Here is a 114992-nt window from a genome sequence, read left to right on the forward strand (position 1 = left end):
TTGAAGCTGACGAAGGCGTTGTCGTCCTTGTCGAGCACGACGCGGTTTTCAGGATCGAGCAGGTTCTCGGTGACGATGACCAGCGGCAGCACCTGGCGCAGCCGGCCCGGCTCGGCGCGCATGCCGTGCTGCCATCGGTTTTCGAAATAGACGAGAGCTGCGGCATGTTCGGCCCGGTGCGGGCCGTCATAGAGGCCGAAATTCAGGCCGGTGGTGATGGTGGAACCGTCGAAATTGTCGACGCCGTCGAGGTAGACCTCGAAATTCCAGCCATAGGATTCATGCAGGCCGAGCCCGACGAACTCGCCGCCGAGCCCCGAGCGCAACATGATCGCCGGGCTCTGAATGGCATTGGCGCCAAGCACGAAGAGATCGCCGCTGACCGTATATTCCTTGCCCTTGTTCATGAACACCACCGAGCGGGCCGAGCCGCCGGCATGATCGAACCGGCGCACCTCGGCGCCGAGGCAGACCGAGACATCCGGATGCTGGAAGACGTGCATCAGGCCGTTGTTGACGGTGAACTTGGCGTCGGCCGGGCAGAGCCAGCATCTCAGATTGGCGCAACATGAAGCGCGCTGCGACGTCGCCAGCCGCGCTCGGGCCGTGGGCATGACAAAATGCTGATCCGCTTGCGCGGCCTTCATCATCCTGTCGGGCGTCGACATGCGATGCGGCGGCTGCGGAAATGGCCGCGAGCGCGGCAGCATTTGCGCCATGTCCGGATCGCCGGAGATCGACATCACCTCCTCGGCGTCGCAGTAGAACGGCTCGAGCTCGTCATAACTGATCGGCCAGTCATTGCCGACGCCGTAGGTGCTCTTCAGCTTGAAGTCGTTGGGGTGGAAGCGCGGCGTCTGCGCGAACCAGCAATTGGTGCCGCCGCCGAGCCCGATCGTGTAGTTCCACGGCTTGTCGGCATTGTCGGTCTTGTAGGTGCTTTCATCATCGATGTCGGTGTTGGCGTTCTGGCCGAGCTGCCACTCATGCGTGTTGTGGCGACCCCATTCGAGCACCAGGACGCGGGCTTTGCGCCGCTTCAGGAACTCGTGCAGGAAGAAGGACGAACCGAAACCGGATCCGATGACGACGAGGTCGAAATGCTCGCTGGCGATTTGTTCGGGTCGAACGTCGAGCACCATCAGATCGAGACCTTTCCCGGTACGCGCACCGTCATTGTCGGCCTCGTTGTCGTTCGCCGAGGCGGGTTTGGTTTTGCAGGCCGGCGGTCGCCGTCATGCCGCCATCCGGCCGATCGAGAAATATTCGATGCCGTAGCGCGCGATCACTTTCGGATCGTAGAGATTGCGGCCGTCGAAGATGACCGGCGTGGTCAGCGCATCCTTGAGCGCATCGAAGGACGGCGCGCGGAAGCTCTTCCATTCGGTGCAGATCAACAGCGCGTCGGCGCCGCGCAAAGCGGCTTCCTTGGTGCCACACAAAAGCAGGTCGTCGCGCAGGCCGTAGATCGCCTGGCACTCCTGCATCGCTTCGGGATCATAGGCCTGGACCTTGGCGCCGGCGGCCCACAGCGCTTCCATCAGGACGCGTGCCGGGGCCTCGCGCATGTCGTCGGTGTTCGGCTTGAAGGCCAGCCCCCAGACAGCGAAGGTCTTGCCCGTCAAGGCGCCCTTGAAATAGTGGTTGACCTTATCGAACAGCACCGACTTCTGCGCATTGTTGCGTTCCTCGACGGCGCGCAGCAGCTTGGCGTCGAACTTGACGCCCTCGGCGGTCTTGATCAGCGCACGCACGTCCTTGGGGAAACAAGACCCGCCATAGCCGAGGCCGGGATAGATGAAGTGGTAGCCGATGCGCGGATCCGAGCCGATCCCCTTGCGCACCTCCTCGATGTCGGCGCCGAGCTGCTCGGCCAGATTGGCCATCTCGTTCATGAAGCTGATCTTGGTCGCCAGCATGCAATTGGCGGCGTATTTGGTGAATTCGGCGCTGCGCACATCCATCACGATCATCTTCTCGTGGTTGCGGTTGAACGGCGCGTAGAGCTCGCGCATGACCGCCTCGGTGTCTTCGCTGGAGGTGCCGACGATGATGCGGTCCGGCTTCATGCAGTCTGCCACCGCCGAGCCTTCCTTGAGGAATTCCGGATTGGAGGCGACGTCGAAGGCCAGATCCTCGCGGCCGCGCTTCTTCAGCGTCTCGGCGATCCTGGCCTTCACCTTTTCGCAAGTGCCGACCGGCACCGTCGACTTGCCGACGACGATCTTGGCTGTCTCCATCTCGCGGCCGATGGTCTCGGCGACGGCCAGCACATATTTGAGATCGGCCGAGCCGTCCTCGCCCGGCGGGGTGCCGACGGCGATCATCTGGATCTGGCCATGCTTGACCGCCATGGCGGCGTCGGTGGTGAAACGAATGCGGCCCGCGGCGTGGTTTTCCTTGACCAGGCTTTCGAGGCCTGGCTCGAAAATCGGGATGAAGCCCTGGTTGAGCCGCTCTACCTTGGCCGCGTCGATGTCGACGCAAACCACGTCATGGCCAACCTCGGCTAGCACCGCGGCCTGGACGAGACCGACATAGCCAATCCCAAACACCGTCAAGTTCATTCGATTCTCTTCCTGTGCAAGACCGGGCCGCGAACCGGCCCGGTCGATTCTAGTGTCCCCCAGGCCGGATCGGCATGGATGTTCAGTATGACCTTATCCCAAAACCGGTTCCGCTTTTGGGGATCATGCCCGTTAGACGTTCCGCATGATCTTTTCCGAAAACCGGTTCCCACTTTTCGGGATCATGCTTAGTTGCTCTTATTTATGCTGCATGCCAGCGATTCCGGAAACTGGCACGGCTCACCCAGGGCGGTGAAAGCGACGCGCTTGACCTCCATGGTCACCTTGTTGCCGGGATCGGCGAAGGCGCCCATCCAGTTGGTCAGCTTCTCACTGCCCCACAGGCTGAAGAAAATCTTCTGCGAGTTGGTCGGCAGTTCATCGGGATTGGTCACTTCGTTGACCAGCTTGCCGTTGACGTACCAGCGCAGCCGGTTCTTCTCCCAGACGAAGCCGTAATCGTTGAAACCCTTGTCGGCGCCACCCTCGACGTCGACGAGCTTTCCGTTCTTCGGCTTGCCCTGGATGTAGCTGTTGACCTGGACTTTCGATGGATCCTTGGTGAGGACCTCGAAGTCGATCTCGTCCCAGGGCTTTTTGTCCTGAGGGCCGATATAGGTGAAGAAGGCGGCGTTGAGGCCGGAGCCGGTGCCCGTCTTCATCCGCGCCTCGTAGACGCCATAGCCATAACGCTGCTTGGTCTGGATTTCGGCGCAGGCGAACTCGCGATCCTTCAGCTTGCGCTTTTCGAAGCCCAGCGACAGCGCGCCGTCGGAAAGCCGGACAAGGTCCTTTGACCAGGTGCAGTTCTGGTGCGCGCCATTGTTCCAACCGTCGGAAACGAACCAACGTGAACGGTCGAAATTGGAGAAATTGTCGACGAAGGACGGCGCGCTCTGCATGGGATCGGCAGCCGTAGAAGGCTCCTCGGCGCGTACGGCAGTCGGGGCCACCACAAATGTCGCCGCAGCCGCAAGCAGTGCGCCAACCACGCCGAGCCAAACGCTCTTTTGCTCGTTCGAACGGCCGCGCGGCAGGTCGAGACCCGCCGCTGTGGAGGTGTTGTTCGGATCTACATTCATAACAAACTCACCTTGTGTTGTCCGCCCAACCCAAGTCTTCCCTGGCCTGCCTGGAGCAGGCCGATTCCGATCCTCCGCCCTCGACTGAACTCCTCTATCGTCTCATACCGATGACGTTGCCTGTGGACGCCACCAGCCTTATCCCGCCGACCTGTTCCGGCCGGCCTGTGTATCGACCCGATCGGCGCCATCCTCGACGATCGCGTCAAGCGAATGGCGCAGTTCCTTCATCACGCCATTCTGGCGGGCGAGCTCGGCAATGCGCCGCTCGCAATTCAAAATCGCACTGGTCATCGCGCCGACGTCGGATAGCTTGCTTGTCGACGCCGAACCATTCTCCACGGCCTCGACCAGAAAGGCCGCATTCGTGGAGGTCGACCGGTAGCGATTCTCCAGGCCGGTCTTTTCCGCCTCGATCTCGGCCGCGATCTGGTCGAACAGCTTCGCCAGCCTGTCGAAACGCTGGAGGTCGGTCTGCTTGTCCCGGGCGGGATTGCGCGACCTGAAGCCGAAAATCGAAGCCATCGGATTGGCCTTTCGAAATTGCTGCATTGCAACATAGACTGCCACCCTCTGGGCGAGGAGGCAACCTTATAGTTTTGAGGACGCGGTTTTTTCGAACCCGCGGGACCGCGAAATCGCCAGAAAGATCATTCTTTTGCGGCACTTGTCGCCGCCATGAGAAATCGCGTCGGCGGCACTTGCTGCCTTGCAGCAATGCCGGTGCGGCGGAACAGCACGTCGAGCTTGTCAGCCGCCACGCCGTGGACGATGGGGATCAGATTCGACGGACTGGCGAAGGCATAGGCCGCCGCGGATGCCAGGCCGCGCTCAGCCTTCACATCGAGGAAATTGCGCAACCGGTACTTGTCGCGCACATGGCGTTCGTGGCGCCGCAATGCGGCCTTCGAACGCTCCGGCAGGTTGTCGATCGCCAGCAGCGCCAGATCGGCGTCGGCGAGGCGCTTAAGGTCCTGCGTCTTGTGGCGGCCGCTCAGCGAATCGGCACGCACGAGCGCGCCATAGCCGCAGGATTTGATGATCTTGAACCGCGCGCCACAGGCGACGGCGCGCGCATAGAGCTCGTAATCCTCGCCGAGCCTGAGATTCTCATCGTAGCTCAGCCCATGGCGCTCGAGGAAAGCGCGGCTGATCACCGGCTTGAGGAAACCGAGCTCGCCGCGCAGCACACGACGCCGGGAGATATTGCCTTCAATAAAGCGCTCGAAATCGAGAAACTCAGGATCGGCGGCAAAGGGGGGTGCTGCGACCCCTTCGAGATCGTTCGCGGCATCGTCGCGGATCAGCATGATGTTGTCGGCGGCGAAATCCCAGCCGGCGCCGGCGAACAAGCGGCGAAAGCGGCCTTCGAGGAAGAAATCGTCGGCATCGAGAACGCTGATGAAAGGCGACCGGGACGCTCGAATAGCGGCATTGCGGGCGAAGGACGGCCCGCGGTTGACGTCCAGGCGGATGACCGACAGGCGGCCGCTGCCATCATCGGCGGCCAGCGCCACGCCTTGCGTGTTGTCGGTGGAAGCGTCATCGACGACGACGACTTCGGCGACTTCTCTCTCGCGCAGCGCCGAGGTGATGGCGACGGGGATCGTGCGCGCCGCATTGCGTGCGGCGATGATGACGCAGACTCCCGGGGTCGTCACAGGTGGCGTGGTCACAGGCATGGGTTCACCTTTCGATTGCATGAGGGGCGGCCCCGCCGGTGATTTTGATGACGTCGTCGCGCACTGGCCCGATAGCCGCCGGGCGCTCGAACAGACGCCTGCTGAGGTCGGCGGAGGCTGCCCAGCCGGCTTCCGCCAGGTAGCGGACGGGCTCGCGGCCGCAGAGTTCCCACAGCACATGGCGGCGCTGCGGCCAGCGCAGCGACGACAGCCAGGGCGCGACGACCATGTGGAAGAGGTCGGCATTGTCGATACGCGTCAAAATCCGGGTGGCGCGATCCGACAGCAGCGAGCCCGCACCGCCAAGCAGCACGTCGGCGGCGCGCAGGCCGAGCAGCAGTGTGTCGGCGAGGCCCTGTTCGGCGGCGTGATCGAGCACTTTCTGCTGCTCGGCCTCGTTCAGGCGGCTGGCGCTGGCGCGGACATCGCAGACATAGCCGGCGCAAGGTTCGCGGTTGAAAAACGCCTTGGCGACACTGATCGCGGCCAACAGCAACGTGTCGGCGGCAGAGATGATCGGCATGGCGGCGCCGGTGACCTGGACCTCGCGCTTGCGGCGCAGGAAACCATCGATATCGCGCGGGCTGGGTGAACCGGGCTGCTGCAGCCGGTGATGGAGATCGACCGTGGAGGCCCTCGCCCCATCGTCGCGGACCATATGCTGCTCGCCGAGGAAGCGCACCCACCAGACCGAGCGCGACTTGCCGGCGACTTCATAACCGATCGAGCGCAAGGCCTCGCGGGCCGCCGTGAAGCCGGTCGGCGAAACCAGTATGTCGACGTCGCCGGATGGCTTCATGAAGTGGTCGCCATAAAGCAGATGCTGCTGGAACGGCCCCTTGAGGAAGACGAAGTCGACCTGCCTGTCGCGCAGCACGCGATGGATGGCCATCGAATCGCCGAGACAGGCCGCGTTCATCGAGATGGTGCGTCGGCGATAGCCGTCGAGCCAGGCAAGCAATTCCGGCGGCGCCGTGCCGGCAGGCGCACGCGCCAGGGCCTTGAGCAGGAAGACCGCGACCTTGTTCAGTCTGGCTATGTCGGCAATGTTTTCCGCCGAGATGGCTGGGGCCGGCGCGGCTGACGAAATAGCCTCGGCGGCGGGCGCGAAAAACAGCCTCAGGCAGGCCTGCACATAGGCGACTTCATCGGCGCAGCCGGCTGCACGCAGCCTGTCATAGGAGCCGTCCTGCATGGGCATGCCCGATGTCGTTCTCCACAAAACCCGCCTGGCGTGATTTATACCGCAACTGCGAAGGAAAGCACCGAGAAAATTAACCCGGGCTCTTGGTCGGCAGGCCGGCAAGCCTCATTTCCGCAACCAGTGCGTTCAAATTGCACCCAGTGCCGATCACTTTTGAAGACAACCCTTTTTGAAGACAACCCTTGTGAGGCCGGATACGCCTCGCAGTCGGGCGGAATTTCTGCAGCATTTTTTTCGCAATTGCGAAGGCATTTTCCCGCCTCGAAAATTATCATAGTTAAATCATATGCTTACTAAAGCGGCAAAGTTGCTCGGTTGAATTCGACTAGCAACGGCGTCTATGATGGGACTGCTCACAGTTTGATCATCGACGAAGGCAGACGCAACCGAGAATTGATTAACGCCAGGTAAATCAGGCTTGACTCATAAATGCTGCCATGCAGCAATTGCATTGCAGCATAGCGTATGCTGGCGGCCCTCTACAGCCGCTTCCAGTCCTCAGTTGGAGAGTAAAATGGAACAGAATGTTGACAAGCATGAGTACGAGACCCCCAGCCTGACGGTTCATGGTTCGATTGAGACCATCACGCAGGGCGGTGCCGGCACGACGGCGCTCGACGCGAGCTTTCCCGCGCACACGCCGGTCGGCGAGCTGACTTTCTCGTAAGTTCAGTCCCTGCATCCGGAGTTGACGAAGTTGGGGCTCCGGACGCTCCCATAGGTGAGCCGGGGGACGATGTCCCCCGGCTTCCTCATCCGGGCGATCGCCGGCAACCGATCCCGGTTCCGTTCTTTCCGGTTCAAGTCCAGGGGCGTGGCGGCCAGCAATGAGGTTTTAGATGCACTGGAACCTATCGGAGCATGACCACGTGGTTGCGACAGGCGACGCGGTGGCCTGCGAATTCGGCACCGGACTGGCGCTGCTCCACATCAAATCCAATGTCTATTACAGCCTGAACGGCGTCGGCGCCTTTGTCTGGGAGCAGATCCAGGAGCCCAGATCGATCCTCGATGTCCAAAGCGCCGTGCTTGCGCGCTACAATGTCGATGCCCAGCGCTGCAAGGCCGACGTCGAGGGCTTGCTCAAGGGGCTCACCGAAGCAGGGCTTGCGAGGCTCCATCATGAGGAACTGGTCTAGGCTGCGCTCGCTGAGCGTGTCGGAGGCGTTCTTCCTGGCACACTGCCTCGTCGTGGTTGCGGCGGTGCGACTCGGGTTGACGCTGTTCTCCTACAGGCACGTGCGCAACCTGGTGACGCGGCTGGATGCCAGTAATGACGCCGAAATCGCCGACCTGAGACGCGTCGCCTGGGGTGTCGCCGCCGCGGCGCGCCTGGTGCCGGGCGCCAGCTGTCTTACCCAGGCGCTGGCCGGGCAATATCTGCTGGCACGCCAGGGCAACGCTTCCAAGATCACCATCGGCATCGAGCGCGACAGCGGCTCGCAACTCAAGGCGCATGCCTGGTTGATGAGCGGCCATCACATCGTGCTCGGCGGCTCGATCAACGGCTTTACCCATCTCGTCGATCACGGGTCCTAGGCGATGAGCGGTGTCGCTGGAGTTCAGCCCAGGCAAGGCGGCAAACCCGCCACCGCCAGCGACATTCAGCAGATGCTGGCGCGCATGCGCCATCGCGCCCGCGACGGCAGTTCGTGGTGGACGGATGGCGGTGTGGCGCTAGGCCATGCCTGGCTCGACACCACCGGCGAAGATGGCCCCGGCCCGCTGACGATGGCCGGCGGCAAGCTCGCCATCACCGCCGATTGCCGGCTGGACAACCGCGATGAACTGCTGGCGCGGCTCGGCATACGCGACAGGTCGATCGCCGATGCGGCGCTCATCATGCGCGCCTATCTCAAATGGGGCGAAGCCTGCCCGACCTATCTGCAGGGCGATTTCGCCTTCGCGATCTGGGACAGTGAGCATCAGGCGCTGTTTTGCGCGCGCGACCATTTCGGCGTCAAACCCCTCTACTACCACTCGGCCGACAGGCGTTTTGCCTTTGCCTCGGAGATCGGCCCGATCCTGGCGCTGGACGACGTCGGCAGGCGTATCAGCGAACACCAGATTTCCGGCTTCCTCGCCGGCTTGCCGGACGATCCGCAGGCGACGCCCTACGCCGAGATCTTCCGCCTTCCGGCGCGGCACAGTATGACGGTGACGGACCGCCAGGTGGTGCTGCGCCGCTATTGGCAGATCGAGCCGTCGCAGCGGCCGCCGCGCTCGGATACGGCGGAAGAGTTCAGGCACCTCTTCGCGCAATCAGTGGAAAACCGCATGCGCGGCACGCCTGCTATCGGCGCCATGCTGAGCGGCGGCCTCGATTCGTCCTCGATCGCCTGCGTCGCCGGCTTGCGGATAGCGGCACAACGCAAGCCCAGGCTCCAGACTTTCTCGCTCACCTTCGACAAGGGCTCGTCGATGGACGAAAAGCCGTTCATCGATGCGGTTCTGGGTCACCAGCGCCTCGACGCCACGCTGATCGGCGTCGGCAACTACGCGCCCTTCGCCGAATTCGATCGGATCCTTGAAGAACAGGAAGGGACGTTCCTGGCGCCCGGCCTGTCGCTGACCCGGGATATCTATCGCACGGCGGGCGCCAAGGGCGTGAGAGTGCTTCTCGACGGCCACGGCGGCGACGAGGTCGTCTCGCAAGGCCATGGCCACCTGCACGAACTCGCCAATGCGCGCCGCTGGCTTGAATTGTGGCGCGAATTGCACAGCGCCGCCAACACCTATGGCGACGGCATGCTTTCGCTCTATTTCAAGTTCCTGACGATCTACGGTCCGGCCTGGCGTATCGCCAGGGTGAGGTCGATCGCCAATCGCCTCGCCGGCAGACTGTGGCGCAGACCGACCCCGGCGCGGCGCGCCGCCTGGGCGGGGCTGGTCAATCCGAATCTCGCCAGGCGCACCGATCTTGCCGAGCGGTTCCATCGCGCCGGCCATATGCCGGCAGCCGTCAGCGCCAGCGAAGCGCTGACGCATCGCTGGCTGTTGTCCAGCGGGCTTGTGCCGCACGCCTTCGAAGTCCTCGACAAAGCCGCCGCCAATTTCGGCGTCGAGCCGCGCTACCCGTTCTGGGACAAGCCGCTGGTTGAATTCTGCCTGTCGCTACCCGGCGAGGAAAAGCTCAAGGATGGCTTCGGCCGGCATGTCATGCGGCGGGCCATGCAAGGCATCCTGCCACCAGCGGTGCAGTGGCGGCGCGACAAGATCGATTTCACCGCCAATCTGGTCAAAGGCATGCTCGGCAATCACCGCCAGCTTCTGGACAAGGTGCTGGTGGCCGACAGCGACCTCATCGCGCCCTATGTCAACCTGCCGGAAGTCAACGCCGTCTATCAGCGCATGCTGCTTCAGCCCGAACAGGCGACGCTACCCGATGTCCAGCATGTCTGGCGCTCGGTCTCGCTGTCGCTGTGGCTGCGGCAAGTTCAAAGAGATGGAAGCCCTGCATGAGCACCGCGAACGCTTCGATCGCCGCGACGCCCGAGTCCCTCATCAACGCGAACTTGCAAAGCGGACGGGTCCGCCGCTTCTACAAGGCCTATGGGTTGACCATCGGCTCGGACGTGGCCTTGCCGGAACTGGAGCCGGCGACGCCTGCGAAACCAGATCTCGAGATTGCGGTCACGCCGGTGGACTTTCCCGAAGCGGCATCGCAAGCGGCGACCGCTTTCCGCTTCGAGCCGGCGCGGCAGTATCTGTCCTGGCAAGCGGTCGGCACATTCCTGATCAGCGGCGGCAATCGTATCGATGTCGATCCGGCGGCAGGAGTGGACGACCCGTTGCTTGCCTTCCCCCTGCTCGGGCCGGTGCTGGCGCTTGCGCTCCACCAGCGCGGTTTGCTTGTCCTGCATGCCAGCGCCATCGCCATCGGCGGCAAGAGCGTGATCTTCCTCGGCGACAAGGGCGCCGGCAAATCCACCACGGCCGGCGCCATGATCCGCGCCGGCCATCGCCTGCTGACCGACGACGTCGTGGCGCTGGATCTGTCAGAGCCCGGCCGGCCGATGCTCCTGCCCGGCTTTCCGCAGCTCAAGCTCGCCGCGGACGCGGCCGACGCCATCCGCCTTGAGCAGGTGGACGTGCGCCCGCAAGTGCATCCGCAAATCGACAAGGCACAGCATCGCCTGCGCCAGGGATTTTCCGCACAAGCGGTACCGGTATCGCGTATCTATGTGCTCGAGCGCGGCGAGCAGGCGGCAATCTCTCCGCTGCCGAGCCTCGCCGCCCTGCCCGCGATCATCAAATTTTCCTACATCACGCGCTTCGGCCGACAGGCGCTCACCGGCGATTCCGCCGCCAAGCATCTTGGCCAAAGCGCCAAGCTCGCCGGGCGGATCGGTGTCAGTCGGTTGGAGGTGCCTACCGGCCTGGCGCGGATAGATGAAGCGGTTGCCCTGATCGAAGGCGATCTGGCGTCCGCAACGACATGAGCCAACGTATGGGCTGGTCATCCAAGCTGCGCCTGTCGCTGTTTCGGGATATCGCCGGGTTCGGCGCTATGATCGCGCATGTCGGCGGCCGGCGCACGCTGACGGCGCTCGCCTTCCTCATCCTGGGCAGCCTGACCGAAGGCATCTCGATCCTGCTGCTCATCCCGCTGCTGCATCTGATCGGCAAGGCCGATCAGGACTACGCGGTGCGGGTGCCGGAGGCGTTGCAATGGCTGGTGCCGGGCGGAATGCTGCCGCTTGCGGCGATACTCACCCTGCTCGTGGCCCTGGTGGCGCTGCAGGCGACCTTCAACCGCTTCAAGTCGGTCTACATGGCGCGGCTGCTCTACGACTTCGTCAACCGTGTCCGGCTGAACCTGTTCGAAAGCATCGGCAAGGCGCGCTGGGGCGTCTTCACCCGTATGCGCAGCTCCGACCTCGACCATGCGCTGAATGGCGATGTCGACCGCGTGCAGGTAGGGGCCTTCTCGCTTTTGATGTTCACCCAGGCCGCACTGCTTCTGACGGGCTATCTGGTGGTATCGCTGTTCATCTCGCCGGTGATGACGTCCTTCGCCATCCTCATCGGCGTGGTACTGCTGATTGCGCTGCAACCGTTTCGGGCGCGCGCCAGCGCCTATGGCCGCACGCTGACCAGCAATCGGCAGGACCAGTATCGCACGGTCTCCGAATTCCTCGGCGGCATCAAAGTGGCAAAGAGCCTGAACGTCGAAGCCAGCTACTTTGCCGAACTCGGCGCGACGCTGAACAGGATGAAGGCCGACAACATCGCTTTTGTCCGCAATTCCACGCTCGGCACCGCGCTTTTCCAGATGGCGAGCGTGATCGGGCTCAGCCTGTTCATCTATATCGCGCTGGTCCGCTTTCACTTGTCGCTGGCCGAGATCGTGGTCCTGCTGCTCGTCTTCATGCGGGTCGCGCCGCGCTTCATGGACATGCAGATCCAGGTGCAGCAGGTGCTGATCAACCTGCCGGCCTATGCGTCCATGCAAGCTCTGCAGGCGCGTTTCGATGCCGAGCGCGAGCCGGCGGAAAATGACGCTGGCCAAAGTGCAAAGCTGTCGCTCGATACCGGGCTCAACATCCGTGACGTGTCGTTCGCCTATGGCGATGGCGAAGCAAAGCCGGTGGTCTCGGGCATCACCTTCGGTCTGCCGGCTGGCAAGGTGACGGCATTGATCGGCCCTTCCGGCTCCGGCAAGAGTACGATTGCCGACATGCTGCTGGGCTTGCTCGAACCCACGCAGGGCAGGATGCTCGCCGACGGCGTCGAGATCACGGCGCAGAACCGCAGGGCCTGGCGCGACCAGGCGGCCTACGTGCCGCAGGACGTGTTCCTGCTGCACGACACGATCGCGGCCAATCTTCGCCTCGCGGCGCCGAAAGCAAGCGACGACCAGCTATGGACGGCGCTGCGCGACGCGCATGCGGCCGATTTCGTCAAGCAGCTCGACCTGCGGCTGGAAACCGTGGTGGGCGACCGCGGCGTGCGGCTCTCGGGCGGCGAACGCCAGCGCATCGCGCTGGCGCGGGCGTTGCTGCGCAAACCTTCGCTGCTCATTCTCGACGAGGCGACGAGCGCGCTCGACTGGCAGAATCAATCGCTGATCGCGCAATCGATCGATGGCTTGCGCGGCCAGATGACGATCCTGACCATCGCGCATCGGCCATCGATGATCGCTTTTGCAGACTGGGTCGTCGCCATCGAGAACGGCCGCATCGTCGAGGTCGGCCAGTACCAGCGACTGAAGGCAAAAGCCGGCAGCCGGCTGGCCAGGATGCTGTCCGGTGAGCAGGCGGGAACCATACCGCCGGCTGAAGTCGCGCCGGCGCCGGTTGAACGGTCAGTGGAGGCTGCCGCGCCTGGCGCTTAGCTTTTCGCCGTCGGCACTTTGTCGAGGATCGCGCCGCGCTCGGCCTCGCGGGTCTTGTCCGCCGGTACCGGGGGGCTTCTGGCAATCGTGGCAAAGACCAATAGGAAGTAGCCGGCCTGAATGATGATGGCGCAGACAACGGCGCGAATGAGGATGGTGCTTAGCGATGCGCCATCGAAATACGACCAGCTGACGACGATCGCCAGCGCGAAGACCATGCCGACAATGAATTTTGGCAGAGACATGTTCGGCGGCCCCTCAACCGAAGCGAACATGCAAAAGCTGCGACTTACCCACCCTGTGTAACTCCCCGTTGCGCCAAAGAGCTATTTTTGGCTGCCCAATCCGGCCGGTTGCTTCCGGCCTTCCTTACCCATGCAGACTATGACAGAAACAATTTGCGACTCTATTAAGGCGCCTGCCCTGCGGCAAGGCCAGACAGGGGTGATATCCAAGGATTTCGCGGGATCGACTCCGGCATGGTGCGACGCACACTCCGGCGCCGCTACGTATTCGAAGAGGCGGCCCATGCTGCAGTAAAAACGGCGACATTGATTAGTATTTTATCCGAATAACTTACCATTGCGAGTGATTCCAACCGCCTGCAACCCGATTTCTTCTGCAGCAAAGAATGCACTGTCCAAAAATGGCCCGAAATGCGGACTACATTTTCATGGTTTTCGCTCACCTTGTCATAAACGTGCCACAAAGGTGAAAATTTGGGCACGTAAGGTTTATTATTTAATCAATTCATGACGTGAACATTTCAGCCAAATGGGAAATTGTGTGTTGCGATGCAGCATTTTTTTGGTATCGTGCCGTAAACCATCCGTTCAACGTATGGAGCTTTTGCATGAGGGACGTCGCCAAGTCGGCTAATGCGGGTTTTTCGCAAGCTGGCGTTGATTTTCCACCCCCCATCGGGGGTCTGCTGAAACGTGGTTTCGATATCGTCGGGTCACTGGCTGGCCTTGTCTTGCTCAGCCCGCTCTTCCTGATGGTGGCGCTGCTGGTCAAGCTTTCCGACGGCGGGTCCGTGTTCTATGGCCACAAGCGAATCGGTCGCGGCGGCCGTGTGTTTGCCTGCCTGAAATTCCGCACCATGGTGCAGGATGGCGAACAGGTGCTCAACGCGTATCTGGCAGCCAATCCGGACGCCAACGCCGAATGGCTCGCGACCCGCAAGCTGAAGAACGATCCGCGCGTCACGCGGGTCGGCCAGGTGCTGCGCAAGCTCAGCCTCGACGAACTGCCGCAGATCCTCAACATCCTGCAGGGCGACATGAGCCTTGTCGGGCCGCGCCCTGTGGTGCGCGACGAACTGGAGATCTATGGCAGCGCCGCGGTCTATTACCTGAAGTCGCGCCCCGGCCTGACCGGGTTGTGGCAGGTGAGCGGCCGCAACGACGTATCCTATGACACGCGCGTCGCTTTCGACCGCCACTATGTCGAGAACTGGTCGATGTTCGAGGACATTCGCATCATCTTCAAGACCGTGCCGGCCGTGTGGATGTCGCGCGGCAGTTACTGACTATCGAGCCTGGTCCCGGAATCGGGGCAGGCATCCGGCAGCGATCTCATCGGGCGGATGGGGCCAAGCGGATCGGAACGTTCATTTGAAAAAAGACCCTATCGGACTGTATTTGACACGCAGTCTCTTGAACAGGGCGCCCGGCCGGCTCGCGGCCGTGGCGCTTGTTGCCTGTCTTGCAATGCCGCACATCGCGGCGGCGGGCGATTACCAGCTTGGCCCGCAGGACAAGCTCAACATCCGCGTTGCCGAATGGCAGACGGTCGACGGCACATTCCGCGACTGGTCGGCGCTGAACGGCGAATATTCGGTCGGCCCCGCGGGAACGCTTTCGGTGCCATTTGTCGGTGACATGCAAGCCGCCGGCAAGACGACATCGGAGATCGCGGCGGCGATCGGGCTGGCCTTGCAGCGCAAGCTGGCGTTGCCCGACAAACCTGAGGCCTCGGTCGAGATGGCGCAGTTCCGGCCGTTCTACATTTCGGGCGAAGTGCAGAACCCCGGACAATTTCCCTATGTGCCGGAGTTGACGGTGCTGAAGGCCATCAGCATTGCCGGCGGCATGCGGCGCAGTGCCGACTACGGACCCCAGCTCGGCAAGGATCTCGTCACCGCCAAGGGCAATTACGACATCTATGACGACCAGCACGTGCGCCTGCTCGTCAAGCGCGCGCGCATCGATGCCGATCTTGCCGGCAAGGACAGTTTCGACCCGCCGAAAGAAGTCGAGGGCGATCCGAAGCTGCCGACCATCGTTGCCGACGAGATGCAGATCCTGACCTCCGACCAGAAGGCGCTCAAGCTGAAGCTCGATGCGCTCGACGACCTCAAGGGCGTGCTGCAGTCCGAGATCGAATCGCTGCAGAAGAAGATCGTCAACCAGCAGCAGCAGGTCGATCTGGCGCAGCAGCAGCTCGCCTCCATCGGCCCGCTGGCGCAAAAGGGCCTGGTCGCCAATGCGCGGCTGCTCGATTCGAAGCAGTCCGTCGCCGACCTGCAAGGCAAGATCCTCGACTATGAAACGGCCATCCTTACCGCCAAGCAGTCGATCAGCAAGGCGACGCAGGACGCCATCGACGCCCGCAACACGCTGAGCTCGAGCCTCGCCACCGACCGGCAGCAGACCGAAGCCGACCTGAACGAGGCGGCGTTGAGGGTGAACATGCAAAAGGGCCTGATCGCCCAGGCGTCGGACCCCGCAACGACCGCGTCCATCACCAGCAGCGAGGCACCGACGCTTCTCTATTCGCTGGTGCGGGTTGCCAACGGCAAGAGCAGCGAGATCGACGCCAAGGAAGACACGCCGGTGCTGCCGGGCGACGTGATCAAGGTGAAGCTGGCGCCGATGGCCAGCCAGTAAGCCTGCGTTTCGGCGCAGTTCGCGACGAGGGGAGGAGCATGTCAGGCCTGTTCGCGCCAAGGCGCGGACGGGCGATCTGTTTGTACCGCTTGAAGGCATAAGATGCAGTCCGCCGCCGCCCCGCGTCACGTCTACCTCAACCTCGACGCCATTCGCGGCGTGGCGGCGATCAGCGTGATGCTCTACCATTTCTCGCCCTTCCTTGCCGACGGCAAGGTGCTGCCGTCGAGCTATCTCGCCGTCGACCTGTTCTTCCTGCTCAGCGGCTTCGTCATCGCGCATGCCTATGACCGCAAGATCGAGAACGGCATGGGCTTCGGCACGTTCGTGGCGATCCGTCTGATTCGCCTCTATCCGCTCTATCTCGCCGGCACGCTGCTCGGCTTCTTCTACCTGCTGGTGAAGAACCGGCTGATGCCGGGCGAATATGTGCCGCTTTCCGAGATCGGCATGCAGCTGACGACGGGCATGCTCTTCATCCCGCTGATCAGCGATGCCTACCACACGATCTTTCCGCTCAATCCGGCATCGTGGTCACTGTTCTTCGAGCTGATCGTCAACATCGCCTATGTCGCGGTGTTCTTCCTGCTGTCGAAACGGGTGCTGACCGGGCTCGTCGTCGTCAGCCTCGTGCTGCTCATCATTGCCTCGGTTTTCGCCGGCACGCTCGACTTCGGCATGACCGGGCGGACCATCATCAGCGGCCTGCCGCGCGTGACCTTCTCGTTCTTTCTGGGCGTGCTTTTGTGCCGCTCGATGACCCGCTACCAGGGCAGCCTCGGCTTCCTGAGGCGCGGCCTCTGGGTCGAAGGCGCGATCCTGCTGACACTCATCGTCTTCGCGATTGCGCCGGCAGGCGGTGGGCGCGTCGTCTACGACCTCGCCTGCATCGTCGTCATCTTCCCGGTCATGGTGGTGACCGGCGCCATAGCCCCGACCATGCCCCGGCTGGCCGGCTTCTATGGCTGGCTCGGGCGCATCTCCTACCCGATCTACATCATCCACACGCCGATGCTGATGATCATCGCCGGAGCCGGCAAGGCCGTGTCGATCGACCCGTTCGCGCACCATCCCTGGTTCGGCATCGTCATGGCGGGCTCGGTCATCGTCATCGCCGACATCGCCACGCGGCTCTATGACGAGCCAGTGCGGCGCTTCCTGCAGCGGCTGATGCAGCGCAGGCGGGCGGTAGCCTAGAGTCTTTAGCAAATTGCCGAAGTTCGTTTGGGCCGGTCAGACCGGGGCTGGCATCCGTCCGTTCGCCGTCCTGTCGTCCTGAACCGGAACCATCACCCGGCGTCGCCGCGCAACCGGCAGCGGGCTGAGCTTGAACAGGCCGTAATAGACGATGAAGGACGCCATGAAGTAGGGGCCGAGAATCTCGACCTCGAAGAAGGAGCGGATCAGCATCAGTCCGACGGCGCCGGCAAGCACCACCGAATCGGCGTTCCAGTCGCCGAACACGACTTTCGCGATATGGCCGTAGAAGGAGCGCAGGATGATCAACGCCAGCATGGTGACGCCGATGAAGCCGATCTCGACCAGCGTCTCCACATAGGTGTTGTGGAAATGGAAGCCGGTGCGGGTCGAAATGTAAAATTCCGCCCACAGGCGCTCCGGTTCGGCAAAACCCTGCACCCAATAGGCGGCATAGCCATAGCCGAGCAGCGGGCGCTGCTGCGCCGCGTTCCAGCCCTGCTCCCACAGATAGGTGCGGCCGGTGAGTGTGGAATCCTTGCCGAAGACGCCGAGCACGACATCCAGCAAGCCAGAGTTAAGTGCTGCCACCACACCGGCCACCAGCACGCCGGCGCCGACGATGAAAATGACGCGGCGGTAGCGCCGCGAGAGCACTTTGCTGGCGGTGAGCAGGGCGACGATGCCGATGACCGCCGGCAGCGAAGCGACGGATGTCGCGGAGTGGGCTATCGCCAGCATGTAAACCGACAACAGCAGGATCGGCGCGGTCCACACGAAGCCCAGCCAGTTGCGTCGGTAAAACACGAGAAAGGCGAGAGCGAAGAAGATGCCGAGCGAGGAGAAAAAGCCGATCTGGTTCTTGGAGCCGAAGGCGCCGACGAAGTTGATCGTGCCGTCGATCGTGTCGAGCGCGTAATCGCCGACTTTCAGCGAATAGAGCAGGACGACGAAGATGCCAATCAGCGAGCCGACGACCAGCGTACGCATGCTGATGGTGCGCGCCGCGACATAGGCGCAGACGATGTGCGAGGAATATTGCACCGCCGCGCGCGCGCTAATGCCCGCCGCCTGCGACCAGAACACCGAAAGGCAGACATAGGCTGCAAAGAGGATCGGCAGCCAGGCGCTGGAAAGCTTCCAGGTGAAGCGCCGATAATCGACGAAAAGCAGCGGCAGCCAGACGGCGTAATAGGCAAGGATCAGGATCTGGCCGAAATTGGGCGAGTAGGCGAAGGCAAGCATGGAAACCGCGACGGCGAAGATGCCATAGGTTTCGTTGCGCTCAGGATCGATCAGAATGGATTTCGGAATCTTCATACCGGATTTTTGTCCGTGAGCCCTTTATCTGCCCTAGCCAAGCCTCTGGCCCGCGCGGCATCCATTGTGCACTGCAGCATAACCTACCGCCATACGGCCGCCGGCTCAACCGCAAAGTTGCCACGGACAGCCAAGTGCGCTTGGGTTGCCGCATCGCACAATGAAACGGCCGGAATAGGGCGAGAGCGCCGGAATGAACCTCAAGCCGCCCGACGGCGGCCTGGATCAGGCGGTCTGCAAGGATGGCGAGGAAGGCGATAGACAGGCCGGCAAGGCCCATGCCGGCATCGGCCTTGCCGAGCGCGACATAGACCGCCTGGCCGAGATCGCGGGTGCCGATAAGGGCTGCGATCTACAGCATAGACAGCGCCGCCATGATGGCCTGGTTGAGGCCGAGCATGACGACGGGCAGCGCCAGGCAGCCTGGCCAGCAGCGTCTGCATTGGCGTCGCGCCCATCTGCTCGACCGCTTCGACGACATCGGCGCGCACATGCCGCCCTTCGCCGGCCGGGCTATTACCATAAGGCTCCGCCCGTTACCTGGATGTTCTCCATCGTGATCCCCTTGGCGAGGTCCGAGCAGAGGAAGACCGCAAGTGCGGCGATCTCCTCGGGCTGCATCATGCGGCCTTGGGGATTGCCCCTTCTGAATTCGTCCATCACCGCTTCGGCAGTGCGGCCCTTGCCCTCGCGCTCGACGACCTGCGCGACGTTGCGGCGCATCAGCTCGGTCTCGACCCAGGTCGGGCTGATCATCACGCAAGTGACGCCATGCGCAGCGCCTTCGAGCGCCACGCAACGGGTCAGCCCGAGAAGCCCGGCCTTGGAGGCGCAGTAGGCCGGATTGTCCTTCCAGCCGACGGAAGCGGCGGTCGAACCGATGTTGACGATGCGGCCCCAGCCGCGCCCGATCATGCCGGGCAGCACCGCGCGCGTGGTGCGGAAGGCGCCGGTCAGATTGGTGTCGACGATCTTGTCCCACAGTTCGTCGGAATGGCCGCAGACCGGCTGCTCGGCGGTGGTGCCGGCGGCGTTGACGAGGATATCGGTCGGACCGATGGCCGCTTCGGTCTCGGCCATGAAACGGTTGGCGAGATCGCTGTCGCGCACATCGAGATGGGCGGCGCGCACCTTGGTGCCATGCGCGGCGAGCGCCGACCGCACCCGCTCGATCTCGTCGGCGCCGGGGTAGTAGGCCGCATCCACCCTGCCCGCCTGCGGCGGCGCGACATAGGAGCCGACGGCGACATTGGCGCCGGCTTTCGCAAGTGCTGAGGCGATGGCAAAGCCCATGCCGGAAAAGCCGCCGGTAACAATGGCGCTGCGGCCGGAAAGATTTGTCATGTGGCCAGTCTCCGAAACGCTATTCATAGGCTGGTGCCGGCACGAAACGCTACCTTGCCGGCGGCGCGGTTCACAAAATCAGTTTCCTAGAGTGGCTGGCCCAGCCATTCGCGGTAGAAGCCTTCAAGGTCGGGTTCGAAGTCGTGGACGATGGGATAGCCGGGTGCCGCCGCCTCGACCTCGTGCATGGTGCCGCATTGCGGGCAGATGAATTCGCGGATTTCCATCCACTGCGGATCGGGAATATCGCTGTTGGGATAGATCTCGCGCAACTGCTCCTCGGTGTTGCGCACGATGATCGCGGCCTTGAGCTTCCAGTTCTTGCGATAGTCGCCGAAGGAATGACCGCACTCGCATTTCGTCACACGCTCGTCGCCGCTCTGGCAGATGAACAGATGATCCGAGACCGGCAGCAGGATCGGGTCCTTCCAGCCGACGCGGTCCTGCAGCACCGCGACATATTTGAAGAAGCGGTCATCGTCCTTGTAGGCGCTCATGACGCGGCGCGTCTGCGGCCAGGGCAGCGTGCCCGCGACCAGATCGGCGATGACTTCCTTGCTGTACGAGGTCATGGCTTAGCTCCCGGCATGAAGATCGATTTGGCGTCGACGTTCCAGAAATCGCTGAAATCCCTGGTGAAGCGCGACGACAGTTTTATCGCGCTGGCATACATCTTCTTCACCTCGGGCGCGAAGTCGGCCTTTTCGACACGACTGCGCTCCGTGGCGATCCACTCCGAAACCGGCTTCGCCTGCGCAAGACGCCTGGCGCGCATCTCGGCGCGGTGGCGCTTGGTGGCCTCGATGTTGGCGACTGGGTAGCCGTCCTCGTCTTCGTCCAGCATGATGCCGAAAATGCCTTCGGCCGCTTCCTTGGTGAGATAGCCGTTCTCGACATCCATGGCCGTCTTGAGCGGGTCGCGCTCCAGCACGTCGCCATAGCCGCCGCCGCCATTGTAGGAATGGGTGAAGACGTCGCCGGTCTTGTGCGGGGCGGTGATATACGGCCCTTCCATGGTCACATGCTCGCCCTGCAGCCGAAGTTCGAGTTCCGAGCGATGCGGGTTGGTGCCGGTGTGATGCGCCAACGGTGCACGCTTTTCGGCAAGCTCGAAGATGTTGGAGTTGCGCACCGCACGATGCTTCTGGCAGGTCGGCGCCGGATAGCCGCCACACATGCCACCATTGTCGAACACGCGAGACGAATGCTCTGATGTCACCAGTCTGAGATGGTCGGTCTTCGAGACCAGCCAGGTCGAGACGAAGGAGCAGCCGCCGCGGTACTTGCCGGCGCCGCCGGAGTTGGGAACGATGGACCGGCCGATATAGAGCATCGGCATGTTCTGTTCCCAGATCTCGATATTGCCCATGTCGGATTCAGGGTTCCAGCCGACATAGGCGGTGTCGAGGCCATCCTTGATGGCCAAGGCACCAGAGCCGGCGGCCGCGCATTCGAAATGCGCCATGCCGAACAGCTTGCCGTACTGGCTGGTGCCGCCCATCTCGATCATCGGGCTGTTGACCTGGCCGACGAAAGCTTCCTCGACAAAGCCGCGTCCGATGAAGGAGCGCGACAACAGCCGTTGGAACACGCCATAGGCCGGCAGCAGCAAGGCCCATGAGGTGGCGGTCGCGACCATCTCATTGTCGGGGTTGGTCCAGGTGCCGTGCGGCAGCTTGAGTTCGGTCGCCATCCAGGCGCCGTCATTGACCAGACCTTCGAAGTTCATGTGCTGGGTCAAGGTGACGAACATGCCGCCATCCATCCCGGCCGGCGTGCAGTTCATCGAATGGTAGCCCCAGGGCTGCGTGCCCTCGAAGTCCATGATGATCTTGCCGTCGGTGGTGATCTCCATCTCGATCGGTATGTTGTAGAGCCAGTCGGGATCGCCGAGCGGCTGGTAGCCGGGCTTGCCGGCGGTGACATGGCCGTAGAACGTATGGCCGCGATAGATGCCGGGCACGGTGAGCTGGCGCGTGCGGGCGAGCTGGGCGCGGCGGCCCTCCTCGATGAACTCCTTTGACACCTGCATCCAATAGTCGAGGCCGATCTCGTCGATCAGCGCCTTGACGCTTTCGCGCATGTCGATGCAGGAGGCGACCTTGGCCTTCTCGTCGAGCACCCAGTAGATCGGCATGCGCAGATTGCGCTCGCAGCGGATGACATAGTCGCGGCGGATCTCGTCATTCTCGCCGACCTTTTCGGCGCAGACGAACAGGCCCTCGGTGAATCGCTCCTGCGCCAGCGCCACGTCGCCGCCGGGCGTGATGCCGCCGGCCTCGAGCTCATGGCAGACCGCGCCCGCCCAGCCGACCAGCTTGCCCGAATGGAAGATCGGCACCACGTCCATCACATCGGGCACCTGCACGGTGCCGATGAAGGCGTCGTTGTTGGCGAAGATGTCCCCGTCGCGGATGCAAGGGTTTTCCTCGTAGCCGTTGCGGATCATCCATTTGATGAAGCGGCTCATCGTGTGCACATGCACCATGATGCCGTTGGACAGCGCGATGGCGTCGCCTTCGGGCGTGTAGATGGCGACGACCATTTCGCCGACTTCGCGCACTCCGGGCGAAGCCGAGATGCGGCGAGCCATTTCGCGGGCCGAGACGCAGTAGGCGCGCAGCTTGGTGTGCAGCGTCTCGAATTTCAGCGGATCCTGGTTGCGCAGATGAAGTTCGGTGATGCCGTCATAGCAGCCGGTTTCTTCCATCAGACGTTCGGATTCGATCAGCCGTTCGCGGATGCGGAGCGCGGAGGCGGGTTTGTCCAGCATGGCGTTCGCCCTTCTCAAGCGTGGGTGTAGTGCAGCAGCGTCCATTCATCGACATGGACACGGTCTTGCGGGTGGACGACGAGCGTTGTCGCCGGATGTTCGATGATGGCCGGGCCGATGACCTCATGTCCCGGCTGCAGCAAATCCATCTCGTAGAGATTGGCCTTGTGCCAGCGCCCGCCGATATAGGCGTCGCGCACGCCCTTGTGGGCCGCTGCCGGGTCCGCCTTGCCGAGCGGGCGCTTCAAGAGCACCGGCTTCACCTTGTCGGCGGTGGCGATGAGGCCGAGCTCGGTGATCGAGAAACCGGCTTCGCCATAGCGCGAGACGCGATGGTTGACCTTGGCGTAGACCGCTTCGAACTCGTCGATGACCTTGCGCATGTCGTCGGCCGATTGAATAGCCGACAGCGGCGCCATCACCTCGACATCCTCGAGCTGGCCGGTGTAGCGCATCATCAGGAACGGCACGGTTTTGATCTTTTCGCGTGCGTGGCCGTCCTCGATCATCTCATCGACCGCGGCGTTGGTGAGATCGTCCCAGACATCGGTGACCTTCTTGCCGAAGGCGATCAGTTCGTCATCGCCGGCGCGTGCGCCGATGTCGAGCTGCGTCGACACCGAATGGCGGCGCATGAAATCGGCGGTGGTGCAGCCGAAGGCGGAGAAGGCGGCGGCGAACTGGAAGGTGATGATGTCCTTGAAGCCGATGCCCCTCGAGCAGCCGGCAAGATGCAACGGACCCGAGCCGCCATAGGAAAGCAGCGTGAATTCGGAAGGATGGATGCCCTGGCCCGAGATGACTCGGCGCAAGGCGTTGTTGGCGTCGGCCTCCAGCATGTCGATCATGCCTTCGGCGGCTTCCTCGACACCCACGCCGAGCAGGCGGGAGCATTTTTCCTCGAAGGCCGCCCTCGCCTTTTCGACCTGCAGCACGACCTTGCCGCCCAGGAAATAGTACGGGTTGAGGCGGCCGAGGATGGCGTCGCAATCGGCGATCGTGGGTTCGGTGCCACCCCTGGCGAAGCAGATCGGCCCGGGATCGGAGCCCGCACTTTCCGGTCCAAGCGAGACCTTCCTGGTCAGCGGGTCGACCTTGAGGATCATGCCGGCGCCAGCGCCGGTCGTGTCGAGATGCAGTGTCGGCACGTTGAGCTTGAAGCGGTCCATCAGCGGTTCGTTCTCGATCCGCGTCTGGCCGCGGGTGATGACGCCCATGTCGAAGGAGGTGCCGCCCATATCCGAACAGATCAGCGAGTCGTTGCCGATCAGCTTGCCGACATAGGCCGCGCCCAGGATGCCGCCGATTGGGCCGGAGATCATGGTTTCATGCAGGCGCGGGTGGTTGATCGAGGTCAGGCCGCCGAAGGAGAGCAGCGTCTGCACGCCGTATTTGAAGCCGTATTTCTTCGCGACGTCCTCGATGCCCTTGAGCTGCTTGCGGCCACGCGAGGTCGCATAGGCCTCGATCAGCACCGAGTTCAGCCGCGACTGCTCGCGGATGACCGGGCGCACTTCATGGCTGGTGTAGACCAGGATATCGGCGCCGGCGGCCGCGATCTCCTCGCGGCAGATTTCCGCGATGCGCTTCTCATGCGCCGGATTGACGTGCGAGAAGACCGTCATGATGCAGATGCCCTCGACCTTGTCGGCGATCAGCTTCTTGGCGGCGATGCGTACCTCGTGCTCGTAGAGCGGCAGGATGACGTCGCCGAACTGGTCGATGCGCTCGGTGACGCCGTGGGTGCGGCGGCGCGGCACCAGCGGATCGGGATGCTGGTGGGTCACCGCATGCAGGCGATCGGCATAGGAATAGTCGGCCCAGGCCTGGAGGCCGCGACCCATCAGGATCATGTCCTCGAGGCCCCTGGTGGTGATCAGGCCGAGGCGGCGGCCGGTGCGCGACAACAGCGTGTTGAGCATGCCGGTGCCGGAATAGAGCACGACGTTGACGCCGGAAAAGAGCGTCTCCAGTGAGATGCCCCAGGCATCGGCCGCGTCCTCGGCGGAAGCCAGGAAGCCCTCGGCCTCGTCCTTCGGCGTGGTCGCCGATTTGCCGATCTTGAAGTGGCCGTCCTGATCGACAAGGATGGTGTCGGTCATGGTGCCGCCGGCGTCGATGCCGATAACGATGGGGTTGGTGGTGATCTGGTCCACGGGTCGCCTTCCCTTTTCGAGAATGACCGCAGGCTAGATTCGATCGCTTGGATCGCGCCATATGCCTAAAGACACAATGACCGCGCGGCGCGGTTCGCCGAGAAAAGGGCATGCGCATGGGCAACATCTGGGCGCCACTGGCCAAAGCGATCGCGGCCACCGGCACCGACCGGCATGTCGACTGCCTGATCGATCTGATCGGGGCGGACATTGCGCATGATTTGGTGACGGTCACCCGCTACTCGGCGACCAAGACGCCTGAATTCGTCAAGCACCGGCGTTTCTCGGATGAGATGGTGCGGCGCTATCTCGACAACTACTATGTCTTCGACCCGTTCTACGCCTCGTGGCGACGCGAGCGCCGGCTCGGCATCCTGCCGCTCAAGGGGCTGGCCGACGAGGAAGCCAAGCGCGGCCAGTATATCGCCGGCTTCCTAGCGCAGTCCGAAATCTGCGACGAGGTCGGCATCATGCTCGCCGACGGCGGCGACTGGTGTCTCGGCATCTTCCTCGACCGTTCGACCGCTTCCTTCAAGGACAGCGAGATCGCCTTGCTGGACGAGCGGCTGCCGGTGTTCGAGGCGCTGCATGCGTTGGACATCAAAGCGCGTGGCAGCGATTTCTCGCGCACCTCGGCGCCAACCGGCCCCGGCGCCTCGCCGCAGCAGAAGCCGAGCATTCCGCAAAGCCTTTGGCCGGAGCTGTCCTTGCGCGAGCGCGAGCTGGTGCAGCTGATCCTCGCCGGGCACCCGACCGCCACCATCGCCGAGCGGCTGGGCATCACGGTCGGCACGGTGAAGAACCATCGCCGGCGCATCTACGAAAAGCTCGACATCACCACCGAGCGGGAATTGTTCCTGCAGTTCTTCCAGCACCGATCCGAGAAGTGACCCGGCCGGCAAGCAGACGGACGAGCGCGGTGGAGTAAGTGCCCAACCTCCGTGGTTTCATGCCACCGCAATGGCGAGCGGCACGCTCTGCGCATGGTGGAACACGTTGGTCGGATCATATTGCTGCTTCACCGCGACCAGACGAGTGAGGTTGTCGCCCCAATAGGACCTCGCATAGTCAGGCAGGTCGAGATCGCAGTAGTTCACGTAGGACGCGTCCGGCATGAACGGTCGCATCGCGTTATAGACTTTGGCGATCTGCGCCAGACGCCCAGGAGTGTCGGCCGCGCGGCTCCAGCTTGAAAAATACTGGATGCAATACTGTGTGCCGGCGCGGCGCGGAAACGCGGTGGCATTGGCGGCCACGTCCGCGATCCTGCCGCCGTAGGAGTCGCACAAAAGCACGATGCCGCCAGGCGCTGTCGGCGCGACCGCCGCCATCATGGTGGCAATGCCCCTGGCGGAAAGCGGCGACAGCACGTAGTCCGACTTCGCCTTCATGAGTTCCGACGGATAGGTAAGAGGCCCGGCAAAGTGCTTGACCGCATCGAGGAATGCCAGCGATGTCACCGTCAGCGCCGATGACGGCGCCTGCGATGTCGTCAACCGTTTGAGCTCGGCGCGCAGCTCGCTTTCGCTGCCCACCGACTGACCGATGCAGCGCATGGTGATCTGACCGCCGCCGGCGGGGCCGACCTTCATGATCGAGGTGATGTTGGACGGCGCCTTCGGCGCCCAGTCCTGCCATACCGCGAACAGTTTCGCGGCTCTCGCCTGCGGCAATTTCCACGAGACGCCGAACACCAGGGCGCTCTTCAGCGGGAAAACGCCGATCTGGAATTGCGTCGCGATGCCGAAGCTGCCGCCACCGCCGCCGCGGCAGGCCCAGAAGAGATCGGGCTGCGATGCCGCGTTGGCCTGCAGGATGCGCGCCTGCGCGTCGACGACGTTGGCCTGCCGCAAGCCGTCGCACGTCAAACCATGCGATCGCGCCAGGAGGCCGTGGCCGCCGCCGGTAAGATGGCCGGCAATGCCTACGGTTGGACAACTGCCGGCCTGCAGCGCCAGCCCCTGGGCGGCCAGCGCCGAATAGAGCTGGAACAGCGTCACGCCGGAGCCGACGGTGACGAGGTTCGAAGCTTTGTCGACCGTGATCTGCGTCAGTCCGCGGACATCGATCGCAACGCCTGTCGACTGCGAAAGGCCTTCATAGGAGTGGCCGCCGCTGCGCGTGGCAAAGTTCAGCCTGTTGCTGCGAACCCAATCGACCATCACGGCGACGGCATGCTCGGTCTTGCAGATTGCGCGCAATGCGGGCGCCAGTTGTTTGCGCCTGCTCGAGGCGGGCAGGAAATCGGCGTACTGCGGATCCGAGGGCCGCAGGAACTGCACTTCGCTCGCCGGAAGATTCGGCAGCGGTGGCAACGGCGCCGGGGCCGCCAACGGTGCCGGGGCCGCTTTGGCGGCCGAAGCGGCAAGCGTCTTGTCTTCGACAGGCGCCATATCGTTCGAGGGCACGAACTCGTCGACGCGAAGCGGATGTTCCATAAGATAGCCTCCCGCTGATTTCGATGATCGTCATGGCAATTCGGCCGGCAGCCCGTGCGGATCGATCTGCGCGACGATGACAGCGGGTCCGTCGAACCCCTTGGCCGCCGCTAGCGCCGCATCGAAGGCCGCGGCGGTGTTCACCGTCCGGGCGAACTGCACGCCGAGCGCGCCTGCGAATTTTTCAAAGTCCCACTGGTTGAGCACGACATAGGGCCGCGGCTGCTTGGCCGGGTTCTGGAAGTAGCTCTCGTCGACCAGAAATTGCTCGTAGCCATAGATGCCGTTGGCGAGGATGACGACGACCGGTTTGCTGCCGTACTGGACCATCGTCGACAGCGTCTGCGCGGTCATGTGGAAACCGCCGTCGCCGCAGATGACGAGCGGACGCCGCGCCGAACCGAACGAGGCACCGACAGCTGCGGCGACCGAGTGGCCGATCGAGGCCCACACGCCGCTGCACAGGAATGCATTGCGCTCTTTGACCGGCGCGTTGGCGGCGGAGTATATCCCGAGGAAGGTGTCGGGGATGACGAGCCAACTGGGATCCAGCGCGACGGAAACGCGTTCGAAGACCTGTTTATAGGTGAGCGGCCCGGAAGCCGGACCGGGAAACGTCGGCGTCGCGCCAGCCGGCACTGCCATGGGTTGCTTCTTGGCTGCTTCGGCAACAAGTGCGGAGACCAGCGCGCCGAGCTCGGCGTTCTGCTTGGCAGCCGTCTTGATCCGCACCTTGCCGTCATAGACCTGAACCATATGGCCGAAGGAATTCTGCACCAGGCCGGCATAGCCATTGGGAAACACGCATCCGAGCGTGACGAGAAGATCCGCCTGCTCGGCAGCCTGCTTCACCGCGGGAAGGGAGTGGGGAGGATTGTAGACGCCGACCCATCCTTTGCCCTGCTCGGCCAGCACGGATTTGGCAGGCAGAGCGGTGGCCCAGCGCACGCCGAGCTTGGCGATGAGATCGGCGACTTTATCGGCGAGGCCATAGCGCTGTATCTCGGTGCCGACCAGGATCAGCGGCGCGTGGGCGGCGCGGATCAGGCCGACGATCGAAGTCGCCAGCTGGGTTTCGGTGCCGGCGGCTGGGTTGGCGACCGGCAGTGGCCTGCTCGGCATCGGGCAGGCAGCGCCCCAGATTGCCATGTTGATCTCGATATAGACCGGACGCTGGGTCTTGATCGCCGCCGAGATGGCCTGGTCGACGACCTTCGGCACCTCGGCGACGGTCGACGCGCGCGCCGCCTGGGCGGTCACCAGCCTGTAGGCGCTGAGATCGGTCGCGTCCTGACCGATGGAATGAGAGAACACAATGTCGAACTTGTGCAGGCTGGCGATCGCGGCCGGCGCCGGCCCGCCATTGATGACGACCACCGGGCTGCGTTCGACATAGGCGCCGGCAATCGCATTGATCATGCTCAAGGTGCCGACGCCATAGGCGACCGATACGGCGCCCAGCCCCTTGGTGCGGGCATAGCCGTCGGCAGCGTAGCCGGCCTCCAGATCGCTTGCCGCGACCACGGACTTGACGCCATGCGCCGGCGCGGCGTCGAACAGCGGCGCGCAATAAGCGGCGGGCACGCCGAACAGACGGTCGACATGCTGTTCGGCGAGGCGCTTCAAAATGTAGTCGGCGACGGTGAAGGCCACGCTTCTGCTCCAGAAAGGTCTGCCAGAGCCCCGGTTTGGATCACAAGAATGTCCCAGACCACAGGAATGTCTAGACCGAGGGAATGGCTGGATTGACGATAGGCGCGTGATCGGGGTTGTGGATGTGGATGTCGGACAGGGGCTTCGCGGCGGCCTTGCCGAACAGCGACGCAATGTGATCGACCAGGCCCTGGCAAACGGCCTTGTCCGCAGTCTCGTTGTTGACCCCGGGCTCGAAGGTGCCGCCAATCACGACATGATCGCTGCGCGGGAACATGTAGCCATTCTGGCCGTAGAGATATTGCAGCGCCGGTTGCGGCCGCAGCATCGCCAGCTGGCCCTTGATCGGCATCATCTTGGTGTCGCTCCACAAGGTCATGGAGCCGAGCCCGGTGCAATTGACGATGATTGCTTGCGGCACGCTGGCCAGGATATCCGACCGGCTAGCGAACTGCTTCGACACGAAAGCGACGCCGCGCAGGTCGAGATCGGCCTTGAGCTTGGCGAGCAGGACCGGCGGCTCGATGAGCAGGGTCTGGTAGACAAAGCCCGACTTGGTATGGTGCTCGAACGGCAATCGCTTCAATGATTTTCGCGGCGGGATCAGTCCGGGCGCAAGCTGGATCACGATATCGAGGTTGTGCGAGGGCGTGGCGGTGTAGTTCGGCCGCTCGAACACACCGAATCCTTGCCCGATCCTGTTCTTGAACTCGCGGTAGGCGGTCTTGACGATTTGGGCGAGCTCGCGCTCCTTGCCGGCAAATTCCACCACCGACACCGCCCACTGGCCGCCGGCCTTGGCGGAGGTGGTCTGCAATGGCGGGCGATCGGCGTAGATCGTGACCTTCAGCCCGAGATCGAACAGCAGCGTCGCGGCCGTCAACCCCATGACGCCGGCGCCTAGCACGGCGACTTCGGTTGCGCCGGGGCTCGCCGCCAGATGATCCCTGACGATGTCCCGGACTTTGGTGGCACAGCCGAAGCTGAGCGTGATGCCGGCGCCGCCATGGCCGTAATTGTGGACGATGAACTTCCCCGAGATGGTCTCGGCATCGAGCCGGTAGGATCCGTTGCGGTAAGGCCGCACGCCTGCGATGCAGGCCCCCGGCTGGTTGGGGTCGAAAGAGAAATCAGGTGTCGGCAGATTGGACGTGGCCAAGGCAACCCCCCGCAGTCTTTTGCCGCATCGCGGTCTTCGGTTTTATGAAATTATCCTATCGTGGCATATCCGCCTGACTGTGTTCGACTTCACAAAGGGAACGGTGAGATACTCGGGCAGGCAAACAGCGGTACTTCGGCCCACGGCCTGTCGGGATCACCGTCCGCACGGTGAAGAACCATCGCCGGCGCATCTACGAAAAGCTCGACATCACCACCGAGCCGGAATTGTTCCTGCAGTTCTTCCAGCACCGGATGTAGAAGCAGCTGCTTCGAGACCATCATGCCGGCGTGACCCTGGCGCACATAATCGTCGCGACATCAGCAGGAATCGCAGGTGTCGATTGTTGCGCCACAGGCGCGTTGCTGATAGACAAAAATCTACAATCAAAATATATGAGATACTGCTAATTACTCACATGCACAATAAAGATGGCGCCGATCGCAATATAAAATTATTGCAGAATATTGAGCCATCCTCCCGACGTACGTTATTCGTCTGCCACGAGCCCCCCTTTCCCCCGATATCCGGAACGGACCTCAGGGTCCACGGCAATGCGGTGGCGGCCACGGCATTCGGTCCAGTCTGCGTTGCTTCCATCAAGCCGCTGACCAGCGAAACGCTACCTGTCGACCGGAATATCCGGGTTGTACCGCTGACCATCCCTGGCGAAAAGCGCGGGCCTGTCCTGGGCTGGCGACGAGCCAATGGCGAGAGTAAAATTCCACGGTCGGCCCTGGCCCGTCTGAAGGCGCTGATCCAGGACTTTCGCCCCGATACCATCATCGTCGAGGGCACGCCGTTGCTCAAGCTGCTGGGTCATTTGCGGCCTTTGGCCAAACAACTGATCCTCGACATGCACAATGTCGAATCAGACCTCATCCGCCAGTCGCCGCAGGGGAGATGGCGGCGGCCGTTCGCCCCAAATCTCAGGACGCTGGAGCGGAAAGCAGCGGGGATCGCCGACCGAATATGGGTTTGCTCGGAGCTTGACCGCAAGCGGCTCAAGGCAATCGTCACGCACTCAATACCGATCGATGTCGTACCGAACGGCATACCCCGCGCCGAAGAAAGGCCACATGCGCTCCCGCCAATGCCCGACGCCGCCAATGGCTTTCCGACGATCCTTTTTGTCGGGCATCTCAGCTACCCGCCGAACGTCGATGCGGCGGAGCGTCTAGCGCGCATAATCCTGGCACGCATCAGGCAGGCACTGCCGACGGCAAAGCTCATGCTTGCCGGTCGATCGCCGCATGCCGCTGTGCAAGCGCTGTCGGCACTCGATGGCGTTACGCTGGTCGAGAACCCGCAAGATGTCCGACCTCTGCTGGCGACAGCGCATCTCGCTATCATTCCGCTCACGACGGGCGGCGGCACACGCATCAAGATACTCGAGGCGATGTTCTCGGGCGTCCCAGTGGTGGCGACACCGCTCGCGGCCGAGGGTCTCGATCTCGTCGATGGGGACGACGCGCTGTTTTCCAGCACGGAGCAAGGCCTTGCCAATCTCGCGGTCGGGCTATGTTCCGACCTGGATCGCATGGCGAACCTGCGTATCCGAGCGCTCGACACCGCATGGCGCCGCTTTGGCCCTCAGGCAATCCGCGAGAGTGTGCGCCATGGGCTGGGGCTTGAGAGCGCCGGCCCATGACGGCAACGGTTCAGTGGCCGGCGTGAGCCATCCACCACCGCTCCTGCCGTGTTTTCAGAAATGCCATCCAGCCAAACGGCAGCGAAGACCGACCCGACGGCACTCCGCTACGCTGCGCAACCAATCGATGCACGAGTTCCGCGAGACGATGTTTCGGCGTCGTCGCGATCAACTCCAGGCGTCGAACAAGGTGGTCCGGCAGCGGCTCCGAACGCCAGGCCAGATAAGCCTCGTACTCTCGCGGCGTTTCGGCGAGATGGTGAAGGTAGGCTGCAAGTTCCGCCGGCGTGCCGAAGGACGACGCATCGACATAAGAATGTTCGGGGACGAATTCCGCCGCGTTCGGAGCGCCGAGATAGACCGGCACCGTGCCGGCCGCCAACGGGTCGAACATCTTTTCGGTGACGTAATCGGGAGCGATCGAATTCTCGAACGCCAGGCAAAAGTGATAGCGGCCGATGGTTTCGAGCTTCGTCTGCCGGCCAAGATCCGGACCCTCGATCTGCCGATTGGGCTGGAGCTTCGCGCGGCGATTGAACCTTCCATAGCGATCGACGTCGATGCTTTTGGAGAGTTCCGCAACAAAGCCGGCGCGCCCGCTTTTGTCGAGCTTGGAAGACTGAAAGGTCACCGCCGGCGCGGCTTCGGTCTTGGGCACAACCGCCGATCTGCGTGCCGCCTCCCACCATTCGGCTTTGGGCAGATAAGGCTCCCAGACGTCCGCTCCGGATTCGTAGGTCATCGTCAGGTCGAAATGACGCATGAAGCGGGGATCGGCTTGGTTTGCATAGTTCTCGAAGCTCTCCATCGACCAGGCGACCCAGAGCTGGCCCGGATATTTGCGGGCATCGCCGATCTCGCGCGCATTCGGGATGTGGAACACGACCGCATCGGCCTCGGCAAGGCGGCGGCGGTCTGTGGTCCACTCAACGGGAACAGAGCATTGCGGGATGGCGGCGACGTCGATCGGATTTTTGAAGGCGCGCGTGTAGAAAAGAATGAGCGGAACGTCTGACGGCATCGGTCCCCCAGGGCCAAGTCGATGCCCCCTCATACGGCCTTCCGCGGGATCGGGAAAGCATAACCGTCAGTCGTGCAATTCTCTCGATATCGGCGGGCCGACGGTGAAATCGGCAAAGGTCACTTGAAAACCCTCGCGCTGCGGCGAACAACACATCATGCCGACATCGACGGATTTCGAGATCGGGAAATAGGCGAGGCGCACCGGTTTCCAGCGACCATCCGCGGCATCGAGATATTGGATGCGGATCGCCTCGGCGTGGCGGGTCAAACGGATACGGGTGCCGTTGGGGTCCGTCGGAATGCTGCCCAGCGACCAATCCGATGTATCGTTGGTGACGACGACGGAGAAGTAGGCCAGCCCGTCGGTATATTCGATGCCGGCCTTGATCCAATGCGTCTCGCTCAGGCGCAGCATCAGCCCGGCCTGATCGTAGAGCACCTCATAACGGCCCTTGACGGTGACTTCGGCGCTGAAATCGCCCTCGACCGGCCGATAGAGGAAGTGGCCGTTGTCCCGCCGGAAGCCATAGAAGGTCTCGCGCCAGAAATCGGTATCCCTGCCGGTGCGGACCTGAAGCGTGCCGTCGCCGAACGCATGGTGCGGCGGCGGATTGAGCCAGGTCATGTCGGCCATGCTTGACGCCATTGCGCGCTGTTCCGGTTTAGTTAGCCGGCAAATGTATAGGCTGTCTTCACCGTGGTGTAGAATTCCATGGCGTAGCGGCCCTGCTCGCGCGAACCGTAGCTGGAGCCCTTGCGGCCACCGAAGGCGACATGGAAGTCGACGCCCGCCGTCGGCAGGTTGACCATGACCATGCCGGCTTCTGAATTGCGCTTGAAATGCGTGGCGTGCTTGAGGCTCGTGGTGCAAATGCCGGAGGTCAGTCCGAAGGGCGTGTCGTTGGCGACGGCCAACGCCTCGTCATAATCCTTGACGCGGATGACGTTGGCGACCGGGCCAAAGATCTCCTCGCGCGAAATGCGCATCGCATTGTTGGAACCGACAAACAGCGCCGGCTGCAGATAGAAGCCCGGTGTTCCACGCTCCAGCCGGTCGCCGCCGAAGGCAAGCTCGGCGCCTTCCTGGCGGCCGATGGCGATATAGTCCTCGTCCTGCTTGAGCTGCGTCTGGTCGACGACGGGACCGATCTGGGTTTTGCCGTCGAGCGCATCGCCAATGACGAGCTTATCCAAACGCTCCTTCATGGCCTCGACAAAGCGGTCGTGGATACCTTCGGTGACGATCAGCCGTGACGAGGCCGTACAGCGCTGTCCGGTGGAAAAATAGGCGCCGTTGATGGCGCAATCGATGGCGACCGCAAGATCGGCGTCGTCGAGCACCACGAACGGGTTCTTGCCGCCCATTTCCAGCTGGAACTTGCGCATGTGCTCGACACTGGCCGCGGCGACGCGCTTGCCCGTGCCGACCGAGCCGGTGAAGGAGATGGCGTTGATGTCCGGGCTGTCGAGCATGGCCTGACCGACCACGGAGCCCTTGCCCATGACCAGGTTGAGCACACCCTTGGGCAGACCGGCGCGATGCAGGATATCGACGATGGTCCAGGCGCTTTCGGGAACCAGCTCGGCCGGCTTGAAGACGATCGTGTTGCCGTAGGCGAGCGCCGGCGCGATCTTCCAGGCGGGAATGGCGATCGGGAAATTCCATGGCGTGATGATGCCGACGACACCGACGCCTTCGCGCGTCAACTCGACGCCGACACCCGGGCGCACGCTCGGCACCAGTTCACCTGAGAGGCGCAACGTCTCGCCGGCGAAGAAATCGAAAATCTGGGCGGCCCGGATCGTCTCGGCAACGCCTTCGGCCAGCGTCTTGCCTTCTTCGCGGGCCAGCGCGCGGCCGATCTCGTCCTTGCGCGCCATGATCTCGTCCGAGGCCTTCTTCAGCACCGCATGGCGGGCGAGCGGACCGGAGCGCGACCAGGCCGGAAAGGCCGCCTTGGCGGCGGCGATGGCCTGTTTTGCCTCCTCGGGGCCGGCCGAGGCGTATTCGCCGACCACATCGTTGGTGTTGGACGGATTGATGTTGCGCGAGCCGGCTTCGCCCAGCCATTCGCCATCGATGAGGTTCTTGCGGAGCAAAATCATCTTATTTCCTTCGAGGGATTGTCACGGCGGCAAGCGCCGATCAATTGTCAGACAAATGATATAGTGGCTGGGCGCGCGGAGGTCCAGCCGGGCCTTCAGTAAACCTAGGCAGCCAGCCGCGAAAGTCCATCGGTCAATCCGCCGCCTTCAGGCGGAGAACGACCAGAACAGGCAGGCCAGCGTGACCGCGGCGAAGAGGACGAAGAACAGGCTTCTGAGCAGGAGGTTGCGGCGCAGCTCGTTCATGGTGAGATGCGCGCCAACGATCGCCGCGACAAAGAGAAAGCGCCAGTTGAGAAGCGCCAGGAGCACGCTGTTCTGGCCGAAGGCCAACCGAGCGAGAAGCGAGCCGACAATGGTCGCGAACAGCACGATCGTCGCCCAGAAGACCGCATCGGCGGCATGGGTCAGCACGATTCCGGCGGCGCGGATGGGCAGGATCATCATCAGCATGGCGCCGAAAAAATAGATGGCGGCGATGGCCAGGAAGGAGCCGGCGTCGGCAATGCCGTCCAGGCGCTTCACGCCGAAGGCGCCGTAGGGATAGCCGTGCCTTGCCACAGCCAGCGACAAAGCCATCAGCAAGGCGCTGAAAACCGTGACCAGTGCGAATGTGCCGAGGGCCTTGCTCATGCCGTTTCCTGTCGAGACGAATCAACAGGAGTTTAGCAGCAATTCACCTCTCGACATTCTCGAACGCGCCGACCCCTTGGGCAATCAGGTTGGTAGCCATCACCAGCGAGACGATGGCCGCCGAGTTGAAGACGACGCCCCACCATTTGCCGCCAGTGAGAAAGCCGTAGCCGTCGGCGACCGCAAGCCCCCAGTCGGCCGAAGGCGGCTGGATACCCAAACCGAGGAAGCTCAGCGTCGCGATCGAAAAGAACGCATAGCCAAGACGGGTGACGAGCTCGATCAGGATCGTCTCCCTGATGTTGGGCAGGATTTCCAGGACCATGATGGCGAAAGCGTTCTCGCCGCCGAGGCGGGCGGCGCTGACATATTCGCGCTGGCGCTGCTCACGGACGGCGGCGCGCACCGTGCGCGCCACCAGCGGCGCATAGGCGATGGCGATCACCGTTACGACGGTGAAGTTCGAGGGCCCAAGCGCCACCAGGGTCATGGTGACCAGCACGATGAAGGGAAAGGCCATCAGCGTGTCGAGTAGCCTCGCACCGATGGCGTCGACCAGACCGTCGAAATAGCCGAGCACCAGTCCGATGATCGTGCCCGACGCAACACCGCCCAATGTCGCCAGCGGCGCCACCAGAAGGATGTCGCGCGAGCCGACGATGATGCGGGAGAAGACGTCGCGGCCGAGCTGGTCGGTGCCGAACCAGTGGGTTGCATCCGGCGGCGTCAGCGTGGCGAGGAAATCCTCGGCATAAGGGTCGAACGGCACCAGCCGATCGCCGAACAAAGCGCAGGCGATCCAGAACAGCAGGATGAGCGATCCGACGATCACCGACAGGGGCAGGCCGCGAACCGCGCGGCCGAGCCTGCCCGCGAACCGCAGGATCGATGACGCGCGCGACGGCGCCGGGAATTCGAGAAGGTCCATCATAGCGACGCCCGCCGCCGTTGGCGCGGGTCGAGCAGCACTTGCGCGAGATCGCCTGCCGCCGCGGACAGGACAAAGATCGTCGCCATGACGAGAACGCCCGCCTCGAGCATCGGAAAATCGCGCGACTTGGCGGCGTTGAGCACCAGATTGCCGAGACCCTGGATGCCGAACAGGGCTTCGATGACGACGAGGCCGCCAAGCATGTAGCCGCTCTGGGTGGCCAGCACCGCGATGGTCGGCGTCAGCGCGTTGGGCAGTACGTGCCGGACGATGACCTGCGAACGGTCGAGCCCCTTCAGTGTCGCTGTGCGCGTGTAGTCGGCGGCCAAAGCCTCGACCACGCCGGCCCGCGTCATGCGCGCCAGATAGCCGGTGAGGTTCAGCACCAGCGGCAACGCCGGCAAGATGAGGTAATAGCCACTCGTCCAGAAGCCGGCGCCGTCCGGGGCAGCACCGGTGATCGGGAACCAGTTCAGCCACAGGCCGAAGACCATAAGCAGGAGAAGTCCGGACACGAAGTCGGGAACGATGCCGAAAGAGATGCCGGTGAGCACGATCAGGCGATCGGCAAGGCGGCCCTGGTTGAGGCCGGCGACGATGCCTGCTCCTACACCCACAGGCACAAGAAACAGCAGGATGATGCCGGCAAGGGCGGCCGAGCGGCCCAGGCTTTGCAGCACCAAGGGCGCGACCGGCGCACGCATCGACAGCGACGTGCCGAAATCGCCGGTCAGCGCGGCGCTTAACCAGCGCCAGTACTGGACAAGCAAGGGCTGGTCGGCGCCGAGCTGCTTGTTCAGCGCTGCCACGGCTTGCGCGTCGGCGAATGGACCGAGCATGACCCGGCCGACATCGCCGGGCAGGACCTGCCCGGCGAGGAAGACCAGCACACTGACCAGCCACAACGTGAGCAGAAGCGAGGCTGCCCGCGTCGACAAGGTGCGGCCGCTCAGCATTGGGTCGCGAGGCCCCGCGCGGTTTGTCGTTTGCGCATCATGCCTGGACGAAGGTGACGCGGTCGAGCAGGAGATGCGAGATCGCCGTGAACCGCACGCCCTCGACCTTGGTGCTGGAGATGCGCGTGTATTGCGAGAAATAGCTGATGATCTCCGGCGTCTCGTCGAGCAGCAAGGTCTGGATCTTGCCGGCAGCCAGGCGCTGCGCCTGAAGATCACGCGCCTTGCCGTAGTCGACCAGCAACGCGTCATAGTCGGGATTCTTGAAATGCGCCGCGTTCCACGCTCCCGAACTCTTCAGCGTCGCGTTGAGGAAGATGTCTGGCGTGCCGCGATGGCCGAAATCGGTGATGCCGAGATTGGAATCGAGCCATGGCGAGCTGCCGAAGGTCGCCGATCCGTAATAGGCATCCTGCGGCAGCACATTGAGCTTGACGTCGATGCCGGCCTTTTTGGCGAAGTTCTGGATGATCACGGCGTAGTCTGGAATGTCGTAGGCGCGCTCGGTGGTCAGCGTCACCTCGAAGCCATTCGGCACGCCGGCCTCGCCGAGCAGCCGCTTGGCCTCGGCGATGTCCTGCTTGCGCTGCGGCACCGATGGATCGGCCGAGGGGAAGATCGGCGCGAAGGGCGAGTCGTTGCCGACGACGGCGCGGCCCTTCAGCAGGCCCTTGACGATGGCCTCGCGGTCGATGGTGAGCGCCAGCGCGCGGCGGATGCGCTTGTCGGTGAACGGCGCCTGGTCGGTCCTCAGATGCACCGGATCATGCGAGCTTGCCTGCACGCTGAGCAGCCTGAAGTTCGGATTGCCGTCGATCGCCAGCTCGAGGCGCGTGGTGCTCGGAATAACGTCGAGCTGGCCGGCCTGCAGCGCCACGACCTGCGCCTGCTCGTCGTCGAAGAACTTGATCTCGACGCGATCGGGCAGCGACTTGTCGCCCCAATAGTCGGGATTGCGCACGAAGCTGGCGCCCTGCTTGGGACGGAAGGATTCGAGCTTGAACGGGCCGGTGCCATTGAAGGTCTTTTCGAAATCGCCGGCATAGTCGGCCGGCAGGATGACGGCGTTGTAGACGTCGGAGGAGACATAGAACGGGAAATTGGAGTTCGACTGGTCGAGGTCGAAGGCGACGGTTTCGTCGTCGACGACCTTGGCGCCGCCCTTGGACAGGATGCCCTTATAGGCCGACAGGGCCGAGGAGCCGCTGTTCGGATCGACGAGGCGCTCGAAGCTCGCCACCACGTCCTTGGCGGTAACGGTGCGGCCATCGTGAAATTTTACGCCCGGACGCAGCTTGAAGGTCCAGCGCTTGGCCGTTTCGTCCGCTTCCCACGATACAGCCAGCTTCGGCTGCAGGCCGTCCTTCGGATCGTCGAGGATCAGATACTCGCCGACCTGGCTGATGACGCCGATGCTGGCCGGATCGGTCAGCGTGACGGGATCGATCGCCTTGGTCGGTTGTCCAAGCCCGACGCGGACCGTGCCGCCGCCGGCGGCGGCGCGCGCCGTTCCGGAAAAGCCCAGACCTTGAGAGGCGGCGAAGCCGGTCAGGCCGATCAGGGCCGCGTATTTCAGGAGATCGCGGCGCTTGAGGAAACCTTGGGCGTATTCGTCGACGGCGACATTCCAGATGTCGCCGGACAGATTGCGAAGGGCGTCGATGTCGTTGCGTTTGGTCATTTTTGCCTCTGTGAAAATTGTGATTTTGAAAGGGAGAGCAGAAAGACGAGCGCCGGGGTCAGACCGGCTGGCCGTCAAGCTCGATGCGGTCCACGGCTTGCGGGTAGAAGGCGATCAGCCCCTTGATCTTCGGCATTTCGCCGATCGGATCGCGGTAGCTCCAGGCGATGTCGTCGCGCAGCGAGCCATTCTTGAGCACACCGGACCAGTAGGAGGCGACGCCCTTGTAGGGACATCGGGTCCTCGTCAACGAGGCCCTTAGCCGATCGAGCCTGACATCCTCCGGCGGAAGATAGAAACGTGTCGGCAGGTGGGTTTCGAACAGGAGCACGGGACGACGGCTGTCGGCGATCACCTCGCCGTCGAACCAGACTTCGACATGGCTCGAACTCTGCTGCACGTCGATGCGGGCATAGGGGTCGCGGGCATGGACGAAGACCTCTTCCTCCTCCTCGAACCATTGGTCGACGAGGTTCCAGGTGAAGGCGATGCGGCCGGCGAGCGGCGTGAGGTTTTCGTCGGGCGGCGCCGTGAACGACCAGGCGGCGTCGGCGGCGCGCCTGTCGCCGGCCTCGATATCCCAGTATTTCGTCTCGCCGCCGACCGGGTGCTGCTGTCCTTGCTTCGACGGCTTCAGCGCCGACTGGTCGACCGCGGCCAGCGGAAAGAAATAGATCGGCAGGAAATGGTTGGAACGCAGCACCAGCACGTTGCGGCTGTCGGCGATGACGCGGCCGCCGAATTTGACGCGGATGCGCTTGGGGCTGTGCAGGACATTGATCAGCTGCGGCGCGGTCGCTTCGCGCGGCTGCAATCTGGGTTGGGCGGTCATGATGGATCCCTCCTCAGGATACGGCGCGCTGATTGGCGCGCTGCTCGGCAAAGCGGTTGGCGGGGCGGGCAAGCCCAAAGCGGTCGCGCAGCGTTCCGGGCGCGTATTCGGTCGGGAAGACACCGCGGCGCTGCAATTCGGGCACAACCTGCTCGGCGAAATTGATCCAGTCCTCAGGCAGCAGCGGGAACATCAGGTTGAAGCCGTCGGCGGCGCCTGACTCGAACCAATCCTGCAACTGGTCGGCGATCAGCTTCGGCGTGCCGGCAACGGTCGGCACCGAGCCGCTGTTGGCGAGCTTGCGCGCGATCTCGCGCAGGGTCAGATTCTGCGTTGCCCACTGTTTGACGCGGTTGAGCGAGGTGCGCCCGCCATTGAAGGTGCTTTCATCGGGGAGCGGCGGCAGCGGGCCATCCGGCGGATAGACCGAGAGATCGATACCGCTCCAGCTCGACAACAGGTCGATGCCGACGCGATCCGGCAGCAGGCTCTGGAGGTATTCCTGCCTGTCGCGCGCCTCGGCCTCGGAGGCGGCGACGATCGGCAGGATGCCCGGCAGGATCTTGAAGCTTTCCGGCCGCCTGCCGTGACGTGCAAGACGATCGTTGATGTCCTCACGGTACCTGATGCCGTCTTCCTTGCTGCTGTAGATGGCGAAGTGAGCATCGGCATGGGCGGTGGCGAAGTTCTTGCCGTCCTCGGAAGAGCCGGCCTGCACGATCAGCGGGTGGCCTTGCGGCGGCCGCGAGACGTTGAGCGGGCCGCGCACCTTGAAATGCGCACCGCGATGATCGAGCACATGGACCTTGTCCGGATCGGCGAAATAGCCGGTTTCCTTGTCGATAAGCAGGGCTTCGTCTTCCCAGCTGTCCCAAAGCCCCTTGACGATATCGAGGAATTCGACGGCGCGCTGGTAGCGGAAAGCATGCTCGATGTTGCCATCGCGGCCGAAATTGCGCGCCTCCTCATCCATGGCCGAAGTGACGACGTTCCAGGATGCCCGGCCCCGGCTGATATGGTCGAGCGAGGCGAACAGGCGCGCCACATTGTAGGGCTCGCTGTAGGAGCTGGAGGCAGTGGTGATGAGGCCGATATGCTTGGTGACGGCGGCCAGCGCCGACAGCAGCGTCAGCGGCTCGAGGCGGGCATTGGCGTAGTGGGCAACGCCGCTCTTCACCGAATCCCAGATCGACACGTGATCGGCGACGAAGATGGTGTCGATCCTGGCGCGCTCGGCCGCCTGCACCAGCTTACGATAATAATCGAAGCCCAGCACTTCCCGTCCAGGCGCGCGCGGGTGGCGCCACGACATGCGGTGATCGCCCTGCGGGTTGAAGAAGAACGCGCTTAGGATCAACTGATTTCGCGCCATGCCGGCCTCCTTGCAAATCTGCTGGGGGAGACGGCGGCCGCACCGATCGGCACGGCATCAATCTCCAATTTGCAAAGGCTAGATTGCGTTCGGCTTTAATTCGAGTAATTTTATAGAGACAATCTACTAAATAAGCGGAAGCGATTGCCCTGGATTAGGGCACCGGCAGAAAGCGATTTCGAGGTTTGCATGTCTCCTTCGGTGCTGAATGTGGAAAAACTTTCCATCGCCTATGATGGGAAAAGAGGATGGCAATCCGCTGTCGACGGCGTGTCGTTGTCTGTCGGCGAGGGCGAAGCGCTCGGCCTGGTCGGCGAATCCGGCTCGGGCAAAAGCTCGGTGGCCATGGCCATCCTGCGCTATCTGCCCGGCAATGCCCGCGTCGCGGCCTCGGCGCTGCAGTTCCAGGGGCGCGAAATGCGCGACCTTTCCGGCGCGGAACTGCGCAGTTTGCGGGGGAACCGCATCGCCGCCGTCTACCAGCATCCGGGCGCGGCGCTCAGCCCGGCCATGACGATCGGCCGGCAGATCGGCGAGACGATCATGCGCCATCGCTCTGTTCGTGCCGAAGAAGCCCGCTGGCGTTCGGCCGAGCTGCTCAAGCGTGTGCGGGTCAGCAATCCGGAACGGGTGCTCGACCTTTACCCGCATGAATTGTCCGGCGGCATGCAGCAGCGCGCCAACATTGCGATCGCGATCGCGCTCGACCCGGCGCTTTTGGTGATGGACGAGCCGACGACGGCGCTCGACGCCAGCGTGCAGGCCGAGATAATCGCCATCCTCGACGATCTGCGCCGCGACCATAAAACCAGCCTTCTGCTGATCAGCCACGACATCAACCTCATCCGCCGCTCCTGCGACCGCGTGGCGGTGATGCAGTCGGGCGCGGTGGTCGAGACGGGTGCTGCCGGCGACGTGTTCGAGAACCCCGCCCACGCCTACACCAAGGCGCTGATCGCCTCGATCCCGGCGCTCAATTTCACCAAACGCGACGGCCGGCTGGCGGAAGCCGGCGTCGGCGTGCACGCCTGGACAGACGTGCCAAGCGAAAACGGTCTGACAGCGGAACGTCCGACGGCCATCGCCTGCAAGGGCATCAGCCATTCCTTCGGCAGCCAGCCAGTGCTGCATGATATCGATCTCACCATCGCGCAAGGCGAAACCTTCGGCCTGATCGGCGAATCCGGCTCCGGAAAATCGACGCTCGCCCGGATCGTCACCGGGCTGCAGACGCCAAGCCAGGGTTCCGTCGAGCTGTTCGGCAGGACGGTCGCTTCGCGCGCGGAGAAACGGACGGCGGGCGACCGGCGCGATGTGCAGATGGTCTTCCAGTCGCCGGACCGCACGCTCAATCCGCGCCACCGTATAGGCAGGATCCTCAGCCGGCCGCTGCGCCGGTTGGCCGGCCTCGACAGGCCCGCGGCGCGCGAGCGGATCGGCGAGCTGCTGCGCTCCGTTCGGCTGGCCGGCACGACCGCCGAGCAGAAGCCGCGATCGCTGTCCGGCGGCCAGCGGCAAAGGGCGGCGATCGCGCGCGCCTTCGCCGGTGCGCCGAAAGTGGTGGTGCTGGACGAACCGACCTCGGCGCTCGACGTCTCGGTACAGGCGACGGTGCTCAACCTGCTCAACGATTTGCAGCGCGACAAGGATACGACCTACCTGTTCATCAGCCACGATCTCAAGGTGGTGCGCTACATGGCCGACCGCATCGGCGTGCTCTATCGCGGCCGTCTTGTCGAAACCGGCTCCTCCGAACAGGTTTTTCGCGGGCCCAACCACCCTTATACGAAGCTGCTGCTCGCGGCATCTTCGGACGAGGTGCCGGCGATCGTTGTTCAGACGGCAACTCCGACCGAGACCGCGTCAAACAGCGGCTGCGCCTTCGCCGACCGCTGCCCACTTGCCGCGCCGGCGTGCCGGGAGGCGGAACCCGCGTCGATCGATCTCGGCGATGGGCACCTGATCGCCTGCTGGCGGACGGATGCGCTCTCGGCAGGTTAGAGCCCCTTTGTTTTGTCGCAATTCCTGACGGAAAACCGCTACACACTTTTGCTGGAATTGCTTTAGCCGATGCGGTTGCCGCTCTTCGGGTCGAAGAGGTGCAGCGCTGCCGGGTCGGCGGCGAGGCGGATCGTATCGCCCGGCTTCACGTCGCTGCGGCCCATGACGAAGACGCAGATCTGCTGGTTGGCCAGCTGGACATAAAACTGTGTCGACAGGCCGAGCGGTTCGACCACGCCGACCTCGGCCTTCAGCGCGCCATCGTCGGCGAGCTTGATGTGTTCCGGCCGCAGGCCGATGGTCAGCGCATCGCCGTCCTGCAGCGGCAGGCCGTCGGGCAATCTGAGCTTCTGGCCGTCGGCGAGCACGGCGTCGGCCTTGTCGCCCTTGGCGACCTTAGCCGGCAAGAAATTCATGCCGGGCGAACCGATGAAGCCGGCGACAAACGTGTTGGCCGGTCGGTCGTAGAGGTCCAGCGGAGGGCCGACCTGCTGGACATAGCCGTCATGCATGACGACGATGCGGTCGGCCATGGTCATCGCCTCGACCTGGTCATGCGTGACATAGACCGACGTCGTCTTGAGCTGCTGGTGCAACGCCTTGATCTCGGCGCGCATATGGACGCGTAGCTTCGCATCGAGATTGCTGAGCGGTTCGTCGAACAGGAAGACTTTCGGGTCGCGCACGATGGCGCGGCCCATGGCGACGCGCTGGCGCTGGCCGCCGGACAATTGGCGCGGCAGGCGGCCGAGATAGGTGTCGAGGCCGAGCCGCTTGGCGGCAGCACCCACCCTGCTGTCGATCGTCATCTTCTCGGCCTTCTTGAGCAGCAGGCTGAAGCCCATGTTCGAGGAGACGTCCATGTGTGGGTAGAGCGCGTAGGACTGGAACACCATGGCGATGTCGCGATCCTTGGGCGCCACGTCATTGACCAGGCGTTCGCCGATGTGGATCTCGCCGCCGGTGACTTCCTCCAGGCCGGCGATCATGCGCAGCAGCGTGGACTTGCCGCAGCCGGACGGGCCGACCAGCACGACGAACTCGCCATCGGCGATTTCGAGATCGACGCCGTGCAGGATGCGCAGCGCGCCATAGTCCTTCTCGACGTTTTGCAGCGTGACGGAAGCCATCTTTTATCCTTTGACCGCGCCGGCGGTGAGGCCGGTGACGAGATAGCGTTGCAGGAAGGCGAAGAAGATGCAGACCGGGATCAGCGCCAGGATCGAGGCTGCCATCATCTGCCCCCAGTCGACGGCGAATTTGCCGATATAGGTGAGCAAACCGACGGCGAAGGTCTTCTGCTCATCGCTGGAGATCAGCATCAGCGCGAACAGCAATTCGCTCCAGGCGGCGGTGAAAACGAAACCGAGCGTCGCGCCCATGCCGGGCAAGGTCAGCGGCACGATCACCCGGCGCATGGCCTGGGCGCGCGTGCAGCCATCGATCATCGCCGCTTCCTCGAGGTCCTTCGGGATGCCGTCGAAGAAAGACTGCATGAGGAAGGTGGCGAAGGCCGTGTTGAAGGCCGTGTAGATGATGATTAGGCCGACCAGGCTGTTGGTGAGACCGAGGTCGCCCATGATGCGGTAGATCGGCGGAATGACCATGACCAGCGGGAAGGTCTGGGTGAGCAAGAGCAGGATGGCCAAAGTCGCCTTGCCGCGAAAGGAGAAGCGCGACATGGCGTAGCCGGCAAGTGTGGCGATGACCGTCACCAGTGCCGCCGTCGACACCGAGACGATGACGCTGTTCAGGAAATAGCGCGGGAAGTCGGAGGCTTCGAGCACGGTGACGAAGTTCTTGAACGTCGTCTGCGACGGCCAGAAGGTGATGCCCTCGGAATAGAGCAGGCGCTCGGGCGTCACCGAGATCTTCAGCGTCCAGAAGATCGGGAACAGCGCGAAGACCACATAGGCAGCCACCGCCGCGTAAAGGCCGAGACCGCCGATGATGCGTGAGGAGGTGGAGCGTCCGGCGATCATCAGACGTGCCTCACCAGCAAGCGGCGAATGGCAATCAGCGCGATCGCATAGGCAATCAGCAGCATCAGAAGCAGCACCGCGACCGCCGAGGCATAGCCTTTGTCCAGCGACTTGAAGGCGCTGACATAGATGTAGACCGGCACCGTGCTGGTCGAGCCGGCGGGCCCGCCTTCAGTCATGACGAAGATCAGATCGGCGAAGGTAGCGATCCAGATGGTGCGCAGCATGACTGTGATGACGATGGTCGGCGCCAGGAAGGGCATCGTCACCTTGGTGAAGCGCTGCCATGGCGAAGCACCGTCGATCGCCGCTGCTTCATAGAGTTCCGACGGGATCGACTTCAGCGCCGCCAGTAGCGTGATGGCGAAGAAGGGGATGCCGAACCAGATGTTGGCAACGATCGGCCCCCACATGGCGGTGGCCGGATCGGACAGAACGTTGGTCGGCTCGGCTTTCAGCCCCAGTGCGAACAGCCAGTGCGGCAGCGGCCCGATGATCGGGTTGAACAGCCATGCCCAGGTGAGGCCGGAGAGGAAGGACGGCACCGCCCAGGGCAGGAAGACCACAGCCTGCACAATCTTGCGACCGTAGAAAGGCTTGTCGAGCAGCAGCGCGAGGCCGAGCCCAAGGAAAAACTGGAAGAACAGGCTGGCCACCGTCCACCACAGCGTGTTGACCAGCGCCTGGCCGAGCACCTGGTCCGAGAACATCGCCTGGTATTGGGCGAGGCCGACATATTGCGACTTGAAGGCGGAGAATTTGCGAAAGGAATAGCTGATACCGATGATCAGCGGCACCAGCAGCACCAGGACCAAGAGAACGATAGCCGGCGAAAGATAGAGCCACGGCTCGATCGTGGCCTTGCTCAGCCGCTTCTTGCGCGGCCGGCCGGCGGATCGGATTTCGGAAACGGCGTAGGTCATATAGTGCTCTACGGTGATGAGTGGGTGCTAGTGTCAAAGCGGCGCCCTTCTCCCCGTTCACGGGGAGAAGATGCCGGCAGGCAGATGAGGGGCGGCGCTAGCTTCTCAGAAGTCGGCGCTGCCCCTCATCCGGCCCTATCGGGCCACCTTCTCCCCGTGAACGGGGAGAAGGAAAGGAGGCGTCACTTCTTGTTCTTGGCCAGCCAGTCCTGCTGTTCCTTGGTCAGGAACTTGGCCCATTCGTCCGCGACGTCCTTGGCCTGCTTCTGGCCGAGCAGCACTTCCTGGAAGTTCTTGATCGCCACCTGGTCGACGAAGTTGCCGAGGTTCTCAAGATGTGTAGGCGGCGTCACCATTTCATATTTGGAGCTGTCGCTGAGCTCGGTGAACCAGCCCTTGAACTGCTCGGTCTTGAAATGAGGATCCTGGTCGGCGCCGTTGTGGATCGGCACGACGCCGACTTCCTTGGCCCATTCCAGATTGTCCTTGGGCGACAGAAGCGTCGCCATCAGCTTCCAGCTTTCATCCTTGTGCTGTGAATTGGCGAACATCGCCCAGCCGGCATAGCCGAGCGTCGGATAGGACTTGCCGCTTGGACCGACCGGCAACGGCGCCACGGCGAAGTCGTCGGCGCTCATCTTGTCGGCGATGCCGAGCAGCGCGTCGGGATCCTGGTTGAGCATGGCGCAGGTGCCGGAATAGAAACCGGTCACCGTCTCGTTAAAGCCCCAGCTCACGGCATCCTTGGGCGCCAGGCCGTTCTTGTACATGTCGGCCAGCATCTGCAGGCCCTTGACCGAACCTTCATCGTTGATGGTCGAGACGCCGTCATCGGTGAAGTAACCGCCCTTGCCGTCGGCGATGTTCATGAACATGTGCATGCCGTTGAAGGCGCCCGGGCCGCCGCGCAGGCAGTAGCCGTATTTGCCCGGGATGGCCGAGATCTTCTTGGAGTCCGCGACGAAGTCATCGAGCGTGGCAGGCGGGCCGTCGAGGCCGGCTTGCTTGAACAGCTTCTTGTTCCAGAACAGCGCGTTCACGTAGTAGCCGTAGGGAATCATGAACTGGGTGTTGTTGACGGTCGAGCCGAACTGCTTGGCGCGGTCGCCGAGCGTCTTGGCGTCATCCCACTTGGCCATGTAGGGCCCGAGATCCTCGAGCTGGGCGTTGTTGGCATAGAGGCCCATCCAGCGCTCGGGCATCTCGACGACATCGGGCGTGTCGCCGGCCTGCACCATGGTCAGGAATTTTTCGAAAGCCTGGCCCCAGGGCAGCGAGATCACTTCCACCTTGATGCCCGGATTGGCGCTCTCGAATTCGGCGATCTGCTTCTTGAGGAATTCGGTGCGCGGCGGGCTGGTGATGACCTCGACCAGCTTGATGGTGGTGTCAGCCAGCGCGCCGCTGGCGGAAATCGCCAGACCGGCTGCGGTGGCAAGCATGATGCTCAGTCTCTTCATGTTCAAAACTCCCATTTTGGACGCGTTATTTTTTTGCTTTGTCGAAGGCCTGGGCAATATCGGCCCAGAGGTCCTCGACGCTTTCCAATCCGACATTGAAGCGGATGGTTCGAGGGCTGACGCCGAAGCGCGCCATCGAATTGATGCCCGGCGTCTGCTCGAGCGAGGCCTTTGCCGGTACGACCAGGCTTTCATGGCCGCCCCAGCTGACGCCGATGCGGAACAGTTTCAATGCGTCGACGAAAGCCGGAATGTCGACGTCCTCCGTCACCTCGAAGGAGAACAGTCCGGCATAGCCGGCTAAAGTCTTCTTGCCGGGGTGATTGGAGTAAACGGGATGATTGACCCGCTCGACCTTGCCATGCGCCTTCAGCCGCTCAGCGATGGTCAGCCCGCTCTTCATATGATGCGGCAAGCGGAGCGGCAGCGTGCGCAGGCCGCGCAGCAGGAGCCAGCCCTCGAAAGGCGACAGCTTGGCGCCAAGCTGTGAATAGGTCTGCTCGTTGATGTGCTTGATGTGCGCCGCCGAGCCCGCCACGACGCCGGCGACGGTGTCACTGTGGCCGCCGAGATATTTCGAGGCCGAATGCAGCACCAGATCGACGCCATGCGAGATCGGCTTCTGAAACACCGGCGTTGCCCAGGAATTGTCGATGGTGGTGACGATGCCTTGCTCCTTGGCCAGCCGCGTCAGATGCGCCAGGTCCTGCAGCTCGAACATCATCGAGGTCGGGCTTTCGAGATAAAGCAGCTTGGCGCCGGGAAGGGCCGCGGCAACTGCATCCGGGTCGGCGCCATCGACATAGTCGACCTTGATGTTGAGCCGCGGAAACAGGCGCTCGAACAGCCGGTAGGCATCGCCATAACAGTTGCGCACGGCAACGATACGCTCGCCGGCGCCGACAAAGGCAAGCAGCGTGGCGCTGATCGCCGCCATGCCGCTGGAGAAGCCGCGTGCGGCTTCAGCACCTTCCAAGGCCGCGACACGCGCCTCGAACTCCATCACCGTCGGATTGTCGCCGCGCGAATAGGTCGGCTGCTTCCTGCGGCCGGCAAAGGTGTCGGCCATGTCGGCATAGCTGGCGAAGGTGAAGAGCGAAGTCTGGTAGATCGGCGGCACCACGGCGTTGCCGGGGAACGGATCGTCATGCGCAAGCAGCGTCGCCGCCTCGGCGAGGTAGTCGCTGGCCAGGGAGGCCGGGTCGAAGGTGTTTGGCTGCTCGTTCATTTGCGATCCGAAAGTTTGAGGTTGGCGGCGCCGCGCTTCAAATCGTCCTCGACGGTGGCCATGAGCTTCAGCGCCTCGGCACGGGCGCCATCGGGGTCATGGGCGGCAATGCATTCGAAGATCGTGCGGTGATAGGGGAAACTGGCATGGCCGAAATCGCGCACGCCCAGCGGATGCTCCCAGAAGCGATGGAAGAGTTCGTGCATGGCAGCGATGATCTGCTCAAACAGGGGGTTGCCGGAAGCGCGGTAGACCGCCTGGTGGAACTCCCAGTCCTCCTCCGACGACATCCCGGCGCGGGTCCGAAACGCCTCTTCCATGATGTCGAGCTTGCGCTCGATCTCGGCGATCTCGGCCTTGCCGGCACGGACGGCGCACAGAGCGGCGGCCTCAGCCTCCAGCGCGCGGCGGATTTCCAGCGTGCGCATCAACCCGGTGAAATCATTGCCGCCGGCAAGCGTCAGCGGCATGTGCAGCATATCAGATGAAACGGCCGCCTTGAGATAGGTGCCGGAGCCTTGCCGCCTTTCGACGAGACCCAGCCCCTCCCAGCGCGTCAGCGCCTCGCGCACCGTGTTGCGGCTGACCTTGAGGCGCTCGGCCAGGATGCGCTCGGTCGGCAGCTTGCCACCCGGCCCCAGCGCCTCCTGCCGCACGAAGCCCACCAACGCCTTCAGCACCGCGTCGTCGCGGGCTGTCGTCTGGATGGGTGGCAGAAAATCGGTCACGCCGAAGCCGTCCAAAGTGGTTCAATGGTCCAACCAATTTCTGCATACACGAACGGACGTGTCAACAGTTGAAACGCGACAGGGCCGAATGGCGCGGATATCCGCCATTCGGCCCTGCCATCTCGCTTTGGATTCGGCGACGGCTACGCGATCTTGACTGCGCTCGCGTCGCGCCAGCGCGCGAACATTTCCTCACGAACCCGTCGCGACGCCGCGAGCCGCTGCTTTGCCTGCGCCAGGACCGCAGATGAAGCCTCGGCCGGCGTGCCCGATTGGAAAGGAGGAGCCGGCGCATATTCGAGCGACAGCTGCACGATCTCGGCTTCCTCCTGTCCGAGAAGCCTCGCGACCAGCGCCAGGCCGAAATCGATCCCCGAGGTGACGCCGCCGGCGGTGATCAGCTTGCCGTCCTCCACGATACGCGCATCGACAGGGATCGCCCCGAACTCCTCCAAAAAGTCGTGCGCGTACCAGTGCGTGGTCGCCCGCTTGCCCTTGAGCAGCCCGGCCGCGCCGAGCACCAGGGCGCCGCTGCACACCGAGGTGACATAGCGGACCTGCGCCGCGCGTTGCCGCACGAAATCGAGCACCGCCTGGTCCTCCAGCAGCGCGTTGACGCCGCCCCCGCCTGGAATGCACAGCACGTCGAGCGGCGGGCAATTGTCGAAAGTCGCCGTCGGCATCAGGGAGAGACGCGTCGAAGACATCACCGGATTGCGGTCCTTCCAGATCAGCTCCACTTCGGCGCCCTTGGCCGATGCCAAGACTTCATAAGGGCCGGTGAGGTCGAGCTGCTGGACGTTGGGAAATACGAGGATGCCGAAACGAAGGGCCATGGAAATCTCCGTGGTTGACTCGGGACAGGTTGACTTCGGGCAATCTACGGCATCATGGTTTGGCACGATTGCCATTCACCCCTCGTTTCAGGCCAAACCCAATGCGCCGCATCGAAGTGCTTGCCTACCCCGACGTCCAATTGCTCGATGTCAGCGGACCACTTCAGGTTTTCGCCAGCGCCAATGATTTCAGGATGCAGGCAGGCGAACCAGCGCCATACGAGGTCCTGGTCGTCGCCGCCTCGCCGCGGATCAGGACATCGGCCGGTCTGGTGCTGGAGGCAGCCGCGCTGCCGGCGCACGGGTCGGCGATCGACACGCTGGTCGTGCCCGGCGGATGGGGCGTCAACGCAGCCTGTGAGGATCGCGAACTGATCGATTGGCTGGCCAAGCGCTCGCGCGACGCCACGCGCACTACCTCTGTTTGCAGCGGCGCCATGCTGCTGGCGACGGCAGGCCTGCTCGACGGCCGCCGCGCTGTGACCCATTGGGGACGCTGCGCGGAGTTTGCGCGACGCTTTCCGGCGGTCCGTCTCGAACCCGATCCGATCTTCATCCGTGACGGCAATATCTGGACGTCCGCTGGCGTAACGGCGGGGATCGACCTCGCTTTGTCGCTTGTCGAGGCCGACCTTGGCCGGCCTATGGCGCTTGGCGTAGCGCGCGAGCTGGTGGTCTTCATGAAACGCCCCGGCGGCCAGGCGCAATTCAGCCAGACCCTGAAGCTGCAGCAAGGCGACGGGCGCTTCGACCGGCTGCATGGCTGGATCCTCGACAATTTGGCCGGCGATCTGTCGCTGGCGCAGCTGGCCGACCACGCCAATATGAGCCCGCGCAGTTTCTCGCGCCGCTATCGCGAGGCCACCGGTCGGACACCCGCCCGCGCGATCGAGGAAATCCGCATCGAGGCGGCGCGGCGGATGCTGGAGCGAGGCCAGCCCGTCAACCGGACGGCCCGCCGCTGCGGCTTCGGCTCGGAAGAGACGATGCGGCGCGGCTTTCTACGCGTCCTCGGCACCAACCCGCGCGACTACCGCGAGCGTTTCTGATCGCGACTGCTCGCGCCAGGCAGCCGGGTTGCGCGCGGTGACGCGGCGGAACTCACGATTGAAATTCGATTTCGTCTGGAAGCCGGATTCAAGCATCGCCGCGGTCACCGACATGTCGGTTTCGCTGAGCAGCCGGCAGGCCTCGGCGATGCGGAAATCGTTGATGAACTGCGAGACGTTCTTGCCGGCCAGGCGATTGACCGCGCCCGATATCTGGCGGGCCGGCACGCCCACCCGGCGCGCCAGCCGCGACAAGGTCAGGTTCTCGTCGCGCGCCAGCTTCTGCTCGACCAGCAGCTTGCGGACCCTGTCGAGAACCTCGCGATCCTGTGCCGTCGAGGATGATTTTTCGACCTCCTCGGCGGCCGCAGGCTGAGGCTGCGCGCGAGCGGCGACGATGGCCGTGAGGCCGATCAGCAGCAGGCCGAGAAAGTTTGCATTGCCGACGAGGAAGGCCGCGTTGTCGCCCTTGCTCCACGCGAAATCCATGAACACCGCAAAGTCGAAGAAGGCCGATAGACAAAGCGACAAGGCGGCGATGACGAGTGCGCGATGCGCGGCGACCGCGCCGTCGATGCGTGCCTCGTCCAGCGCATCGGGGCCGGCGCGGCCGAGATCGAGCATGGCCAATGCATAGCCGACAAAGATCACGATCAGGGCAGCATCGATCAGGCCTGGGGCAAACAGCACCAACCCAAGCATCAGGACAGGTGGAGCCGCATGCAGCCAGCGCACGCCGCTTGGCTGCGCGGCGCCGCGATGGATCAGACTGCGAAATCCCGCCAGAACGATCGGCGGCAGAGAGCTCGCAACCACCGGCAGCGCATAGCGCAGCTCCGTCATGCCGTAGCCCCAGCGCAGACCGAGAAGCACCGACTGAAGGGCGCAAAGGCCTACCAGGGCAAGGAACGGCAGGCTCGGCCGCTCGGCGCGCAGCATCCGGACAAACAGGATCAGCAGCAGCAGGGCGACGACAAAGGGAAGCGGAACGAAAATCACCGGCGCTCTCAAGAGACAATCAGGTGCAGTGATAGTGGCCCGGATCGCGATTGAGAACGACCTCGATCACGATCGAGGACGCTTTTCGACAGCGAAGCCTCAACGATCCTATGCGTCCGCCATACCTGACCTCACCCGGTGAAGCGCGGCTCCGGCACGCCGCGCACGCCGACATCAAGCGCCAGCAGCGAGCCGGCCATCGACTGGCGCCACAGGTCGGCTTAGGCCCAAAGCCGGACTATCCCGGCAACTTACCCAAACGGACAGCGAAGCGCTCGACCATAGCAAGGCCAACCCCGGTCGGCCTCGTTGCCGGCGCTCGATCGTGGATCGGGATGCCGGCGCGGGCGCCGAACAGCCGCTTGCCGTAGCAGATCAGGTTCTCGATGCCCTGCATGACGAAGACGGCCGCCGGCAGCATCTTTTCGTACGCGGCCTCGGCTGCCGCTTCGTCTCCGGCGCGGAACGCCTCGTAGGCGCGCACGGCATGATCGATGCAGTCCGGCGCCAGGATCATGCCTCGGCAGCCGATGCGGAAATTGTCGATCAGTTCCAGCCCGCCGCGCCCGTTGAAAACCGGAATCCGGCCTTCTGTGCGCTCGATCAGGCCGGCAATGTCGGTGACCGGGCCCTCGCCCTTGACCAGTTTGATGTTGGGGTGAAGCGTGACGAGGTCGCGGATTTCATCCGATGTCAGCCCACGGCCGAAAAAAGCCGGCGCGTTCTGGATCGCCACCGGCAGGTCGGTCGCCTCCGCGACACGGCCGAAGAAGCGGATGTATTCCGGAGCGCCATACGATCCGGCAGGCGGCGGCTGCAGGATCACCCAGTCGGCGCCAATGCTTTCGGCGTGGCGCACCTGTGCGACCTGCTCGGCCACCGATGAGCCGAAGATGGTAAAGGCGAGCGGTACTTTGCCGGCGGTGTCTTCAGCCGTCCAGTCCATGATTGTCCGGCGCTCGGCCTCGGTGAGCTTGGCGACTTCCGTCGCGAGCCCAAGTGCTGCCATGCCGTGCACGCCGCTTGCCAGGCAGATCTTGACCTGCCGGCGCATCGCCGCACGGTCCAGCCGCTCATTCTCGTCGAACAGCGCATAGAGGATGGCGTGAATGGCGGGAAATCATCGGGTTGGAATTTTGGCATTGGCCTCAATGGCTTTCGCGGGGAATGGCGTGGCCACGGCTGCCGACAAGAAAGTCGAGATCCGCGCCACGGTCCGCCTGCAGGACATGGTCGACATAGAGGCCCTGATAGCCGCCGCGCATTGCCGGCACGGGCGGCTGCCAGGATTGACGCCGCCGCGCCAGTTCCTCGTCCGAGACGTCGAGATGCAGCTTTCGCGACTCGACATCGAGTTCGATCACGTCGCCGCTTTTGACCAGCGCCAGCGGGCCGCCAACAGCCGCTTCTGGCGCAGCATGCAGCACGACCGTGCCGAAGGCGGTGCCGGACATGCGGGCGTCGGAAATGCGGATCATGTCGCGGATGCCCTGCTTCAGGAGCTTTTGCGGCAGCGCCATGTTGCCGACCTCGGCCATGCCCGGATAGCCCTTTGGACCGCAATTCTTCAATACCATGATCGAGGTCTCGTCGATGTCGAGCGCGGGATCGTCGACACGTGCCTTGTAGTCATCGATATCCTCGAACACGACGGCGCGGCCGCTATGCTTCATCAGGACGGGCGATGCAGCTGATGGCTTGATGATGGCGCCGTCGGGCGCCAGATTGCCGCGCAGCACCACGATGCCGCCATGCGGCGTGAGCGCCTTGTCACGCGGGCGGATCACCTCGGGATTGTAGTTCCGGGCGTCGGCAATGTTCTCGCCCACGCTCCTGCCGGTCACCGTCAGCGCATCGAGATCGAGCATGTCGGCGATCTCTTTCATGACGGCCGGAATGCCGCCGGCGTAGCAGAAATCCTCCATCAGGAAGCGGCCTGACGGCATCAGGTCGAGAATGGTCGGCACGTCGCGGCCAAAATGGTCCCAGTCGTCGAGGCTGAGTTCGGTTCCAACGCGGCCGGCAATCGCCAGCAGGTGCACGACCGCGTTGGTCGAGCCACCGATGGCACCATTAACGCGGATGGCGTTGGCGAAGGCCTGCTTGGTGAGGATGGCCGATGGGCGCAGATCCTCATTGACCATTTCGACGATGCGCCGCCCCGTCATGCGAGCGGTGCGGCTGCGGCGCGCATCGACCGCGGGATAGGCGGCATTGCCAGGCAGCGTCAGGCCGAGCGCCTCGACCATCGACGCCATGGTCGAGGCCGTCCCCATGGTCATGCAATGGCCGGGCGAGCGCGACATGGCGCTCTCGGCATTGGCGAAATCCTGTTCGCTCATCACGCCCGCGCGGACATCTTCCGAAAACTTCCAGACGTCGGTGCCAGAGCCGATCTCGCGACCCTGGAAGCGGCCGTTGAGCATCGGCCCGCCGGAGATGACGATCGAAGGCAGGTCACAGGAGGCAGCACCCATCACCAGCGACGGCGTGGTCTTGTCGCAGCCGGCCATCAGCACGACACCGTCCATGGGGTTGCCGCGGATCGCTTCCTCGACATCCATCGAGGCGAGGTTGCGAAACAGCATCGCCGTCGGCCGCAGATTGGATTCGCCGCAGGAGAACACCGGGAATTCCAGCGGCAGGCCGCCGGCTTCGAGCACGCCGGCCTTGATGTGTTCGATCAGGCCGCGGAAATGCACGTGGCAGGGCGTGAATTCGGAGAAGGTGTTGCAGATGCCTATCACCGGACGGCCGTCGAAAGCATCGTCGGGCAGGCCGTTGTTCTTCATCCAACTGCGGTGGATGAAGGCATCCTTGCCCAGCCCGCCGAACCAGTGCTGCGATCGTCTCTTGGTCATGGCTTTTCCCGAACTTAGGCGGGGTGCTGCAATTGGCTGAGCCCGCCATCGACGACGAGGGTGGCCGCGTTCATGAACGGGCACTCGTCGGAAATCATGAACACGGCGGCAAGCGCGATCTCGCCCGCCGTAGCGATGCGGCCGCCGGGATGCAGCGCCAGAGTGTTGGCGCGCGCCGCCGCCGGATCAGGAAAACTGTTCCAGTAGTCGATGGCCTTCTGCGTTTCGACATAGCCGGGCGCCAGCGCGTTCACGCGCACGCCCTGCCCGGCATATTCAAGCGCTAGCGATTTGGTCAGGCCGAGCAGTGCGTGCTTGGCGACGGGATAGGGGAAGGTGTGCGGGATGATGGTGAAGCTGTGCGTCGAGGCAATGTTGAGGATGGCGCCGCCGCCACTGGCGATCATGCCCGGCAATACTGCCTTGCTGCAGTTCCAGGCGCCCTTGACGTTGACGTCGAAATTGCGGTTCCACTCCTCCTCGGTCGCCTCGAGCGGCGTCGAGAACACATTCATGCCGGCATTGTTGATCAGCGCATTGATGGGGCCGATCTCGACGGTCGCGCGCGCCACGGCTTCGGCAATGGCGGCTGCGTCGGCGATATCGGCGGTGCAATGCCTGATGTGACCGCGCGGTGCGGAGAGGCCGGCAACGGCCCTGCCGAGAAGCCCGCCATCGCGGTCGACCAGGAACAGCTTTGCCCCTTCGGCCAGACAGGCCTCGGCGATGGCCAGCCCGATGCCTTGCGCGGCGCCGGTCAGGAAAATGCGTTTGCCGGATAGGCGCTCAGCCATATCAGTCACTCCAGTCGAAGACGGGTCAACGCCGGCCCAGGGCCGACGAGCGCAGATTGTCGAGCAGCACGGCGAGCAGCAGGATCACGCCGCGCACGATGTACTGATAGAAGGCCGGGATGTTGAGCAGGTTCATGGCGTTCTCGGCAATGCCCATGATCAGCACGCCGACGATGACGCCCGACATGGTGGCGCGACCGCCGGCAAGCGAAACGCCGCCGAGCACGCAGGCCGAGATAACGGAAAGCTCGAGCCCGACCGCCGCGTTGGGCTGGCCCGAGGTAATGCGCGAGGCGAGCAGAATGCCGGCGATGCCGCAGACGACGCCCTGTAGCGCGAAAATCCAGATGCGGGTCCTGTCAACATTGACGCCGGCAAGGCGCGAGGCCTCCGGATTGCCGCCGATGGCCAGCGTGTTCTTGCCGAAAATGGTGCGGTTCAGGACGAAGCCGAAAATGCCGAACAAAACCGCCAGCACCCAGATCGGCGTCGGGATGCCGAGCAGCTTCGACAAAGCGAGCTGGTAGAAATCCGGGCTGTTGATGCCGACGGCACGGCCGTCGGAGGCGATCAGCGCAAGGCCACGCACAATCTGCATGGTGGCCAAAGTCGTGATCAGCGCGTTGATGTGGAATTTGGCGATGACGACGCCGTTGATGAAGCCGACAAAGGCGCCGCAGGCGATCGCCGCCAGAAGGCCCAGCAGGATCGAACCGGTGTAGTTCGATGCCATCACGGCGACCATGCCGGCAAAGGCGACGATCGAACCGACCGACAGGTCGAAATCGCGCGCGGCGAGGCAAAACATCATGGTGCAGGCGACGATGCCGACGGTGACCACCGACTGCAGCAGGCCAAGCATGTTGCGGTCGGTGAGGAAGTTCGGCACCAGGAGCGACACCAGGGCGAAGGCGACGATGAAGATGACGACGAGACCCTGTTCGCCGAGCAGGAGCTTCTTCAACTGGTCGGTCATGGCAAATCCTCAGGATGCGATCGCGTCGGGGGTTTTCCGGTCGGGAAGGGCTGCGGCCAGGATCGCCTTCTCGGCGAACTGGTTCCGGTCGAGTTCGGCGCTGATGCGTCCGCCGCACATCACCAGGATGCGGTCGCAGATGCCCATCACCTCCGGCAGTTCCGACGAGACGACGACGATCGCCATGCCGTCTTCGGCAAGCTGGTAGAGCAGTTCGTAGATTTCCGCTTTGGCGCCGACGTCGATGCCGCGCGTCGGCTCGTCGACGATGAGGACGCGCACGCCCTGCTCCGACAGCCAGCGGCCAAGGATAACCTTCTGCTGGTTGCCGCCGGAGAGGTTGATGATGTCCTGCTTGCGCGAGGGCGTGCGCACCTTGAGCTTCTTGATGAAGGTCTCGGCGGTTTCGATCTCGCTGGCGCGGTCGAGGACGCCGAAACGGGTGTGGTGGCGCCGCGACGAGATGTTGATATTCTCCTCGATCGAGCGGCCCTGGATAATCCCGTCGTGCTTGCGGTCTTCCGAGCACAGCACGATGCCGGCGCGGATCGCGTCATGCGGATCGGCGGCGCGGACCAGCTTGCCGTCGACGGTGATGGCGCCGCCGGAGCGCAGGTCGGCGCCGAAGACCAGCCGCATCAGCTCCGAGCGCCCGGCGCCGATCAGGCCGAAGAAACCGACGATCTCGCCGGCGCGGGCCTCGAAACTGGCCGGGATCTTCAGTTTGGGGCCAGAGAGAGACTCGACCTTCAGGCGGACATCGCCTGATTTGCGCTGGCGAAAACCCCAGATGTCGGAGATTTCACGGCCGACCATTTCGGCGACAACCTGGTCGCGCGTAACACCTTTCAGCGAGGTGTGGTGCGCCGCGAGCTTGCCGTCACGCAGCACGGTGAGGCTGTCGCAAAGACGAAACACTTCGTCCAGCCGATGCGAGACGTAGATGATGACCTTGCCCTCGCCGCGCAGGCGATCGATCAGGGCAAACAGGATTTCGCTTTCGCGCGACGACAGCGATGAGGTCGGCTCATCCAGCGCGATGACGCGCGCGTCGAGCATGATCGCCTTGGCGATCTCGACCATCTGGCGTTCGCCGATGGACAGCGTCTTGACCTTGCGGCGCATGTCGATGTCGATGCCGGCCGATCTCAGCTTGGCGCCGACATCATCCAGCATCCGGCGGCCGGCGATGATGCCGGCGCGGGCGGGAAAACGGCCGAGGCTGAGGTTTTCGGCCACGGTCAGTTCGGGGACAAGCTGCAATTCCTGGTGGATGACGATGACGCCATTGTCGAAGGCATCCCTTGTCGATGAATAGGCCTGGACCTTGCCATCGATGCCAATCTCGCCTTCATCGGCATGCTGGTCGCCCGACAGGATCTTGATCAGGGTGGATTTGCCGGCGCCGTTCTCGCCCATCAGCCCATGCACGGCGCCCTTGTCGACGCCGAACGAGACGTCCGACAGCGCCTTGACGCCCGGATAGGTCTTGGTGATGTGCGAGAAGTCGAGAAAGGACAAGGGCTCTGATCCTTCTGTGTCACAGCAAACAGGCGGCGGGATGAGCCGCCGCCTGTTGTACAGGGAGGACTATTCGATGCCGAGGCCCTGGCGGACCTTCTGGTAGTCGTCGCGCTTGGCCAGCGCACCGGAGGTCAAGGTCAGCTTCGCCGGTTCCTTGTTGTTGGCAACCCAGTCATACATGTTGAGCGCCGTCTCGTAGCCATGGCGCTTCGGCGAGATGATCACCGTGCCGACGAAACCGGTGGCGGTCGGCTTCTTGAACTCGTTGATCGCCGAATCCGCGCCACCAATGCCGACGCCGATCATGCCGTCAGCGGGAATGCCGACGCTTTCGGAAGCGCGCACGGCACCCAGCACCGCTTCATCGTTGAGGCCAAAGGACACCCACTTCTTGATGTCGGCATGGGCGTTGAGCACAACCGTTGCGGCATTGAGAGCGGCTTCGGTGTCGGTCTTGGCCTGCGGCGCATCGAAGATGTTCTCGGCCTTGAAGCCGTTGGCCTTGAGCACCGAGATGGCGCCTTCGACACGGTCGACGGCGGTCGGCAACTGATCGTAGGAAACGCGGATCGCGCCGACCTCGTCGGCCTTCCAGCCGCGCGCCTTCATTTCGTCGACGATCGCCTGACCGACGGCTTCACCGATCTTGGTGGCCGAGATGCCCATATGCGGCACGTCTTCCAACGCCTTGCCGTCGGCTCCGACCAGACGGTCGTCGACGGTCATCAGCTTGAGATTGTTGGCTGCCGCCTTGGCGACGATGCCGGGGCCGAGCTTGACGTCCGGGGTGCAGACGATGAAGCCCTGCGCGCCCTGCGCGCCGAGATTGTCGATCGCCGACATCAGCTTCTCGCCGTCCTCGGCGCCGATCTTGACCAGGGTAAAACCCTTTTCCTTGGCGGCCTGGTCGGCAAACTTCCACTCGTCCTGGAACCAAGGCTCCTCGGGTTGTTTGACGATAAAGCCGATCTTGGTGTCCTGAGCATATGCAGCGATGGTCGTGACGGACAGCACGGCAAGCGCGCCCGCGACGAGCGCGGTCTTCAAAAGTCGCATGATTACCTCCCAGCGATGGCCGGGCGCTCAGCCCGGGTGCCGGAGTCTGTATTCGCTTTTATCATACTCGTCAATTGATCTGGTATGATAATTAAGCTACATGCTCTGACCAGGGATCGCTAGCGCAAATCATCCGCATCCGGTAAGGCCGGGCCGGTTGTGCGACATCAGCGGGTTCGCCGCCTTGGAGGAGGGCTGAGGTGACCGAAACGTCTAAGAAGGCTTCAGGCGACACAGCCATCCGCCGCCCGCGCGTCATGCCCGATGTGACCAAGGCAATCGCTTCGGACATCTTTTCCGGCCGCTATCCGGCCGGCTCCTCGCTGCCGACCGAAAACGAACTTGGCGTGGAATATGGCGTCAGCCGCACCGTCATCCGCGAGGCGCTGAAGGTGCTTGCGGCGAAGGGGCTGGTGCTGTCGCGGCCACGTGTCGGCACCGTCGTGTGCAATGAGGACGACTGGAACATCATCGACCCGCAGGTGCTGGCCTGGCACGCGCCGCATGCGCTCGACGACAAGCTGTTCGACGCCATCCTCGAAACGCGCCGCGCCATCGAGCCGCTGGTCGCCGAGCTTGCCGCCACAAGAGCGACGTTGCAGGAGATCGCCAATCTCGAAGCGGCGTGGCGTGGGATGGCCGACGCCGGTGAGGATCTCACCGCCTTCTCGCGCAACGACATCGCCTTTCACCAGATCGTCTATGCCGCGAGCCACAACCCGATCTTCCGCCAGATCGGCAATCTGATCGACACCGGGCTCAAATTCTCGCTGGAGGCGACAGCGGTGATTTCACTCGACCGGCGCACGGAAGCCGTGGCGGCGCACCGCGAGGTGGTGGAGGCGCTGCGCATGCGCGATGCCGAGGCGGCGCGGGGCGCGGCAAACCGGATCCTCGACCTTGCGGCGCGCGACCTCGTCAGCGCCAAGAAACTCAAGAGCAACTGAGACCAGCATGAAAATCATATCGCTCACCACCTACATCGTGCCGCCACGCTGGCTGTTCCTCAAGATCGAGACCGATGCCGGCGTGACCGGCTGGGGCGAGCCGGTGATCGAAGGCCGGGCGTTGACGGTCGAGGCGGCGGTCAAGGAGCTGGCCGACTACCTCATCGGCAAGGACCCGCGCCTGATCGAGGACCATTGGACGGTGATGCATCGCGGCGGCTTCTACCGCGGCGGGCCGATCCTGATGAGCGCCATCGCCGGCATCGACCAGGCGCTGTGGGACATCAAGGGCAAGGCGCTCGGCGTACCCGTGCATGAACTGCTCGGCGGCAAATTGCGCGACACCATCAAGGTCTATTCCTGGATCGGCGGCGACCGGCCGGCGGAAGTGGCTGATGGCGCCAGGGAAGTCGTGGCGCGCGGTTTCCAGGCGCTCAAGATGAACGGCACCGAGGAACTGCAGATCGTCGATAGCCACGACAGAATAGATGCCGCGGTCGAGCGCGTCGCCATGGTGCGCGAGGCGGTCGGCCCCAACATCGGCATTGCCGTCGATTTCCACGGCCGCGTGCACCGGCCGATGGCGCGCATGCTGGTCAAGGAGCTGGAGCCCTACCGGCTGATGTTCATCGAAGAGCCGGTGCTGAGCGAAAACCGCGATGCGCTGAAGGAGATCGCCGCCCTTGGCTCGACGCCGATCGCGCTCGGCGAACGGCTCTACAGCCGCTGGGACTTCAAGTCGGTGTTCGAGCAAGGCGCCGTCGACATCATCCAGCCGGACCTGTCGCATGCCGGCGGCATCACCGAATGCCGCAAGATCGCGGCGATGGCCGAGGCCTATGACATTGCGGTGGCGCCGCATTGTCCGCTCGGCCCGATCGCGCTCGCCGCCTGCCTGCAGCTCGATGCCGTCAGCTACAATTGCTTCATCCAGGAGCAGAGCCTCGGCATCCACTACAACGCCGCCAACGACCTGCTCGACTATGCCGCCAACAAGGACGTCTTCCGTTATGAGGACGGCTATGTCGCCATCCCCGATGGTCCGGGCCTCGGCGTCGAGATCGACGAGGACTACGTCAAGGAACGCGCCAAGGAAGGCCACCGCTGGCGCAACCCGATCTGGCGTCATAAGGATGGCTCTTTCGCCGAGTGGTAAGGCGGCGGATTATCCGTCCGGTTACAGCGCGGCCGGCCTCGGTTCGATGGCGGCAATGCCCGCCTCGGTCAGTGCGTAAATGCCGCGCTCGGCCCGGGCAAACCAGCCATAGTAATTGTGCTGCAGAATGCTCGCCGCGCGCGGCGTGACGGCCTTGAGGTCGCGCGGCCGCTTCGGGCCGTCCGCCATGGCGACCGCGCAGGCCATCGCTTCCTGCCGGTAGGCGGTCATGATCGGCTTCTTGCGCGTGCTGCCGCCGATCGACGGGTCGCCCTTGCGGCGATGATGCTCCTCGACCAGGCGCGAGCGCCGTCGCGGGTCGCGGCGCGGCGGCACGGCGGCCGGGCTGAGCAGCAGCTCGACGTTTCCCTTGCTGCCGACACCCAGCAGGCCGAAGCCGAGCCGGCGGCAAAGCGCGCGAAAGCGGCGATCATGCTCGCGGCCCTTGCCGCGCGCCGACATGCATGCGGCGAGCCACACCTCGTCGCAAGCCGCGGCGCGGTCGACAGCCTGCAGGACAAGCTCGAGGTTGAACTGCAGCTTCAACTCGCAGATCACCACCACCGGCGGCTCGCCGTCGCGCACGCCAACCACGTCGCAACCGCCGATCTCACCCTTGACGGTGAAATCCATGGTCTCGAGGAACCGCTTCACCGGTTCGTAGAGGGAGGTTTCCTGCATGGCCGAGGCATAGCCGATTCGCGGCTGTTAGACCCAGCACAACGACGTGACGCCGCTGCCTGCGAGCTAAGGTGTGTTGAGATTGAGGTCAGGCCGAGTCGAAAATGGCGATCTCCGGGAACCGGAGCGGAGCGTACTTGAAGTACGTGAGCACCGGAAGCGCAGGAAACCGGCATTTGCAGACCGGCCTCACCTGAATGTCAACGCACCTTACGCCCGCTTGCGCAGCGATGCCTGATAGACCAGCGACGACCAGCTGTTGGAGGAGGCCAGGTGGCAGTAGATCAGCGCCAGCGCGCCGGATTTCCTCAAATCGAGGAATGCCTCGTCGCCCAGCTTGTTCAACGCCTGCTCGTCGATGACCTGGAAATCGGTGAGGTTGAGGATCTCGCCGCCTTCCAGCGTCACCTTGCTCTGGCGCGGCGCGAACAGGCCGTGGGCGTCGATCTTTTCGACCATGGCGCGGGTGGCGTTGAAGTCGTTCTGGAACTGGCTGCAGAATGCGAGCGCCTGCTTGGTCGCCTCGCTCGGCTCGGTGCCTTCGAAGAACAGCGCGATCTTGCCGCCATCGTCGCGGAAAGGTGCTGCAAGCTGGTCGACGACGCGGTCGCTGCCGCGGTCGACGCAAAGCGTCAGCCGGCCCGAGGTCGCCGTTTCGTCGGCAAGGATGAAGGGATAGCGACGCACATAGGCCGGGATGTAATGCGGCTCGGTCCAGCGGCCGTCGGCATCGACGAACAGGTTCTCGTTCTGGCGCACGCCGGTGATGATCACCGGCGCCTTGGTCGGGCCGATGAAGACGATCGGGTAGGAGCGCATGGCAGCCGGCATCTCCGATGCCACGACGGGAATGGCATGCGCGGTGCGGGCAAAGCCGAAATCGGCCCGCGCGGTCAGGCCGAGCGATCCATGCCGGATCGGATTGAGCGCTTCGGGCTTCAAGTAGAACAGCGGCAGCGCGCTGCTGGCGGCACTTGGCGCAGGCGCATTTTCAGTCTTTGCTTCAGCCATGGTCTCACATCCTCCAACGGCAACTTCGAAAGCCAGGAAATTACGCTGCCTATACTGGGTTTAGGCCAGCGCGGGGGCTGGCGCAACGGCTTCCCGTCACGCTATGAACACCGATGATGCCGACCGAGGATAGCGGCGGCTGTAACGCGCGATCGAAGGCGGACGGAATGGTGTCGGCTACGGAATTCGACAAGGCGGTCGGGCAGACATTCATCGTCGAGGCCAATGGCCAGATGGTGGCGCTGGAGCTGAGCGCGGTGAAGTCCATCGCCAACAGTCCACGTGACGGCGGCGGCTTCTCGCTGCAGTTCAAGGGCCCGCGCGAGATGCTGTTGCCGCAGGGCACCTATCGCTTTGTGGGCAGCGACGTCACGCATGACATCTTCATCGTGCCCATCTCCGGCGACCAGTCGAGCTATATCTACGAGGCCGTCTTCAATTGACCGGCTTCGACTGACGCAGGCCGCGCCATCAGGTCATAGACACCCTTGTCCTCAGCGACGGTGAAACCCAGCCGCAGGTACAGCCGATAGGCTGGATTGTTCTTCTCGACATGGATCGACACCGCTTTCTCGACGCTGGCCGCCTCGTCGATCAGGTCTTGCAGCAAAGCCGTGCCGAAGCCCTTGCCGCAGTGTCCAGGCAGAAAGGCGATGTCGATGATGCGGTGCTGGCTCGGCCAGCGCTCGATATAGAGGCGGCCGATCGGCGCGGCACTGCGCTCGACGACGAACCAGTCTGCTTCGGGATAATGGCGCCGGTAATGCGCGCGCTGCGCCTGGAACTGCATGTCGAGAAACGCGACCTTTTGCGCGTTGGTCCAGGAGGTCACGGCGAGTTCCTCCATGCGGGTCGAGGCATAGAGGGCGCCAAGGAACGGGATGTCGGCATCCATCTCGGGCCGCGTCATCAGCCCGAGCGCGGTGGCTCGCCTGTAAGATTTGCCGGCTATCATTCTCAAGCCGACAGCCTCAGACCGGCGGCGTCAGATCGCGCACCACGACAACCTGCTTTAGATTGCTGGCGGCCAGCATCGTCCAGGTCCACTCCCATTCGGAACTGTCCATGGCCATCTGATTGATCGTCCATAGGGCATTCGTGCCGTCGTTCTGGATCATCATCGAGAACAAGGCGAGTCGGCCATCGGCATTGTAGTCGAGCGACAACCTTGTATTGGCCACGGAGAAATTGAAATCACGCCAGCCCGACCAGTTCTGGGTGGCCGCGTCATATTGGGCGTTGAAGGAGTGGACATGCTGCTGGTCGGAGGCGGCCAGCATGATATCGCCGTCGCCCTGGATGCCGGCGCAGAGCGTGTATTTGGGAACCCTGCTGTAGCCCGGCGTTGCCCAGGCGGTCCAGGTATCGGAGCCGGCCGGCTGTTGCTTGGTGTGCAGGACCTGGCCTTGCTGCGTCATGGCAAACAGGTTGGTGGCGCCCAGCGGACCGACGATCGGGGCCATTTCCGTGAACGGGTAGCCGGCGTCGATCTGCACCCATGGCGTCCAATCAGCGACCGTCAGCGCCTCGGCCTTGGCCTGCTGACAGCGATAGAGATGGAGGGCGGAGTTGATGCCGAACAATGCGATGCGGCCGTCTGCCTGGCGCAGCGCGGTGATGGCTACGAGCTGGCCGGTCAGCTGAATCCAGGCGCTCCACGGCTGCGCTGGCGGCCTGAGCTCGTCGGCGGTGACGACGATTGGTGTCGTCGTGCCGGGCGGCGTGATGGTTTTCTGCACCTGAACAATTACGTCCGGGTTCTGGTAGATCCACCAGACGCGGCCCAGATTGTCGGTAAGGAAGATTTCAACGCGGCCGTCGGCATCGCGTGCCATGGACAGCTTCTGGTAGACGACCGCGCCGGGCGGAGCGCCGATGTTGACCGGAGCCAGCCATTTTTCGACCGGGCCGGCCTGATTTGGGTCCTCGGCGATGAAGAAGAGAGTGGGGCTTCCCGCCTGCTGGGCGACGATGGCGACGCGCCCGTCCTTGGTCACACCCGCCGTCATGGTCATGTAGGCGCCCGGCGCAATCGGCGTCCAGTCCTGCGCCCACGGTCCGTTCGGCGACGTCTGGGCCTTCTGGATCAACTGGCCCTTGGCGTTATCGATGCCGACGACCATCAGCCGCGACAGTTCGAAGAAGGATGTCCCGGAAGGCAATTGGCCGTGGGGCACCGCTTGGGGTGGTAAGTGAGCGTCTTCGTTGGCCATGATCGGTACTGCCCTGTTGGCTCGGAGTTCAGCCTCTCGGCGGGAAAACGCCTTGCAGCGCGATGCAGAAATAACAGGTGAGGTAAGGTTGCAGGTTGTTGTGCGGCTGGTCGCCGCCGGCGGGGGCGAGCGCGTTAGGGCTGATGGGCGCAAGATTGACGTTGGTGGTCGATTGAAACACCGCACCGCCAATGGACGTTGCCAGGGTGATGTTAGGGGTCAGCGTGCCCTGCGTTCCGTCTTCGACAGTCCCCCTCATCGCATGGTTGTGCATCGGAATTTCGGACTCCAGCAATGCCACGGTGTCCGAGCCGCCGGTCTCGCCGAGATCATGCAGGGAAAGCCCTGGCCCCTGGCCCGGATGCATCGGCGTGCGCCCCTGTAGGTCGGGCAAGGCGAAGTTCGACTTGCCGTTGCCGCCATAGGTGGTGCCGAGCAGCGAAAACAGAGCCGTGTTCTGGGAGAGCGGCAAAAGCTGACCATCGCACCAGGCCCAGCCCTTGGGTGCGAAATTGAATGGAAAGATGCGGATTTCGGCGACGAACGGATCGGCCATGACTGTCCCTCTTCAAGTCGGCGACGGGAAAATGCCGAACAGCGAGATGATGAAATTGACGCAGAGATACGGCTGAAAATTCGTATGCGGCTGGCTGCCGCCTATCGAGGAAATAGCCGACGTCGCCATATTGGCGTCAGCCGTTTCCGAGGCGTAAAGCTTGACCAGGGTCGAGCTTGCGAGAACATTGTTCTGCGGCGAAGCCTGCGATCCGTTGCCTGTGTTTCCCAGAAGCGCATGGGAATGTGCCGGAATCTCCGAGATGGTAAGAGTTATCTCTTCGGCACCGCCGGTCTGGGCAAGGACGAAGCCGTTACCTTGATGCACAGCAGCGCGGCCGCGAAGGTCCGGCAGCGCGAACGTGCTCTCGCCGTCACCGCCATAAGTGGTGCCGATCAGTTGGAACAGCGTCTCGTTCTCCGAGATGGGTATGAGTTGTCCCTCGCAGAACATCCAGCCGGCCGGGGCGAAATTGCCGGCAAACATGCGGACTTCGCCAACATAGGGTTGTGCCATGATCGCGTTTCCTCAGGTCGGCGACGGGAAGATGCCTTGCAGGGCAATGCAGAAACTCAGCGTGAGAAACGGCTGCATGTTGAGATGCGCCTGGCTGCCACCAATGCTGGAGACGCTCCCGGCATTCAATGCGGCCAGGTTGCCGGGCGGGCCGTAAATGTTTCCCGGGTCCCTTGCCAGGATATTGCCGACGCCGCCGAAATTCGGATTGGTCGAATTGCCCTGTGTGCTGGATGCATTGGCGACATGCACATGCGTCGGCAGCTCCGCTATCGAAAGCGTATGGGCCGGCTCGCCGCCACGCTCGCCTAGCGTGTGGCCACTGCCGACATGAATGGGAATGCGTCCGCGATAATCGGGCAACGCGAAGTTGACGCGGCCGTCGCCACCGAATGTGGTGCCAAGCAGCGAGAACAATGCCTGGTTCTGGTTTATGGGCAGAAGCTGCCCGTCGCACAGCGCCCAGCCTTTCGGCGCAAAAGCGAAAGACATGATCCTGATTTCGGAAAGAAATGGTTCCGCCATCGCCGCTCCTCGCCAATCATAAAGCACAGACAGCCCACTTCGCAAGAAAATCCTCGCGACGCGTGCGCCATAAGTACTTAAATTTTTCTGCTAATCAGAACAACATGCCTCTTGCCCTATAGAACAACCGATTTCAGTACTTTGCAAGCTTGTTTTTTAGCTTGTTCTATTGAACCCGATTTCGATGACGAAACCGTTCAAGGCAGAGGGTTGGTCGTCGGCAAAGGCGCGGCGCCCTGGCCATATTGAATGCTGCCGCTGGTGCTGCTGGTGCTGAACTTGGTCGGATCGTTGATGCCGTTTGCGTCATCGAGTTCGCCGACGTTTGCACCAGCAGTTGCGGCGGACTGCGTCACCTTGAAGATGCCGTACGACTGCTTGAGGCGCACGTATTGGCCATTGCCGGCCTGCCCGGCAATGTTGGCGAAGGAATTGCCCTGAAGGTTGAGCCAGACTGTCGGGAATGGGCCGGCGCCGGGCGGAGTGGCGATATCGGTAACCTGATTGTCCTGGACGGTGATCGCGCGGCTGCCATTGATATGGTCGAAAATGTTGTTGGTGATGGTAAGGTCGGTTTCGCCGCCGCCCGTGGCCTGACCACCAAGGCCGATATTGACGCTGATGCCCGGGGCCGTCGCGACCTGATAGATTTTATTGCCGTCAATCAGATATTTGCCGCTGACGGCGCCCTCGTTCGAGATGGCGATGCCGTCGCCGACAGCCGAGCCCGAATTGGCGACCGCGTTATCACCGATGGTGTTGTTCTTGATCGTGCCGTTGACCGTCCTGTTGAAAGGCGCGTTGCCATTGTCGAAATGGTTGATTGCGGTGGAACGCTGGCCGATGAACGTGTTGTTCTCGATGTCGAAAGTAAGCGAGGTCGCAACTGGGTCGGTGGATACGTCGACGCCCGCATTGTTGTTGGTGAAGGTTGCTCCCGACACATTCACCGTCATGCTGGTGCCGCCGGAATTGCCGAAGACGCCGGTTCCCGTAATCACATGGGTTGCGTCTGAAACAGTATTTCCGGTGAAGCTGCCGCCGGTCACCGTAAGGCCCATTACGGACGTGCCTAGCCCGAGGAAGTTGACGAGATCGCCGTGAGGCGAGGACGCGTTGCCGTGGATGGCCAAACCATTCGCGGAAATCGTGTTGTTGATGAGCTGCAGGTTCGTCAGCGTGCCCGACGAGTTCGAAATCTGGATTTCGAATTCCTCATTGTTGCTGATCACTGAATTGCTGATCGACGTCGCATGGGCGCCGTTCGAGGCGGTTCCGGTCAATTCGGTTATGTTTATGCCGGACTCGTCGGTCGCCGCGCTGTCGCCGTTGAGAGAGATATTGAGCCGGTTCAGCACGAAGCCGTTGATGCCCGAGCCGCCGATGCCGTCACCCAGATTGTTGGTGATGTTCATGTAGGCAAGGTGGACATCTTGGGTCGAATTCAGGCTGACGCCGTCGCCCGTCGAATTCTGGATTGTGCCGCCCGAACCATTGTTCGAGCCGCCGCCATCGCCCATGACCGTCAGTCCACCGCTGGTACCGGTGTTGTTGAGCACGATGCCGTTGGCCGCGCCATTCGACGAGATGCTCTGGAACTTCAGGCCCGAACCGCCGATCGTTGTGTTGGCGACATTAAGCGCGGTGCCGGAGCCCGAATTGATCGTGCTGCCGAGGGCGGTGGCGCTGACCGTGCCGCCACCGGTGGCGGTGAAGCCGGCGGTGCCGCTGGCCGAGGTGTCGATGGTCAGGGTGTTGGCGAAATTGATGGTCGATCCAGTGTTGGCGTTGAGGAAAATGCCGTCGCTGCTGCCGGTCGAGGAGACCGTGCCGTTGAAGGTGACGGTGCCTCCGGTGCGGTTCTGGAGGTCGATCGCGCGGCCATTGCTGGTCTTGGTGATCGAGCCGCTGTAGCTGACGCTCGCCGTGCCGCCCGAGCCGAGGAAGGCGACGCCGCTCGCGCCGGTCAGCGAGCCGGTGCCGAGGCTGACCGTGCCGGCGCCGGTGACGCCGCTGACCACGACATTGTTGGTCCCGCCGGTCGAGGTGGTCGAGGTGAAGTTGATGCCGGTCGTGGTGGCGACGCCGTTGAGGTTGATTGCCTGGGCGCCCGTTGAGCTTACCGTGCCGGTGGTGACGTTGACCGTGCCGCCATTGGTGGCACTGAAGCCGGTCGTGCCGTTGGTGACGATGTCGATGTTTGAGAAGGCGATAACCGACGACTGACCGTTGTTGTTGATCGACACCGCGGTGCCGGTAAGCGCCGTCGTCGTGCCGATATCAACGGTGCCGCCGAAGCTGACATTGCTTGCCGCCGTGGCGCCTGAAATGACGATGCCGCTGGCGCCGCCGTTGGCGGTGACCGTGCCAGCAAAGGAGAAGCTGCCGCCAGCGCGGTTGGTGATGCTGGCCGCCGTGCCCGAACCGCCGGCTGCGATGGAGCTGGTGGCGTTGAAGCTGATCGCCGCATTGCCGCCAATGACGGAGATACCGCTGCCGCCCGAAATGTCGACATTGGTGCCATTGATCGTGCCGCCGGGGCCGGAAGCGCCGCCGAAGACGATGCCGGTGCCGGTTGCCGCGGTGGTGACGTTGAGGTTGGTCAGCGTCGTCGTGCCGGTGGTGTTGCGCAGGTCGAAGGCGATGCCCGTGGCGCCGGTGCTGGTGACGTTGCTGATGGTGGTGTTGAGCGCGTTGACGATGACGTCCGTCGCGTTGTTGGCAAATGTCACATTGTCGATCGTCGTGCTGGTCGACGGGGTGATCTCGATGCCAGCCGCGGTGAAATTCCGGATCGTCATGTGGCTGATCGTGGTGCCGGAGGCGCCCGAGCCGTTGTCCTTGATGCCGCGTGCGCCGCCGTCGAGGATGAAGCCGTCGATGATGTTGCCGCTGGCGCCGAGCGTGATGGCGTTGGCGCCGGCGCTTGTCGTCAGGGTTGCCGCACCGTCCGGCGTCTGGTCGACGATCGAGATGCTGTTGCTGGCGAGCTGGATGGTCGACGGGACCGTCAGCGCCAGGTTGATGTTGCCGTTGCCGAAGCCGCGCACCTGCTCGCCGGCGGCCAGCACCAGCGTGTTGTCCGCATTGCTGCCCGCTGCGCTGATGACGCCGCCATTGTTGACGAGGACCAGAATGTCGCTTGCGACCGACGCCGCTTCCGCCGTCGAAAGCGTCGCCAGATTGTTCTGGTCGCGGCCGGTACCGTCGCCGGTCGCGCTGGCGCCGACGAAATAGATTTTGCCGACCCCGAAGCCGAGGCCAGGGCTGGCCTGGAAATTGACGTCCTGGAAATTGTAGCTGCCGGCCGCCGGCGCGCTCGAGGCGTCGATGCCGACATTGGCGCCGATGGTCGAATTCTGGTCGGTGGTGGACTCGCCGTCGCCAAAGGTGAAGGCAAGGATCGTCGTCGAGTTGAGGAACACGCCGGTGTTGACGCCGGCGATGCTCGAGCTGGCGCCGGCGTTCGCAACGGTGTCGCCGAGACGCACCGTCTGGCCGCCGGTGGTGCCGCGCAGGTCGACGCCGACCGAGGTGCCGGCCGCCTGCGCATTGGTCACGTCGAAATCGTTGGCCGTTACCGCCGCGTTGATCGTGGCGCCGTTGAGGTCGAAGGCGACACCCGTCGTGCTGTTCAGGCCGATGTCGAGATCGGTGAAGGACAGCGCCGCGCCCAACGCGCCGGAGATGTCGACGCCCCGCGAGGTGATGGCCTGCAGGTTGACCGTGCCGAGCGCGATGGCGCCGCCGGACGACGCGACATCGGTCAGCGCTATGCCTGTGGCCGCGCCATTGGTTGAGACCGAGTTGAAGTTGACGCCGCCGGCGCCAACGGTGACGCCATTGAGATTGAGCGCCGTTCCGCTCGTTGTCGTGATCGTGTTGGTGGTGCCGGCGACACCGACCGTGCCGCCCCCGGTGGCGCTGAAGCCTGCGCCGGAGGTCGTGCTGATCGCCAGACCACCGCCGAAATTGACGGTGGCGCCGGTATTGGTCGCCAGATTGACCGCCTGGCTGGTGCCCGTGCCGAGCGTCATGGCGCCGTTGAAATTGAAGGTGCCGCCGGTGTTGCTGTGGACAAAAATGCCGTTGTCACTGCCAGTATTAGCGCTGAGCGCGCCGGATAGCGTGACCGTGCCGCCGGTGACGCCGGAGATGTCGACGATCTTGCCGGCGCTGGTCTTGGTGAGCGAAGCGGCGACGTTCAAGGTCGCGGCGCCGCCCGAGATCTCCACGGCACTGCCGGTCGGGTCGTTGGTTGCGCCGATCGAGCCGCCATTTATGTTGACGGTGCCGGATGTGTTCAGCAGGCGCACACCGGACGCGCCGGTGTTGTCGATCGTCACCGTGCCGAAGGTCACCGTACCGGTCACGCCGGCGTTGATGTCGATGCCGTTGAAGGTGGCGCTGCTGACCACGGCGCTGTTGAAGTTGACGGTCGAGGACGTGCCGTTCTGGACGGTGATGGCGTTGTTGCTCGAACCCGCGATGGATGCATCGCCGCCATCGAAAGTGCCGCCGCTGACATTCGAGAGCTGGATGCCTGGGCCGCCGCTGACGGTTCCGGTTGATTTCAGCGTTTGGAACGTGACGCCGCTCGCGCCAATGGTCGCGGTCTGCATCGACACGACGCGGCCGGTGGCCGTCGTCACGGTGTTGGCGGCGCCGGTCACGGTGATCGCGCTGCCGTTGATCACGAGCATGCCGTCGCCGCTGGTGGTATCGACCGTCACGCCGCCGGTGAAGCTGGTCGTGCCGCCGACTTGCGAAAGCCCGGCGCCGCTGGTGGTATCGATGTTGGCAAGGCCGCTAACGTTGAGCGTGCCGGTCTGGACATGGATGCCGCCACCCGTGTTGGGGATGGTGACATTGTTCACCGTCACCGTGTTGAAATTGAAGGTGCCGGTGTTGCCGGCTCCGGCGTCGATGCCGAAACCCGTCGTGTTGGAAATGCTTGTAGCGCCGGTGACGGTGAAGGTACCGGCAACGCCATCGAAGATGATCCCACTGGTGCCACCGACGGCGTTGACGGTTGCAAACGTCATGTTCACGGTCAGCGGATCGAGGTTGAACGCTACGCCATTGGTGGTGGTGACCACGCCGCCGCTGTTGTTCAGCGTGAAATTGGTGTTCGCGCCCTTGGTATCGACCAGGACGCCGGTACCGCCATTGTTGGCGAGGCTGAGCGTGCCCAGATCCAGCGTGCCGCTGGTGTTGGTGAAGCTGAGCCCATTTCCCTGGACCCGCGCGCCGGGAGTGCCGATGCCGAGCGAGCCGGCGCTGACGGTGCCGCCGGCGCCGTCGGAATCGAAGCGGACATCGCTGAAGGCGATGCCGCCACCGGTGCCGCCGGTGACCTTGTTGCCGGCGAAGGAGCGGATGGCGATCGAATTGTCCGTCGCGCTGATGTTCTGGCCGGCGAAGGACGCGGCGAGCGCCGATCCCGTCGATTTCAGCGTGTTGCCGTCGATCGAAAGCAGCAGCGTGTTGGCGGGAGCGCCGGTCGTGGCGAAGTCGAGCGCCCTGCCGCCGGCCGCGATGTCGTTGTTGCGGAGGAAGAAGTTGGAAGCCGCGGTCGCATTGACGGCGACACCCGTGCCGGTGCCGGTGTTGCGGATGATGAGGTTCTGGATGCCGCCGGTGAACGTGCCCGAGCCGCTGGTGGCAAAGTTGATCACCGAGCCGGCGGTGTTGCTCTGCAGGACGGGCCGCAGCGAATCGATGCCGGCTGGCGCCGAGACGATCGGCGAGTTCTGCACCGTGGTGAAATGGAACGCCGCCCCGGCGCCGCCGCTGGTGTCGACGCCAAGCAGGGAAACGTCGACCGCCGCGTCATTGTTCTTGAAGGCAAGCACGACCTGGCCGTCGTCGATCTGGAACGTGCCCCCGCTCAGGTCGAGGGTTTCCTGGCTTCCGTTGACGTTCTTGTCGATCAGCACCACCACATTGGCGGTGGAGGCCTGGGCCTGCGCCAGGCTGCCTGGATTGGCAAGGCTGCCGTCGCCGGTTCCCGAAACGTTGCCATCCAGATCGACGTAATAGACGCTGATCGACGACAGGTTCGACGTGTCGCCGGTGAAATTGACGTCGTTGAAATTGTAGTCGCCATTGGTCGGCAGGCTGTCGGTGGCGTGGATGACCTGGCCGCCCGTGGTCGCGATCGACGATTCGGACGGCCCCAAACCGTCGCCGAACACCAGCTTGGCGTTGGTGGCGCTGGAGAACTGGACGCCATAGCCGACATTGGCGATGGTCGAAGTCTGGCCGGCGGGGTTGTTGTTGATCGTGTCGCCGAGCTGGATCGTGCCGGTGCCGGTGGTGCCGGCCATGTCGATGCCGATCGTGCCGGCGAAGCTGCCGCCATCGACGTCGAAGTCGCCGGCCGTGATGTTGCTGGCGCCGAGGGCTGCGCCGTTGAGATCGAGGCCAACCGCGTTCGCCGCGCTGAGCCCGACCTTCAGGCTGGTAAAGCCCAACGCCGAGCCGAGCGTGCCGGAAATATCGACGCCGCGCGAGGTGATGCCTTCCAGGTCGACCGCACCGAGGTTGATGGCGCCGCCGCTGACATCGTTGAGCGAAACGCCGGTCGCGGCGCCGTTGACCGAGATGGAATCGAAGGTGATGCCGCCGGCGCCGATTGTCGCGCCTGTCGCCCCCGGCAGGACCGCTGTCGCGTCGCCCAGCTTCAGCGCGGTGCCCGTGCCGGTAGTGATGGTGTTGCCGGCGCCAGTGACGCTGATCGCGCCCGAACCGAAGGTGCTGGCGGTGAAGCCGGCGCCACTCGTGGTGGTGATGACGAGCCCGCCATTGGTGAAGTTGAGCGTGCCCTTGGTCTGCGGATCCGGCACGTACGCCGGGTCCTTGACGATAGCATTGTTGGCGCCGGTATCGAATGTCTTCGATGAGCCGGAGAAGGTGACTGTTCCGTCGGAGCTCCCGTCGAACCGGACGCCGATGCCACCTTGGTGATCGATCGTGCTCGAAATATTGTACACGCCGTTGGCGTGACCGCTGAACAGGAACGCCGCGGACGCCCCGGCCACCGTCGTCGTCGAAACGACCGAACCGCTCATGTTCAGCACGGTCCAGTCGCCGCCGCCGGCATTCAGCACATTGCCGGCGCCGACCTTGATCGAACCGTTGTAGTTCAGCGTCGCATTGAGAAGGTCGTTGCCGCCGGAGAGCGTGATGGCCGAACCGCTGGTGCTTGTCGTCGCGCCGATGCTGGCGATGCCGCCATTGCCGCCGACGTTGACGGTCCCGGTCTGCAAGCCGATCTGCGCAATGCCGACCTGGCCGCCATCGATGGTCAGGGTGGATCCAGTGACATTGGCGATGTTTATGGTGCCGACCTGACCGCTGATCTCGAACCCTTCGTAGCTGGTGTCGAGATCGGTCTTGCCGGTGAAATTGACCACGCCGGCGCCGGACAGGGCGCCCAGCGAGGCGCCCAGGAATCCGGTGTCGGTCAGGCCGCCGATGTTGACATCGCCACCAAGGTTGGAGCCGGCGAGCAGCACGCCAGCGCCATTCGAGGTGGATACGGCCGAGATGCTGTCAAAGGTAACACCGGCGCTGCCCACATCGGCGGCGTATATGGCCAAACCATCGCCGCCGGAGGAGATCTTGTTGCCGGTGATGGGGCCAGGGCCGGATACACTTACAGTGCCGCCAAAGGCCGCGACGAAGCCGGTCCCGCTTGTCGTTATATCCAGGCCACCATTGTTGAAGTTGATCGTGGCGTTGGTATTGGGATGCGGAACAGGGGCCGCGAAGTTGCCCGTATAGCCGAGCTGGACGGCGGTGGTCGCCCCAGAACTGATCTTCTTGCTGGCGCCCGAGAAGGTGACCGTCGCCGCCGTGCCGTTGTCGATGCCGCCGACGAAGATGTTGCCGCCGCCGGCCGCGTTGCCGTCGGTCAGATCGCCCGACAGCGTCACCGAGCCGCCGGTGAGTTCCTGGATCGAGACCGCCGCGCCGGTGCCGTTGCTGGCAATCGTTCCGCCGTAGCTGATGACAGCGTTGCCGCCGCTCTGATCGGTCGCCGAGCCGACATTGAAGGCCGTGCCTGAGCCGGTATTGATCAGCGTGCCGGTGCCGAGCGCGACCGTGCCGCTCAGATTCTGCAGATCGATGCCGCTGCCGGAGCTGAAGGTCGCGCTGGTCGAGGTGAAATGGATGTCGGCCGCGATGCTGTCGAGGGCCACCGCCTGCGCGCCCGTGGCATCGATCGTTCCCGCATCGACCTCGACCGTGCCGCCGCCCGTGGCGCTGAACGCCGTCGAACCATTGGTGGTGGTGATGTCCACATCCGCGAACTTGACGGTGGCGCCGGTGTTGTTGGTGAGCGAGACACCGTTGCCGTTGACCGTCACCTTGTCGGTGAAGTTGACCAGGCCGCCGGTGCGGTTGGCGATCGAGATGCCGCCGCCGGTCAGCGTGCCGGCCGGCCCGCTGTTGGGCAAGGTGCCGCGCGTGACCGTGATGTCGCCGTTGCCGCCATCGGCGTCGAGCAGCGTGCCGGCAACGTTGATGTTGTTGTTGGTGATCGACACGTTGGTGGTGAGGCCGTCGACCTTGAACGCCGTCTGGCCGACGGCGACGTTGCTGACTGTCACGCCATCGATGAAGATGCCGCCGGCGTTGCTGAAGCCGGCAGCATTCTGGTCGATGAGGAAGACCGAGCCACTGCCGCCGGTGAAGTCGAAGGCCGTGTTCTTCACCTGGTTGTTGCCGAGCAACTGCAGGGTATCGCTGCCCGTGCTCTTAACCACGCCCTCGTTGCCGGTGACATTGCCGCCTGTGGCGCCAAGATTGCCCTGGACGTTGATCGGCTGGACCGTGCCGGAGGTGAGGATGGACGTGCCGTTGCCGAAGCCGGTGATCGACTGGCCTGAATCGAGCGTGAACGCCGTGCCGCTGAGATCGACGGTGCCGACGAAGGCAAAGGTCTGGGTGCCGACCATGGCATCGGCCTGGGCAACCGTCACCGTGGTTACCGCGGCGCTGAGCCCGTCCGTGCCGGCGGCGATGACGCCGCCGTTCTGCGAGACCATGATGGTCCCACCAACCGCGCTGGCCAGATGCGCGGGACCGGTGAACGTAACGTCGTTGAAATTGTAGTTGCCGAGCGCCGGATTGAGCCCGATGGTGTTGACGGTGTAGCCGCCCGCCGCCGCGCTGATGGAGGATTGCAGCCCGTTTGCCGAAGTGCCGTCGCCGAAGGTGAAGTTGGCGTTGGCCGAAGTCGCCGTGGTGCCGCCCGACGACAGTTCGACGCCGACGCCGACATTGGAAATGCTGGAGCCGGCCTGGAAGGTAATGGTCTTGTCGGCTTGCGTCGACGATAGGTCGATGCCGCGCGAGGTCAGGTCGCCGGTGCCGGTGATATGAGTCACGCCGAAATCGGCCGTGGCAAAGGCGCCGCTGAAGTTGATGCCGGTCTGGTTGGCGCCAGCGCCCATTGTCACGGTGGTTGCGCCGAAGCTGGCATCGGCACTGGCAGTTGCGAAGCTGATGCCGCTCTGGTTGGCGCCGGCGCCCATCGTCACGGTGGTCGTGCCGAAGCTGACATCGGCATTGGTGAATGAGAAGTTGATGCCGGCCACGTTGGCGGCAGAGCCCAGCGTGACCTGGGTCGTGCCGAAGGTGACTGAACCGGCGGTGTTGGCGATGGCGATGCCGGGGCCGGCGCCCGTCACCGTGACCGCTCCGAAGGTTGCCGATGCGGTGCTGCCGATACTGCCGACAACCAGGCCGGTGCTCATGGCATTGGTGATCGACAGCGGAGCGGTAACGTTCAACTTGGCCGTGCCGATGAGGTCGATGGCAAGCGCTCCACCGCCGCCTGTCGCCGACAGTGACGGGCCCGTGAAGCTGATCGTGCCGCCGCTCAGGAAAGCCGCCGAGCCGATCTCGAAAAGCCAACCGGTGCCGGTCGAACTGATCGCGTCGCTGAAGGTCACCGAGCCGCCGGTGATGCCATCGACCTTGACCGCCATGCCGGGCGAGGTCGCCGAGCTGGATATGTTCGCCGAGACCGTGATCGCCGCGCTGCCGCCGGAAACGACGACGCCGTCGCCAGTGCCGGAATTGGTGATGGTGCCGCCGATGCCGATGATGCCGGTGTTGTTGGTCAGGCTGACATCGGCGCCGGCAATCGAGGTCGTGACCAGATTGGCGATGTCGACCGTGGCCGAGCTGTCCGTGACGACCACACCCGCTTGCGCGCCCGAAATTGTCGTCGCGCCGGTGACACTGAAGCTGCCAGTAACGGTATCAAGATTCACGCCATCGGAGCCGCTGGTCTGGCTGAGACTCGACAGCGCGACATCGAGATTGATCTGGGACGCCTCGAAACCGCGTATCGTGTTGCCGGAAATGGTTCCATCGGCGATGGAAAGCGTGGCCGCGCCGGGGACGGATAGGGCGGTGACCCCGGTTCCGTTGCCCTCGATGTCGACCTTATCGAAACTGTAGGTTCCGACCGGACCAACAATCAGGCCAGTGGCATTGTTCGAAAGTGTTGTCGTGCCAGTGAAGGTGTAAGTGCCTCTGCCGAGTTTTAGGCCGCTGCCGCCGTTGCCTGTCGAAGTGAGGTTGAAGCCCGTAACGCTGCTGGTACTGTCGAAGAACACGCCATCATTGTTCACGGCGCCGCTGACTGACATGCCTGTCAGCGTGACACCGGTGACGTTGCTGCCGTAGATGCCGACGCCGTTGGCAACCCCGGCGATTTTGAAATCGAGCAGCGAGGTATTGCTGGCGACCGTAACGGCATCGCCGGCGCCGGTATTTGTCAGCGTCGCGGCGCCGTTTGGATCCGAGATGGTGGTGCCATGGTTGACATTGGCGCCGGTCACGTTCATCGGCAAGCCGCCGAGCGAGAAGGTACGGCCGTTGCCGAAGGAGGCGAGGGTCTGGCCGGCGTCGAGCGTGAAACCGCCATTGGCGTCGATCGGCGTGTTGCCGGCATCGTTGACCAACACAAAGGTCGCGGCGCCGTCATGATTGTTGTCGGCACTGGTAATAGACGCGAGATCCGATAGCGAGTTGCCGGATCCGGAACCATTCACGCCAATAAAGATCAGATGCGCCTGGTCGAAGAGCTGCGGTCCGATGAAAGTCGTCGTGCCGAAGGCATAAAGCCCGGAGCCGGAATTGAGGCCGCGCGCGTCGAGCGAGGCGGTGTTGCCACCGATCATGCCGCCGCCGAAGGTGAACTGAGCGTTGGCCGTATCCGCCGGCGTGCCGGCAATGCCGAGGCGGACGCCGGTGGCTACACCGGAGATATTGCCGCCATTGGTGATGGTGATCGAGGCATCGCCGGTGGTGTCGGCGAGGTCGATGCCGATCGAGCCGACTGCGCCGATGGCGGGGCCGGTGATGTTAAGCGACTGCGCGGTGAAATTGGTCTGGCTGCCGGAGAAATCGAGGCCTGCTTGGCCGACGCCGATACCGGAAATGATGATGTTGCCGGCGATCACGGCGGCGTTGACGCCGGTGAACGACATGCCGTCGCCACCCGGATTGGTGATATTGATGTCGCCGAAGCGGATCGTCGCCGGGGAACTGGTGATCGCGATCGCCGGGCCGGTGGTGTTCGAAATGGTCGTCGCGCCGCTGACGGTGAAGCTGCCCGAGAGGTTCTTGAGCACGACGCCCGATGTGCCGCCGTCCTGCGTGATGGAATCCAGCACGATATTGGCGGTGATCGGATCGATGAAGATGCTGACCCCGTCATCGCCCAGGGCCTTGTTGCCCGACACCTGGCCGCCGGTGATGGCAATGTTGCCGCCGGTGCCCTTGACGGTGATGCCGGCGTCATGATTGCCGAGCGCGTTGAGCGTTGCGAAATTGTAGGCGCCGTGGCCGGCGATATCGAGGCCGTCGTCGGCATTGGCCTGAAGCAGCGTCGTGCCGGTGAAGTTATAGGTGCCGTTGCCTTCGATATGCAGGCCGTCAATGCCGTTGTTCTGCGCCGTGAAGCCGGACGCCTTGACGTTGGTCGAATCGCCCTTGAAGTCGGCGCCGTTACCGCCGGCACCATCGACCGTGACATTGGTCAGGGTCGTGTTGGCGGCATTGTTTCCGAAGATGCCGTCGCCACCGCCGGTGATGGTGATCCCGCTCAGCGTGTTGTTGCTGGCTAACGTGATGACGGGGTTGGCGGCGTTGGTGCCCTGGATGGTGCCGTTGCTGCCGCCGAAATTGTAGGTGCCGATGCTGCCATTGATGAGCCTGGCCTGAACGCTGCCGCCGCCGCCGATGACGGTCTGGCCGTTGGCAAGGGTGACGCCGGCAGTTGTGATGTTGCCGCTGCCGCCAAGCGCGATGACGACACCGTTCGCTCCGGCTCCGGCGACGGCAAGGTCCAGCGTCGTCGGATCGGCGAGCGTACCGGCGCCAGCGTCGTTGTGGCCATCGGCAAAGAAGAACTTGCCGAAGGCGGCGTTGGTGGCGGCGTTGATGGCGACGCGCGTCGTCGTGCCGGTGACCTTGTCCTGGTCCTGCAGCCTGACGCCGATATCGCCGCGCACGCGCTCGTTGAGCCTTTTGCGCAGGCCCGGGCTGACCGTCGAGACAGGATCCGTCTCATCACCGGCGGAGCTGCCGCCGGGCACGTTGAACGGCACCGTCAGCCGGACGCTGCCGGCGAACTGGGTGTTGTCGCGATTGTCGTTGCGCACCTCGCCGGTGAAGGTCAGGGACGTGCCTTTGCCGACGACATCGCCGAAGGTGTATTCAATGCCCGCCTTGGCGCCGGTGACCGAGCGGTCGTCGCCATCGGGATCGGCAAAATGGTAGGCGCCTATATCGAAGCGCAGCGACTGGTTTTCCGGCAGGTCGATGGGCGCCTGGACGCCGACCTCGCCCTCGATGCCCCAGGCGGCATAGGTGCGATGGTCGATCGCCGAGATTTCTTCGAGCAACTGGCTGCCGGCCAGCGACAGGCTTGACTCCTGCCCAGCCGAACCGCGGTCGCCGCTGATCGGCAGGTAGACATTGACATGGGCATCGTATTTCGAGGTGATCGCCTCGAGGCCGAGCGTGGTGGCGACGAACTGATGGCTGTCGCGGTTTTGGATGTTGAGATAGGCGTAGCCGCCGATCATCAGATCCGGATTGACGATGCGGCGGATGCCCAGGCCGACATCCTGGCCAAACCCGTCGTCGAAATCATATTTCGAGCGAACGTCGAGGAAGAGGACGGATTCGAGATTCTGCTTGATCGGCAGGAAGCCTTCGAGCGCCGAGAATCCGCTGTTGCTGTTGGCGCCGATGATGGCGCGGACCTGCGGCTGCCACAGGCCGGCATCGTCGGCATGCGCGGCAAGGCCTGACAGCGCAAGCGCGACGCTCGACAACGCCGACGTTCTGAGCAAAATACCAACGCGTCGGGCAGCGGAAGACGTTCCGCTTTGCCCGACCGCCCGTCCCGCGATCTTTCCTCGAGTATCAGTCAGCCCTTTGCGCGAACGCATCTTCCCACCCTGACTGGAGCTGTCGTCGTTGATTGGCTATGCCATTATTATTGCGTTGCAAGACAATTCATGGTTGCGATAGCATATTCCAATAGAAAACATACGACTGTTGCGACAATGCAACACCGATTTGTCTTGACCTTACTGGGACTCCATTCAGCCGGCTATAGATGCTGCAAGTTCAGCAAATATTGGAGCGTGCATTAGTGACTTATAATATAGCAACAAAATTGGCTCATCTGGCGGCTATGGTCGGTGCGACAATGCTGTTTGTGATCAGCGCGGCCATCGCCGAGGACGCCAAGCCCGCCGAGACCAAGCCCGCTGACGCCAACCCATGGGTTGTAAATTGCTCGTCGGGATCGTCCGGCACCGAGCTGCAATGTCAGGTCTCGCAGAACCTCACCGAAGCCAAGACCGGTCAGCGGGTGCTGACGGTGACGGTCCGCCGCCAGCAGGGCGGCCAGGGTTTCGCCATGCTGCTTGCCTTACCGCACGGCCTGTTCCTGCCTTCGGGCGCCTCCTATCAAATCGACGGCGGCAAGAAAGTCACCGTCGCCATCCAGACCAGCGACCAGAACGGCGCCTATGCCGCGGTGCCGCTGGCGCCTGAACTGGTCAAGACGATGCGGATCGGGGCGACGCTGAACATCGGCATGGAATCGGTCACCCGCAAACCGGTGACGATCCCTGTTTCGCTGAAAGGCTTCGGCGCCGCGATCGATAAGCTCGAAGCGACCAAGTAACTGCCAGAGCGTTTCACCGTTTCATGGAAACGGCGAAGCGCTCTAACTCTTTGTTTTGACGCAATTCCGGACGGAAAACCGCTCACACTTTTCCTGGAATTGCTCTAGGTTCAGGCAAAGCTTCAGCTTTGGTGCCGGTAGTCCTCGATCGACTGCGGCTTCATTTCAATCGAGAAACCCGGTGCGGCCGGCGGCATGTAGGCGGCGTCGCGGATGATGCAGGGCTCGAGGAAATGCTCGTGCAGATGGTCGACATATTCGATCACCCGCCCGTCCTTGCTGCCTGAGATCGCGACATAGTCGATCATCGACAGATGCTGGACGTATTCGCACAGGCCGACGCCGCCGGCATGCGGCCATGCGGGCAGGCCGAACTTGGTGGCGATCAAGAGCACCGCCAGCACCTCGTTCAATCCGCCCATGCGGCAGGAATCGATCTGCACGACATCGATGGCGCCGCCGGCGATGAACTGCTTGAACATGATGCGGTTCTGGCACATTTCGCCGGTGGCGACCTTGATCGGCGCCACGGCCTTGCGGATCTTGGCGTGGCCGGCGACATCGTCCGGGCTGGTCGGCTCCTCGATGAAGAATGGCTTGGCGAAGGCCAGGTCCTTGAGCCAGTCGATCGCCTGGTCGACCTCCCAGACCTGGTTGGCGTCGATCATCAGATAACGATCCGGGCCGATCACCTCGCGGGCGATCCGCAAACGGCGGATGTCGTCGGCGCGGTCACGACCGACTTTCAGCTTTATGTGGTCAAAGCCCTGATCGACCGCTTCCTGGCAAAGCCGCCTGAGCTTGTCGTCGGGATAACCAAGCCAGCCGGCCGAGGTGGTGTAGCAGGCATAGCCTTCGCGCTCGAGCGTGGCGATGCGTTCGGCTTTGCCGGCCTCGGCCTCCTTGAGGATTTCCAGCGCCTCGGCCGGTGTGATCGCGTCGGTGAGATAGCGGAAATCGACGATGCGCACGATCTCTTCCGGGCTCATCTCGGCGACCAGGCGCCAGACCGGCTTGCCGGCCTCCTTGGCCCATAGGTCCCAGACGGCGTTGACAACGGCGCCAACGGCAAGGTGCATGGCGCCCTTGTCAGGGCCGATCCAGCGCAATTGGCTGTCGCCGGTGACGTGACGCCAGAAGCGGCCGGGATCCTGCTTGACCCAGTCGAGGTCGAGCCCGACGATCAGGTGGCGCAGCGCCTCGATCGCCGCGCAGCAGATCTCGTTGCCGCGGCCGATGGTGAAGGTGAGGCCGTGGCCTTTGAGCCCTTCGCTGTCTGTGTCTAGAATGACGTATGCGGCCGAATAATCCGGATCCGGATTCATCGCGTCCGAGCCGTCGAGACTCTGCGATGTCGGGAAGCGCAAGTCGAAGGTTCTGAGGTCGGTGATCCTGGTCATTGTCTGCCTCGTAACTGAATTACCGCCTGCCCTGCTCGCCGAACCGACGTCAGATCGACCAGCCGCCGTCGATGTTATAGGCCTGTCCGGTCGTGTAGCTGGCGCCGGCTAAATAAACGGCGAGATCGGCGATCTCTTCGGCCGTGCCCAGCCTGCCCATGGGCTGGCGGGCGATGAAAGCCGCGCGGGCCGTCTCGTAGTCGCCTTGCGCACGCATGCGGCCTTCCAGCGACGGGCTTTCCACCGTGCCGGGGCAGATGGCGTTGCAGCGGATGCCCTTAGCGACATAGTCGGCCGCGATCGACTTGGTCAGGCCGATGACGGCGGCCTTGGTGACGCCATAGGCGAAGCGGTTCGGAACGCCCTTCGGCGCACCGGCGACCGAGGACATGTTGATGATCGACCCGTCGCCGCGTTCCAGCATGCCGGGCAGCACGGCGCGGATGGTGCGGATCATGGCGCGTACATTGAGATTGATGGCGAAGTCGAGATCCTCGTCCTTCATCTCGAGGATCGAGCCTGAATGGACGAAGCCGGCGCAGTTGAACAGCGCGTCGACGCGGCCGATTTCGGCGAAAGCGGTCTTCACCGCCTCGTCATTCAGCACATCGAGTTTTCGCGCCGTAATACCGGGCGTCTTGGCCAGTTCGGCCAGGGCCGCCTCGTTGATGTCGGTGGCGTGGACGATGGCGCCGGCCTTGGCGAAGGCCAGCACGCTTGCCCGACCGATGCCTTGCGCGGCCGCGGTGACGACCACGACTTTGCCTGTGATATCCGCCATGTTGTTGTCTCCGTCTTTCAGGTGGGCCGTCGCTCGACGATGTAGATGTGATCCGCCGCCAGCACGACCTCGTCGCGCTGGTTCAAAACCTCGAGGCGTTCGATGACACGGCCTGACGCAGGGCGCTTCGGGTCATCCTCTTTCGCGGCAATCGTGGTGCGCGTGCGGATCGTGTCGCCGATGAAAACAGGTTTGATGAAGCGCAGCCGGTCATAGCCGTAGGAGAAGGCGACCGGGTTGATGACACTCGCCGTCAGGCCGACGCCAACCGAAAACACCAGCGTACCATGCGCGATGCGCTGGCCGAAGGGCGTGGTCTTCATGAACTCGGCGTCCATATGGTGCGGGAAGAAATCGCCGGTGTGACCGGCATGGACGACGAAATCGGTCTCGGTGATGGTGCGGCCGCTGGTCAGGCGGGACGTGCCGATCTCATAGTCCTCGAAATAGGTGATCTGTTCCATGGCGCGGTTCTACGGTTTTGCGGCCAGCGGCGTCGCGGGCGAGGCGCTCGATTTGTACGCGGCCTCGACCAGCGCCATGGTGTTCCAGGCATCCTCGACGGAGCTGACCAGTTCGGCGTCTTCGCCGGCGGCGAAGCGCTGGACATTGGCCATGCGGCCGACAAAGGCGTCGGGGAACCACTCGCCGGAAAGCGGCACGGCGACCCAATCCGATCCGCCCTTGGGGTGGATTTCCAATATGTCGGGCTCGCCGCGCGGATAGTCGAGATTGAGGCCGAGCTTGACGTAAGCCGCGCCCTCGGTGCCGCAGATGCGGAATTCGCAAGCCTGGTAGCGGCGGCCGAATTTGTGGTCGTGGTTGATGGACAGCCCGCAGCGCACCGTATCGCCATAGTCGAGGATGGCGCTGGTGCGGGTCTGCGCGACCTTGTGGTTGGGATGGCCGAGCGTCTTGGCGTGGACGCCAAGCGGATCGCCGAGAAGCTGGCGGATCAGGTCGAGATAGTGGATCGAATGCATGGCGATCTCGACGCGCGGCGCCTTGAGCAGGAACTCCCAGAGCTGCCACGGCGTGTCGAGCGCGAGAAGCGCGTCGAAATCGATGACCTCGCCAAGCCATCCGTGGGCGATCGCATCCTTCAGCGCCAGCATCATCGGCGCGAAGCGGAGCTGGAAATTGACCGCGGCCTTGAGCTGCTTGGCGCGGCAGATTTCGAGGATTTCGGTTGCCTCGCCAAGGTAGTTGCCCATCGGCTTCTGGATCAGCGCCACCGCGCCGTCCGGCAGTGCCTGCAGCACCCCGGCATGCCGTCCGGGCGGTGTGGCCAGGTCGAAGATCGCGTCCTTGACGGAAGCGGCCTCTTCGACCGAACGGAACGCCACTACACCCCATTTGTCGGCCAGGGTCTGCGCCTTGGCCTGATCCGGATCGTAGAGGCCTGAAATCGGAAAGCCGGCTTTGCGATAGGCGGGAAAATGCGCGTCGCCGACGATCGACCCGGCGCCGAAGGTGACGATCGGGCGCGGCTTCGCCGGCTTGGGCCAGGACTGCGCCAGCGATGCGGGATCGAAAGCCTCAGTCATGATGGAAGACTTCAGCCATCGTTGCCCACCATTCGCCTTCCTTGCGGGTCGCCAGCGGCTCCTGGCAAGGCATGCAGACAGCCCACCATTCCTGCGTCTTGGGGTCGGCGGCCATCTTGGCCATGTCGGCGGCGTAGTCGCTGCCGTGATATTCGAAATAGGAGAACAAGAGGTTTTCCGGCCGCTTCAGATAGATCGAATAATTCTTGATGTTGCAGGCCGAGATCATGCTGAGGACGTCCGGCCACACAGCGGCATGGAGGCGGACATATTCCTCGACCTTCTCGGGCTTCAAGCCCAGCACCATGCCCATGCGCTGCATCTTCGCCTCCCTATTTCGCGATCACCGTGGTGAATTCGGCGATGCTTCTGGCCTTCACGGCGTCCCAGTCCCAGTCGATGCCGATGCCCGGATCGCTGGGCGCCAGCGCGTGGCCGTCCTCGATGCGCATCTTCTTACCCGTCAATTCGTCGAGTTGGGGAATATATTCGACATATTTCCCGTTCTGGACGGCGCAAGCCAGGCTGACATGCAGTTCCATCAGGAAATGCGGGCAGACGGGCATGTCGAAGGCCTCCGCCGCATGGGCGACTTTCAGCCAGGGCGTGATGCCGCCGATGCGGCCGACATCGACCTGGATGATGTTGCAACCGCCCTTTTGCATGTATTCGCGGAAATGCCTGATCGAATAGAGCGACTCGCCGACGGCGATCGGCGTCGCCGTCGAATTCGACAGGCGTACATGGCCATCGATGTCGTCGGCCGGCAGCGGCTCCTCGATCCAGGCAAGGTCGAGCTCGCGCAGCCGCTCGGCGCGGCGGATCGCCTCGTCTATGGAAAAGCCCTGGTTGCAGTCGGTCATGATCTCATAACCGTCGCCGACCGCCTTGCGCACCGCCGACAGCCGCGAAAAATCCTCCGAGCCGTGCGGCTTGCCGATCTTGACCTTCGAGCCGGTGAACCCCTTGGCTTTGGCAGCAAGCGCGTCGTCGACCAAAGCCTGCGTCTCGATGTGCAGCCAGCCGCCTTCGGTGGTGTAGAGCTGGCAGCGGTCCTTGGCGCCGCCGGCAAGCTTCCACAGCGGCAGGTTCTGCTTCCTGGCGCGCAAATCCCACAAAGCGGTATCGATGGCGGCCAGCGCGATGGCGGTGATTGCGCCTATCGTGGTGGCGTGGGTGGCAAATTCGAGATCGTGCCAAATCGCCTCGATCTGGTCGGCGTCGCGGCCGATCAAGCGCGGCGCGAGATGGTCGGCCAGAAGCCGCATGACCGACGAGCCGCCGGTGCCGATCGTATAGCTGTAGCCGGTGCCTGTCGCCCCGTCGGCATCGGTGATGGTGACGATCGGCGTCTCCTGGCTGACGAAGCTCTGGATGGCGTCGGTGCGCTTCACCTTCGGCACGAGGTCGACCATGCGCAACTCGATTTTCTCGATCTTCGCCATGTCAGCTCCTCAGCGACTTGCCGGTTTCGGCGGAAAACAAATGCGCGCGGCTCAGATCGAAGCTCATACCGATCCTGTCACCCGCTTTCAGCGGCCTGGGGTTGAGCATGCGCGCCACCCAGTCGACACCGTCGAACTCGGCGAAGACCAGCGTTTCATTGCCGAGCGGCTCAGTGATGCTGACCGGCAGCTCGACGCGATGCACCTCGGTTTCGCCGCCAGAGCTCAGACCGTGGCCGGTTGGGAAGAAGTCGTCCGGCCTGACACCGAAGACGACCTTGTCGCCGGCCGCCGTCCTCGACTTGAACTGGCCAGGCAGCGGCAGGCTGCCGCCGCCGCCGAAGACCAGTCTGCCGTCGCTGACGGTCGCCTCGTGCAGGTTCATCGGCGGCGAACCGATGAAGCCGGCGACGAAGCGGGTCGCGGGGCGGCTGAAGACTTCATCGGGCGTGCCGACCTGTTCGATATAGCCTGACCGCATGATGACGATGCGGTCGGCGAGCGTCATCGCCTCGACCTGGTCGTGCGTGACGTAGATCACCGTCGACTTGACCTTGGCGTGCAGTTTCTTGATCTCGGTGCGCATCTGTGTCCTGAGCTTGGCGTCGAGGTTGGAGAGCGGCTCGTCGAACAGGAAGACATCCGGGTCGCGCACGATGGCGCGGCCCATGGCGACGCGCTGGCGCTGGCCGCCGGAGAGCTGCGAGGGCCGACGTTCAAGCAGTTCGTCGAGGCCTAGGATAGCGGAGGCCTCGGCGACGCGCCGGTCCATGTCATCCTTGGCGACGCCGGCGATCTTCAGCGAGAAGCCGAGGTTTTCACGCACCGTCATATGCGGATAGAGCGCGTAGGACTGGAACACCATCGAGATGTTGCGCGAGCGCGGCGGCAAATCGTTGACCAGGCGCCCGCCGATATCGATCGTGCCGCCGCTTATATCCTCGAGGCCGGCGATCATGCGCAAAGTCGTCGACTTGCCGCAGCCCGACGGGCCGACCAGCGCGATGAACTCGCGGTCGGCGATGTCGAGATCGATGCCATGCACGATGTCGATGTTGCCGTAGCGCTTGGCGAGTTTTTTGAGGGAAACATTTGCCATGGGATCAGCCTTTCACCGCACCGGAGGTCAGGCCGCCGACAAGGTGTTTCTGGACGATATAGGTGAGGGTGAGCGCCGGGATGATCATGACCACGGCTAAAGCGCACATGCCGCGCCAGTCGATGGTGAATTCGGCCGTGTAGTCGAGCAGCCCGACCGGCAGCGTCTTGGAGTTGACGGAGCGCGTAAGCTGCGAGGCCAGCGCGAACTCATTCCAGCAGGTGAGAAAGGCGAAGATAGCGGCCGATGCGATGCCGGGTCGGGCCAACGGGAATTCGACCTGCCAGAACGCCTGCCAGCGCGTGCAGCCATCGATCTGGGCGGCCTCAGCGAGATCCTTCGGTACCTGGCGAAAGAAGCCGTCGATCAGCCAGATCGTGAAGGGGATGTTCAGCGCCACATAGGCGAGGATCATGCCGAAATGCGTGTCGATGATACCGAGCCGCGCGTAGACGAAGAAGAGCGGCAGCGACATGGCGACGCCCGGCACGGTGCGGGTCAGCATCAGGCCGAGGAACATGCCCGACTTGCCGCGGAAGCGGTAGCGGGCAAAGGCGTAGCCGCCGGCCATGCCGATGGCGACGGCGATCACCGTCGAGGACACCGAGATGATCAGCGAATTGCGGAAATAATCGATGACCGGAATGCCGCCCTTGCCGATGCCGCTAAACATAGCGACATAGGCGTCGAAGGACAGCTCGCGCGGGATCCATACCGGTGGCTTGGCCATGATCTCGACCGTTGGTCTGAGCGACGACAGCACGATCCAGATACCGGGCAGGCAGATCAGCAGCATGGCCAAGAACAGGCTTACGCGATGCGCGACGGTCAGCGCGCTGCGCAGCAGGCGGGCGGAGGCGTTCTCGTCCATCATCACCACTCCGCGCCGATCTGCGCGCGCGCCGCGGCGAGCTTGTTGTAGAAATAGACGGTGAAAGCGATCGACAGCAGGATCGAGAAATAGGCCATGGCGTTGGCGAGCCCCATGCGGGCATCGCTGTAGGCGGTGCGCCCGATCAGCGTCCATAATAGCTCGGTGCGGCCCGCCGGTCCGCCATCGGTCATGATCTTGACGATGTCGTAGGCGCGCGCGACGTCGAGCGAGCGGATCGTCATGGCGATGTAGGCGAAAGGCATGACGAACGGCCAGGTGACATAGCGGAATGTCTGCCAGGGCGTGCAGCCATCGACGCGTGCCGCCTCGATCGGCTCCTTCGGCATGGCGAGCAGGCCGGCGAGGATCAGGATCGCGAAGATCGAGGTCGACGACCAGATTTCGGCGATGGAAATGGCGATGAATGCAAGATGGCCCTCTATCAGCCAAGGTATGGCGTCGCGGGTGAGCCCTAGCGACTGCAGCGCGTTGTTCACCAGACCGATGTTGTCATTGAACATGAACTTGAACTGGAAGCCGACCAGGATCGGCGAGAACATCATCGGGAACATCATCAGCGTGCGCAGGATGCGCTGGCCGCGCGTTGCCTTCTCGACCAGCATCGCCAGGCCGAGGCCAAGCAGCATTTCGAGGTTGAGCGCGACGGTGAGCAGAAGCACCGTCCTGCCGAAGGCGTACCAGAAGTCCGGATTGGTCAGGATCGAGACATAGTTCCTGAAGCCGATCAGCACGAAGAAGGTCTCGGGCCGGGTCAGGCGAAAGGGGGTGAAACTGGAATAGAGCGAGAGCAGCAAAGGCACGAGCACCACCGCCGCCAGCACGACGAGGGCCGGCAGCAGGAGCAGTATCGGCGCGGATGGCTTGAAGCCCTTCATCGGGACCCTGTGAGCGAAGTGACTGATCCATCTCCGGCGTGACCCGAGGATGGTGTTATGCGGGCAATAGGCTGGCGCCTCCCCAGGGTGGCCGGAGAGGCGATTTCCTGGCGACGAAGCTTAGAGCTTGCCAGCGTCCTGGAGAATCTGCGTCGCCTTGGCGGCGGCGTCATCGAGCGCCTGCTTGGAGGTCTTGTCGCCGAGGATGGCGGCCTGCAGCTCAGGATAGACGGCGTTGGATATCTCGATCCATTCCGGCGTCTGCGGTACCGGGAAGGCGTTTTTGGCGGCTTCCTGGAAGGCCTGCAGCACTTGGGTCTTGTACGGATCGGACTTCGCCTGATCGATGTCCCACTCCCATACCTTGGTGCGGGTCGGCAGCGGACCTGCAGCGGCTTCCAGCTTCTGGCTGTCCTCGTTGGTCAACCACCAGACCAGCGAGGCGGCGGCGTCCTTGTTGGCGCAGTTCTCGGTGACCGAGAAGCCATGCGCGCCGGACCAGCCGGAACGCTTGCCAGACGAGCCCTTGGGCTGGACCTTGACGCCGACATTGCCGGCGACCTTCGACGACTTCGGATCGTTGAAGAAGCCGGCCCAGCCCGGCCAGTCGAGATTGATGGCCACCGTGCCCGAAGCAAAACCCTGGCCGAGATCGTCCCACAGATAGTTGGTCGTGCCGGCCGGCACAGCCTTGGCCTTGTAGAGATTGACGAACCAGTTGAGCGCCTTGACGCCGGCTTCGGAATTGAAGGCCGGCTTGCCGTCCTTGAGATACTCGCCGCCGTCGGCGATCACCATCTCGTAGAAGCGGCCGTTGATCGCCTCTTCCTTGCCGGCAAATTGCGTGCCGTAGAAATCAGGCGGACTGGCGAAGAATTCCGCCTGCTGCGCCATCTCGTCGAACGTGTCCGGCGGCGCGAGTTCCTCGCCATACTTGTCCTTGTAGGCCTTCTTCTTGGCTTCGTCCTGGTAGAGGCTCTTCTGGTAGTAGAGCGCCGAGACGTCGAACTGCGCGCGCGGCAGCATCACCAGCTTGCCGTCCAGCGTGCCGGCGGCGACGTTGGCCGGAACGAAGGCGTCGATCTCCTCCTTCGGCAACAGCTTGGCAAGGTCGGTATAGATGCCCGGATATTGCGGCGCGAACGAGGTGTGGTTGGAGCCGACGCACCAGGTGATCGAGTTGGAGGCGATGTCCGACTTGATCTCCTTGTCGAGATCGAAGTGGTTCTTCTTCGACAGGATGTTGACCTTGGCGCCGGTCAGCTTCTCCCATTCGGGAATGCGCTCGTAAAGCTTTTCATATTGCTGGCCGCCGATCAGCTTGGCGTCGATCGTCACGTCCGGGAACTTGCCGGGCAAATCGGCCGAAAACGCCGTGCCACTTAACAGCAGGCCAACCAGGCCGGTGGAAATGCCTAGAAGCAGTCTCGTCATGTTCTCCTCCCAACAGCTCACGGCGGCGACTCGCCGAATGCGCAGTCGATCGCTTAAGCTTCATTCATATGCAAATAGCATTTTCATACCCGGGTCAAGCCGATTGTGCTTCCAGTAGCGGCAAAGTCATGCATATATGCAGATTGAAATTCACTGGAGGGTTGCTGGTGGCCGAGGACGAAGACGGGGATCGCTACCGCGCGCCGGCGCTCGACAAGGGGCTGGACATTCTCGAGTTGCTGTCCAGCGTCGATGGTGGGTTGACGCAGGCCGAGATCGCCAAGCGGCTCGACCGCAGTCCGAACGAGTTCTACCGCATGCTCGACCGGCTGGTGCGGCGCGGCTATGTCACCAAGATCGACGGCGACCGCTATTCGCTGACGCTCAAGCTTTTCGGCCTAGCGCAATTGCATGCGCCGGTGCGCAGGCTGGTTTCCTATGCGACGCCGATCATGCGCGAGCTGGCCGAAACGTCGTGGCAGGCAAACCAGTTGGTCGTGTTCGACCGCGGCGCCGCCGTGGTTATCGCCCAGCAGGAAGCGCCGCGCTACTGGGGCATCTCGATCCGCGTCGGCTCACATATCAGCCTCTTCGATACCGGTTCCGGCCATGTGCTGCTCGCCTTCCGCTCGCCGGAAGAGCGCGAGATGATGATCGCCGAACATCTGCAGAGCACGGATGACCTGAAGCTGCAGCCGGACTTCTTCGCCCGTCTCGACCAGGTACGCGACCGCGGCTACGAGATGATGGCGTCGCTGCAGACGGCCGGCGTCTACAATCTTTCGACACCGGTGCTGGGGCCCGACGGAAGGGCAATCGCGGCGCTCACCATCCCCTACATCACGCTCGTCAACGCGCCCAAAGCACCGGACATAACATTGACCATCCAGCATCTGCAGGGCGCGGCGTCCAGATTGTCGCAGCTGGCCGGGTCCGACGTGCCGCAATCGTCCTAAATTTCTTATTTGAATAATGGATTTTTCAGCGGGATAGTGCCTTAGAGCGGGATGAGTTCAAAAGCAGCCGGCCATCCAGCTCTAAGGGTTTGTTTTTTGGAGCATGATCTCATCCGAAAAGTCTGCAACTTTTCGGGATCATCCTCCAGGGCCACGGAGGAGACGCCGCCATGATCATCGACACGCATCTGCACCTCATCGACCAGGCCGCGTTGCGCTATCCGTGGCTGGCCGGGGTGCCGGCGCTGAATCGTGATTTCTCCTACGCCGAATACGCCACCGATGCGCTGCGCTGCGGCATCGAGGCCGTGCTGCATATGGAGGTCGATGTCGACCCGGCCGACATCGACGCCGAGACGGCTTATGTGAAGTCGCTCGCCGGCCAGGCCGGCAGCCTGCTGAAGGGCGCGATCGCTTCCTGCCGGCCGGAAGAGGCCGGTTTCGAAGCCTATCTAGAGACGGTCAAGGCGGACCCATTCGTGAAAGGGTTCCGGCGCGTGCTGCATGTCGTTGCCGACGATGTTTCGGAAGGGGCGCAGTTTCGCCAGAACATCAAGCGGCTGGCCGGCACCGGCCTGACCTTCGACCTGGTGGTGCTGCCGCACCAGATCCCGAAAGCCATCGCGCTCGCCGACCTGGCGCCCGACGTGCAGTTCGTCCTCGACCATTGCGGCGTGCCCGACATCAAGGCCAATGCCGAGCATCCGTGGCGCGAGCACATGGAGGCCATCGCCAGGCGGCCGAACGTCACCGCCAAGATCTCCGGCGTCGTCGCCTATGCCGACCCGGCGACGTGGACGGTCGATACGCTGCGACCCTATGTCGAGCACACGATCCGCTGCTTCGGCTGGGACCGGGTGATCTGGGGCAGCGACTGGCCGGTCTGCACGCTGGGCGGCGGGCTGACGACCTGGATCGCCGCCACACATGCGTTGCTTGCCGGCACGAGCGACTCCGAGCGGGCACGCCTGCTCTCGGGTAACGCGAGACGGTTGTGGCGGCTTGGCTAGATTAGTCGCTGTCGGCGAGCATTCGCGCCGGCACACCGAGTTCTGGCCCGGCATCGGCAAGCCGCTGATCGAGCGTATATATCGTGGCGCCATGCCCCGATGCGATGGCGAGATGCAGCGCGTCCCCCGCGCGAAGCCCTAGATCGTGTCGATCGCCAAACTTCGCTGCCGCCCGGAATTGCCCGCCGGTCACGCCCAGGACGGTAAAGCTTTCAGCGACCAGCCTGTTGAACATGGCGAGCACTGTGGCGCGCTGTTCCAGGCTGATTTGTCCAGTGCGTAGCTTGATCGTCATGGCGGACGACATCTCGGTGACTGTCCAGTCGCTAATGAGAAGCTGCGCCGGCTCCTGTTCCGTCAGCCAAGCCTGCACACGCGGCGTCATCGCCTCGTTGGAGAGCGCGGCGACGATCAGCGACGTATCGAGATAGAGCATCAGTAGCGATCGCCATCCCGCATCGACCGCACGAGATCGGCGGCGCTTCGCGACTGGGCCGGCATCGCTGCCGTCAGCGATCGAAGCAACGCAACATCGATCGGTTTGCGCGGCCTGGCTACGGCAGTGAGCCGCGCGACCGGCTTGCCGCGACGAGTGATGTCGATCGAATCGCCCGCCTCGACCCGATCTACCAGTTCACTGAGGTGGGCCTTGGCATCCGCCAGATTGATCGCATTCATGTCACACGCTCCTGACCATGTAGATAGTCATATAGCACGTCTGGCCCGACGATTCCAGAACGACGCTTCTCTGCGGTCAGCTGAGCAGATAGGAGTTCAATCTAGATCGTCGTGCGAACGTGCCGCTCGCGGCCGTAGAGCGAGACCAGCAACAGGATGACCAGGCCGAGAGCAGCCTGCACCGTCGACGGCCGGAAACCCAAGCCGATCAGCAGCGTGTTGATCTCGGTGAGAACCAGGACGCCGGCAATGGTGCCGAGATAGCTGCCGCGCCCACCGACAAGTGCTGCGCCGCCAACGACGACGGCGGCAATGGTCTGGAACAGATAGGGCTGGCCGACATCGCCATAGGCCGAGCCGGTGAAGCCGAGCAAAAGCACGCCGGCGACCGCCGCGAAAAAAGCGCTCGCCGCATAGGTGACGACCCACATAAGCAGCGGATCGATCAGGGCGAGCGGTGCCGCCTCCGGGTTGCTGCCGACCGCGTAGAGCCGGCGGCCATAGGGTGTGCGGGCGAGCACCAGCACGATCAGCGCCGTCAGCACGACAAGACACGGGACCAGCAAGGGCACAGGCAACGGGCCTACCGAGCCGCCGATGGAGACGAAGCTGGACACGGCTTCGGGCGCGGAGCCCGATGGGAAGCCGCCGGTCCACAACAGCACGGCGCCCTGCACGATCATGCCGATGCCGAGCGTGACGATCAGCGGATGGATGTTCAGCCCGCGCGCGATCAGGCCGTTGAGCGCGCCGATGGCGATGGCAAGTATACCGACCAGGATACATACCAAGGCGAAGTTCCAGCCCTGACCATAAAGCTGCGCCGCCACGACATTGGCGAAGCCGATGACGAAGGGGATCGACAAGTCGATGCCGCCGAGGATGACGACCAGCGTCTGGCCAATGGAAGCGACTGCCAGCAGGGAGGCGATGACCAGAAGCGCGCGGATGGCGAAGGGCGCGGAATAGCCGGGGATGAGCAGCGTGCCGACGATCTGAAGCAGCAATGCCATCGCAAAGGCGCCGGCGATGCGGGCGTTGGTGGACTGGAACCAGTTGCGCGTCATCACGGTCGGCCTTTCCGCGTCGAAAACCGCTCCTGCAGCGCCGTCAGCACCACGGCGACGACGAGGATCAGGCCATAGGCGATCTGCAGCACATAGGTGGAGACGTTGAAGGTGGTGAGCAGGCTCTGCAGCAGGAAGATGTCGATGGCGCCGATCGCGGCGCCGCCTAGACCGCCGCGACCGCCGGCGAGGCTGACACCGCCAAGCGCCACCGCGGCAATCGCGATCAGCGTATAGGTCGCGCCTATGTTGGGATCGGCCGAGCCGATGAGCGAGGTGAGCATCAAACCGGCCGCCGCCGCGAACAGCCCGGTGAGCACATAGGCGGTCAGCCGCACCTTGGTCACCGGCACGCCGGCGGTATAGGCGGCGCGGTCGTCGCTGCCGACAGCCATTAGAAGGTCGTGATAAGGTGTGCGGCAAATGAGCAGCCAGCACAGGCCGATCAACGCCAGCGGCAGGACCGAGAGCGGCCCGGACATGGCCTTCAGCCAATCGGGCGCCGGGCCGATGGGCGCCGGCAGGATGGTGAGCGTGATGCCGGTCAGGATGAGGTAGGTGCCGAGCGTCGCCACGATCGGCTGGATGCGCACGATTGTCGCCAGCACGCCATTGGCGGCGCCGACCGCGGCACCGACGAGAAGCGCCGCGGGAACGATGATCCATGGTGACGAAATGCCGAGATTCAGGAACAGCACCTGGATGACCAGGGCGTTGACGAAACCCATCAGCGGTCCGACCGAGATGTCGATGCCGCCGCGCCCGGCCAGGATGACCGGCGCCGAGGCAATCGCCGCGCCGATCAAGGGGGCCGCGAGCCCGAGCAGCGTGCCCCATCCGGAAGGCTGAAAGCGCGCGGGATTGAGCGCGATGTTGAGCACGAGCAGGACGACCAGCATCACCACGGCAAAGCCGACGCCGCTGAGTTTGCGAAAGATCGGGCTCATGCGGCGCGTCCGAACATGGCGGCGATCACTGCATCCGTTGTCATCTGGGCACCGGAAAACGCCGCCGACACGCGCTGCTCGCGAAACACCAGCACGCGGTGGCAGAGAAGCAGTATCTCCTCGATCTCGCTGGACAGGATCACCAGTGCCATGCCCTCGGCGGCAAGGCCGCGGAAGACGTCGTAGAGCACGTGGCGGGTCGCCACATCGACGCCGCGCGTCGGGTCATTGAGCAGGAGGAAGTTTGGTTCAAGGGCAAGGGCTCGCGCCAACAACACCTTCTGCTGGTTGCCGCCGGACAGAGTGGTGATGGCCGCATCGGGACGCGGCGCGACGATGCCGAGCTTCTCGCGGTAGGCGTCATAACGCCGGCGCCGCGCCGCGAAGCTGAGAAGCCCGAAACGACGGTCGTTCGCCACGGTGGAAATGGCAAAATTGTCGAGCACCGACTGCGTCGGGAAAATGCCTGTAGCGCGCCGGTCGCGCGGCAAATAGGCGATGCCGCCGGCGACAGCCTTGCGGAAGCTGGTGATCGACCCGGCCTTGCCGTCCACAGTGACCGCACCGGCCACCGGCCGCTCCAGGCCGGCGAGCGTGCGCAGGAAGCGCTCCTGGCCATGGCCGTCGAGGCCGGCAAGGCCGACGATCTCGCCTGGAGCGATGGCCTGGCTGATCGGATCGACACCGGGCGCGATCACAAGGTCGCGGACGCGAAGGGCCCTGGCATCAGCCATGCGCCAGCTCCGCCGCGGTTTGCGGCGCCATGGCCGCCAGGAGCTCAGCCGGCGTGGACACGGCGCGTTCCTCGGTCTTCACCACGCGGCCGGCGCGCAGGATCGATATGCGGTCGGACAGTTCCATCACTTCGTCCATGCGGTGGGTGATGAACAGGATCAGCGTCCCCTGCCCGGCGAGTGAGCGCATCAGCGTAAAGACCGATTCGCGGTCGGCGAAATCGAGCGCCGCGGTCACTTCGTCGAGGATCAGCACGCGCGGCTCGCGGATGATGGCGCGGGCAAGCACGACGAGTTGCCGCGCGGCGAGAGGCAGTTCGCCGCAAGGCTGGTCAAGATCGATCGGCGTCACCGCGAAGCGGCCGAGTGCAGCCTGCGCCCGGCTGCGCCGGTCGCCGCGTGGCACAGTCCGCCGCCAGAGGCCATCAAGGCCGAGCAGGATGTTATCTGTCACCGAGCGGTCAGGCGCGACCAGCACCTCCTGGAAGACGGTGGCGAAGCCGGCGGCCTGGAAGTCGACGGGCTTGGTTCCGGAGAACGGCTTGCCGTCGAGCAGGATCGCGCCGCCGTCAGGCTGCACGATGCCGGACAAAAGCTTGACCAGCGTGCTCTTGCCCGAGCCGTTCTCGCCAAGAATCGTATGGATCGTGCCGGGCCGGAAGGCGATCGATCCCTGCGCCAGCGCGACCGTTTCGCCATAGCGTTTGGAGACGCCTTGGACTTCGAGCATGTTGTTTTCCGAAAATGGAGAAGCCGGCTCTTCAGGAAAAGCCGGCTTCGCATGACATCACTTGGCGCAGGCGTCCGGCACCTTGGAATAGTCCCAGCCCTTGGTCGGCGCCGGATTGCTGAAATAGGCGTCGAGCACGTCCTCGGGCATCGGGTCGGTCGGCGGCACCGGGAAGACCGAAACGGCGTCCGCCGTCATGCAGTCCTTGTACCATTTGTCGAGCTCGGCGGCATGCACCGGCGGGATCGGGATCAGCAGCGTGTTGAGCTTCGGCTTCTGGCCGTCGAGCATGCGCTCGCCGACGCGGAACAACGTCTGCGCCGTCCAGCCCGGCAGCACGGCATGGCCTTCGAAGTGGTACTTGTCGGGATTGGCCTTCCAGTAGCCGAGCGCATCGCCGGTGATAGAGCCGGTGATCAACGGCGCCGGACGGCCGGCTTCGGCGAAGGCTTCGGCAACGACGCGGCTTTCGCTGCCGGTGGTCCAGACCGCGTCGATCGGCGCCGGGTTGGTGGCGATCGCCTGCAGCACCACCGTCTTGGTGACGTTGGCCGTCCAGTTGCCGTTGACGGTGCGCGCGACTTTGAGGTCCTTGTTTTCGCCAAGCGCCTTGTCGGCGCCCTGCTTTTCCTGGACGACGATCGGGTGCCCGGCGATGCCTTCGACGACCAGCACGCTCGAATCGGCCTTTGCCTTGCCGATCGCCGTCATCATGTCATAGCCCCAGCGGGCATAGTTGGAATCGACATTGATGGCGTTGGGGCTGGTGATCGAGCCGGCCGCCGTGATGAAAGGAATGCCCGCCTTGGCCGCGGCATCCACGGCGTCGTCGAGCGCCGTCGCCGAGCCGGGGATGGAGGTGATGATCGAGCACTTCTTGTCGATGAAGGCGCGGATCTGGTTGATCTGCTGGCTGGGATCGTTGTTGGAATCCGACACTTCGAAGCTCGACACCGTGCCGTCGGCAATCAGCCCGTCGACCAGCCGCTTCAACTCCTTGGTCACCGAGACGCGCCACGGATTGCCCTGGTAGCTTTCCGAGTGGCACCATTTCCACGGCTTGGGCGGCGGCGTGAAATTGTCCCAGGCCGATGGCAGCACCTTTTGCGGGGCGCCGTCATATTGCGCCTTGAGCACATCCGGCAGGCCGTCGATCGCCGATTTCACGTCCGCCGCGTGCGCCGCGAGCGGGATCGACATCAAGGCTGTTGCGGCGAGCAGGCCGCGTATCAGGCTGGTCATTTTTTTCCTCCCTTGGTTGCAGTGAACTGGCCGGCTGCAGCGACCGGCGCGAAACTTTCGCGAAAAAGACGATTGATGTCGGCGACGACGCGCCGGGCGTCGTGCTTGCCGGCGAGACCCTCGTTAAGGCGGTCGGACGCATGCTGCTGGAACGCCATATAGCCGTCATGACGCGGGCGGACCCAGGCGCCTTCTAGCGTGGCACGGGTGGCGCGATAGAAGTTGCCGGTGGCGGCATTGACGGCATTGTCTTCCCAGGCCGCGGCATGGCCGGGCTGACCGCCGGCGGTGGCATAGGGTCCGCGCTGCACGTCGCCGCTGGCGATCCAGTAGGCGAAGTCGATGGCCGCCTCGCGTTCCGCGGAAAAGGCCGATACGGCAATGCCGGTGCCGCCCATCGCCGAACCGACCGGGCCGTCGCCGCCGGCCACGGGCATGTCGGCAAAAGCGATAGGGTGTGGACGAAAACCCCTAACGGCATAAGGAACATAGCCGTAGATCAACGGCGCGCAGGCGATGGTCGATAGAGGTTCGGCCATTCTTTCGAACACCGCGATCGGATCCATCGTCAGGCAAGCGGGATCGACGAGCGCGGCGATCTCGCGCAGCATCTCGAAGGCGGTTCCGCCGGTCTCTCCATCGACAAGGCCGCCCGGGCCGTCGACCGCGCAGGGCCGGCCGAGATCGGCGGCCAAAGTGTAGAAGCACATCAGCGAATGCGGTGGCCTGAGCGGCAAAAGCACGCGGCCCTGCTCGGCAAGCTGCAGCACTTCCGTCCAGATCGTCGGCGCGGCCCCGATCAGATCGGAACGCCAGGCCTGCACCTGGGTTGCCGCATCGATCGGAAAGGCCCATTGCCGGCCCTGCCAAGTGTAGCTCGGATAGGAGCGGCCGACACTTGCCCTCGCCAACGCTTCGCGCTCGGCCTCGCGGCCCGGAACATCGAGCGGCGCCAGGCATTTCTCGGCGGTGATCTGGCCGACATGCGGGTGGTCGATGACGATTAGATCATAGGCGCGGGCGAGCTCTTCGACCGGAAAGGATTCGAAATCCTGCAGCGAGCGTCTTTCCCATTCGATCGAGACGCCGGTCTTGTCCTTCCACAGCGCCGAGCACGCCACCATCGGATCGTAACCGCGCGGGTGGCTCCAGGTCATGCCTTTCAGCGCAACACCGCTCACAGGCCGAACTCCGCGCGGATTCTGTCGCTGTGCTCGCCAATGCGGGGTGCTGCGCGATCCACCATCGGACGCGCGCCGTCGACACGCAGCGGCGAGCGCGTGGTGAGGATCGAGACATTGTCCTCGCGCGTCACCGTCTGCAGCATGTCGAGCGACTTGAAGCCGTCGCTCGCCATCATTTCCGGCCAGGTCAGCACCTTGGCGCACCAGATGTCGGCGGGCTCCAGAATGGCCAGCCACTCGTCGGTGGTCTTTTGCGCGATGCGTCCGGCAATGATCGCCTTGATCTCGTCGCGCGCGGTGAACCAGGTCGCCGGCTTGTCGCGGAAGGGCGCGAGCTCCGGCAATTCCAACAGATCGGCGAGCTTCGGGATCGGCGTCATGGCAATTGCCAGGTAGCCATCCTTTGCCGGGTAAACACCGTAAGGCGCCGAGAGGTAAGCGTGCGCGCTGCGGAAGGACGAGCGCTTCGGCAGGCGGCGGCCGTCATTGAGATGCGTGGTCAGCACCTCGAACTGGAAATCGATCAGCGCCTCGAGCAGGCTGGTCTCGACATGGCCGCCTTGGCCGGTAATGCCGCGCCGCACCAGCTTGGCGAGGATGCCTTGCGCGCAGGCAGCGCCCGCCAGCATGTCGGCGATCGCCAGGCCGAACGGCACCGGCCCCTGCTCCTCATCGCCGTTCAGCCACATCACACCGGAGCGCGACTGCGCGAGCAGGTCCTGTCCGGGCCTTGTCACCCAGGGGCCTTCCTCGCCATAGCCGCTGATCGAGGCATAGACGAGCCGCGGGTTGATGGTCTTCACATGCTCATAGTCGAGACCGAGGCGTTCGATGACGCCCGGCCTGAAGTTCTGGATGAGCACGTCCGCCTTGGCGATGAGCCCACGCAGCGCGGCGAGGTCGGCCTCGTTCTTGAGGTCGATGGCAAGGCTTTCCTTGCCGCGGTTGATGGCGTGGAAAATGGTGGAATCGCCGCCAATCTCGGTGTCGCTGAGATAAAGCCGCCGCGACAGGTCGCCGCCGTCGGGCCGCTCGATCTTGATGACGCGCGCGCCAAGGTCGAGCAGGCGCAGCGAGCAATAGGGACCCGACAGGAACTGGCTCATGTCGACGACGACGAAGCCGGTCAGCGGAAGTTCGGTGTCAGCGGCCACGGTTCACTTCTCGGTCTTGCCGACGAAATCGGACGGGTTCTTGTATTTCACCGTCTGCAGATGCTCGCAGTAGAGCACCAGCTCTCCTTCACCCTTGAAGACTTCATAGCTGGCGCGGATCAGGCCCATGTCCTTGTAGCGCGGCTTTTTGTCGAGGTTGCTGCGGATCGAATAGATGGTGTCGCCGATGAAGACCGGCTTGATGAAGCGCAGCTTGTCATAGCCATAGGAAAAGGCGTTGACGCAGTTGGTGGCGACGAGGCCGAGCCCGGCCGAAAAGACGAAGGCGCCGGCCACCAGCCGCTTGCCGAAAATGCCCTCCCTTTCGGCGAACATCTGGTCCTGCACGTAAGGGTGGATGTCCAGCACCAGCGTATTGAACATATGGCTTTCGCCCTCGGCTATGGTGCGCCGAAGCGAGCGGATTTTGTGGCCGGGCTGCCAGTCCTCGTAGAACCAGTTTTCCGAATTCCAGACAGGAATGTCGGCATGCGCCTCGGGCATGTCGGTCGGGTGCGTCGAGGCGACACCGACGGTTGGCGAGAACGCGCTCATGCCACGCACCAGTCTTGCCGGGCGATGCCGGCAAAGCAATGCCGGGCATGATGCCGGATGGCGAGATGCATGTCGCTTTTCCTCCCTTCAATTTTCTTTTGTAAATAATATTTTCACATATGGGATTGCCTTGCAAGCGACGATCGGCGAAATTTTTGCTGACCGGCACTCGTGGACGGCGGCCGGGCCATGGGAGGAATTCGATGCAGAGCGCCTGTCTTGTGTTTGTCGGCAGCCTCAATCGCGAGGCGCCCTATTTTCAGGGCGCGCGTGGCGTCGGGCTTGGCGTCTACGCTTTCGACGAGGCCACACTTGCCACGCGGAAGCTTGCCGAGACCAACGAGGTCGACAACCCGACCTTCCTGTCGGTGACGCCGGACGGCTCTCGCATCTATGCCAATTCCGAGGTCTTCGCCTGGCGCGAGGGCACGGTGTCGGCCTATCGCTTCGAGCGCGCCACCAATACGCTCGCCTATATCAACAAGCAGCCGACGCTCGGCAGCATCACGGCGCACAACACCATCACCCGCGACCAAGCCAAGCTGCTGGTGGCCAATTACGGAATGGGAAGCGGCGGCCCTGACAAGGCTGTGTGCGTGTTCGGTTTGCAGGCCGATGGCGGCCTGACCGCGCCGCTGGCCAGCGTGGCGCATTCCGGCACCGGCCCCAATGCCGAGCGCCAGGAGCGGTCGCATGCCCACAGCGTCACCGAAACCATCCAGGGCGGTCTCGCCATCGTTGCCGATCTCGGCATCGACCAGCTGGTTTCCTATCGGATCGAGCCAGACGGTGGTCTAACGAAGCTGGCCTCGTCTCCACTCGCGCCCGGCGCCGGTCCGCGCCACGTTGCGCTGCATCCGAACGGCAGATTGGCGTTCGTCATGAACGAGCTCGACTCGACGGTGGTCTCGCTGGCGTTCGACCAATCCTCCGGCAAGTTGTCCGTGATCGACACCAAGCCCGCCGTGCCCGAGCCGGCGCGCACGACCAATCACTGCGCCGACATCCAGATCTCGCCCGACGGCCGCTTCCTCTATGGCTCGAACCGCGGCCATGACAGCGTCGCCATCTTCTCGGTCGATCAGCAATCGGGGGAACTGGCACTCGTCGACTTCACACCCTGTGGCGGCGCGACGCCGCGCAATCTGGCGCTGACACCCTCCGGCCGGCACCTGTTTTCGGCCAATCAGAACGCCGACCGCATTTCGATCTTCGCGCGCGATGAGACGAGCGGCCGTCTGACAGACACCGGGCGAACCATCGAGATCGGAACCCCGATGTGCGTGCGGATCACGCCGGACCCGCTCCGGTCCTAGGGGTTAGTCGACTTAGTGGACGGTTTTCAGCGGCCGACGCGAACAAACTGGCCGGTATAGGTCTGGCCGGCAAGCGCATAGGTAACGTTGAGCGTTCCTTCCGACAGCATCGCGGCGGTAATGTCGGCGCCATTCGGCAGGCGGCCCAGCTTCATGGTGTTGCCGGAAATCCTGCCTGAGCCGTCGGCGACGCCCGGCTTGTTGTCGGCGAGATCACCCCAGGCATAGCTGACCGTCACCTGCCCGCCCGAGGACACCGTCAACACCGCCAACTTGCCGTCATACATGCCGTTGAGCTGTCCGGCCCAGATGCCGGAGAATGCCGCATATTTGGCCGGAACGCCCTTGCCGGGCGGCGTGACCGAAACAGTCGTATCCAAAGCCGCCGAATTCGACGCGGCAGGCGCGGCAACGACAACCGGGGCAGGTTGCGGCTGAGCGGCAGGCTGTGTGTCAGGCGTAGACTGGCAAGCGACAAGCGCGATTGCCGCGAAGCCGAGCATCGGCCAGAGCCTGTTTGGTGGGGTCAATCCGAATCGAACCGACGACCTCTTGGATGCCATACATCGGGCCTTTCTTGCGTCCTGCTCGCGTTTGCCAGGTTGAGTTCAGAAACCTTATTGGTTCCGGCGCCAAACAGCTACACCGTTTCCTGCTGTCTTGGGTCGGCTGCCTCTGGTGGATGCCCTGCGCCCTCCGTCGCGGGAACCAAATTGCCGGGCTGCGGTTTGCCTCTTGAAGGGACCGCAGAAGGCGAAAGATGCGGAAAGATGCTCGAACACCAAAACATTGAACATGCCAAAGCCAGGATTCGGCTTGATCGTGCCGAACGCGCCCTTGGCAACGCCGAGGATATGCTCGGCGAGAATTGCGGCGCCGTCGTCGGTACTGCCTTGTGCTGCACCATTCGAGGCGCACGGCGGCGGGTCAAAGAGGCAAAAACGCGTCTCGCCAAGATCGATGCCTCGCGAGCGAATTGACGCCGGCCAATGATTGCCAATTTTGACATCGAGAGTGCCAAGACCGGCAACCTGTTTCGGGAAGCACGTATGGCCATGCTGACCCACCAAGCCCTTCGCCACATCGATCTCGCAGATCAGGCGGCCGAAAAGGTGGAGAAGGCTGCGGCTACTTTGGTCGAAGCTGCTCGTCGAGCTGACCTGCCTGCATCCTGATCGCCGAGCTTAGTGGCGCGCTGCGGCGCCCTGCGTTCTGGCTATTATGCGGCAAGGCGCCGAAGCGCCTGAACAAGTTGCAAATGCGAGACTGTTTGGTGGAGCCAATCGGAATCGAACCGACGACCTCTTGAATGCCATTCAAGCGCTCTCCCAACTGAGCTATGGCCCCACTCCCGGCAGTCAGCCGGCGCCGTTTCCGGCGAAGAGATCCGGCGCGGTTTGAGGGCCGCGCCGTCTTTCAGTGCTGGCGGCTTCTAGCGCCGCCTTCGGTCAAGATCAAGCCTTCAAAGGCCGCTTTTTCACCAAAGGCGAAAATGGCCGGCAAACGATCCGATCAGACCTCGTCGTCGTCGTCGCCGACGCCGATCATGTCGGCGACGTCATCGTCCTCTTCTTCCTCGTCGGCAAGGAAGGTGTCGTCGTCATCGTCGCCGAGATCGACATCTTCCTCGTCGTCGCCGAGATCGGGAAGATCGTCCGCGCCGCCCTTGGCCTCTTCGTCCGCGTCTTCCAGCGAGACGATCTCGGCGCCTTCTTCCTCCTCGGCGTCGACTTCCTTCTCGGCGACCTCCTCCTCTTCCTCGATGGCGGCAATCTTGCCATCATCGAAATAGGAACGCGGATAGCTCTTGCCGGTATAGGGCGAGACGATCGGGTCTTTGTTCAGGTCGTAGAATTTCCGCCCGGTTTCGGGGTCGACACGCTTTGTGCCAAGTTCAGCTTTCGCCACAGCAAGCCTCGTCAAAAAAAGAAGGGTCCCCTTAGCCGCAGTTGACGGCGCTGTCAAAGCCTAAAGCCGCCTCATGAAAAGGCGGCTTTCAAAGGCCCGCGCAAGGGGATGACCATTATTGCTCGCCGTGATACGAAACCGCCGCAACATCACGAACCGAGCCGGTCCGCCGGCACTATCATTTGGAAAAGACCATGTCTCACTCTGCCGCCCCTAAGCAGGCCACGGCCCGCATGTCGAAAGGGCTGAGCGGCGTCGCTCGCGTGCCGGGCGACAAATCCATCTCGCATCGCTCCTTTATGTTCGGCGGTCTCGCCTCCGGCGAGACCCGCATCACCGGCCTGCTCGAGGGCGAAGACGTGATGCGCACCGGCGCGGCCATGAAGGCGATGGGCGCGCATATCGAAAAGAACGGCGCCGAATGGGTGATCCGCGGCACCGGCAACGGCGCGCTTCTACAACCGGAAGGCCCGCTCGACTTCGGCAATGCCGGCACCGGCTCCAGGCTCACCATGGGCCTGGTCGGCACCTACGACATGGAGACGACCTTCATCGGCGACGCCTCGCTGTCGGGACGGCCGATGGGCCGCGTGCTGGAGCCGCTGCGCCAGATGGGCGTGCAGGTGTTGCAGGCAGCGCCCGGCGACCGCATGCCGATCACGCTGCGCGGCCCCAAACATGCAGCACCCATCACCTATCGTGTGCCGATGGCGTCCGCGCAGGTGAAGTCGGCCGTGCTGCTTGCGGGCTTGAACACGCCCGGCATCACCACCGTGGTCGAGCCGGTGATGACGCGCGACCATACGGAAAAGATGCTGAAGGGCTTTGGCGCCAACCTGACGGTCGAGACCGACGAGCGCGGCGTGCGCCATATCTTCATCGAAGGCCAGGGCAAGCTTACCGGACAGACGATCGCGGTTCCCGGCGACCCTTCTTCGGCGGGCTTCCCGCTGGTCGCCGCGCTCATCGTGCCCGGTTCCGACATCACGATCGAGAACGTGCTGATGAACCCAACCCGCACCGGCCTGCTTTTGACGTTGCAGGAAATGGGCGGCAGGATCGACATCCTCAATCCGCGCAATGCCGGCGGCGAGGACGTCGCGGACCTGCGCGTGCGGTATTCGGAGTTGAAGGGTGTCGCGGTGCCGCCGGAGCGGGCGCCGTCGATGATCGATGAATACCCGGTGCTGGCGGTCGCGGCGAGCTTTGCCGAGGGCGAAACGCTGATGCAGGGCCTGGAGGAACTGCGCGTCAAGGAATCCGACCGGCTGGCAGCCGTCGCCAACGGGCTGAAGCTCAACGGCGTCGACTGCACCGAGGGCGAGGCTTCGCTCGCCGTTCGCGGCAGACCAGGCGGCAAGGGGTTGGGCGCCCATCCCAATGGCCAGGACACGGCAGTGAAGACGCATCTCGATCACCGCATCGCCATGAGCTTCCTGGTGATGGGCCTGGCGACGGAAAAGCCGGTGACGATCGACGATGCCAACATGATCGCGACGAGCTTTCCGGAATTCATGGGGCTGATGACGGGACTGGGCGCGGAGATTGGGTGACGGGCGATGGGTTGGAGCCAACATGAGACGCCGGCGGGACAGCGCCCCCCTCTGTCCTGCCGGACATCTCCCCCACAAGGGGGGAGATCAGCTGTCATCACGGCTTTCGCCAATCGGCCACGTTGCAAGATTGAGCGGAGCGCCGAAACCGCCAATCTCCCCCCTCATGGGGGAGATGTCCGGCAGGACAGAGGGGGGCGCGAAGGAACGCGACGCTTGCTCCGTTCGGCCGAGGCGGCCCGCCCATGACCACCACCTTCACCATCGCCATCGACGGCCCGGCAGGCGCCGGCAAGGGCACGCTGGCCCGCCGGCTTGCCGACCATTACCGCCTCAACCTGCTCGACACCGGCCTGACCTACCGCGCAACGGCCCATAAGTTGCTCGAGCTCGGCCTGCCGCTCGACAATGTCTCGGCGGCGGAAACGGCGGCGCGCCAGGTGGATCTCTCGAATCTCGACCGCACCGTGCTTTCGGCGCATACCGTGGGCGAGGCCGCGTCGAAAGTCGCGGTCATCCCGACCGTGCGGCGCATCCTGGTCGAGAAGCAGCGGGCGTTCGCCAAGGCGCCGCCGGGCGCTGTGCTCGACGGCCGCGACATCGGCACCGTCGTATGCCCCGACGCCGACATCAAGCTCTATGTGACTGCAAGTGCGGAGGTGCGCGCCAGGCGGCGGCTGGCCGAGATCGAGGCTATCGGCGGCAGCGCCGATTTCGCCACGATCCTGGCCGATATCGAGCGCCGCGACGAACGCGACATGGGTCGCGCCGACTCGCCGCTGAAGCCGGCGAGCGACGCGCACTTGCTTGATACCAGCGAAATGGCTATAGAGGCCGCGTTCCTGGCGGCCATGGCGATCGTTGACGACGTCCTGGCCAAGAGAAACAAGGCCTGATCCGGGCGTTTCGTTTGCCGTTGGCGCCGAAAATACCCATATCGGGCAAGAACCAGCCTGCCAGCATTCTTCATGCGCCGGACTTGCCGCTAGAAACAGCGGCCCAGGGCTTTTGTAGCAGCCCGGAACGCCGGCAGGCTCACGCAACGCTAACCAACGGCGCCCGCTTCGCCAGCGCGCGGAGCATTCCAGGAGAAACAATGTCAGTAGCTAATCCGTCTCGCGACGATTTCGCGAGCATGCTCGAAGAATCATTTACCGCCGGCCATTCCGGCGAAGGCCAGGTTGTCCGGGGCACGATCACCGCGATCGAAAAGGACATGGCCATCATCGATGTCGGCCTCAAGGTCGAAGGCCGCGTGCCGCTGAAGGAATTCGGTGCCAAGGGCAAGGAAACCACCCTCAAGGTCGGCGACACCGTCGAAGTCTATGTCGAGCGCATCGAAAACGCGCTTGGCGAGGCCATGCTGTCGCGCGAGAAGGCTCGCCGCGAGGAGAGCTGGGTCCGCCTCGAGGAGAAGTTCACCAAGGGTGAGCGCGTCGAAGGCGTTATCTTCAACCAGGTCAAGGGCGGCTTCACGGTCGATCTCGACGGCGCCGTGGCGTTCCTGCCGCGCAGCCAGGTCGATATCCGCCCGATCCGCGACGTCACTCCGCTGATGCACAACCCGCAGCCCTTCGAGATCCTCAAGATGGATCGTCGCCGCGGCAACATCGTTGTCTCGCGCCGCACAGTGCTCGAAGAGAGCCGCGCCGAACAGCGTTCGGAAATCGTGCAGAACCTCGAAGAGGGCCAGGTTGTCGAAGGCGTGGTCAAGAACATCACCGACTATGGTGCGTTCGTCGATCTCGGCGGCATCGACGGCCTGCTGCATGTCACCGACATGGCATGGCGCCGCGTCAACCATCCGACCGAAATCCTCAACATCGGTCAGACGGTCAAGGTGCAGATCATCCGCATCAACCAGGAAACCCACCGCATCTCGCTCGGCATGAAGCAGCTCGAGTCGGATCCGTGGTCGGATATCGGCACCAAGTTCCCGATCGGCAAGAAGATCCGCGGCACCGTCACTAACATCACCGACTACGGCGCGTTCGTCGAGCTGGAGCCGGGCATCGAAGGCCTTATCCACGTTTCGGAAATGTCGTGGACCAAGAAGAACGTGCACCCCGGCAAGATCCTGTCGACGACGCAGGAAGTCGACGTGGTGGTGCTCGAGGTCGATCCGGCCAAGCGCCGCATCTCGCTCGGCCTCAAGCAGACGCTGGAGAACCCGTGGCAGGCTTTCGCCTCGAGCCATCCGGTCGGCAGCCAGGTCGAGGGCGAGGTCAAGAACAAGACCGAGTTCGGCCTGTTCATCGGCCTGGAAGGCGACGTGGACGGCATGGTGCACCTTTCCGACCTCGACTGGACGCGTCCGGGCGAGCAGGTCATCGAAGAGTACAATCGCGGCGACATGGTCAAGGCGCAGGTGCTCGACGTCGACATCGAGAAGGAGCGCATCTCGCTCGGCATCAAGCAGCTGGCCAAGGATACGGTCGGCGAAGCAGCCAACAGCGGCGAACTGCGCAAGAACGCCGTCGTCACCTGCGAGGTCATCGGCGTCAAGGAGGGCGGTCTGGAAGTGCGGCTGGTCGACAGCGGCCTCGAGACCTTCATCAAGCGCTCCGACCTTTCGCGTGACCGCGACGAGCAGCGCCCCGAGCGCTTCACCGTTGGCCAGAAGGTCGACGCCCGCGTCATCGCCTTCGACAAGAAGACCCGCAAGCTGCAGGTCTCGATCAAGGCGCTGGAAATCGCCGAAGAGAAGGAAGCAGTCGCGCAGTACGGCTCGACCGACTCCGGCGCCTCGCTGGGCGACATCCTGGGCGCCGCGCTGAAGAAGCAGGGCAGCTAAGCCGCCCCTCTACGTGCCGAACAAAAACCCCGCCGGATCGCTCCGGCGGGGTTTTTCTTTACGGCAATATAAGCTTTCTGGCGTATCGCTGCAGCCCGAGGGAAGGGCTTTCCATGAGCAACGGCGACGATTGTCCCGCCATGCCATCATCGCGGGCGCTGCGGCTTTACGCCAGATCGCCTGTGTTGTTCTGCTATTGCGGCATGGCCATCATCATGATCGTGCTGCGGTCCTTCGGCCTGCAGCTCAACGGCGACATGGACGACCTGATCAAGCTGCACGAAGTCCGCACCTTGCTTCACACTGGGGATATCTTCGACCGGACGCTGCCCGGCATCGCCCAGCCTGAGCCCTATGTCTCGCATTGGCCGGGGATCGTGGACCTGCCCTATGCCGTCTTCGCGCGCCTGCTCGCGCCGTTTGCGGGCGTCGAGCCGGCCCTGACGGCGGCAAGCGCCGTCGTGCCTCTGCTGTTGTTCGCGCCGGCGCTCTATTTCTACACCCGGCTGGTGGCCGCAATGGATATCGGCAAGACGGCGGCTGCCTTGCCGCTGGCGCTGATCTTCTCGACGGGCAGCTTTTTCGAATACGCGCCGGGGCGGATCGACTACCACAATCTGCAGATACTGCTTCTGCTGGCGGCCTTGGTTCTGCTCTTGTCGCAGAGCCGCGCCGCTCCCGTCATCAACGGACTGCTGGCGGCGCTGGCATTTGCAATCAGCGCCGAGTTCGCGCCTTTCTACGCCCTGGTCATGGCGATCTATGCCTTCGACTGGATCGCCGGCCACGACGACGATGCGGCCAGGATCACCCGCTTCGGGCTCGGCCTGGCGGCCGGAGCGATCGGCATGCTTGCCGCCGTGCAGCCGCCTTCAGCCTATTTCATGGCCAAGTGCGACATCTATTCGGCGCCGCATGTGACGGTGCTGGTTGCCGCCGGGCTTTCGTTTGCGGTCGCGCCCCTGCTTGCCGGCCGGCGCGGCGGATGGACAATGCGCGCGGCACTCCTGCTGGCGTTCGCGACCGCCAGCCTTGCGGCGCTCGTGCTGTTGTTCCCGCAATGCCTGCACGGGCCTTATACCGCGCTGGACGCCTATGTCCGCGACAACATGATCAACCGGATCCTTCAGGAGCAGAGCTTGCCTCGCTACCGGCATCTTCTGTCGTTGGGTTTACCCGGCGTGGTGTTGGTATTCGTCGGGGCGTTGGCGCCGGCCGTGATCTGCCTCGATCCGCGCAGCAGAACACGGCCGCGTGTCGTCCTTGCCCTGTTCTCGATTCTCGCGCTGGTCCTCGGCATCGGCTATATGCGCTATTTCCGCTACACTGCGGTTTTCACCAGCATCGGCTTGGCGCTGGTGATCACGAGTTTCCTGCCGGCAGGTTCGAGGCTGGCACGATTATTGACGCCCAATGCGCCGGTGGTATCGCGAAAATATGCGTTGATCCTGCCCGGCCTGGCTTTGTCTACGACAATGGTGCTGTATAATTTGTCGGTGCGGCCGCCCCAGGAAGCCATTCCCGCTGGCGAGTTGGCGGACAGTTGCGACCTCAGCCATTTTCAATCCGGGCAAAGCTGGCCGGCAGGCGCAGTCGTGCTGGCGCCGCCTCTGGTAGGAGGCCATTTCGTCACCCTCCCCGAGGGTCCCAAGGTTGTGACGATCGGCAATCATCGCTCAGCACAAGGTATCGAGCGAAGCTACCGGTTTCTTGATCCCGCCACCGCCGATCCGCGCGCCTATCTCGATCAGTCCAAGGCGACGCATGTCGCGCTTTGCGCCTGGCGGGACCCGCCTTTGCCGAAGCTGGAGGCCCTCTACCCCTTCGCCGCAATGCTGATCGAAGGCAGGCCGCCGCCATGGTTGCGGGAGTGTCCCACCGATGCTTCGTCGCCGCTGCGGATCTACGCCTACCGCAATGCCGACGGATCGGATGCCGGCTGCCCGGTTTCACCGGCTCAGGTCCGGTCATGAACAGCGAGGCGACGGCACGAGCCAGCGCTCGCCGGCCCGTGGAAACTCAGGCCCGGCCGTACAGCGGCACCAGCGTGCCGCTCATCGCCTGGTTGGCCGGCGAAGCGAGATAGGCGATTGCCTCGGCGGCGGCTTCGAGGCTGACCCATTTAGCGAAATCCGCGTCGGGCATGTCGGCGCGGTTGGCCGGCGTGTCGAGCGTCGAGGGCGCCACGGCATTGACCAGTATGCCTTTGCCCTTCAGCTCTTCGGCCATGGCCACCGTCATGGCCGCGACCGCAGCCTTTGACGCGGCATAAGCGACCATGCCGGAACCTTTGCGCGGCTCCAGCGCCGCCCGCGCCGTGACATTGACGATGCGGCCGGCCGTATTGGACTCCAGCATGGAGCGCACAGCGGCGCGGCTGCATAGGAAGGCGGTGCGGGCGTTGGTCTCCATCATTTCGGCGAAGGACGCCGACTCGATCTTTTCGATCGGCGCCATGGTGAAGCCGCCGGCCAGGTGGATCGACGCCCAGAGCTCGGGTACCTGGTGATAAAAAGCCTCGACCTTGGCGGAGTCCGACAGGTCGACATTATGCGCCAGGTGGACACTGGCGTGGGCCGCAAAAGGGAAATGCGGCGGGGCAGCAGCATGGGCATTGGGCACGTGGCAGATCGCGCCCTGTTCGAGCAACCGGCCAACCACCGCGCCACCAAGCGCGCCGGTTCCGCCGGTTACAACGATATGCCTGCCCTCTAGTGTTTCCGTCATCCTTGACCGCTCCTGTCGTCTTTTATGATTATGTCGCTTGTTAACCCGCGCCGACGCGAAGCGTCGCCCCTTTCGCGCGATCACTCAACCGCTATCTCGGCATGGCAGCCGTCACGTCTTTGCATGCATGAGCCAGCTAACCAGCGGCCGCCAAGGCCCGCTGGGACGAAGCCGCCCAGCGCGACCTGCTGGTCGACGACTTCGTGGACACGGCAAATCAGTCGACGGTGATTTCGATGACGCGGGGCTTGCCGGCCGCGCGGGCGCGCTTCAGCGCCATGGCCAGGCCGTCAACGCCGGTCAGCCGTTCGGCCGCGATGCCATAGGCCTCGGCGAGCTTGCAGAAATCCGGCGGCGCCGGCGAGACGCCGACCGGCTCGACGCCGACATCGAGCATCGAGGTTTCGATCTCGCGATAGCCGCGATTGTTCCAGACGACGAAGATCACCGGCGCTTCGGCATCGAGCGCCGCGCCGATTTCCGGCAAGGTGAACTGGAAGCCGCCGTCGCCGGTGAGACACACGACCGGCGCCTCCGGCACGGCGAGTGCCGCGCCGATGGCGGCCGGCGGACCGTAGCCCAGCGCGCCGAAGCCGGTCGCGGCATTGAACCAGCCGCCGGGCCGATCGTGGTCGTAATAGAGATTGGCGGCGTAGATCGGCTGGGTGGAATCGCCGACGATGATTGCGCCCGGCAAAGCGTCGCGGATCGTCTCCACCGCGCGCACCTGCGCCAGATATTCAGGCTTCAGCTCGGCCCGCGCGGCGTCTCGCGCCGCTGCCGCGCGGGCCACGCCATCCTTTGCCGCCGCGTGACCGGGCCCGATCGCAGCGAGCAAGGCTTCAATCGCCTCGGCGCAATCGGCCTGGATGCCGACCGTGACCAGGCGACGCGCCAGTTGGTCGGCGCCGATGTCGATGCGGATCAGGTTCTTCGGCAGCACGAAACCGCCGTCGCCATAACCGTCATAGTCGGTGGGTCCGAACTCGGTGCCGGCGGCAATCACCAGATCGGCGTCCGCCATCAGCGCGCGCACCGCCTTGAGACTCGGGCTCGCCGGCACGCAAAGCCGATGGCCATGCATCAGCCCACGAGCATTGGTGGTCTCGACAACCGGTGCGCCGAGCGTCTCGGCCAACCGGCCGAGCGCGGCGTTGGCCTTCTTGGCACCCCCGCCGGCAAGGATCAGCGGGCGGCGAGCGACCTCGATCAACTTTGCGGCTTCAGCAATCACCGCCCGATCCGGTACCGGCGGCGCGACATTGCTGAGCGTTGGCGCAAGCCCGTCGGCAGGCTTCACCATCACATCGGTGGGGATCTCGATGTGCACCGGGCCCGGCCGTGCGGACGAGAACAGCGCGAAGGCGCGGGCGAGGGCTCCCGGCAACTCATGGGCCTCGGTGACGCGCTCGGAGAACAACGCCACCTTCTCCATCATGCCGCGCTGGTCGGGCAGTTCGTGCAGGAAGCCGAGCCCTTTGCCGAGCGTATCGGTGGCGTTGACGCCGGAGATCACCAGCATCGGCACCGAATCGGCGCGCGCCTGGCCCATGGCGGTGATGGTGTTGGTGAGGCCCGGCCCGGTGATGACGAAAGCCACGCCCGGCCGGCCGCTGGTGCGGGCATAGCCATCGGCCATGAAGCCGGCGCCCTGCTCGTGGCGCGGCGTGACGTGGCGGATCTTCGAGCGCGCCAGGCCGCGATAGAGCTCGACCGTGTGAACGCCCGGAATACCGAAGACGGTGTCGACGCCATGCGCCTCCAACAAGGTGATGAGCGCTTCGCCGAGCGTTGTCATTGGTCTTCTCCCTTTCGAGCCGATCCCTGTTCAACGGAACGACGGCCCGCTCTATCTCTTTGTTTTCAAGGCAATTCCGGACGGAAACCGCTTCTCACTTTTCCTGGAATTGCTCCAGCGGCGCGAGGCCGAGTTCGGCCTCGATAGTCTTGATGCCGATCGTCGCCAATTCGCCAGGCGCGAACATCTCGCCGGCCAGGCAGCCTTCCACCCAGAGCCCGTCGATAATCGCGTTGATCGCAATGGCATGGTGGCGCAGCTGGCTTGCGGCCGGCTTCCTCCGCTCGGCGGCGAGCACCTCGGCCACAACGGCCTCCACCTCGTTGCGAAAGCCAAGGTAGCCTTCGCGGTGGGCGCGAGCCAGGCTCGGATCCGCACCGGCGCGACCGATGAAGGTTGCCCAGAGCGAAAACACCCGTTGGTCGATGATCGGCGCGTTGAGGTTGGCGGTGACGAAGGCCGCGAGGCGCTGGCGTGGCGAGGCATCTTCCATGACCAACGCCGCTTTCGCCTGCTCGGTCATGCGGCCCATCAGCCATGCATAGGCTTCCTGCAGCAATTCTTCCTTGCCGGGGAAATAGTGCCTGATCAGCCCGGCGGTGACGCCGGCGCGCAGTGCGATGGTGCGCAAGGTAGCACCCTGCAAACCGTGTTCAGCAACGCTGTCCAGGGTCGCCTCGATCAAATCCTGCCGCCGCCGCTCCTCGCCCTCGCGACGGAACCTGCGGCGGGGCGGCGCATTCATTGGCGCAGGATCGGCCGCGTCAGGCATGTCGGCCCGCCTTCACAGGCAATGCACAGCGCATCGGCCTCAAATATTTCGACCGTGCAGCCGGCTGCTTCCATCGCGGCCTTGGTCCTGGGGAAGCCCGCAACGGCAATGACCTTGTGCGGGCTGGTCGGCAGCACGTTCAGGCTGAGGCCGTTGGAAGCGGCGAACTCTTGCGGGTCGCCTTCGACCAGCCGGATGCCGCGCGCCTTCAGCATCTGATAGAAGGCGGCCGGCAGAAGCGGCGAATAGACCAGGGCGAGATCGTCGGCCAGCGGACTGATCACCGACATCAGGTGCAGGCACGCCTCTTCGCCCTGCCACAACGGCAAATCGAAGCCGTAGACGGAAATGCCCAGCGGCGTCAGCAGGTTCGACACCTGCTGGATGCCTTCCTGGTTGGAGCGGACACCGCGCCCGATGACCAGCGTGCGGGCGTCCAGCCATACGCAATCACCGCCTTCGACCTGGCCGGGAGCCTCGACACGGCCGAGGATCGGAATGCCCAGTCTCTTGTAGGTCTCCTCATGCAGCGAGGGCTCCTTGGCGCGCAATGGCTTGCCCATGGACAGGATCAGCGCGCCGCGGTCGGTCATCAGCGACGGGTCGTGCGTGAAAACCGAATCCGAAAGTCCGTCTGCGTTGTCCTCGATCCATTCGATTTCGGCGCCGGAAGCCGCTACGAGCTCGGCGAGGGCCGCATGCTGCGAGGCAGCTTTCACCGGGTTGAACCCCGGGCCATAGTGCCAGGCTGCTCTGTCGGCGTCGCGCATGGCGTTGGCCGCCGAACGCATCAGCACGCGTCGCAGCGGCGCCGCCATGGATTGTGCTCCGAAAGCGCTCATCGATGCCCTTTTTTTAAGCTGAAAAAAATGAAGAAAATTTCATGGAAGGCTATTTATACACTTGCATAACAAGCCCGCAAGTGCCGTAATGAGCGGGATTGACGGGCTCGCGCTGTCGGGTCCATGCTGAAGTCTGGAGCGGGACAGTACAGCGTATGTTGATTAGCCGGATAGCCTTTCGACGACCTGGCGTCGATCACATAGAGGTCACCCGTTGAGCGCGGTAGGAGCTGCCTCAGTCTCATCCGGCGAGGCGCAGGACGGCGCCGCCGAAGCCATCCATGTCGAGAACCTGCACAAGAAATTCGG

The 114992-nt window shown here is 63.6% G+C and carries 99 protein-coding genes, 1 tRNA gene and 1 pseudogene (2 of these 101 only partly in view); 28 read left to right on the top strand and 73 right to left on the bottom strand.

Annotated elements, in window-relative coordinates; genetic code table 11:
* The 6 genes from AB6802_RS01590 to AB6802_RS01615 all read right to left on the bottom strand — a co-directional run.
* Window positions 1-1142, bottom strand: the 5' portion of a protein-coding gene (locus AB6802_RS01590) for a GMC oxidoreductase (RefSeq protein ID WP_371008243.1). 304 nt of this gene lie to the left of the window's left edge; 1142 of the gene's 1446 nt are visible here — the first part of the coding sequence; its start codon is at window positions 1140-1142; the stop codon falls past the left edge of the window.
* Between the two features lie 93 nt (window positions 1143-1235).
* Complete coding sequence (locus AB6802_RS01595) at window positions 1236-2567, bottom strand: UDP-glucose/GDP-mannose dehydrogenase family protein (RefSeq protein WP_371008244.1); 1332 nt, start codon at window positions 2565-2567, stop codon at window positions 1236-1238.
* Between the two features lie 188 nt (window positions 2568-2755).
* The gene (locus tag AB6802_RS01600; protein ID WP_371008245.1) at window positions 2756-3649 is read right to left on the bottom strand and encodes a family 16 glycosylhydrolase; all 894 of its coding nucleotides are present in this window, start codon (window positions 3647-3649) and stop codon (window positions 2756-2758) included.
* Window positions 3650-3787: 138 nt separating this feature from the next.
* Window positions 3788-4174, bottom strand: a complete 387-nt coding sequence (locus AB6802_RS01605) for a hypothetical protein (protein WP_371008246.1) — start codon at window positions 4172-4174, stop codon at window positions 3788-3790.
* 125 nt (window positions 4175-4299) lie between these two features.
* Window positions 4300-5331 carry a glycosyltransferase family 2 protein gene (locus AB6802_RS01610; protein ID WP_371008247.1) on the bottom strand — a complete coding sequence of 344 codons (1032 nt, stop codon included), beginning with the start codon at window positions 5329-5331 and terminating at the stop codon, window positions 4300-4302.
* A gap of 4 nt (window positions 5332-5335) precedes the next feature.
* A complete protein-coding gene (locus AB6802_RS01615) occupies window positions 5336-6532 on the bottom strand; it encodes a nucleotidyltransferase family protein (RefSeq protein ID WP_371008248.1) in 1197 nt (398 codons plus the stop codon).
* Window positions 6533-7049: 517 nt separating this feature from the next.
* On the opposite strand from AB6802_RS01615, the gene AB6802_RS01620 reads away from it, so the two are divergent.
* From AB6802_RS01620 to AB6802_RS01645, 6 genes are all read left to right on the top strand, one after another.
* The gene (locus AB6802_RS01620) at window positions 7050-7202 is read left to right on the top strand and encodes a lasso RiPP family leader peptide-containing protein (protein ID WP_371008249.1); all 153 of its coding nucleotides are present in this window, start codon (window positions 7050-7052) and stop codon (window positions 7200-7202) included.
* A 172-nt stretch (window positions 7203-7374) separates the two neighbouring features.
* The gene (locus AB6802_RS01625) at window positions 7375-7674 is read left to right on the top strand and encodes a PqqD family protein (RefSeq protein WP_371008250.1); all 300 of its coding nucleotides are present in this window, start codon (window positions 7375-7377) and stop codon (window positions 7672-7674) included.
* The gene (locus tag AB6802_RS01630) at window positions 7658-8074 is read left to right on the top strand and encodes a lasso peptide biosynthesis B2 protein (protein ID WP_371008251.1); all 417 of its coding nucleotides are present in this window, start codon (window positions 7658-7660) and stop codon (window positions 8072-8074) included. The genes AB6802_RS01625 and AB6802_RS01630 overlap by 17 nt, the downstream gene beginning before the upstream one ends.
* 3 nt (window positions 8075-8077) lie before the next feature.
* Window positions 8078-9997: a lasso peptide isopeptide bond-forming cyclase gene (locus tag AB6802_RS01635; RefSeq protein WP_371008252.1), complete on the top strand. Its 1920-nt coding sequence runs from the start codon at window positions 8078-8080 to the stop codon at window positions 9995-9997.
* A complete protein-coding gene (locus AB6802_RS01640; protein WP_371008253.1) occupies window positions 9994-10977 on the top strand; it encodes a serine kinase in 984 nt (327 codons plus the stop codon). The genes AB6802_RS01635 and AB6802_RS01640 overlap by 4 nt, the downstream gene beginning before the upstream one ends.
* Window positions 10974-12872: an ABC transporter ATP-binding protein gene (locus tag AB6802_RS01645; protein WP_371008254.1), complete on the top strand. Its 1899-nt coding sequence runs from the start codon at window positions 10974-10976 to the stop codon at window positions 12870-12872. Before AB6802_RS01640 ends, AB6802_RS01645 begins: the two co-directional genes overlap by 4 nt.
* Here the strand turns inward: AB6802_RS01645 and AB6802_RS01650 are convergent.
* Window positions 12869-13117, bottom strand: coding sequence for an exopolysaccharide production repressor exox (locus AB6802_RS01650; RefSeq protein WP_371008255.1), 249 nt, complete (start codon window positions 13115-13117; stop codon window positions 12869-12871). The genes AB6802_RS01645 and AB6802_RS01650 overlap by 4 nt on opposite strands.
* A 608-nt stretch (window positions 13118-13725) precedes the next feature.
* On the opposite strand from AB6802_RS01650, the gene AB6802_RS01655 reads away from it, so the two are divergent.
* The 3 genes from AB6802_RS01655 to AB6802_RS01665 all read left to right on the top strand — a co-directional run bounded on the left by AB6802_RS01655 (window position 13726) and on the right by AB6802_RS01665 (window position 16960).
* Window positions 13726-14403, top strand: coding sequence for a sugar transferase (locus AB6802_RS01655; RefSeq protein ID WP_371008256.1), 678 nt, complete (start codon window positions 13726-13728; stop codon window positions 14401-14403).
* Between the two features lie 181 nt (window positions 14404-14584).
* Window positions 14585-15763 (top strand): polysaccharide biosynthesis/export family protein, encoded by a 1179-nt coding sequence (locus tag AB6802_RS01660; RefSeq protein WP_371008766.1) that lies wholly within the window; start codon window positions 14585-14587, stop codon window positions 15761-15763.
* A gap of 102 nt (window positions 15764-15865) precedes the next feature.
* On the top strand, window positions 15866-16960 hold the full coding sequence (locus tag AB6802_RS01665) for an acyltransferase family protein (protein ID WP_371008257.1): 1095 nt from the start codon (window positions 15866-15868) through the stop codon (window positions 16958-16960).
* Between the two features lie 36 nt (window positions 16961-16996).
* On the opposite strand, the gene AB6802_RS01670 is transcribed toward AB6802_RS01665, so the two are convergent.
* From AB6802_RS01670 to AB6802_RS01690, 5 genes are all read right to left on the bottom strand, one after another.
* On the bottom strand, window positions 16997-18280 hold the full coding sequence (locus AB6802_RS01670; RefSeq protein ID WP_371008258.1) for an O-antigen ligase family protein: 1284 nt from the start codon (window positions 18278-18280) through the stop codon (window positions 16997-16999).
* Window positions 18281-18796: 516 nt separating this feature from the next.
* Entirely contained in the window at window positions 18797-19624 is an 828-nt protein-coding gene (locus tag AB6802_RS01675; protein ID WP_371008259.1) for an SDR family NAD(P)-dependent oxidoreductase, read from the bottom strand.
* Window positions 19625-19710: 86 nt separating this feature from the next.
* Window positions 19711-20196: an acetone carboxylase subunit gamma gene (locus tag AB6802_RS01680; RefSeq protein WP_371008260.1), complete on the bottom strand. Its 486-nt coding sequence runs from the start codon at window positions 20194-20196 to the stop codon at window positions 19711-19713.
* Window positions 20193-22397: a hydantoinase B/oxoprolinase family protein gene (locus tag AB6802_RS01685; protein ID WP_371008261.1), complete on the bottom strand. Its 2205-nt coding sequence runs from the start codon at window positions 22395-22397 to the stop codon at window positions 20193-20195. Before AB6802_RS01685 ends, AB6802_RS01680 begins: the two co-directional genes overlap by 4 nt.
* Before the next feature lie 14 nt (window positions 22398-22411).
* On the bottom strand, window positions 22412-24553 hold the full coding sequence (locus AB6802_RS01690; protein ID WP_371008262.1) for a hydantoinase/oxoprolinase family protein: 2142 nt from the start codon (window positions 24551-24553) through the stop codon (window positions 22412-22414).
* A 110-nt stretch (window positions 24554-24663) separates the two neighbouring features.
* Here AB6802_RS01690 and AB6802_RS01695 point away from each other — a divergent pair, with 110 nt between their 5' ends.
* Window positions 24664-25443 carry a helix-turn-helix transcriptional regulator gene (locus AB6802_RS01695; RefSeq protein WP_371008263.1) on the top strand — a complete coding sequence of 260 codons (780 nt, stop codon included), beginning with the start codon at window positions 24664-24666 and terminating at the stop codon, window positions 25441-25443.
* 57 nt (window positions 25444-25500) lie between these two features.
* On the opposite strand, the gene AB6802_RS01700 is transcribed toward AB6802_RS01695, so the two are convergent.
* The 3 genes from AB6802_RS01700 to AB6802_RS01710 form a co-directional block, all read right to left on the bottom strand.
* Window positions 25501-26991 carry an FAD-binding oxidoreductase gene (locus AB6802_RS01700; RefSeq protein ID WP_371008264.1) on the bottom strand — a complete coding sequence of 497 codons (1491 nt, stop codon included), beginning with the start codon at window positions 26989-26991 and terminating at the stop codon, window positions 25501-25503.
* 30 nt (window positions 26992-27021) lie between these two features.
* Window positions 27022-28644, bottom strand: a complete 1623-nt coding sequence (locus tag AB6802_RS01705) for a thiamine pyrophosphate-dependent enzyme (RefSeq protein ID WP_371008265.1) — start codon at window positions 28642-28644, stop codon at window positions 27022-27024.
* Window positions 28645-28714: 70 nt separating this feature from the next.
* Window positions 28715-29803 (bottom strand): FAD-dependent oxidoreductase, encoded by a 1089-nt coding sequence (locus tag AB6802_RS01710; protein WP_371008266.1) that lies wholly within the window; start codon window positions 29801-29803, stop codon window positions 28715-28717.
* Between the two features lie 149 nt (window positions 29804-29952).
* Between AB6802_RS01710 and AB6802_RS01715 the strand changes: the two are divergent.
* Window positions 29953-30063, top strand: a pseudogene (locus AB6802_RS01715) (helix-turn-helix transcriptional regulator); the annotation flags it as partial.
* Window positions 30064-30221: 158 nt separating this feature from the next.
* Entirely contained in the window at window positions 30222-31454 is a 1233-nt protein-coding gene (locus tag AB6802_RS01720; protein ID WP_371008267.1) for a glycosyltransferase, read from the top strand.
* A gap of 10 nt (window positions 31455-31464) precedes the next feature.
* Here AB6802_RS01720 and AB6802_RS01725 read toward each other — a convergent pair whose 3' ends face one another.
* The 9 genes from AB6802_RS01725 to AB6802_RS01765 all read right to left on the bottom strand — a co-directional run bounded on the left by AB6802_RS01725 (window position 31465) and on the right by AB6802_RS01765 (window position 40988).
* Window positions 31465-32508 carry a glycosyltransferase family 10 domain-containing protein gene (locus AB6802_RS01725; protein WP_371008268.1) on the bottom strand — a complete coding sequence of 348 codons (1044 nt, stop codon included), beginning with the start codon at window positions 32506-32508 and terminating at the stop codon, window positions 31465-31467.
* A gap of 33 nt (window positions 32509-32541) precedes the next feature.
* Window positions 32542-33123, bottom strand: coding sequence for a DUF1349 domain-containing protein (locus AB6802_RS01730; RefSeq protein ID WP_371008269.1), 582 nt, complete (start codon window positions 33121-33123; stop codon window positions 32542-32544).
* A gap of 20 nt (window positions 33124-33143) precedes the next feature.
* Window positions 33144-34583, bottom strand: a complete 1440-nt coding sequence (locus AB6802_RS01735; RefSeq protein ID WP_371008270.1) for an aldehyde dehydrogenase family protein — start codon at window positions 34581-34583, stop codon at window positions 33144-33146.
* 147 nt (window positions 34584-34730) lie between these two features.
* A complete protein-coding gene (locus AB6802_RS01740) occupies window positions 34731-35216 on the bottom strand; it encodes a hypothetical protein (RefSeq protein WP_371008271.1) in 486 nt (161 codons plus the stop codon).
* Between the two features lie 43 nt (window positions 35217-35259).
* Entirely contained in the window at window positions 35260-36144 is an 885-nt protein-coding gene (locus AB6802_RS01745) for an ABC transporter permease (protein WP_371008272.1), read from the bottom strand.
* Entirely contained in the window at window positions 36144-37103 is a 960-nt protein-coding gene (locus AB6802_RS01750) for an ABC transporter permease (RefSeq protein ID WP_371008273.1), read from the bottom strand. Before AB6802_RS01750 ends, AB6802_RS01745 begins: the two co-directional genes overlap by 1 nt.
* A gap of 37 nt (window positions 37104-37140) precedes the next feature.
* A complete protein-coding gene (locus tag AB6802_RS01755; RefSeq protein WP_371008274.1) occupies window positions 37141-38784 on the bottom strand; it encodes an ABC transporter substrate-binding protein in 1644 nt (547 codons plus the stop codon).
* A 58-nt stretch (window positions 38785-38842) separates the two neighbouring features.
* Window positions 38843-39616, bottom strand: a complete 774-nt coding sequence (locus AB6802_RS01760; protein WP_371008275.1) for a DUF427 domain-containing protein — start codon at window positions 39614-39616, stop codon at window positions 38843-38845.
* Window positions 39617-39629: 13 nt separating this feature from the next.
* Window positions 39630-40988 carry an LLM class flavin-dependent oxidoreductase gene (locus AB6802_RS01765; protein WP_371008276.1) on the bottom strand — a complete coding sequence of 453 codons (1359 nt, stop codon included), beginning with the start codon at window positions 40986-40988 and terminating at the stop codon, window positions 39630-39632.
* 210 nt (window positions 40989-41198) lie between these two features.
* On the opposite strand from AB6802_RS01765, the gene AB6802_RS01770 reads away from it, so the two are divergent.
* Window positions 41199-42989: a dipeptide ABC transporter ATP-binding protein gene (locus tag AB6802_RS01770; RefSeq protein ID WP_371008277.1), complete on the top strand. Its 1791-nt coding sequence runs from the start codon at window positions 41199-41201 to the stop codon at window positions 42987-42989.
* Between the two features lie 62 nt (window positions 42990-43051).
* Here the strand turns inward: AB6802_RS01770 and AB6802_RS01775 are convergent, their stop codons facing one another.
* From AB6802_RS01775 to AB6802_RS01805, 7 genes are all read right to left on the bottom strand, one after another.
* Window positions 43052-44119 (bottom strand): ABC transporter ATP-binding protein, encoded by a 1068-nt coding sequence (locus tag AB6802_RS01775; protein ID WP_371008278.1) that lies wholly within the window; start codon window positions 44117-44119, stop codon window positions 43052-43054.
* Window positions 44120-44122: 3 nt separating this feature from the next.
* On the bottom strand, window positions 44123-44971 hold the full coding sequence (locus tag AB6802_RS01780; protein WP_371008279.1) for a carbohydrate ABC transporter permease: 849 nt from the start codon (window positions 44969-44971) through the stop codon (window positions 44123-44125).
* Window positions 44971-45894: a carbohydrate ABC transporter permease gene (locus AB6802_RS01785; protein ID WP_371008280.1), complete on the bottom strand. Its 924-nt coding sequence runs from the start codon at window positions 45892-45894 to the stop codon at window positions 44971-44973. Before AB6802_RS01785 ends, AB6802_RS01780 begins: the two co-directional genes overlap by 1 nt.
* Before the next feature lie 182 nt (window positions 45895-46076).
* The gene (locus AB6802_RS01790) at window positions 46077-47354 is read right to left on the bottom strand and encodes a sugar ABC transporter substrate-binding protein (protein ID WP_371008281.1); all 1278 of its coding nucleotides are present in this window, start codon (window positions 47352-47354) and stop codon (window positions 46077-46079) included.
* Between the two features lie 25 nt (window positions 47355-47379).
* On the bottom strand, window positions 47380-48582 hold the full coding sequence (locus AB6802_RS01795) for a PLP-dependent transferase (protein WP_371008282.1): 1203 nt from the start codon (window positions 48580-48582) through the stop codon (window positions 47380-47382).
* Window positions 48579-49310 (bottom strand): FadR/GntR family transcriptional regulator, encoded by a 732-nt coding sequence (locus tag AB6802_RS01800; protein WP_371008283.1) that lies wholly within the window; start codon window positions 49308-49310, stop codon window positions 48579-48581. The genes AB6802_RS01795 and AB6802_RS01800 overlap by 4 nt, the downstream gene beginning before the upstream one ends.
* A 143-nt stretch (window positions 49311-49453) precedes the next feature.
* Window positions 49454-50146, bottom strand: coding sequence for a DJ-1/PfpI family protein (locus AB6802_RS01805; protein ID WP_371008284.1), 693 nt, complete (start codon window positions 50144-50146; stop codon window positions 49454-49456).
* Between the two features lie 101 nt (window positions 50147-50247).
* Between AB6802_RS01805 and AB6802_RS01810 the strand changes: the two genes are divergently transcribed.
* Window positions 50248-51195: a GlxA family transcriptional regulator gene (locus tag AB6802_RS01810; RefSeq protein ID WP_371008285.1), complete on the top strand. Its 948-nt coding sequence runs from the start codon at window positions 50248-50250 to the stop codon at window positions 51193-51195.
* On the opposite strand, the gene AB6802_RS01815 is transcribed toward AB6802_RS01810, so the two are convergent.
* The 7 genes from AB6802_RS01815 to AB6802_RS01845 form a co-directional block, all read right to left on the bottom strand.
* Window positions 51148-52194 carry a helix-turn-helix domain-containing protein gene (locus tag AB6802_RS01815; RefSeq protein WP_371008286.1) on the bottom strand — a complete coding sequence of 349 codons (1047 nt, stop codon included), beginning with the start codon at window positions 52192-52194 and terminating at the stop codon, window positions 51148-51150. The two genes, AB6802_RS01810 and AB6802_RS01815, sit on opposite strands and share 48 nt — an antisense overlap.
* A 238-nt stretch (window positions 52195-52432) precedes the next feature.
* Window positions 52433-53248, bottom strand: coding sequence for a dihydrodipicolinate synthase family protein (locus tag AB6802_RS01820; protein ID WP_371008287.1), 816 nt, complete (start codon window positions 53246-53248; stop codon window positions 52433-52435).
* 94 nt (window positions 53249-53342) lie between these two features.
* Window positions 53343-55055: an L-arabinonate dehydratase gene (gene araD / locus AB6802_RS01825; RefSeq protein ID WP_371008288.1), complete on the bottom strand. Its 1713-nt coding sequence runs from the start codon at window positions 55053-55055 to the stop codon at window positions 53343-53345.
* Between the two features lie 14 nt (window positions 55056-55069).
* Window positions 55070-55849 (bottom strand): SDR family oxidoreductase, encoded by a 780-nt coding sequence (locus tag AB6802_RS01830; protein ID WP_371008289.1) that lies wholly within the window; start codon window positions 55847-55849, stop codon window positions 55070-55072.
* A 25-nt stretch (window positions 55850-55874) separates the two neighbouring features.
* Window positions 55875-56825 carry an L-arabinose ABC transporter permease AraH gene (araH, locus tag AB6802_RS01835; RefSeq protein WP_371008290.1) on the bottom strand — a complete coding sequence of 317 codons (951 nt, stop codon included), beginning with the start codon at window positions 56823-56825 and terminating at the stop codon, window positions 55875-55877.
* Between the two features lie 9 nt (window positions 56826-56834).
* A complete protein-coding gene (gene araG, locus AB6802_RS01840; protein WP_371008291.1) occupies window positions 56835-58346 on the bottom strand; it encodes an L-arabinose ABC transporter ATP-binding protein AraG in 1512 nt (503 codons plus the stop codon).
* 69 nt (window positions 58347-58415) lie between these two features.
* On the bottom strand, window positions 58416-59405 hold the full coding sequence (locus tag AB6802_RS01845) for an arabinose ABC transporter substrate-binding protein (RefSeq protein ID WP_371008292.1): 990 nt from the start codon (window positions 59403-59405) through the stop codon (window positions 58416-58418).
* A gap of 257 nt (window positions 59406-59662) precedes the next feature.
* On the opposite strand from AB6802_RS01845, the gene AB6802_RS01850 reads away from it, so the two are divergent.
* A complete protein-coding gene (locus tag AB6802_RS01850) occupies window positions 59663-60352 on the top strand; it encodes a FadR/GntR family transcriptional regulator (protein ID WP_371008767.1) in 690 nt (229 codons plus the stop codon).
* 7 nt (window positions 60353-60359) lie between these two features.
* Window positions 60360-61508, top strand: a complete 1149-nt coding sequence (dgoD, locus tag AB6802_RS01855) for a galactonate dehydratase (protein WP_371008293.1) — start codon at window positions 60360-60362, stop codon at window positions 61506-61508.
* A gap of 21 nt (window positions 61509-61529) precedes the next feature.
* On the opposite strand, the gene AB6802_RS01860 is transcribed toward dgoD, so the two are convergent.
* Entirely contained in the window at window positions 61530-62189 is a 660-nt protein-coding gene (locus tag AB6802_RS01860; RefSeq protein ID WP_371008294.1) for a DUF2161 domain-containing phosphodiesterase, read from the bottom strand.
* A 210-nt stretch (window positions 62190-62399) separates the two neighbouring features.
* Entirely contained in the window at window positions 62400-63200 is an 801-nt protein-coding gene (locus tag AB6802_RS01865) for a SapC family protein (protein ID WP_371008295.1), read from the bottom strand.
* A gap of 167 nt (window positions 63201-63367) precedes the next feature.
* Here AB6802_RS01865 and AB6802_RS01870 point away from each other — a divergent pair, with 167 nt between their 5' ends.
* Complete coding sequence (locus AB6802_RS01870; RefSeq protein WP_371008296.1) at window positions 63368-63643, top strand: hypothetical protein; 276 nt, start codon at window positions 63368-63370, stop codon at window positions 63641-63643.
* Here AB6802_RS01870 and AB6802_RS01875 read toward each other — a convergent pair.
* From AB6802_RS01875 to AB6802_RS01900, 6 genes are all read right to left on the bottom strand, one after another.
* The gene (locus tag AB6802_RS01875; protein WP_371008768.1) at window positions 63622-64155 is read right to left on the bottom strand and encodes a GNAT family N-acetyltransferase; all 534 of its coding nucleotides are present in this window, start codon (window positions 64153-64155) and stop codon (window positions 63622-63624) included. The two genes, AB6802_RS01870 and AB6802_RS01875, sit on opposite strands and share 22 nt — an antisense overlap.
* Window positions 64156-64171: 16 nt before the next feature.
* A complete protein-coding gene (locus AB6802_RS01880; RefSeq protein ID WP_371008297.1) occupies window positions 64172-65413 on the bottom strand; it encodes a hypothetical protein in 1242 nt (413 codons plus the stop codon).
* Between the two features lie 28 nt (window positions 65414-65441).
* Window positions 65442-65969 (bottom strand): phage tail protein, encoded by a 528-nt coding sequence (locus AB6802_RS01885; protein ID WP_371008298.1) that lies wholly within the window; start codon window positions 65967-65969, stop codon window positions 65442-65444.
* A 12-nt stretch (window positions 65970-65981) separates the two neighbouring features.
* Window positions 65982-66455: a phage tail protein gene (locus tag AB6802_RS01890; RefSeq protein WP_371008299.1), complete on the bottom strand. Its 474-nt coding sequence runs from the start codon at window positions 66453-66455 to the stop codon at window positions 65982-65984.
* A gap of 42 nt (window positions 66456-66497) precedes the next feature.
* The gene (locus AB6802_RS01895) at window positions 66498-67010 is read right to left on the bottom strand and encodes a phage tail protein (RefSeq protein ID WP_371008300.1); all 513 of its coding nucleotides are present in this window, start codon (window positions 67008-67010) and stop codon (window positions 66498-66500) included.
* Between the two features lie 197 nt (window positions 67011-67207).
* Window positions 67208-80395 carry a hypothetical protein gene (locus AB6802_RS01900; RefSeq protein ID WP_371008301.1) on the bottom strand — a complete coding sequence of 4396 codons (13188 nt, stop codon included), beginning with the start codon at window positions 80393-80395 and terminating at the stop codon, window positions 67208-67210.
* Between the two features lie 362 nt (window positions 80396-80757).
* On the opposite strand from AB6802_RS01900, the gene AB6802_RS01905 reads away from it, so the two are divergent.
* Complete coding sequence (locus AB6802_RS01905) at window positions 80758-81240, top strand: invasion associated locus B family protein (protein ID WP_371008302.1); 483 nt, start codon at window positions 80758-80760, stop codon at window positions 81238-81240.
* A gap of 122 nt (window positions 81241-81362) precedes the next feature.
* Here AB6802_RS01905 and AB6802_RS01910 read toward each other — a convergent pair whose 3' ends face one another.
* From AB6802_RS01910 to AB6802_RS01955, 10 genes are all read right to left on the bottom strand, one after another.
* Entirely contained in the window at window positions 81363-82640 is a 1278-nt protein-coding gene (locus AB6802_RS01910; RefSeq protein ID WP_371008303.1) for an L-fuconate dehydratase, read from the bottom strand.
* A gap of 49 nt (window positions 82641-82689) precedes the next feature.
* Window positions 82690-83421, bottom strand: a complete 732-nt coding sequence (locus tag AB6802_RS01915) for an SDR family oxidoreductase (RefSeq protein WP_371008304.1) — start codon at window positions 83419-83421, stop codon at window positions 82690-82692.
* Window positions 83422-83438: 17 nt separating this feature from the next.
* Window positions 83439-83885: a MaoC/PaaZ C-terminal domain-containing protein gene (locus tag AB6802_RS01920; protein ID WP_371008305.1), complete on the bottom strand. Its 447-nt coding sequence runs from the start codon at window positions 83883-83885 to the stop codon at window positions 83439-83441.
* Between the two features lie 9 nt (window positions 83886-83894).
* Window positions 83895-84968, bottom strand: coding sequence for a Gfo/Idh/MocA family protein (locus tag AB6802_RS01925; protein ID WP_371008306.1), 1074 nt, complete (start codon window positions 84966-84968; stop codon window positions 83895-83897).
* On the bottom strand, window positions 84961-85290 hold the full coding sequence (locus AB6802_RS01930) for an L-rhamnose mutarotase (RefSeq protein WP_371008307.1): 330 nt from the start codon (window positions 85288-85290) through the stop codon (window positions 84961-84963). The genes AB6802_RS01925 and AB6802_RS01930 overlap by 8 nt, the downstream gene beginning before the upstream one ends.
* A 10-nt stretch (window positions 85291-85300) precedes the next feature.
* Entirely contained in the window at window positions 85301-86413 is a 1113-nt protein-coding gene (locus AB6802_RS01935) for a mandelate racemase/muconate lactonizing enzyme family protein (RefSeq protein ID WP_371008308.1), read from the bottom strand.
* Window position 86414: 1 nt separating this feature from the next.
* Window positions 86415-87512, bottom strand: a complete 1098-nt coding sequence (locus AB6802_RS01940) for an ABC transporter ATP-binding protein (RefSeq protein WP_371008309.1) — start codon at window positions 87510-87512, stop codon at window positions 86415-86417.
* 4 nt (window positions 87513-87516) lie between these two features.
* A complete protein-coding gene (locus AB6802_RS01945; RefSeq protein ID WP_371008769.1) occupies window positions 87517-88383 on the bottom strand; it encodes a carbohydrate ABC transporter permease in 867 nt (288 codons plus the stop codon).
* A gap of 2 nt (window positions 88384-88385) precedes the next feature.
* The gene (locus AB6802_RS01950; protein WP_371008310.1) at window positions 88386-89282 is read right to left on the bottom strand and encodes a carbohydrate ABC transporter permease; all 897 of its coding nucleotides are present in this window, start codon (window positions 89280-89282) and stop codon (window positions 88386-88388) included.
* 120 nt (window positions 89283-89402) lie between these two features.
* Entirely contained in the window at window positions 89403-90716 is a 1314-nt protein-coding gene (locus AB6802_RS01955) for a sugar ABC transporter substrate-binding protein (RefSeq protein ID WP_371008311.1), read from the bottom strand.
* A gap of 167 nt (window positions 90717-90883) precedes the next feature.
* Between AB6802_RS01955 and AB6802_RS01960 the strand changes: the two genes are divergently transcribed.
* Window positions 90884-91672, top strand: coding sequence for an IclR family transcriptional regulator (locus AB6802_RS01960; RefSeq protein ID WP_371008312.1), 789 nt, complete (start codon window positions 90884-90886; stop codon window positions 91670-91672).
* Window positions 91673-91842: 170 nt separating this feature from the next.
* On the top strand, window positions 91843-92682 hold the full coding sequence (locus tag AB6802_RS01965) for an amidohydrolase (protein ID WP_371008313.1): 840 nt from the start codon (window positions 91843-91845) through the stop codon (window positions 92680-92682).
* Window position 92683: 1 nt separating this feature from the next.
* Here AB6802_RS01965 and AB6802_RS01970 read toward each other — a convergent pair whose 3' ends face one another.
* From AB6802_RS01970 to AB6802_RS02015, 10 genes are all read right to left on the bottom strand, one after another.
* Window positions 92684-93118 (bottom strand): type II toxin-antitoxin system VapC family toxin, encoded by a 435-nt coding sequence (locus AB6802_RS01970; protein WP_371008314.1) that lies wholly within the window; start codon window positions 93116-93118, stop codon window positions 92684-92686.
* On the bottom strand, window positions 93118-93360 hold the full coding sequence (locus AB6802_RS01975; protein ID WP_371008315.1) for a type II toxin-antitoxin system Phd/YefM family antitoxin: 243 nt from the start codon (window positions 93358-93360) through the stop codon (window positions 93118-93120). Before AB6802_RS01975 ends, AB6802_RS01970 begins: the two co-directional genes overlap by 1 nt.
* Window positions 93361-93461: 101 nt before the next feature.
* Complete coding sequence (locus AB6802_RS01980; protein WP_371008316.1) at window positions 93462-94427, bottom strand: ABC transporter permease; 966 nt, start codon at window positions 94425-94427, stop codon at window positions 93462-93464.
* Window positions 94427-95374: an ABC transporter permease gene (locus tag AB6802_RS01985; RefSeq protein ID WP_371008317.1), complete on the bottom strand. Its 948-nt coding sequence runs from the start codon at window positions 95372-95374 to the stop codon at window positions 94427-94429. Before AB6802_RS01985 ends, AB6802_RS01980 begins: the two co-directional genes overlap by 1 nt.
* Complete coding sequence (locus AB6802_RS01990) at window positions 95371-96108, bottom strand: ATP-binding cassette domain-containing protein (RefSeq protein ID WP_371008318.1); 738 nt, start codon at window positions 96106-96108, stop codon at window positions 95371-95373. Before AB6802_RS01990 ends, AB6802_RS01985 begins: the two co-directional genes overlap by 4 nt.
* Entirely contained in the window at window positions 96101-96838 is a 738-nt protein-coding gene (locus AB6802_RS01995; protein ID WP_371008319.1) for an ATP-binding cassette domain-containing protein, read from the bottom strand. The genes AB6802_RS01990 and AB6802_RS01995 overlap by 8 nt, the downstream gene beginning before the upstream one ends.
* Window positions 96839-96895: 57 nt before the next feature.
* Window positions 96896-98080 carry a substrate-binding domain-containing protein gene (locus AB6802_RS02000; RefSeq protein WP_371008320.1) on the bottom strand — a complete coding sequence of 395 codons (1185 nt, stop codon included), beginning with the start codon at window positions 98078-98080 and terminating at the stop codon, window positions 96896-96898.
* Window positions 98077-99237: an extracellular solute-binding protein gene (locus AB6802_RS02005; RefSeq protein WP_371008770.1), complete on the bottom strand. Its 1161-nt coding sequence runs from the start codon at window positions 99235-99237 to the stop codon at window positions 98077-98079. The genes AB6802_RS02000 and AB6802_RS02005 overlap by 4 nt, the downstream gene beginning before the upstream one ends.
* Before the next feature lie 20 nt (window positions 99238-99257).
* The gene (locus AB6802_RS02010; RefSeq protein WP_371008321.1) at window positions 99258-100418 is read right to left on the bottom strand and encodes a CaiB/BaiF CoA transferase family protein; all 1161 of its coding nucleotides are present in this window, start codon (window positions 100416-100418) and stop codon (window positions 99258-99260) included.
* A gap of 3 nt (window positions 100419-100421) precedes the next feature.
* Window positions 100422-100973: a MaoC family dehydratase gene (locus AB6802_RS02015; protein ID WP_371008322.1), complete on the bottom strand. Its 552-nt coding sequence runs from the start codon at window positions 100971-100973 to the stop codon at window positions 100422-100424.
* Window positions 100974-101176: 203 nt separating this feature from the next.
* On the opposite strand from AB6802_RS02015, the gene AB6802_RS02020 reads away from it, so the two are divergent.
* Entirely contained in the window at window positions 101177-102289 is a 1113-nt protein-coding gene (locus tag AB6802_RS02020; RefSeq protein WP_371008323.1) for a lactonase family protein, read from the top strand.
* A 26-nt stretch (window positions 102290-102315) separates the two neighbouring features.
* On the opposite strand, the gene AB6802_RS02025 is transcribed toward AB6802_RS02020, so the two are convergent.
* Entirely contained in the window at window positions 102316-102792 is a 477-nt protein-coding gene (locus tag AB6802_RS02025) for a hypothetical protein (protein WP_371008324.1), read from the bottom strand.
* A gap of 267 nt (window positions 102793-103059) precedes the next feature.
* Here AB6802_RS02025 and AB6802_RS02030 point away from each other — a divergent pair, with 267 nt between their 5' ends.
* Both AB6802_RS02030 and AB6802_RS02035 read left to right on the top strand, forming a co-directional pair.
* Window positions 103060-103269 carry a hypothetical protein gene (locus AB6802_RS02030; protein WP_371008325.1) on the top strand — a complete coding sequence of 70 codons (210 nt, stop codon included), beginning with the start codon at window positions 103060-103062 and terminating at the stop codon, window positions 103267-103269.
* 9 nt (window positions 103270-103278) lie between these two features.
* On the top strand, window positions 103279-103464 hold the full coding sequence (locus AB6802_RS02035) for a hypothetical protein (protein ID WP_371008326.1): 186 nt from the start codon (window positions 103279-103281) through the stop codon (window positions 103462-103464).
* Window positions 103465-103560: 96 nt separating this feature from the next.
* Here the strand turns inward: AB6802_RS02035 and AB6802_RS02040 are convergent.
* Window positions 103561-103636 (bottom strand) — tRNA-Ala (locus AB6802_RS02040).
* A gap of 165 nt (window positions 103637-103801) precedes the next feature.
* Complete coding sequence (locus AB6802_RS02045) at window positions 103802-104197, bottom strand: TIGR02300 family protein (RefSeq protein WP_371008327.1); 396 nt, start codon at window positions 104195-104197, stop codon at window positions 103802-103804.
* 194 nt (window positions 104198-104391) lie between these two features.
* Between AB6802_RS02045 and aroA the strand changes: the two genes are divergently transcribed.
* From aroA to AB6802_RS02065, 4 genes are all read left to right on the top strand, one after another.
* Window positions 104392-105750, top strand: coding sequence for a 3-phosphoshikimate 1-carboxyvinyltransferase (gene aroA, locus AB6802_RS02050; RefSeq protein WP_371008328.1), 1359 nt, complete (start codon window positions 104392-104394; stop codon window positions 105748-105750).
* Between the two features lie 245 nt (window positions 105751-105995).
* Window positions 105996-106646, top strand: a complete 651-nt coding sequence (cmk, locus tag AB6802_RS02055; RefSeq protein ID WP_371008329.1) for a (d)CMP kinase — start codon at window positions 105996-105998, stop codon at window positions 106644-106646.
* Between the two features lie 200 nt (window positions 106647-106846).
* Window positions 106847-108544 (top strand): 30S ribosomal protein S1, encoded by a 1698-nt coding sequence (gene rpsA, locus AB6802_RS02060; protein ID WP_371008330.1) that lies wholly within the window; start codon window positions 106847-106849, stop codon window positions 108542-108544.
* Between the two features lie 113 nt (window positions 108545-108657).
* The gene (locus tag AB6802_RS02065) at window positions 108658-110517 is read left to right on the top strand and encodes a hypothetical protein (RefSeq protein WP_371008331.1); all 1860 of its coding nucleotides are present in this window, start codon (window positions 108658-108660) and stop codon (window positions 110515-110517) included.
* Between the two features lie 46 nt (window positions 110518-110563).
* Here AB6802_RS02065 and AB6802_RS02070 read toward each other — a convergent pair whose 3' ends face one another.
* The 4 genes from AB6802_RS02070 to AB6802_RS02085 all read right to left on the bottom strand — a co-directional run bounded on the left by AB6802_RS02070 (window position 110564) and on the right by AB6802_RS02085 (window position 114683).
* Window positions 110564-111271, bottom strand: coding sequence for an SDR family NAD(P)-dependent oxidoreductase (locus AB6802_RS02070; RefSeq protein WP_371008332.1), 708 nt, complete (start codon window positions 111269-111271; stop codon window positions 110564-110566).
* 217 nt (window positions 111272-111488) lie between these two features.
* Window positions 111489-113069 (bottom strand): 5-guanidino-2-oxopentanoate decarboxylase, encoded by a 1581-nt coding sequence (locus AB6802_RS02075; protein ID WP_371008333.1) that lies wholly within the window; start codon window positions 113067-113069, stop codon window positions 111489-111491.
* Window positions 113070-113163: 94 nt separating this feature from the next.
* Window positions 113164-113841 carry a TetR family transcriptional regulator C-terminal domain-containing protein gene (locus AB6802_RS02080; RefSeq protein WP_371008334.1) on the bottom strand — a complete coding sequence of 226 codons (678 nt, stop codon included), beginning with the start codon at window positions 113839-113841 and terminating at the stop codon, window positions 113164-113166.
* Window positions 113811-114683, bottom strand: coding sequence for a dimethylarginine dimethylaminohydrolase family protein (locus AB6802_RS02085; RefSeq protein WP_371008335.1), 873 nt, complete (start codon window positions 114681-114683; stop codon window positions 113811-113813). The genes AB6802_RS02080 and AB6802_RS02085 overlap by 31 nt, the downstream gene beginning before the upstream one ends.
* A 214-nt stretch (window positions 114684-114897) precedes the next feature.
* Here AB6802_RS02085 and AB6802_RS02090 point away from each other — a divergent pair, with 214 nt between their 5' ends.
* Window positions 114898-114992, top strand: partial view of an ABC transporter ATP-binding protein gene (locus AB6802_RS02090; protein WP_371008336.1) — the beginning only. Its footprint extends 721 nt past the window's final position; only the first 95 of its 816 coding nucleotides appear in the window; its start codon is at window positions 114898-114900; the stop codon falls past the right edge of the window.

The organism is Mesorhizobium sp. RCC_202 (assembly GCF_041355295.1).
Taxonomy (GTDB): Bacteria; Pseudomonadota; Alphaproteobacteria; order Rhizobiales; family Rhizobiaceae; genus Mesorhizobium.

What these genes read in the sequence shown, in the direction of transcription:
- AB6802_RS01595 (WP_371008244.1), bottom strand. Translation starts at nt 2,567, where the DNA reads ATGAACTTGACGGTGTTTGGGATTGGCTATGTCGGTCTCGTCCAGGCC.
- AB6802_RS01600 (WP_371008245.1), bottom strand. Translation starts at nt 3,649, where the DNA reads ATGAATGTAGATCCGAACAACACCTCCACAGCGGCGGGTCTCGACCTG.
- AB6802_RS01605 (WP_371008246.1), bottom strand. Translation starts at nt 4,174, where the DNA reads ATGGCTTCGATTTTCGGCTTCAGGTCGCGCAATCCCGCCCGGGACAAG.
- AB6802_RS01610 (WP_371008247.1), bottom strand. Translation starts at nt 5,331, where the DNA reads ATGCCTGTGACCACGCCACCTGTGACGACCCCGGGAGTCTGCGTCATC.
- AB6802_RS01615 (WP_371008248.1), bottom strand. Translation starts at nt 6,532, where the DNA reads ATGCCCATGCAGGACGGCTCCTATGACAGGCTGCGTGCAGCCGGCTGC.
- AB6802_RS01620 (WP_371008249.1), top strand. Translation starts at nt 7,050, where the DNA reads ATGGAACAGAATGTTGACAAGCATGAGTACGAGACCCCCAGCCTGACG.
- AB6802_RS01625 (WP_371008250.1), top strand. Translation starts at nt 7,375, where the DNA reads ATGCACTGGAACCTATCGGAGCATGACCACGTGGTTGCGACAGGCGAC.
- AB6802_RS01630 (WP_371008251.1), top strand. Translation starts at nt 7,658, where the DNA reads ATGAGGAACTGGTCTAGGCTGCGCTCGCTGAGCGTGTCGGAGGCGTTC.
- AB6802_RS01635 (WP_371008252.1), top strand. Translation starts at nt 8,078, where the DNA reads ATGAGCGGTGTCGCTGGAGTTCAGCCCAGGCAAGGCGGCAAACCCGCC.
- AB6802_RS01640 (WP_371008253.1), top strand. Translation starts at nt 9,994, where the DNA reads ATGAGCACCGCGAACGCTTCGATCGCCGCGACGCCCGAGTCCCTCATC.
- AB6802_RS01645 (WP_371008254.1), top strand. Translation starts at nt 10,974, where the DNA reads ATGAGCCAACGTATGGGCTGGTCATCCAAGCTGCGCCTGTCGCTGTTT.
- AB6802_RS01650 (WP_371008255.1), bottom strand. Translation starts at nt 13,117, where the DNA reads ATGTCTCTGCCAAAATTCATTGTCGGCATGGTCTTCGCGCTGGCGATC.
- AB6802_RS01655 (WP_371008256.1), top strand. Translation starts at nt 13,726, where the DNA reads ATGAGGGACGTCGCCAAGTCGGCTAATGCGGGTTTTTCGCAAGCTGGC.
- AB6802_RS01660 (WP_371008766.1), top strand. Translation starts at nt 14,585, where the DNA reads ATGCCGCACATCGCGGCGGCGGGCGATTACCAGCTTGGCCCGCAGGAC.
- AB6802_RS01665 (WP_371008257.1), top strand. Translation starts at nt 15,866, where the DNA reads ATGCAGTCCGCCGCCGCCCCGCGTCACGTCTACCTCAACCTCGACGCC.
- AB6802_RS01670 (WP_371008258.1), bottom strand. Translation starts at nt 18,280, where the DNA reads ATGAAGATTCCGAAATCCATTCTGATCGATCCTGAGCGCAACGAAACC.
- AB6802_RS01675 (WP_371008259.1), bottom strand. Translation starts at nt 19,624, where the DNA reads ATGACAAATCTTTCCGGCCGCAGCGCCATTGTTACCGGCGGCTTTTCC.
- AB6802_RS01680 (WP_371008260.1), bottom strand. Translation starts at nt 20,196, where the DNA reads ATGACCTCGTACAGCAAGGAAGTCATCGCCGATCTGGTCGCGGGCACG.
- AB6802_RS01685 (WP_371008261.1), bottom strand. Translation starts at nt 22,397, where the DNA reads ATGCTGGACAAACCCGCCTCCGCGCTCCGCATCCGCGAACGGCTGATC.
- AB6802_RS01695 (WP_371008263.1), top strand. Translation starts at nt 24,664, where the DNA reads ATGCGCATGGGCAACATCTGGGCGCCACTGGCCAAAGCGATCGCGGCC.
- AB6802_RS01700 (WP_371008264.1), bottom strand. Translation starts at nt 26,991, where the DNA reads ATGGAACATCCGCTTCGCGTCGACGAGTTCGTGCCCTCGAACGATATG.
- AB6802_RS01720 (WP_371008267.1), top strand. Translation starts at nt 30,222, where the DNA reads ATGCACAATAAAGATGGCGCCGATCGCAATATAAAATTATTGCAGAAT.
- AB6802_RS01725 (WP_371008268.1), bottom strand. Translation starts at nt 32,508, where the DNA reads ATGAGGGGGCATCGACTTGGCCCTGGGGGACCGATGCCGTCAGACGTT.
- AB6802_RS01730 (WP_371008269.1), bottom strand. Translation starts at nt 33,123, where the DNA reads ATGGCGTCAAGCATGGCCGACATGACCTGGCTCAATCCGCCGCCGCAC.
- AB6802_RS01735 (WP_371008270.1), bottom strand. Translation starts at nt 34,583, where the DNA reads ATGATTTTGCTCCGCAAGAACCTCATCGATGGCGAATGGCTGGGCGAA.
- AB6802_RS01740 (WP_371008271.1), bottom strand. Translation starts at nt 35,216, where the DNA reads ATGAGCAAGGCCCTCGGCACATTCGCACTGGTCACGGTTTTCAGCGCC.
- AB6802_RS01745 (WP_371008272.1), bottom strand. Translation starts at nt 36,144, where the DNA reads ATGGACCTTCTCGAATTCCCGGCGCCGTCGCGCGCGTCATCGATCCTG.
- AB6802_RS01750 (WP_371008273.1), bottom strand. Translation starts at nt 37,103, where the DNA reads ATGCTGAGCGGCCGCACCTTGTCGACGCGGGCAGCCTCGCTTCTGCTC.
- AB6802_RS01755 (WP_371008274.1), bottom strand. Translation starts at nt 38,784, where the DNA reads ATGACCAAACGCAACGACATCGACGCCCTTCGCAATCTGTCCGGCGAC.
- AB6802_RS01760 (WP_371008275.1), bottom strand. Translation starts at nt 39,616, where the DNA reads ATGACCGCCCAACCCAGATTGCAGCCGCGCGAAGCGACCGCGCCGCAG.
- AB6802_RS01765 (WP_371008276.1), bottom strand. Translation starts at nt 40,988, where the DNA reads ATGGCGCGAAATCAGTTGATCCTAAGCGCGTTCTTCTTCAACCCGCAG.
- AB6802_RS01775 (WP_371008278.1), bottom strand. Translation starts at nt 44,119, where the DNA reads ATGGCTTCCGTCACGCTGCAAAACGTCGAGAAGGACTATGGCGCGCTG.
- AB6802_RS01780 (WP_371008279.1), bottom strand. Translation starts at nt 44,971, where the DNA reads ATGATCGCCGGACGCTCCACCTCCTCACGCATCATCGGCGGTCTCGGC.
- AB6802_RS01785 (WP_371008280.1), bottom strand. Translation starts at nt 45,894, where the DNA reads ATGACCTACGCCGTTTCCGAAATCCGATCCGCCGGCCGGCCGCGCAAG.
- AB6802_RS01790 (WP_371008281.1), bottom strand. Translation starts at nt 47,354, where the DNA reads ATGAAGAGACTGAGCATCATGCTTGCCACCGCAGCCGGTCTGGCGATT.
- AB6802_RS01795 (WP_371008282.1), bottom strand. Translation starts at nt 48,582, where the DNA reads ATGAACGAGCAGCCAAACACCTTCGACCCGGCCTCCCTGGCCAGCGAC.
- AB6802_RS01805 (WP_371008284.1), bottom strand. Translation starts at nt 50,146, where the DNA reads ATGGCCCTTCGTTTCGGCATCCTCGTATTTCCCAACGTCCAGCAGCTC.
- AB6802_RS01810 (WP_371008285.1), top strand. Translation starts at nt 50,248, where the DNA reads ATGCGCCGCATCGAAGTGCTTGCCTACCCCGACGTCCAATTGCTCGAT.
- AB6802_RS01820 (WP_371008287.1), bottom strand. Translation starts at nt 53,248, where the DNA reads ATGCGCCGGCAGGTCAAGATCTGCCTGGCAAGCGGCGTGCACGGCATG.
- araD (WP_371008288.1), bottom strand. Translation starts at nt 55,055, where the DNA reads ATGACCAAGAGACGATCGCAGCACTGGTTCGGCGGGCTGGGCAAGGAT.
- AB6802_RS01830 (WP_371008289.1), bottom strand. Translation starts at nt 55,849, where the DNA reads ATGGCTGAGCGCCTATCCGGCAAACGCATTTTCCTGACCGGCGCCGCG.
- araH (WP_371008290.1), bottom strand. Translation starts at nt 56,825, where the DNA reads ATGACCGACCAGTTGAAGAAGCTCCTGCTCGGCGAACAGGGTCTCGTC.
- AB6802_RS01845 (WP_371008292.1), bottom strand. Translation starts at nt 59,405, where the DNA reads ATGCGACTTTTGAAGACCGCGCTCGTCGCGGGCGCGCTTGCCGTGCTG.
- AB6802_RS01850 (WP_371008767.1), top strand. Translation starts at nt 59,663, where the DNA reads ATGCCCGATGTGACCAAGGCAATCGCTTCGGACATCTTTTCCGGCCGC.
- dgoD (WP_371008293.1), top strand. Translation starts at nt 60,360, where the DNA reads ATGAAAATCATATCGCTCACCACCTACATCGTGCCGCCACGCTGGCTG.
- AB6802_RS01860 (WP_371008294.1), bottom strand. Translation starts at nt 62,189, where the DNA reads ATGCAGGAAACCTCCCTCTACGAACCGGTGAAGCGGTTCCTCGAGACC.
- AB6802_RS01865 (WP_371008295.1), bottom strand. Translation starts at nt 63,200, where the DNA reads ATGGCTGAAGCAAAGACTGAAAATGCGCCTGCGCCAAGTGCCGCCAGC.
- AB6802_RS01870 (WP_371008296.1), top strand. Translation starts at nt 63,368, where the DNA reads ATGGTGTCGGCTACGGAATTCGACAAGGCGGTCGGGCAGACATTCATC.
- AB6802_RS01875 (WP_371008768.1), bottom strand. Translation starts at nt 64,155, where the DNA reads ATGATAGCCGGCAAATCTTACAGGCGAGCCACCGCGCTCGGGCTGATG.
- AB6802_RS01880 (WP_371008297.1), bottom strand. Translation starts at nt 65,413, where the DNA reads ATGGCCAACGAAGACGCTCACTTACCACCCCAAGCGGTGCCCCACGGC.
- AB6802_RS01885 (WP_371008298.1), bottom strand. Translation starts at nt 65,969, where the DNA reads ATGGCCGATCCGTTCGTCGCCGAAATCCGCATCTTTCCATTCAATTTC.
- AB6802_RS01890 (WP_371008299.1), bottom strand. Translation starts at nt 66,455, where the DNA reads ATGTTTGCCGGCAATTTCGCCCCGGCCGGCTGGATGTTCTGCGAGGGA.
- AB6802_RS01895 (WP_371008300.1), bottom strand. Translation starts at nt 67,010, where the DNA reads ATGGCGGAACCATTTCTTTCCGAAATCAGGATCATGTCTTTCGCTTTT.
- AB6802_RS01905 (WP_371008302.1), top strand. Translation starts at nt 80,758, where the DNA reads ATGCTGTTTGTGATCAGCGCGGCCATCGCCGAGGACGCCAAGCCCGCC.
- AB6802_RS01910 (WP_371008303.1), bottom strand. Translation starts at nt 82,640, where the DNA reads ATGACCAGGATCACCGACCTCAGAACCTTCGACTTGCGCTTCCCGACA.
- AB6802_RS01915 (WP_371008304.1), bottom strand. Translation starts at nt 83,421, where the DNA reads ATGGCGGATATCACAGGCAAAGTCGTGGTCGTCACCGCGGCCGCGCAA.
- AB6802_RS01920 (WP_371008305.1), bottom strand. Translation starts at nt 83,885, where the DNA reads ATGGAACAGATCACCTATTTCGAGGACTATGAGATCGGCACGTCCCGC.
- AB6802_RS01925 (WP_371008306.1), bottom strand. Translation starts at nt 84,968, where the DNA reads ATGACTGAGGCTTTCGATCCCGCATCGCTGGCGCAGTCCTGGCCCAAG.
- AB6802_RS01930 (WP_371008307.1), bottom strand. Translation starts at nt 85,290, where the DNA reads ATGCAGCGCATGGGCATGGTGCTGGGCTTGAAGCCCGAGAAGGTCGAG.
- AB6802_RS01935 (WP_371008308.1), bottom strand. Translation starts at nt 86,413, where the DNA reads ATGGCGAAGATCGAGAAAATCGAGTTGCGCATGGTCGACCTCGTGCCG.
- AB6802_RS01940 (WP_371008309.1), bottom strand. Translation starts at nt 87,512, where the DNA reads ATGGCAAATGTTTCCCTCAAAAAACTCGCCAAGCGCTACGGCAACATC.
- AB6802_RS01945 (WP_371008769.1), bottom strand. Translation starts at nt 88,383, where the DNA reads ATGGACGAGAACGCCTCCGCCCGCCTGCTGCGCAGCGCGCTGACCGTC.
- AB6802_RS01950 (WP_371008310.1), bottom strand. Translation starts at nt 89,282, where the DNA reads ATGAAGGGCTTCAAGCCATCCGCGCCGATACTGCTCCTGCTGCCGGCC.
- AB6802_RS01955 (WP_371008311.1), bottom strand. Translation starts at nt 90,716, where the DNA reads ATGACGAGACTGCTTCTAGGCATTTCCACCGGCCTGGTTGGCCTGCTG.
- AB6802_RS01965 (WP_371008313.1), top strand. Translation starts at nt 91,843, where the DNA reads ATGATCATCGACACGCATCTGCACCTCATCGACCAGGCCGCGTTGCGC.
- AB6802_RS01970 (WP_371008314.1), bottom strand. Translation starts at nt 93,118, where the DNA reads ATGCTCTATCTCGATACGTCGCTGATCGTCGCCGCGCTCTCCAACGAG.
- AB6802_RS01975 (WP_371008315.1), bottom strand. Translation starts at nt 93,360, where the DNA reads ATGAATGCGATCAATCTGGCGGATGCCAAGGCCCACCTCAGTGAACTG.
- AB6802_RS01980 (WP_371008316.1), bottom strand. Translation starts at nt 94,427, where the DNA reads ATGACGCGCAACTGGTTCCAGTCCACCAACGCCCGCATCGCCGGCGCC.
- AB6802_RS01985 (WP_371008317.1), bottom strand. Translation starts at nt 95,374, where the DNA reads ATGAGCCCGATCTTTCGCAAACTCAGCGGCGTCGGCTTTGCCGTGGTG.
- AB6802_RS01990 (WP_371008318.1), bottom strand. Translation starts at nt 96,108, where the DNA reads ATGGCTGATGCCAGGGCCCTTCGCGTCCGCGACCTTGTGATCGCGCCC.
- AB6802_RS01995 (WP_371008319.1), bottom strand. Translation starts at nt 96,838, where the DNA reads ATGCTCGAAGTCCAAGGCGTCTCCAAACGCTATGGCGAAACGGTCGCG.
- AB6802_RS02000 (WP_371008320.1), bottom strand. Translation starts at nt 98,080, where the DNA reads ATGACCAGCCTGATACGCGGCCTGCTCGCCGCAACAGCCTTGATGTCG.
- AB6802_RS02005 (WP_371008770.1), bottom strand. Translation starts at nt 99,237, where the DNA reads ATGACCTGGAGCCACCCGCGCGGTTACGATCCGATGGTGGCGTGCTCG.
- AB6802_RS02015 (WP_371008322.1), bottom strand. Translation starts at nt 100,973, where the DNA reads ATGAGCGCGTTCTCGCCAACCGTCGGTGTCGCCTCGACGCACCCGACC.
- AB6802_RS02020 (WP_371008323.1), top strand. Translation starts at nt 101,177, where the DNA reads ATGCAGAGCGCCTGTCTTGTGTTTGTCGGCAGCCTCAATCGCGAGGCG.
- AB6802_RS02025 (WP_371008324.1), bottom strand. Translation starts at nt 102,792, where the DNA reads ATGCTCGGCTTCGCGGCAATCGCGCTTGTCGCTTGCCAGTCTACGCCT.
- AB6802_RS02030 (WP_371008325.1), top strand. Translation starts at nt 103,060, where the DNA reads ATGCTCGAACACCAAAACATTGAACATGCCAAAGCCAGGATTCGGCTT.
- AB6802_RS02035 (WP_371008326.1), top strand. Translation starts at nt 103,279, where the DNA reads ATGATTGCCAATTTTGACATCGAGAGTGCCAAGACCGGCAACCTGTTT.
- aroA (WP_371008328.1), top strand. Translation starts at nt 104,392, where the DNA reads ATGTCTCACTCTGCCGCCCCTAAGCAGGCCACGGCCCGCATGTCGAAA.
- cmk (WP_371008329.1), top strand. Translation starts at nt 105,996, where the DNA reads ATGACCACCACCTTCACCATCGCCATCGACGGCCCGGCAGGCGCCGGC.
- rpsA (WP_371008330.1), top strand. Translation starts at nt 106,847, where the DNA reads ATGTCAGTAGCTAATCCGTCTCGCGACGATTTCGCGAGCATGCTCGAA.
- AB6802_RS02065 (WP_371008331.1), top strand. Translation starts at nt 108,658, where the DNA reads ATGAGCAACGGCGACGATTGTCCCGCCATGCCATCATCGCGGGCGCTG.
- AB6802_RS02070 (WP_371008332.1), bottom strand. Translation starts at nt 111,271, where the DNA reads ATGACGGAAACACTAGAGGGCAGGCATATCGTTGTAACCGGCGGAACC.
- AB6802_RS02075 (WP_371008333.1), bottom strand. Translation starts at nt 113,069, where the DNA reads ATGACAACGCTCGGCGAAGCGCTCATCACCTTGTTGGAGGCGCATGGC.
- AB6802_RS02080 (WP_371008334.1), bottom strand. Translation starts at nt 113,841, where the DNA reads ATGCCTGACGCGGCCGATCCTGCGCCAATGAATGCGCCGCCCCGCCGC.
- AB6802_RS02085 (WP_371008335.1), bottom strand. Translation starts at nt 114,683, where the DNA reads ATGAGCGCTTTCGGAGCACAATCCATGGCGGCGCCGCTGCGACGCGTG.